The sequence below is a fragment of the Pauljensenia sp. UMB10120 genome (genome assembly GCF_030212035.1).
In the GTDB taxonomy this organism is placed as follows: domain Bacteria; phylum Actinomycetota; class Actinomycetes; order Actinomycetales; family Actinomycetaceae; genus Pauljensenia; species Pauljensenia radingae_A.
In genome coordinates this window covers 113,096-228,438 of record NZ_JASODH010000004.1, presented here as the reverse complement: position 1 = coordinate 228,438, position 115,343 = coordinate 113,096, and the positions used below count along the sequence as shown (strand labels likewise).

Sequence of the window (115,343 nt, the reverse complement as noted above, 5' to 3'; positions counted from 1 at the left end):
GACGGTGGACAATGCCTGATATGTCAGCGAAGTGAAATCGCCGACCAGTTCCGGATCTTCGCTGATCGTAGCTTGAGGTTCATCGTCCGGCACGGGTGCATAGGCGGCGGCCGCCCGGCTCAGCTTCGTGGCAGTCAGAGCCCATTGATGGCGAATAGTTGTCGTGGGAGCCAGTGCAACGGCTTTCCATCCTGAACGCATGGCCAGCATCAGGCCGACCAGTGTTTTGCCTGCTCCTGGCGGCGCCACAATATGCAGGGGATGATCCGGGCCTGGTGTCAAAGTGGCAAGAATGTCGCGTTGGTACGTGCGCAGGGTTCCCGTGAATTGCCACGTGCTCAGTGGGCGCTCCTCTTCACAGCTATCGGTATCACAGCGCTGACGCCTGTTCCTGTGCGCATCACAAGGCACAGCTGAGTCGTCATCACGTGCGCTCGATTCGGGCTTGTGCATGCTCCACTCTAACCTGATGCGCGGACCACCAGCTCACAGGGCAGCAAGACAGGAGCTTCCGTATGTTCGCCGTTGATCAGGTCACGCAGCATCCGCGTGGCAACGTCAGCCATCTGATCAGCAGGGTTCGTCAGTGACGTCAATGGCGGAGTGAAGCTCGCTCCCATTTCCGAGTTGTCGATCGACACCACGCAAACATCATCCGGTATGCGAATGTCCTGGTCACGCCACACATTGATTGCGGCCATCGTCATCAGGTCCGACGAGGAAAAAACAGCGTCAACTTCGCCGCGCTGAATCGGCTCTATCAACTGATACCCCGCCCGGGCTCCCGATTCAGCAGTGAACGAGCCGTTGACAACGAGTGCCTCGATATCGTGAGTTCGCAGCTCATCACAGAAACCAGCCAGACGATCCTGCGCTGCCACCATATCCGTTGATCCGGTGATAATAGCCGGTTTGCGCGATCCACCCTCGACCAGTCGGCGGGCAGCCATACGACCAGCCTGCTTGTTATCCACATCGACCCACGACTCAAAGGAGGTGGATTGTTCGGGTCGTCCGATGAACACGATTGGAATGGGCGCGTGCATGAAGGTTTCAACCTGGCCGGGGATCTGGTGATGAGAAGTCACGATCGCACCGTCCACATGCCCGTCGTACAGGAATGGTCGCAGGCGCTGGTGGTGGCCTTCCTTGTCTGCAAATGCCAGAACCAGTTGCACGTCCGTGTCATCCAGGCTGGAGACAACCGCCTGCACAACCGAAGAAAAGAACGGGTCGGAAAAGATGCGTTGATCCGGCTCAGGCACAATCAGCGCGATCGTGTCAGTTCTCCGTGTCACGAGCGAACGGGCCGCACGGTTAGGCCGATAGTTCAGCTCCTTGACAGCGCGCTGCACGGCGCGCACTTTCTGCGGTGACACACGGGCATCCCCGCGCACGACACGCGATGCCGTTGCACGTGACACGCCAGCTGCACGCGCCACGTCCTCAAGGCGCACTGCGCCCGTGCGTGGGACTCCCATGACTCATCCTCTATTCCTGGGCGTCTGGAATCTTCAGCGTTCCGGTGCGCATGACGTCGCGGTACCACAGCGCTGAAGCCTTCGGTACTCGCTCGAGCGTGTCATAGTTGACGCGCACGATGCCGAATCGCTTCGAATATCCCAATGCCCATTCGAAATTGTCCATCAGTGACCATTCCAGGTAGCCGCGCACGCGGGCGCCCTCGTCAATTGCCTGGTGAACAGCTGCCAGATGATCACGAATGTACACCAAACGGTCGTGTGAATCGTCAACGTAGTCGTGTTCATCAGCAGCATCAGGGTAGGCGGCACCGTTCTCGGTCACCACAAGGTCAGCTCCTGCCGGCCCGGTGTATTTCTGATATAGGTCGGTGAGCAGCAGGTACAGGTCGTGAGCGTCGACTTCCCATCCCATATCTGTCAGCGGCAAGTTGCGCGAGACTACGCGCACAGACGATGAACCGACTTCCGGGCTGGAACGCAGCACTCCCTGCGCATTCGGTGCAGGCACCGATTTCCTGTATCCATCCTCAGGTGCGGCCACTGCCATTCCGTTATAGAAGTTGACGCCCAGCACGTCGATCGGCACATGAATCGTCTCCATGTCTCCGGGGCGTACATACTGCATGATGTCGGCTTCCAGACGCATGTCTTCGACCACGTCAGCAGGGTATTCGCCGCGGAAAATGGGGTCGAGGAAGATACGGTTGTGTAGCCCGTCAATTCGTCTGGCGGCATCACGATCAGCCTCGCTATCCGGGTCAGCGGGGTGTGCGACAGTGAAGTTCAAGGTAATTCCACGCGTCGGCTCCTCACCTTTTTCATTGGCGAGGGCGTCGATGGCACGTATCGCCAGTCCGTGCGCCAACAGCAGGTGGTGCGCCGCCGCCACAGCCTCATCAGGGCTGGTGTGACCGGGTGCATGCTCACCGCATGCGTAGCTGAGGAATGACGAGCACCACGGTTCGTTCAGCGTTGTCCACACGTCCACGCGGGCGCCAAAACGGTCGTATACGGCGGCTGCGTAATCAGCGAACAGTTCGGCGGTGTGGCGGTTTGTCCAGCCGCCCTCGTCCTGCAGGACCTGCGGCAGATCCCAGTGGTAGAGCGTGAGCCACGGCTTGATTCCCGCTGCGCCGAGCTCATCGATCAGGTCACTGTAGAACGCCAGGCCTTCTTCGTTGAGAGTGTGCCCGTCAGGCATGACCCGCGCCCACGACACGGAGAATCGGTAGGTGCCGACACCGAGGTCTTTCATCAAGGCGACGTCTTCTTTCATGCGGTGGAGGTGGTCGCATGCGACGTCGATAGTGGATCCGTCGATGATGGCGCCCGGGGTTTGGCAGTGAACGTCCCAGATGGACGCAGCTTTCCCGCCCTCGTATGCGCCGCCTTCAACCTGAGCTGCCGCGGTGGCGACGCCCCATCGAAAATCTTCAGGGAAAGTGAGTGTGGTCATCCTTTGACAGCTCCTTGCATGACGCCCGAGACGAGGTGTCGTCCGGCCAGGAAGAACAGAATAATCAGTGGTGCCGTTGCCACGACGACGCCTGCCATGATCAGGGAGTAGTCCTTGAAGTAGGAGGCTTGCAGCAGTTGCAGTGCAACGGGCAGTGTTGGGTTTTTCGCGCCCAGAACGATGAACGGCCAGAAGAAGTTGGTCCATGAGCCGACGAACGTGAACAGGGCAAGCATCGCCGCGGCGGGTCGTGCAGCTGGAATCGCCACTGACCAGAACGTGCGGAACATGGAGGCGCCATCCACGCGGGCTGCCTCGATCAGTTCGTAGGGCAGTGCGTCGCGGATGTACTGCGTCATCCAGAACACGCCGAATGCGCTGACCATGCCCGGCACGATGACGGAGGCGAGTTTGCCGCTCCATCCCAGTTTTGTCATCACCATGAACAGCGGGACAACGCCCAGCTGTGCGGGCACCGCCATCGTCGCGATGATGAAGGTCAGCAGCGGTTCACGCCCGCGGAAACGCAGCTTCGAAAACGCGTAACCCGCCAGCATCGAGAAGAACACCACAGAGGCGGACGAGATCACTGCGACGATCACCGAGTTGATGAACGCCCCCCACACGTTGATGTCGGAGTTGAGGACGCGCTGAATATTCTCGATCAGGTGCCCGCCCGGAATCAGGGAGGGAATCGGATTCTTGGCAATGTCAGGCGCGGTGGACGAAGCGAGCAAAAACGCGAAGTACAGCGGGTAAGCAGAGATCAGCAGGATCACTACCAGCAGTGCGTACTTGTACCACCGCGGCCGCTGGGTCGTGCCGAAACCACGATGTTCGGGTGTGTCCGCGCGCCGGCCACGCTTTTTCCGCACAGGTTCGGAGAGCTCATGAGCAGTTGATTGAACTGACGAGGCAGCCTGGCTCTTTCCTTCCTGAGTCCGTGCCCTGATGGTGCGACGACGGTCTTGCCTGGCTCTCGCGCGCGCCGCTGCGCGCGCAGCCCTTTTGCCGCATCGCTGCTCAATCATGGCAATCGACGGCTGGTAAGCACCTTCAAGGGTACTCATGACAGGTCAGCTCCTTTCCCTGCAGAAGTTGAATGTGCCGAACGGTGATCGGAGTGTGCGGCCGAGGTGGCAACCAGTTCGTGCTGCGCACCCGATTTGTCGGAGCGATGTTGTGCTTCGACGGCGCGCCGACGCGCCTCGCGCTTCTCAGCACGGGAAACCCTCTGACCGGAGGAGGAAATTCGCTTGGTCAGGAGGAAGTTGATCGCCGCGAAGAAAACGATGATGAGGAAGAGCAGCCATGCCACGGCAGATGCCTTACCGAAGCTCTTTTGCGCGCCCCACCCGACCTGGTACAGGTACATCGTCAGGGTCAGCCACTGGTTGTCGGCGCCGCCACCACCCATCGTGTCGTACATGCGCGGCTCGTCGAAGATCTGCAGGCCGCCGATAGTGGAGGTGATGACAACGAAAATAATGGTCGACCGAAGCTGCGGGATCGTCACCGAAAAGAACTGGCGGGCCGGGCCTGCCCCGTCAACGGTTGCCGCTTCGTACAGTTCACGCGGAATCGCCTGCATGGCGGCCAGAAGAATCAGAGCGTTGTACCCCGTCCAGCGGAAATTCACCATATTCGCAATAGCGATATGGGAGGCCAGAGCGTTGGCATGCCAGCCGATCGGACTGATGCCCACCATGCCCAGCAGCGTGTTGATCATGCCTGACTGGTCAGCGAAAACTTTCGAGAAGATCAGGGCCACGGCCACAGGCGCCACAACGTAAGGCAGCAGCACACCCATGCGCCAAAATGTCTTGGCACGCAATTGGCATCGAGCACCCAGGCAATGAATATCGCGGCGATGATCTGCGGAACTGAGGACAGTAAGAAAATTGAGAATGTATTGCGCAGCGCGATCCAGAAGACTGAATGGTCCAGAACGGCTGCGTAGTTTTCAACTCCGTTGAACCCTTTATCCCCACCGATCAGGTGCCATTTATGGACGGACACCCAGGCTGTATAGACCAGGGGGAACAATCCGGTCACGGAGAAAACAATAAAGAATGGCGAAATGTACAGGTACGGAGAGGCTTTGTACTCGAATCTACTGAGACGATCTCGCCATGTAACGCGCGCAGTGGCAGCATCGCTCGACATGGGTTTTCCTGCGTTCTTTCAGGTAGAAAAGCACGAATGTGCAAGATGGATCCGATGAGCTGGGGACTGTGGCGGGCTCATTTTGAGCCCGCCACAGTCTCACAGTGAGGAGTTATTGAAGATCAAGCTGGTTGTATTCAGCAATAACCTTGTCCCAGGACGCCTGGGCATCATCAGTCTTGTCGACATCGACGCGCGTAATGCCGTCGGTGACCAGCGTGGTCAGAGCGAAGAAGTTGGGTCCCTTGTACGGCTGGACCGTGATCTTCTTCGACATGTCAGAGAAGATCTGCCCGATCGGAGCGTTGTTGAAGAACTCGTTGGTGTATTCGGTCAGCTCCGGAGAATCCAGTGCTTCCAGCTGCGAGGGGAAGTTGCCTTTGGTCTCGAATGCCTTGATCTGCTGTTCGGGTGCGGTCAGCCAGGCTGCGAGTTCCCTGGCTTCCTCCGGGTGTGCGCCCTGCGCAGGAACAGTCAGGTAGGAGCCGCCCCAGTTGCCACCGCCACCGGGGAAGACAGGAGCCACGTCCCAGCCTTCGACGCCTTCAGCATTTCCTTCGACAACGCCGAGCATCCACGGCGGGCACAGCATCGTGGCAAAACCATCATTCTGGAATGCGTTGGTCCAGTCTTCCGACCACTGTGACAGGTGGGCAGACAGGTTATCCTCGACCGACGCCTTCAGTACCTGGTCGTACACCTTCTTGATGGTGTCGTTTTGGTCCAGCGGGATCACGGTGTTGTCAGACTCTTCGAAGGGCTGTTCAACCTGGTTCAAAATACCCTGGTAGGTACCGGTTCCACCGTCAAACCACGGAATTCCGGTTGCCTCGACGAACTGTTTGCCGACTTCGAAGTACTTGTCCCAGTCGCCTTCCAGCAGCTTGGCCACCTCATTGCGATCAGTTGGCAGGCCGGCTTTTTCGAACATGTCTGCGCGGTAGCAGATGGCTTCCGGACCGGCATCCGTGCCGTAGCCCATCAGCTTGCCATCTTCAGTCATCGCAGCTTCGGCCTTCCAGTCCAGCCAGCGACCCTCAACGTCAGGTGAGCTCAAATCGACGAATTCATCTGGGTACTGCTTCAGTTCGGGCCACCAGTCCACTTCGATTGCTTCGATGTCCGACAGTCCGGATCCTGCTGCCAGACGGGTGAGCATGTTGTCGTGGGCTTCGTTCGAGGTGGCCGCTTTCTTCTGCTCGACCTTGATGCCCGGATGTGACTCCATGTATTCGTCAAAGAGGTTGTCGTAGCCAAATTCGTTGAATGTTGCGACAGTCAGCGTGATGTCGCCGTCTGATCCGCCGCCAGCCTCGCCTGATGCTGAAGATTCCGATCCTCCGCCTGACGAGCAGGCTGCCAACGCAAGTGCGCCAATTGAGAACACCCCGATGGTGCCCATCATTTTTCTCGATCTCACAACTACTCCTTCGTATGTGATGGTGTCGTCCATTGCCGATGCGCATGGACCAGCGCCCTGATAAGGCCACCTTTGGGAGCGCTCTCTCATTGTGTTCACAGGCTGAGAGCGCTCTCAACAGGATGTTTCCCATCATGCCACCATAGTGAGTAGGCTGCCACCGTTAAATGGACACAATTTAGTAACACCTCTCACAAGGCGGGTGTTCAGGCTTTCGTCGGTACTTCTTGTGCCTGACGGCAACCGTTGCTCACAGTGCCACAGCTGTGGAGACCAGCGTCGCTACGGCGACGATTAACAGCAGCCCACCGAAAGTCAGTGTCAGGGTGCTGTCTTTGGCTCGAGTGGTCAATTTTCCGCCGAAGATTCCACCCACCATTGAGGCAGCCGCGAACGACAGTGTCACAACCCAATCGACGCTCACGTGAGTTCCCACCCGAGATAGCAGTCCCATCGCTGAGGCAATGATCATGATCAACAGCGACGTGCCTGACGCTTCCTTGATCGGGAATTTCAGCACCAGCACCAGCATCGGAACAACCGCGAACCCGCCGCCGACACCGAAAAAGCCAGTCAGGAAGCCTGTCAGTGTTGCCGCAGCGATCAGTGCCCAGACGTTGACGCCGTCCAGTGAGAAAAGACGACGAGGCGCGCGGGCACCCTCGTCAATACGGGTGGAGGAAGGGTCAGCATCGTCGCCATCAGCACCATCAGCGGGAGTATCGTCGAGGGCATCTGTGGACGCATCGCCGGATGACGATCCGGCACGGCGCAACACTCGCCAGATCATGAGTGTGCCCACGCACAGCAGCAATGCGCCAAAACAGAGCATGAGGATGGTGCCGTCTACCAGCACGCTCAGGCGTGAACCGGCCAGGGACCCGATGCACGACAGGGCTCCGAAAATGAGCCCTTCCTTGATTCGAACCCGTCCGTGGCGCTGGTGGTCAACGATTGACACGACGGCGGTCAGAGCCACGATGACCAGCGACGAAGCGGCGGCAGAATGGGGGCTCTGCCCCAGCAGATACACCAGGATCGGGACGGACAAGATGCCGCCGCCGGCGCCCAGCGCGCCCACCACGACACCCACCGCTAATCCGACTGCCAACGCTGCAACAATGCTCATCATGTCCTGCATGTTCCCTTTCGCGTGTCATTCATAATGTCGCTGGCGGGCCGGCCCGAGACAATCAGGCCCGCCATGCGCTCCAGGTCAGCGCTGATGTGTCGGTAGAAGTGCTCGTATCCGGCGCACAGATAGTTCTGCCCGTACTCTCCGTCGACCGAGCGAACGAAGCGGTCCTTCGGGCATCCGCCATAACACAGCTGCAGGTACGGGCAACGCCGGCATTGTCCGGTCAGCTCGAGGCGTTTCTTGCGTGAAAAGCGGCCCATCGTGTCAGTTCGGGCCAGGTCAGCAAACGCGTCCGATGCCACGTTTCCCACAAGCCAGTCAGGTTCAACCCAGTGGTCGCAGGCGTACACATCGCCGTTGAATTCCATGGCGAAATTGAATCCGCACTCGGGCGCATGCACGCACACCGACGCGGCACCGAAAAGCGCAGACAAGGCTGAATCGAAATCCTGGACGAAGACGCGCCCCACATCGCGCTTAACCCAGCAGTCGAAAACGGTGGAGAGGAACTGGCCGTACGCCTCAGGGTCCACGCTGCGTGATGTCACATCCGAGCCATGCTGACGGTAGAACACGCTCGGAGCGCGCTCCCCTTCGCCGCGCCAGCCGTTTTCAGCCAGATCAGCATATTCGGGGTCGACGCGCTCCACGATGGGAATGAACTGCATAAACTCAGCGCCCAGCTCATCGCGGAAGTACTCGTACACTTCGCGGGCGTGGTGTTCGTTCGCATGGTGAACGGTGCACAGGACATTGCAGCGCACACCGGCTTCCTGCAGGTATCGCCACCCTCGAATCACCATCGTGTGTGTGCCGCGGCCACCCTTATTCAGTCGGTAGGCATCGTGCAGCGCCTCAGGCCCGTCAATCGACACACCAACCAGGACGTCGTGCTTGGCCAGGAATTGCGCCCAGTCGCGGTCGATCAGAGTGGCGTTGGTCTGAATCGCGTGGACAACGCGTTGCGAGGGGCGGCGGTAATCCTCGCACAGCTGGACGGCACGTCTGAAAAAGTCGAGTCCGCGCAAGGTGGGCTCGCCACCTTGCCACAGCATCGTCACCTCGCCGTCGGCGCTGGCGGCCAGGAACTCTGCGATGTATCGCTCCAGCGTGTCCTCGCTCATGCGTTGGCGCGGCACGTCGTAGAGCAGTTCCTTCGACAGAAAGAAGCAGTACTGACAGTCGAGGTTGCACGCCGCACCAGAGGGTTTGGCAACGACGGAGAAAGGAAATCTTTCGCGTGCCAGAGGTGTCCCGTCGAGAGAAGGGGCCTCGGTGCGCACATGTGGAAACGGCAGTGGTGTCAGTGCCGGCACGGAGTCTGCTGCGGGTTCGGGATCCGGCGCTCGAGGTGATCCGCGTGTCATGGATACCTCCTGCCCGTTCATCGTCAGCCGTTTTGATCCAGCGTAGTCACGGTTTTCGCTCAGGCGCCACCGCATCAAGGCCCGGGCGGGATGTCTTATGCAACGTCACATCGTGCAGTGATCGCGTCCCTGCCCGACAGTTGGCTCCCTCGTTATTGACGAGGGGCGTGCCGCATCACTGTTCGAATGCGCGCCAGCTGATCACGCAGTTCGGTGAGACGCAGGACCAGGCGGTAACGAAGCATGTTGATCGGGATTTCCCCGTACGTCCACACCTGTGTCGGTTCGGCAGCAAATTTCGTCTTGAACGTATCGAGGTGGGCGAACTGGGGAGCGTCTTCTGAGCCGATTCCCATCAGATCCAGGGTGTGGCACTTGCGTTCGCGGGCCACCTGAATCATCTTCCACACCAAGGCGTCGGGAGCCAGTTCGCGTTTGGCCTGAGGCGTGGCAGCGGCAAAGTAGTAGGTGGCGAGGTCGTGCGCATGGGTCATCATCAACCAGGCCGAAGATTGACCTTCGGGGGCGTAGGTGATCAGTGTTGCCGCATCCCCTGTGCCAATGCAGTCAGGAAGTCATGGTAGTAATCGCCCGTGAAGGTGGCGAAGTGTTCCGCGCTGCCGAGATTGTTCATGATCTCGACAAGAGGGCGAAATTCTTCAGCGCTCAAAGAGGTATAGGTGTGAATAGCACTCTAATCGATCTCGCGCAGGGCTTTCCGCGCGTCGCGTCGCCCTCGTTTTTTCATGCGAGCGAGCACATCGGAGTCCTCATCGCCCTTAAGGTCCAGCATCACCGTACGATCGTAGGCCACGGCATCGCTGCACGGCAGGCACTGCGCCTGAAGGCTCGCCACAATTCTGAGGAACGTGGCATCACTGCGTGATTTCTTGACGTACGCGGCTAGGTCATCGATCATGCGTCGTTCAACTGAGGCAGGGGGCGCTCATTCCAGACCGGCCCGCCACGAGACCACAGGAACGGTACACGATGAGTCTCATACGACTTCAAGGTTAAGACTGCTTCATAGTGCCCATCAGTCCACAGGTGGCGGGACCCCTCACAAAGGTCGCGGCTCTCATGCAGTGCGTCCACGCGATCCCATTGCACTGTCGCCTCGATCGGCACCAATGACTGCGCACGTGACAGGAATGCCTCGTATTCCTCGTCAGTCAGTGTCTGGATATGCGAATCAGCCGATACTTCCGCTGCAGTGTAAGGGTCGCGCGAAACGGGCGCGCTTTTTTCTTTGTGACTCACGACGCTCACCTTCTGTGTCTGACCTACGGAGCAGGGATGATGATCCGTATCCCACCAACCGGCCATACTCATTGGAAAAACGTCACTGTAGGCGGATATTGCGCCGAATCTTTCGAGATCCTCAACGGACAACAACGGTTCAGTAACGAGTTGCAATTCCTCATCGTAGCATTTGGATCATCCCGAGGATCTCACTGTGATCACTTGAGGCTGACACCACAAAGGCCCCGGCCCATGACACCTCACCCCGCCGATCAGGCCACTCGAGAGACCGTTCGTCGGGGTGAAGCTCAGATGATTGCGATGCTTCTACTTTTCCGTGCTGAACATGTAGTTCGTGGCCACCACGATCGCGCCGTAAATCAGTCCGGCGATCGGCCACACCAGCCACGAGGTTTCCCAACTGCCCAGGAATGACACCGCCAGGAAGATTGCAACGGTCAGCAGCCAGTACACTCCGCTGATCATGCCCAGAGGGCTGTGTGAGGTCTTCTTGGCCAGGTCGTACTCTTCAACCTGCAAGATGACGTTCATGCCGTTCATAACAGTCTGAACTGCAGTAATGCTGTAGGTCGCGACGGCGAAGACGATCAGGGAGAGAGCAAAGCAGATTGCCAGTATCCCGTCCCCGAACACGTCCGACAGTATACTGCCAAGTATCAAAATCAGTAGCCCGACGATGTAGGAGATCACGGAGATCGTAACAGCACGCGAATATGTCGGCTTAAACTCCTTCTTCTGCTGCTCAGTTCGATACGTTGCGGAAATGGTGGGCGCCAGAATCTTCTTCGACATGTCCTCATACTCACCTGAGTAGGGGTTTTTCAGCATGAAGTACAGTCCGAGGCAGACCAGAATTGCCACTACTGTCAATCCGATGGCACCAGCGATCATCTCAACGGTCTCGCCGCGTCCGTCAGCCACCATGCCACCGCAGATCAAAGCGATTGGAGACAGGATAAATGCTGCCACTCCCAAGGCGATGGGGCGTGCCCGTTTGCGTCGATGCTCAATGAACTCGGCGGCTCGTTCAGGACTGATCTGAATCGGTGTATCAGCCAGGGTGACTGTGCGCTCGGTCGGTGCTGTCACCTGGGGATCGTCCACCTGGCTTGCCGCTGCCGACTGGGGTGATGCGGCCTGGGCTGGAGCGGCTACTCCCAATTCTGCTGCCAACTCATCAACATCTCCGAAGTCAGCGATGACCTGGGACAGTGCGTAGTGTTCGGGCAGTCCCTGCGCCAGGAGTTCGTCGTATTTGTCTTCCATCAGCTCGAGCATTTCACTGCGGGCCTGGTCGGTTTCAGGGGTGTGGGGAAGGGATGAGAACATGTACTCGAGATATTGCTTGATGGCTTTCATGATTACTCCTCAACGAATGAATTGATCAACGAGGGTTTTGGTGTCGTTCCACTCGGAGCACTTGTCATGGTAATAGGTACGTCCTTCTGTGGTGATATGGAGGTAAGTCCGAGGTTTTCCGCCGGTTCGGGTGCCGGGGTACGAGGTCACATATCCGCCTTTTTCAAGGCGCTTGGATGCGGAGTACAACGTCGTTTCCTTCATGACGAAGTCACTGTTGCTCAGTTCGGTGATGGATTTGGATATTTCGTAGCCGTAGCTGTCCGAGTCGAGCAGAACTCGCAGAATCATCAGTTCCGTGCATCCGCGCAGAACTTCACTACTGACCATGCGGGTTCCTCCCTTTGTGATCCCGTCGCCGCACTGTTGTGGTGATGTGTATGCCCCTCAGCAAGTACTCCATGTGAAGTACTACGTCTGATGTAGTAAACACTGTACACCTACTACTACGTCACATCAAGTAGTTTGGGTCACTTCATGGTGCGGTGATTTCCGCCTTACGTGTGTTGGCAGCGACTGAGCCGAAGATCACGCGCTGCACCTCCTAGAGGCCGAAGCCGTCGATTTGACGCCTCGTTGTGCACATTCCCCTAGATCTAAGGCCACCACATGCACATTCCCCTAGATCTAAGGCGACCTCGTGCACGATGCCCTGGAAAAAAGAGAGCCTTTTCAGCACTCTTTTCCATGTGTCCACGTCAGCCGGCATTAGCTTCAGCGACGCCCGCGACAGACCTTGTTGATCTAGGGGTTTGTGCAATTTTCTGCCTAAATCTAGGGCTTCGTGCATTTTCTTCCCTTAAATCTAGGGGATTGTGCGTTTTTCTCCTCTAGATTGAGGAGATTGTGCACGCAGACGGCTGCTTGACGATCAGCGCCGACGGTCAGCGCTGGCATGGCGGATTGCGGAGGCGAGCGAAAAGTTCGGACAGTGTGCGCTACGCGCAGTGTTTAAGGCGAGCGCCGGCGTGGCGGATCAGGGGGTGCAGGGCAGATCACGCTCATCGATGTTGCTTTCATTAAAAGTTGTGCCTAACGTAACTAAGCAATTCCTAATTCACTGTTAGAAAGTGAGAGTGCGTTTATGCGCCACCTGGCGAAGACTCTGGTGACCATCAGTGCATCGATTGCGCTGATCAGTGGATGTTCCACTGGGGCCACTGACGCTGGCGAATCTGACCTGGCGACGCATCAGGATACTTCCGCCCAGCCGGCATCGGCTCAGTCCGGGCAGGTCCCACGCGACATTATCAGTGCCTACCGCAATTGGTCGATACGTCGCCAGCCATTGAGACGCACTCGGGTGAATGCCGGGGCCGTCGAGGTGGCGCTCGGCATTATCCCAGTTGATGTCGTTGCCCAGTCGAACAAAGATCACGCTTCCCGGTTCGATGTGGGTGCGTTGGTCGCGTGCACAGTCTTCGAGGTCCTGCGCGGTGACCTGGGTTCTGGGTGGGACGCGACCGTTTTCTGATCGCGCGGCCACGTCGAGCAGCACGCCGGGCGCATCAATGATGGGAATGCTTTCCGCGCCTCCTTCTAAAATCCGTCGTAATTTTCGAGGGTGTCTGCGCGAGATGAGCACCCGTAGAAGTGCAGATCGTCTGCCTGGTGGCATAGCGCGTCGATGTGTGTTCCGGCGTGCTCGTTCATGACGATCACGCCGGAGGCGCTGGAGCGCGGCAGTGTGCCGGGCTGTTCGCGCAGGGTGTCTTTGTGGCGGCGATACAGATGGTAGGAGTATCCGGGTCGGTGGGATCCCAAAACTGGCATACCGTCGAAGCGTTGCTGTTCCAGGTCAATGATCTGAGGTGTCATGTCCGCCTCCGCACTTTCGTCGGTCCACGCCGCGATATTTCAGTCCTCAAGAGTGATGACTGTGTCGAAGAGGCCCACATCTCTGAGCTCTTTGTGCGAGCGGATGCCTGTGTAGCTAAGCGATGCGTCCTCATAACGACGAAACGCGAAAACGGCCTGATTCATGTGGATCGAGTTGAATACCCCCAAGTCTACGAGGAGATGAAAATCATCAACTGTCAAACCAGTTACTGTCTTGAACAAGTCAGGCTCTATTTTTGTGATTACGTCTTGCAACGTATTTTCCCGGAAGTCTGTCAGGTACATAAATGCCGGAATGCGCGTAGCGAACTTGATGAGCTTCTCTTGAATCTGCTTGCGCTTGGACTTGTATTCCTTTTCCTCTGCTGTAAGTTCCTTTCTTTTGTCTCCTGAAAGAGTGTCGCCTTTTTGCTTCTTGGTTTTCGACACTGACTCGCTCTTGTTAACGACCGTTTCGAAGACGTCTGACCCAAGCGAGCGGAAGCCCTCGATGTTCATAATGGCTTCCATTGCGGCTTCGTTGTTCATAATCTTGCGCAACGTAGCGTTGTCTACGTTCACCAGAATCGCAGACTCCCACTTGCGCGCCAATAAGGTTGCTGACGTGCCTGACATTGCGATGTCAAGGATGCTTCCGGCATCTATTTGCGTCATATTCGCCCCGTCATAAGCGAGCACTGGAAGGAAACTCACCAACTCAGCAACGGCATTCTCCGGGTTCGACATCTGCGGATTGAGCCCAGCACCATAGTCTGCTACCTGCCGAAGAGCTCGAGTCGGTGCGAAATCGAAGACGAAAGCAACAGGCTTGAGGACTTCCTCCTTTGAGGGATTGTCGCCATTTGGGTTCTTAATGGACCACGGAGACTGCACACGAAACGCTGCCTGGAAATAAGTCTCTGGACTGGCGAGGTTACGCAACATCAAGATCGATGACCACTGCTTCACCGTGACACCGGTGGTCAGCTTTCCACAAGAAAGCGTGATCGTTTTTGTCTCGATTCCATCTCCTATTGCGCGACGTACCGGTGGAAGAGCTTCTATGCCAACACCTGCACCTTTACCTGCCACTATGAGAACGTGATAAGAATGCCAGCAAAGCATAGTGACGCCGCTCAAATTCGTTCTTTCCGTACTTTTGCTGAACCGTCGACAGCTTACGCCTAAGCACTTGCTTCAGAAAGTTGCCTTCACCACAGGCTGATTCGAGAAACCGCGAGTCAATACGTTCAGACTCCCCCTTGACCAGATCCAACATTGTATCAACAATATGCGGCGGAGTGAATACTTCGCCGTGCTCGGTCACACGTTCTTTGGACTTGACGAATATTTCCTTCTCACCCATTGGAAAGCCATTCCCCCCATTCTGCCACTCGCGGCGTGCCACACGGGACCTTACCCCCCAAGACTACCTTTTGTGACCCACGACATAGATTCTGGAAGAGCGCTACGCAATTCAGCAAGACAACTCATAAGAATACAGCACTTCTTGTCTAGAAATTGCGCCAAGTTGTGTGATACTTCCCTGCCGCATGTTAGCGCACTGGATACTTCTTAAGAAATAAAACATGGCACCTAAACATGTCGTGCGCATACACGTGATCGACATTTTGTTATCTTAAGTGATCTTATATTGGTTCATGCACTCCGATGCTTTAAAGAGGTGACTTATACGATTTTTTCAGTGACATAAAACAATTTCAGTCATGACAGCGACAACTTTCAGCACACACAGAACCGAAACATTTCGTTGAGGTTCTCATAATTAGCACACTTTTTCAATAAATGGAAATATAATAACCAAACTTTGAGAAAAGATCAAATAGCAAAAAGATAGATTTGCCGTTTATTTGAAGATACGTCATTTTAAAAAGTGCCTGAAATAGTCCCGGCCCACCACAAACTCATCTATTCCTATTTTTTCTAGGTAAGGCACATCCGAAAGCTTAACCCCTCCATCAATTTTGATGGCGAAGCTCGTATTAGATTCTTTACGCATTCGAATAAGTTCTGGAACCTTATCTAGCACCGATTTGATAAAGATACCGTCTGAATCACCTGGTTCGTAGCCCATGATAAGGACGCAACTTAGCTGATTTAGTTCGACCGGAATATCTCGTGGATGTTCATCTGGCTTCAACGAAGCGCCTATATTACCCCTACCACTCGGCGACACTTTCGCTAGCTTTGCAGTTTCACCGGCACCGCCAACTTCAGCCACCAACTTCGGCAGATCTGCCAAGCTTACAATCACCCTAGAACGTGGGCGTGCTCTCAAGAGTAGCAGTGCATCAGATGCCGATTGCTGCGTCATCACATGGAACTCAAGCCCGAGGGCCGACTTAGCTTTCACCGTTTCTTCAGGAGTCCACGATTTTTCTTGCGTCGCTTTACCGTCCATCAAGTCAATGTGTACGCCTCGACAAGGCCCCCTACCAACCTCTTCTATGATCTTTTCGAGGGTTCGCGTTCCACTCGTTAAGTCCCTATCAAGGCGCCGCTTAGTTTGTGCTTCGCAAACAGCAGCTAAAGAGATGGCAGAAAATACTGAAGGCCAGACTTTCTCTAAATTAGATCGATCCAAGTCATCACCAAAGTTTTCCATCACTTTGTTTGTCTGATTACACATCCCACCGGCCTGCTATCGCACAACTACGGATGTAAGTGTCGTATAGATCTGGCCATGCTGGTTCCTTGCGCGGCACAACGGGAGTCTCCCAACTCGGTGCATACTCGTCGCGCAAACTTGCAAAATCCACGCCTTTCAGCACAGCCAGAGCTTGCAGTCCAGCTCCACGCACAGTCGCTTCCGGACAGCCAAGGATACTTACAGGCCTGTCGATTAGATCGGCCAAAATTTGTATTATTCCTCGCGAACGCGCCGCCCCTCCGATAGCGACCACACGCCCACTAGTGTCTACACCATGCTGCTCGATTTGCGCTAGCCCGCGAACCAGCCCGAGCAACACCCCTTCAATTACTACTAATGCCAGCTGATGCCTAGTAATTCCATAATCAATACCTACCAGTAAACCTTTAGCCCCAGGATAATTAGGTGAACGCTCACCACCCAGATAGGGAACCAGCACCGGTCGAGGCGATCTACGATCGGCCTGCACCGCCATCTCGCCAAGTTTACTAACCTCAACTCCCATTAGCTGAGCGAAAAGATCCGTTACCTGAGTTAAGTTTTGCGTGCAAACCAATGGCTGCCACGTTCCTGTAGTGGAGGCAACGCCATCAATCATTCCACTAGTATCAGCTATAGGAATTTCGGAAATCGTGAACACAACACCCGAAGTCCCTAGAGAAAAACAAACGTCTGTTGGTTGTAATCCAATTCCTGCAGCAGCTAGGTGCTGATCCCCTCCCCCTGGACCAACGGGAATTCCTGTCTCCAGTCCGAGCTGGGTGGCGCTTTCAGGGGTTAGTAAGCCCGCTTGACCTTGAGGATCAAGAACGTGAGGCATCAACCGCGCCCAGTCTTTAGCGTCACCGAAACAATCTTCTAGTAGAGAAATATTCCAACTATTTGTGCATGAATTAAAGTAACCTGTTCCAGATGCCTCGGATCTGTCAGTCACATAATTACCCGTAAGACGGAAGTTTAGGTAGTCATGAGGGAGAAGAATCTTCTCCAACTGATTCACAGTTTCCGGCTCGTTTTCCATTAGCCATGCCAATTTGGAAACAGTGAAAGCAGGTGATGGAACTGTTCCGCACTCTCTTGCCCAACGTTGTGCTCCCAATTTTTCAACAAGCGCAGATATATGGGGCGTGCCTAATGTGTTATTCCATAGTTGGGCCGGGCGGATAACATCATTCTGGCAATTTAGAGCAACAAGTCCATGGCACTGCCCGGCAACTGAAATCGCTCGAATACTTCTCAGATCGATGCCGCTCTCACCTAGCTTCCGAAGAGCAGCTACTAGAGACTGCCACCAGTCCTCCGGGTTTTGTTCAGCTGAAGGTGCGACCGCTGGAGGTAATGGGGACGAAGCCATTCCAGCCGATTCGAAGTTGTCCGTAGTGCGAGCTTCAACCGTAACGGACTGAGTAGATAAGTCTACTCCTAGTACATACTCCGCCACCTCATTCGCCCCGCAATTGTTGGCGCAACTCATCGACGCGTTTTCCCACGCCACCTGCCGGATGAAGATCCAAAGACTTATCGAGCTGCCAATGGCCAACATCCATTAAAATGCGAGCTAATGCGTCGCCCCATACAGCGGCAACCAACGTGGAACCCATAGCTATGAAGTTACCTGGATCTGCATTATCAATCGTGTTCGTAATGCAGGGGATATCCGCCTCCTCGTAGAGCGTGGACCCCCTTCCTTCAGTGAGACCAACGGTAAGAACTTCTTTTTCGTTAACAAGCTTCACTAATTTGCAGACCTCGTCGGATTCACCACTCTTAGAAATGGCAATCAATACATCCGTAGATTCTATTGCCCCCATGGTTCCATGCAGCGCGTCCATTGCTGGGATAAAAAGAGCCGGCGTTCCCGAAACTGCCATGAGATGCGCCATTCGCCGCGCGATGAAAGAAGACGTTCCAGCACCGGTAACAAAGACCTTGCCACCACACTTGGCTATCGCAACAGCGGCTCGAACAAATGTTTCATCGAGCTGTTGAGCGACTGCCGCGACTGCCTGAGCTTCCAGTTCCACGTATCTACGCGCTTTTGCAATCATCTGTGAGTTGTTCATTTTTCCTCCACTGCTTAAGTAATCCCCACTGTTTTCAAAATCAATCTGGCAGTAGCGACACTGTGCCAGCTTCGACTTGAAATCTATCTATCGTGGTTGGTCTATATCCAAGTCTTGTTTCGAATCTATTCCGTCCAAGAGAGTTCCCGGAGCTTGGCCTGACTGAGCAGCGCTGCCGACGTAGCTTCTATTACAGGCATGCCGTGTGCCAATATCAGCACTTTGTCGCTAAGGGAAAGGACCTCTTCTTCTTCCGAAGATACAAAGACTATCGCCATGTTTTCTTTCCGTGCTAGCCGCTTTAACAGCCGATAAATCTCATTTTTTACGCCAATATCGACGCCCTTGGTGGGCTCATCTAAAAGTAGGATTCGTGGTTCCTGTACTAAAGCTCGTCCCAGAAGAACCTTCTGTTGATTACCACCTGAAAGAGAATTCACTGGCTGCGAGGGGCTGCCCCGTAGTTCCAAATCTTTAAGTTGAACAGCGCCGCGTTTTCGCAATGCTGCGAGATCTAGTAATCCCGCTTTCTTAAACTTCTTCAGTACCGGCAGTGCTAAGTTCTGGTACGAATTCATCAACGGAACTATTCCGTCGAACTTTCTCTCTTCTGTAACAAAAGCGATGTCGGAAGCAATAGCATCGCTCGGAGTGCGGGGGGAATAAGGTTCGTCAAAAACCTTCATTTCTGCAGAATCAAACTTAAGCAGACCTGCAATACTCCGAAGAGTTTCTGTTCTTCCAGAGTCGTTCAATCCATAGATTCCGAGAATCTCTCCTTCATGTACAGTAAAGGAGATATTGTGTAGTTTGTCCGAATTAAGGTTTCTCACGGCGAGAGCTTCTCTACCGATCCTTGCATTGGCTTCAGTAGGACTTTCTTCTTCTGCGATTGCCTCATCGCCAGCGATGGCCCGCACCACCTGAGAACGATCCACTGTTGCTGCATCCGCATCGACGACTATCCGGCCGTTCATTAGCGCTACAATTCGATCAGCCACTTGATAGAGCTCATCCAACTTGTGGTTAACGATCAGTACACCAATACTCATCTCTCGCGCAAGCTTATGGATGTAAGAGAGAAGCTGATCTACCTGATCCCCCTCCAGCGAGGTAGTTGGCTCATCTAGCAACAGGTATTTGGTTTCTCTGCTGGCTGCAATGGCGATTTCCAGAAGCTGACGGGTTGCCATTGGAAAAGAGCCAACCTTGGAATCTATGTCGGCATCAATTCCGAAGCGGTCCAATATCTCCTGTGCTTTCTTACTCATCTCAGCAAGTTGGAGTTGACCGTGCCGACGAATCTCTCTACCCAGCCATACGTTTTGGGTAACGGTTAAGTTAGGGAGCAAAGATAGCTCTTGATAGACGGTAGAAACACCCGCAGCGATCGCCTCGGACGGCGATGCAAAATTTACTTCTTCGCCATCTACTTCTAGCACTCCCCCTGAATGACGATGGGCACCAGAAAATACTTTTAGGAGAGTCGATTTTCCTGCACCGTTGTGCCCAACGAGTCCGATTATTTCACCAGGATGAAGCGCAACCGATACGCCTTTGAGCACTTCCACGCCTGAGTAATCTTTAAGCAGATCTCTCGCTACCAGTCCAGCAGCCATTGTCTTCTCCTAAAGTTCTTATACTTAATGCTCTTAGAAGGGGCCCGTGAGAATAAGCTCTATACGCGGGCCCCTTCCAATCTCAATTAGCCAACTTCACCCGGCGCTAGAGTTTCTCCATGCCGAAACGCTTTCAGCTCACGAAGAATTTCAGCCTCAGGAGTCTCCCCGTCTACAAATGAGCGAATTTGCTCGATCACTCGCTTGCCGTAATCGGCAGGCTCTTGAGCGACACAGCCGGGATATAGATCGTCAGTTGCTAGGTCGGGAGCACAGAATCCATATACCTTTACATCGCGACCAGCGGCCTTGACTGCCTCGATAGCTCCCTGCGCTGCGGGTCCTGTGGAAGCAAAGATCACGTTCAAGTCTGGATTGCCCTGCAACATGTCGCTGGTTACCGACAGTGAGTCAGTAGCCACAACATTGCCGTCTACCTTCGCAACTACTTTGGCATTCGGGTTACCCGAAATAGTCTCGGTGAAACCCTCGTCACGAATCGCAACGGGTACTTCATCCGGCTCAGTGACGAAACCAATGTTGAGTTCGGCATCCTTGCCCATATCTTCCAGAACCATCTCGGCAACCTGGGAGCCACCTGCCTTATTGTCCGCACCCAAGTACTGCATAATCGTTCCGCCCTGAGCACTAAGAGCACTCTCATCCACAATCACGTTAACAGTAAATACTGGAACCCCTGCGTCATTGGCAGCCTTAACAATTGCTGCGGCCGGCTCAGACTTAACCGGATTTAGTGCTAACGCGCATGGATTCTTCTGCAGCGCTGCCTCGGCTTGAGCAAGCTGCTGAGCGTCGTCGTCCTCAGCAATCTGCACCTCGGCTTTAAAGCCCTTCTCTGCCGCTGCAGTCTCAAAGCCTTCTTTCATGGCCACGTAATAGGGATTCGTCTGGTTTGGTAACAATACAGAAACCAGCGCTCCCTTTTGTGAACAGGCTTCAGGTACGGGAACCTCCGCAGCCGTACCTTCACCTCCGCTTGATTCAGCTTCCGCTCCAGTTCCAGTATCTACTGCGCCACATCCAGCAAGCGAGAGCGCCGTAAGTGAGCTGAGCGCCAGCACCTTTCTCAGTTTCATGATTTTCCTTTCTGTTGTACGGGTAACCCCGCTCGTGCGTTCCTCTACTCGTAACAGTTACGAACTATCTTGTGTCGTGTGTTTTCATTACTCGCCTTCGATTCACACACGTCCACTTAAGCAGTTACATTCCACTCGGCATTTTCTTTATCTGTTGGACTTTTTCTCTCTGCTTACTCGCTTGGCGCTTGCGCATCCGACCCCGGAAGGAATTCTTATTTGTATCAAACAGCACGCCAAGCAAAATGATCACGCCGATAACCAATGACTGCCAGTATGAGTCGACGCCTATAACGTTCATACCGTTTGAAACTTCTGCGATAAGCAATGAACCGAGGAATGCGCCCAGAATGGTACCGACGCCGCCAAACAACGACACGCCGCCAACGACAGCAGATGCAATTGAGTAAAACTGCTCATTTCCCGCTCCAGCAGTCGGGTAGCCTACCATAAGCCTGGAAGCTGTAATAATACCGCCCAACGATGCCGTCACACCGGAGATCACATAAACCAAGATCGTAGTGCGGGCAATATTAATACCGGCTAATCGCGCAGTTTCCTTGTTGCCACCCACCGCATAAATATGTACACCTGACGCCGTACGCTTGAGCATCAGGCCCAACACTAGAGCAGCGAGCAGCGCGATAATGATAGGAATTGGAATTCCTAGGAACTTTCCACGCCCGAAAAACGCAAACATCGGATCAGAGATCGTAACCGACTTAGCTTGTGTAAGAATCTTAGGAATTGACGCGCTAATGCCAAAGGTTGCAAATGTGACGATAAACGGGGGCATCTTGCCGTAATGCACTGCCATGCCATTAAACAGGCCCACTGCTACACCGGTGACGATCGCCAGAAGTGCCGCCATCCACCAAGGCACTCCATGCTGCATCGCCAATGCTGCAATCATCCCGGTCAAAGCGATGTTCGAGCCAACGGAAAGATCAATACCGCCTGTCAAAAGCACACATGCTTGACCCAAGGCAAGCAGAGTTACCACTGAGCCGTTGAGCAGCAAGACGCTCATGTTGCCAGCAGTTCTAAACTCTGGCGAAATGGCACCCATCAAAAGGGCAACCAAAAGCACCACAATAAACACCCCAAGCTCTTGGGGAAGGTGGAACCTCTTGCGCATAATCGCTCCTTTGCAATCGCAAACCTCATACAAGCGAGCACTACTCGCGCTGCTCATATGAGGGATGCTAGCATTGCTCATATGAGCAGTCAACTGACAACAGTATCTTGCGTGGATTTCGGTCAACCTTTTTATGACGCTACCCACACATAAACTGGATAATCATGCACGTTGCACCATTACAATCAATTTCAAAAGCAAGACTCGCCGAAGGTAAGAGTATGGATCGCGCTGACAGCAAACTGATGACCGCAGTTGCAAAGGCGTTCTACCTAGAAGACCGCAGCAAAGTTGAGATCGCAAGAGAATTTGACATTACACGATTTAAAGTGGCTCGACTTCTTGAGGAGGCTCGCCGAGTAGGAATAGTTCGCATTTCTATTGCCGAAGTAGATGACCAGTCACAAAGCGTCGCGGCTTCCGTTGCTAGACGTCTTCGATTAAAACACGTCACAGTCGTTCCCACACAAACCCTTCCAGAAAACTGGTACAACGCGCTGGCAGCAGGCGCAGCAACACTACTCACACAATTGGCTAAGCCGGGAATGTCTATTGGCATATCTTGGGGGCGCACTTTGGTCAGGGTGGGACTTTTCATTGAAAACTTGCCGCAAGTTGATCTAGTTCAGTTGACTGGCATGTTGGGATATGATCCCAACCAGTCTCCCTTGAAAGTAATGAGCAATATTTCTAGTAACGCCGGCGGGCGCTCCTACGCTTTAATGTCGGCGCTGTTTTCTTCAACTTCTTCAGCGGCAGCACGCTTACGTGAAGAACCAAATATTAAACAAGTCCTTCAGAAATATGATGGGCTCGATATTGCGCTCATATCGGTTGGCTCTTGGAAAGAGCGGATCACACAGCTTACCAGTTATTTATCTGAATCGGAGATTGAAGAACTAGACCGGTTAGGTGCGGTTGCTGACTGTGCCGGAATATTCATTGACGCCAAAGGCAATTACGTTCAGTCTTCACTTAATGAGCGGCGGCTGTCCGTATCAGTTGACCAGCTCAGGGCTACGCCTGCCGTTTTAGCGGTTGCAGGAGAGCCAGAAAAAGCGAGTGCAATCATAGCCATCGCGCGCGCTGGAATCGCCACTCACCTCGTTACGACTAGGGAGGCGGCGTATGAGATTCTGTACCTACTCGACTCAGAAGATGTGACAGAGCCCTCAGCGAACTCCCGAGTGAAACACGGCTAGTAGGCTTTTCAGAGGAGCTCAGCACGCCTCCAATCGCAAATTCCACTGTCCACGTCGGTTCAAAAACGGCCATTCTTGTTCATTAAAGCAGAAAAGTAGAAGCGCTACGTCCCAAGACGACAGACGGGGTATGTGTCCACACTTCGAGTATGTTAAGACGGCTAGGATCCCATTTCCGAATGTGTGCATCTAATGGGCGTGTTCTGGTGGCGTGCGCATTCGTCGAGCTGTTCGGCACCGACCTGCGTGCCAGGTGGCACTGCCCCACCTTCACTGAGCGCGGCCACATCCAACAGCACCGCAGGCGCGTCAATAATGGGGATCGTTTCTGCACCGCCTTCTGTGAAGCCATCGTAATTTTCGAGGGCGTCTGCGCGAGATGAGCATCCGTAGAACTGGAGGTCTTCTGCCTAGTGACACAGTGCATCAATGTGTGTTCCAGCGTGCTCATTCATGACAAGAACACCCGAAGAACTCGAGCGGGGCAGTGTGCCCGGTTGTTCGCGCAGCGTATCGCGGTGGCGCCGGTACAGGTGGTAGGAGTATCCGGGTCGATGCGACCCGAGGATCGGCATGCCGTCAAAGCGGGCCTGCTCCAGATCAATGATTCAAGATGACATGTCCGCCTCCACTGCCTTGTAGGTGCGCATCGCATTATTCAGGTGTCTTGATCCTACGCAGCACAACGCGGTTATGTCAGTGATTTGCGCCTAGTTATCGGAATCATACTTTCGTAACGAGCATGCCTTCCATGTCAGTATGTTGATGTTTCGAAACTCAGACCACGCTTGTGTGCGTGGCAAACGCAAGGCCCCGGATGCACCATGTACGAGAACGAACGGTGGTGAGTTTTTGGAAACCGTAGGCCAGACAGCTGAGAGTTGAGAGGAAGCCGTGCCTGCTCCACAGCCATCATGCAACCCTGAGACAGTCAACAAAAAAGACGCTCATTTTTCTGTCAAAATGAGCGTCCAGTGGTGGAGCTAGTGGGACTCGAACCCACGACCCCCTGCTTGCAAAGCAGGTGCGCTACCAGCTGCGCCATAGCCCCGTTATTGAGTTCCTACCGTACCTGACGGTGACAGCTCCAGACAACCGCCCAGAAAGCGGTCGGGTCGGGTCGCCGTCGTTAATGAGCGGTGGAAGATTCCGGCTCATATTCGTCGGTGACGGACCTCCACAGATCAGCGTTATTGGACAGGTCCTGAGCAATTTGACGAACGACAATCCCCGCTATCGCAGCACCGGCAAGCGCCGCAATGGTCGTGATCGCCTTCTTCACCGCTCCGCCTCCCATTCAGCTGAGTGTGGACAGTGGGCCTAGCTGGACTCGAACCAGCGACCTCAGTCTTATCAGGACTGCGCTCTAACCAACTGAGCTATAGGCCCATCCGCGCCCCAAGGGCACCGAACTATCGTACCCGAGCATCGGTGCGACAACAAAACGAGAGTCTAGTGACGTCTATGACATTCACCGACACCACAGTCGCCATCTTCCACCGCTCGCGCCTCTACTCATCCATCAAGGACACGCGCACCCCGCCCACCAATGAGGCGATGATGTTGTACAGGAACGCACCCAGCGTCGACATCGCCGTGATCATGATGACGTTGGCAACCGCCGCAATGGTCGCGTAGGACAGCACCTTCGACAAATGCAGGTACTCCATGAGCGTGACGAAACGTTCCGCGCTCAGATTCTTGAGGAATTCCTCAATGTCGCCGAAAACGTGCATGGAGTCGAGCATCAGCCACAACACCAGGGTGGCGAACACCAACGCTATCCCCAGCGCCACGGACAACAGGAAGCCAACCTTCGTGACTGACCACGGGTCCACGCGCGCTACCGACAGGTCGACTCTGCGCGGTACATCCTCATCCAGGATCGGCTGATCGAGGTCTTCAAGATCGCTCATTGCTCGTCCTCCTCAGTTTCTGCACTTGACGCTACAGGCTCATCAGCCTCTTGTGCAGCTGATTCGTCGGCGGTTTCATCAACGGCCTCATCTTCGTCATCCTCCGTGTGACGCGTAATCGCAATAATGCGGTCATCGTCATCCGGGCGAGCGAAAATGACACCCATAGTGTTGCGCCCGGTGGCACGCACGTCGGACGCGTTGATTTGGACAAGTTTACCGGATTCGGTAATCACCATGACATTCTCGTCACTGTCGACAACGAGGGCGCCCACCAGTGCACCTCGTTCATCCACCAAGTTGCCTACTCGCACGCCGAAAATGCCGCGACCCTTCACAGGATATTCGCTCAACGGGGTGCGCTTCGCGTAGCCACCATCTGTGACGATCAGCAGGTCAGCACCCTCGCGCACAACTTCCATCGCCAGCAGCTCATCGCCGTCACGGAACTTCATGCCGCGCACACCCGACGTGCCGCGCCCCATCGGACGCAGCTGCTCATCGCTGGCAGTAAATCGCACCGCTTGCCCTTTACGGGACACCAGGATCAGATCATCATCAGCGTTCACCAGCTGAGCAGACACCTGCTGATCAGGCTCTCCGTTGTCATCATCACGCAAGTTGATCGCAATAATGCCACCGGTTCTGGCACTGTCGTATTCCGACAGGCGCGTTTTCTTCACCAGGCCGGACCGTGTGGCCAGCACCAGGTAGTCAGCCTCGTCGTAGTCGTGAATGGCCAGAACCTGCGCAATGCGCTCATCGGGTTGGAACGCAAGCAGGTTCGCAACGTGCTGACCGCGGGAGGTGCGACCACCCTCGGGAATCTCATACGCTTTCGCACGGTAGACGCGACCCAGGTTCGTGAAGAACAGCAGCCACTGGTGCGTGGTTGTGACAAAGAAATGCTCCACCACGTCATCGCCCTTGAGCTGAGTGCCGCGCACACCCTTGCCGCCGCGTTTTTGCGAACGGTAATTGTCGGTGCGGGTACGCTTGGCGAAACCGTCACGGGTGATGGTCACCACCACGTCCTCTTCGGGGATGAGGTCCTCCATCGACATTTCGCCCGCGTACGGCACGATCGTGGTGACACGCTCATCACCGTAGCGCTCGACAATCTCCGCCAGCTCGGTGGACACAATGTCGCGCTGGCGTTGCGGGGTGGCCAGGATGTCTTCCAGGTCGGCCACATGGTCACGCAACTGTGCGTGCTCGTCCAGAATCTTCTGACGTTCGAGGGCGGCCAGGCGACGCAACTGCAGCGCCAAAATGGCATCAGACTGCGCTTCATCAATGTTGAGAAGGTCCATCAGGCCGGTGCGCGCATCGTCGGCTGTTGGAGAGCGACGAATCAGCGCAATCACTTCATCGAGGGCATCGAGCGCCTTGAGGTAGCCTTCCAGAATGTGCAGGCGTTCGCGCGCCTTGTTCAAACGGAAGCGAGTGCGCCGCTCAATGACTTCGATCTGGTGTCTGATCCAGTGACGGATAAATCCATCCAGCGACAGTGTGCGCGGCACGCCGTCCACCAGGGCGAGCATATTCGCCGGGAACGAGTCCTGCAGCTGCGTGCGCTTGTACAAGTTGTTCAGGACAACTTTGGCAACCGCGTCGCGTTTGAGAACCATGATCAGGCGCGTGCCTGAACGGCCCGACGTTTCGTCGCGGATGTCCGCGATGCCCTGGATCTGGCCGGCCTTGACCATGTCGGCAATTTTCTGGACCAGGTTATCGGGGTTGACCTGGTAAGGCAGCGCCTTGACAACCAGGCACGTGCGGCCATGGATTTCCTCAACCTCGACAATGGCGCGCTGAATAATCGAGCCGCGGCCAGTGCGGTAGGCATCCTCAATGCCCTTGCGACCCAGGATCGTCGCACCGGAAGGAAAATCCGGGCCCTTGATGCGTTCCATGAGAGCTGCCAGCAGTTCTTCACGCGTGGCATCAGGATGCTCAAGTGCCCACTGCACACCCTCGGCCACCTCACGCAGGTTATGCGGCGGGATGCGCGTGGCCATACCCACGGCAATACCTTCCGACCCGTTGATCAGCAGGTTCGGAATACGCGACGGCAGGATCGTAGGCTCCTGGGTGCGCCCATCGTAGTTGTCCTGGAAGTCAACAGTGTCTTCATCAATGTCGCGCACCATTTCCATCGCCAGGGGCGCCATCTTACATTCGGTATAACGAGGGGCAGCAGGCCCCAGGTTACCGGGAGAACCAAAGTTACCCTGACCGGCAATGAGCGGGTAACGCATTGACCACGGCTGGATGAGGCGAGCCAAAGCGTCATACACGGAGCTGTCACCGTGAGGGTGGTAGTGCGCCAACACGTCACCGACGACGCGCATGCACTTGTAGAAACCTGCATTGGGGCGGTATCCGCCGTCGTACATGGCATACAGGATGCGGCGGTGAACCGGCTTGAGGCCGTCTCGCACGTCCGGAAGGGCGCGGCCCACAATGACCGACATGGCGTAATCAAGGTACGACCTCTTCATTTCCATTTCGAGGTCGACTTGATCAATCCGTCCGTGCGGAGCGGTTGATTCAATCTCTGTGGTGGGCTCGTCACTCACGATGAAACTCTCCTTGGTCCCTGATCAGTAGGTTGTTGACGATGGTCGGATCACTGCCGTTGCGCCGCGGCGCTAGGCGTCAATGAATCGCACATCCTGAGCGTTTCGTTGAATAAACGAACGCCTGGATTCCACGTCATCACCCATCAGCAGGGTGAAGATTTGGTCGGCAGCTGCTGCTTCGCCCACCTCGACTTGCTTCAAAATTCGGTGCGCAGGATCCATCGTGGTTTCCCACAATTCCTGGTCGTTCATCTCACCCAGGCCCTTGTAACGCTGGATGCCACCGTGCTTGGGCAGGCGATGACCGGCCTTGAGTCCTTCAGTAAGACAGTCGTCACGCTCCTTGTCCGAATACACGTATTCGTGCGGAGCATTCGTCCACTTGAGTCGATACAGCGGAGGTGTCGCTAGGTACACGTAGCCTTGCTCCACCAGTGGTCTCATATAGCGGTACAGGAACGTCAGCAGCAAGGTCGCGATGTGCTGGCCATCCACGTCAGCATCTGACATCAGCACGATCTTGAAGTAGCGCAACTTGTTGATGTCAAACTCTTCACCAATGCCGGTGCCCAGGGCGCTGATGAGAGACTGGATCGTCTCAGAGTTCAGCGCGCGGTCAAGGCGAGCCTTTTCAACGTTCAGGATCTTGCCGCGAAGTGGCAAAATCGCCTGGTGTTCCGGGTCGCGCCCACCGACGGCACTACCACCTGCCGAGTCACCCTCGACAATGAAGATTTCACACACCGAGGGATCTTTGGACGAGCAGTCGCGCAACTTCGTCGGCATCGACAGCGTGTCCAGGGCGGTTTTGCGCCGAGTGGCCTCACGGGCCTTGCGTGCCGCGACGCGCGCCAACTGAGCCTGCTGACCTTTCATGATGATCGCCTTGGCGTCGGCAGGATGCGCATCGAACCAGTCCTGCAGGTGCTGGTAGACCTGCTGCTGGACGAATGTGCGGGCTTCTGTGTTCCCCAGCTTGGTCTTGGTCTGGCCTTCGAACTGCGGTTCGGTCAGCTTGATGGAGATCACCGCCGTCAGACCTTCACGCACATCTTCACCGGACAGGTTTTCGTCCTTGTCCTTGAGGATTCCGCGCTCCTTGGCATAACGGTTGATCACCGTGGTCAGTGCCGTGCGGAAGCCCTCTTCGTGTGTGCCGCCTTCGGTCGTATTGATCGTGTTGGCGTAGGTGTGCAGGCTCGACGAGTACGCCGTTGTCCACTGCATCGCAATTTCCAGCGACATCGTGCCCGGATCGTTTTCAGCTTCAAAATCAATGATCTCGGAGTTAATGACGTCAGTCTTGCGGCTCGAATCCAGGAATTCCACGTAGTCGCGCAAGCCATGTTCATACATGTAGGACACGCGGCGGAACCCTGGAACAGGATCGTCAGCTGGGCCTTCGTCATCCCCGGTGATCTCGTCGCCCTCGTCCTGAACCCAGGGGCGCTCATCGGTCAGCGTGATGCGCAGCCCCTTATTGAGGAACGCCATCTGCTGGAAGCGGTGACGCAGCGTCTCAAAGTCAAACTCAGTGGACTCGAAGATCTGTGGATCTGGATAGAACACCTGGGTAGTGCCCGTTTCGTCGGTTTCCTCGCCACGTTCGAGCTCAGAAACCACTGCCCCGCCATCGGCAAAGGACATGCGCCACACGTACCCCTGTCGACGCACCTCAGTATCAACCCGGGTGGACAAAGCGTTCACGACGGAAATACCCACGCCATGCAGACCGCCGGAAACAGCGTACCCGCCGCCTCCGAACTTGCCTCCGGCGTGCAGAATCGTCATGACGACCTCAACGGTTGGTCGCCCCTCGGTGGGGTGAATATCCACTGGAATACCGCGCCCGTTGTCGACTACCTTCAGGCCGCCATCAGCCTGGATCGTCACCTCGATGTGGTCGGCATATCCAGCCAAAGCTTCGTCAACGGAGTTGTCGACCACTTCATACACCAGATGGTGCAAGCCGCGTTCTCCCGTTGAACCGATATACATGCCAGGCCGCTTACGAACAGCCTCCAGACCTTCCAGAACGGTGATGTCTGATGCCCCGTAATGCCCCTGGTCCTCATTTGGCTGGGAATTGATCCCTTCGTCCGCCACTCACCGGCTCCCCTCATTGTGATGGTGCTGCGCACCGCGGGCTGGCTGCCCTCCCGGAAAAATCCGGGACCGTGTGTCCACATGACACACTACTCATAATCTGTTTATATTTTACCAAAAAACAGGGTTTTTCGACTTGATTTCACGTTGGTGTAGGCCACGCTAAAGTACTCGTGAACTGCGAAAAGACAGGTTCTTGTGAAGTGTGGGAGGGGTCACCCATACGTGTCACGCACACCTCTGCCCTTCACTGACCATCGGCCCTTGTTCCAGGAGGGGGCCGACGGGCCGCGGACGATGACCTGATCGACCACTCCGGCACCGACTTCTTCGGCAATTCGGCGCTCAATATGAGGCAGAAGCAGCACGAGCTGTTTGGCCCACGCCGTTGATGAACAGCGCACAATGAGTGTGCGGTCATTGAAGGTTTCGATTGAACAGTGCTGGGCGACGTTGTCTCCAACAATCACTGGCCACTGCGCCATAACGGACCCCATCGCGGTCGAGGAATCCCACCCGCGATCATGCGTGGTCTTCTTGATGACACGTCCAATGGAGCGCGGTTCATTCCACCGCAAGCGACCAGAAGCCAGTCCCACACGTCCGGCGCGCCCAGCCCCGCTTCGATGCCGCAATGCCCACAGGGGTCCCAGCATGGCACGAGCTCGCAGTTCCTCGCGTGCATTGCGAGGTTCGAGGGTGACCTGACCACTGTGTGTATCACCGTTCGATGCACCGGTGTCACCTGCACCAGCGTGAGCGCCATGGGCGAACTCATCGCGCTGAGTGCGCCCAGAAGAGCCGGCAGCGCGCGGATGAGTGCTGCGCGTGGCTCCCCGAGCCAGCATGGCACGCTGCATGCGAGCAGTGGCCTGCGCGATCACATTGGTGCGCTCACCATCAGAAAGCAGTCCGGAATTTTCATTCACGCTCAATCACCGAGCCATCTTCTGGATCCCAGTGGACGCGAAAAATGTGAGCGTCCAGCTGATCGGGCACATCGCTCTCAACTGCCGCAGTAATGAGCACCTGATCTGCCTGCCTGATGACCTCGACAAGGGCTTGACGCCTCTGCGCATCGAGTTCAGCAAAGACATCATCGAGGATGAGGATTGGCCGTTCTCCCTCGTCACTCAGGACTTCAAAGGATGCCAGGCGAAGTGCCAGGGCAGCCGACCATGATTCGCCGTGAGATGCATAGCCTTTAACGGGTAAGTGTCCCAAAGTCAGTTCCAGGTCGTCGCGGTGGGCACCCACAAGGTTCACACCGCGTCGCACTTCATCGTCTCGAACATGCTGGAGGGCCTGTCTTAATGCCTCAATGTGCGCGGTCAGGTCAGTGACGTCGATATCGCTGAAGGCTGACACGGAGGCTTCCAGGCCCACTGAAAATTCTCGAGGCGAGTCAGCCACACTGCTATAGGCATCAGATGCCGGTGTACTCAGTAACGTGACGACGCGGTGGCGCTCAAGTGTGACCTGCGCAGACAGTTCCACGAATTGGTCATCCCAGATTTCCAGTGTTGACAGGTCAGGGACCTGGCCACGACGCACACGTGCACTGGCAGCTTTGAGCACTGCGGCGCGTTGGCGTGCCACACGGTCAAAATCTGCGCGAACGGCGCTGAACGTCGGGTGAAGCTGGATCGCGCATTCGTCGATGAAACGGCGCCTGACCTGCGGTGCATCGCGCACAATGGACAGATCCTCGGGTGCGAACACAACGGTCCTGACCATTCCGAGGATCTCCTTAGCCGCCAGCGTGGTGCGATTCAGGCGCGCCCGATTGGCTTTTCCGCGCACCACTTCCAGTTCCACCACCTGGTCGCGCCTACCGGCTTGATCGCGCCTTTCGGAGGATTCACCTGCCTGTGACGTATTCGAAGCATTGTCACTGTTGTCCCCGCTCAGCGACGTCGTGTGCTCCCCTGTCACCAATTTCACGCGGATCATGGCACCACCAGGAGGAGCCTCCTCGCCAGTCGGTACCCGCACCAGTGCCGTGTCGGCAGCGACCCGATGAGACGAAAACGTTGACAAATAGGCGATGGCCTCAACAAGATTCGTTTTTCCCTGACCGTTGTGGCCAACGAAAACGCTCACTCCAGCGGGAAGTTCACACACCTGGTGACGGTAGGAACGGAAATCATCAAGTGCGACGTGCGAGATACGCACACACTCACGCTCCGAAGCGGATGGGCATCAGCAGGTAGCGGAAACTGGTGTCCTCTCCCCCATCGAGTTCACTTTGACCAGTCATGACAACCGGCTTGGACTGGTGTGTAAAGCCGAAGCGCACAAAGTCGGCCGACAGCACCGACAGGCCTTCAATCAGATACGACGGGTTGAATCCTGTGGTGATCTCGTTGTTGACCTGAGCTTCAATTGCTTCCGAACCCTGGGCGCTTTCACCCTGGCCGGCTTCGAGGACCACCTGACCTTCTGAAAATGCCATCCGCACCGACGTCTTACGCTCAGCCACCAGCGCCATACGCTTGACCGCTTCAAGCAGCACGTGACGATCACATACAGCCTGAATCGGTGTGATTTCCGGGAAAAGTCGGGATACCGGCGGGTAATCCCCGTCCATCAACGTGGAGGTGGTGCGTCGACCCGATGCCTCAAAACCAATCAGAGATGATGCTCCTGGCTTGGATTCACGTGACAGACCGATCGTCACGCGCGACCCTGATGCGGTGGACTTGGCCACGTCGCTCAGAATCCGGGCCTTCACCAGTGCCGCATCGGAGAACTGCGGGTCACTGGGTTCCCATTCCAGGTCACGCACAGCCAGGCGGTAGCGGTCAGTGGCGATCAGCGATATGCGCTCACCTTCAAACTCCATACGCACACCCGTCAACAGTGGCAACGTGTCGTCGCGCGACGCGGCGATCGAGACCTGGCCGATGGCCTGGGCAAGTGTTTCAGAATCAACAGTGCCGCGTGTTTGGGGGTGTTCAGGCAGCAGCGGGTACTCATCCAGTGGCATCACAGCCAGCACAAAGTGAGACGATCCGCAGGTGATCGTCACTTTCGGTCCGTCAACAGTGAAATCGACCGGACGCTGCGGCAGTGACTTACAGATGTCGGCCAGCAGGCGACCCGATACGAGAACCTCACCGGGCTCATGTACTTCGGCAGGAATATGCGAGTTCGCGGATACCTCGTAGTCGAATGACGACAGCGTGACGATCTCAGCATCTGCGCTGAGTCTGACACCTGCCAGAATCGGGCTGGGTGGCCGTTGCGGCAACGCTCGGGCAGTCCACGATACGGCTTCCGACAAAATGTCACGGGCGACAGTGAACTTCATTCTGTACCCCTCCAACTCCCCGTGCGAGCACTCATTAGCTGTTTTGATGAACCGAACCAACTCTACTCGATTCTCATGCAGAAGTTGACCCCAAGGCGAAATATGTGGATTACATCAGAACTGACCACGAACCCGTGCGATGAGCTTCGTCGAGCTCTTCGCGAACTCATTAATCGGCCACCCATCGTTTGTTGTGAGTTTTCCACTTTTAATCTTTTATTTCTTTTTCTTCATCGTCATAGGACATGTGGAAAGTGTGGAAAAGCCCGTCAACCCCCGCGATTTCAACGATTCGTTACGTGGACAAATGTGGGCACGAGATGTGGACGCTTTATGAGCCGATTGTGGATTCACACAAGACCGGTCCGTGCATCCACAACGAGCAGGCATCGATCCACAGATCGAATCACAAATTTCTTGTCATTACCCACAGGATATCCACAGTTTTATCCCCAGCGGTGGGTAAGTAAGGAATATGCGGCTGGACGCGCCCCCTTCGTCAATTCGTGGCTCAACGGTACGGGCGATCCTTACGAATTGCGAGCTTTTTGCTTGATGCGGTTGGTCAACTCGGTGACGTGGTTGAAAATGTCACGCTTTTCCGCCATCTGCTCGGTGATCTTCTTATTGGCATGCATCACCGTGGTGTGGTCACGACCGCCGAACGCTGCGCCAATCTTGGGCAATGAAAGATCTGTCAACTCGCGACACAGATACATGGCGATCTGGCGTGCTTCCACCACCGTGCGGGAACGGTCAGTTGAACACAGTTGATCCAGCGTGACATCAAAGTAGTGCGCGGTCTGACCCATAATCAGTGCGGACGTGATCTCGGTGTCATCGGGATCAGAAATGATGTCCTTGAGGACCATCTCAGCCAGCGGCAAGTCAATGCGTTGCTGCGTGATATTGGCGAAAGCCGTCACGCGCAGCAGCGAACCCTCGAGTTCTCGAATATTCGACGAAATGCGCGAGGCGATGTACTCCAGCACAGCCGGATCCACTTCGATCCCCTCGCCAACGGCCTTCTTCTGCAAGATGACGATACGCGTTTCCAGATCCGGTGGCTGAACGTCGGTGAGCAGACCCCACTCGAAGCGCGAACGCAGCCGGTCCTCAAAGCCTGACAGCTGTTTGGGCGGCAGATCCGAAGTCAGAACGACCTGTTTATTAGCGTTATGCAGGGTGTTGAAGGTGTGGAAGAACTCCTCGACGGTCTGCTCTTTGCCCTGAATGAACTGGATGTCGTCCACCAACAGAATGTCCACTTCGCGGTAGCGGCGCTGGAATTCCTCCGCGCGGTCTTCGCGAATAGCGTTAATGAAGTCGTTCGTAAATTCTTCGGAATTGACGTAGCGCACACGCAGATGCGGATACATCGACAGTGCGTAGTGACCGATCGCGTGCAGCAAGTGAGTCTTTCCCAGTCCTGACCCACCGTAGATAAACAGGGGGTTATAGGACTTGGCCGGTCCTTCAGCCACTGCCGTTGCCGCCGCATGGGCAAAACGGTTCGAGGGGCCAATGACGAATGTGTCGAACGTATAGCGAGGGTTGAGCCGGGTTTCCGTTGAATCGATATTCACAGCATCGAGCACGCGCGAGGCTCCGGCGTCGCGCGGAGTTTGCAAAGGTGGAACATGATCATCGTCGGGTGATGCGCTCTCGTCTTCAAGCGGTGCAAGCGAGGTGTCAATGGTGACAGCGATGCGCACGTTGCGACCCAGTGCCTGGGACAGTGACTGCGTGACTTCGTCGGAAACGCGTGTCTCAATGAAACCTTTGGTGAATTCGTTGGGGACGGCCAGCAAGATGGTGCCTTCGATGTCGCCCAGAGGTTTCACCATGTTGATGAATGACGCCGCCAATGGCCCTAAATCAACGGATTTCAACGATTCGAGGGCGTCTGCCCACGCATCGGATAACGACTTGCTCACTGTTCTTACCTTACCTGCGAAACCGACGTGACATTCAACACTTGAACGCTACCAGTTTGTGACGACGTCCGGATAACTCACTGTATCGATCTGAGCGTAATCCACAAGTTGGGGAAAGGTCTGTGGAAAACACGCTGGCAAATGACACACGTGTAGTTACAAAGCCGAATTCAGAGATGCTGCGGAAAATCCGTAAATTACACCGTTGTGGATAACATGTGGAAATCCACGGATGTGGAAAAAGTTATCCACGGGCCAGTCCACAGTTGTGGACGAAAATTGGGAGTGTGGAACCGGTGACAATTGGCCTCGATTGCGTTGACGGCTCTGGGTCAAACCCCTACGCTTGAAATCTGTCTGTGCTCGCATGAGCACGCCGTGAACCGTCCTGCGAGAACAACTCGGTGGATACTCGCGGTGAAAGAAATAAAGGAAGAGTGGAACGAGGGGTTCCACCGTCAAGGAGTAGCGTCATGGTGAAGAGGACCTATCAGCCCAGTAACCGTCGTCGTTCCCGTACGCATGGTTTCCGTTTGCGTATGCGGACACGTGCAGGTCGCGCGGTGATCTCCAACCGTCGCCGCAAAGGCCGCGCACGTCTTTCTGCCTGAGACTTCGGTGTTGCCGCGCGCGCATCGCATGGTGGATTCGACCGATTTTTCAACGACAATCCGTCATGGTTCTCGCAGCGGTAATGCGATGGTCGTGGTGCATTGCCGAACCGACGAGGATGCTTCCAAGCGCCTCGTCGGTTTCATCGTGCCCAAGCGCGAAGTCGCGTTGGCAACACGACGCAACACCATCAAGCGTCGCCTGCGCCACCTCATGGCCGCGCGAGTAGCTGACCAGCCCGACGGTGCGCGCATTGTTGTCCGCGCAGGGCACCGAGCTCTGGGTCAGGACTCGGCCACACTGGGCGTCAACCTGGATCGGGCACTGACGCGGGCATGGCGCAAGTGGGATGAACGCGAGCAGCAACGGGGCCAGAAATGAGCCTCCTGCGCACCATCGCTTTGGCACCCATACGTTTCTACCAGCGCTTCATCTCTCCCGGTTTGCCACCACGATGCAAGTACGCACCCACATGTTCGGCTTACGCCGTGCGTGCGATCGAAGTTCACGGCATCATCAAAGGCACACTCCTGGCGTCATGGCGGCTCCTGCGATGCAACCCGTGGTCCAATGGCGGTGTCGACCATGTGCCGCTTCAAGGCCAGTGGAGTGCACCCCCCTGGGTTCCGCCTGACGATTGGGCGGGTTATCTGGACCCCGATGACTTCCCCGTAATGGGGCTTAGCGATTGTGACGAGTCGCCCTCGTGCACTCACGATACGATCAATCAGACATGCGCACATTCGCCTGTGCGAGACACACATGAAGGAGATGTCCATGTGGTTTGACAAGATCATTTACCCATTTACCGTTGCGATCGCATGGGTGTGGGTAAAGATCCACGATCTGCTGGTGGCGCTCGGAATGAGCGGTGGGCCAGGTGTGGCGTGGATCGTGTCGATCATCGTGCTGACGATTGTGGTGCGCGCACTGATTACACCTCTGTACGTCAAGCAGCTGCGTTCGCAGCGAGCCATGTCCGTCATGCAGCCTGAAATGAAGAAGATTCAGGAAAAGTACAAGGGCAAGACGGACCAGGCTTCTCGTCTCAAGATGAGCGAGGAGATGCAGGCGCTCAACAAGAAGTACGGGACGAATCCTTTTGCCTCGTGTCTGCCCCTGCTGGTTCAGATGCCGATTCTGTTCGGTATGTACCGCGCACTGTGGAACGCGGGTGCCGTTGCGCAGGGAACGTTCAATCTTGGCGACCACATCGGTCCGATCGATCAGGCGCTGGCTCAGGAAATCGAGCGGACGACGGTGGCAGGTGTGTCACTGTCAGGGCGCTTGACCGAATCGACGGGTGTGGGCCTGGCGGTCTTCATCATCTTGGCCATCTTCATGGTCGTGCTGCAGTTCCTGACGATGAAGATCTCGATGGAACGCAACATGCCGCAGCAGGCTCAGGATTCATCAAACCCGATGATGCGCACCCAGAAGATGATGATGTACCTGATGCCGTTGATGTTTGTCTTCACGGCATTTGTGGTGCAGATGGGCATCATGATCTACCTGTCGATCTCCACCGCGTGGACCTTCGGCCAGCAGATGGTGATGATGACTGTGATGCCGACCCCCGGTTCACCGGCCTACAAGGACGTGCTGGCCAAGCGTGAACGTGGGTACAAGGAGTGGGCCAAGCCTTACTTTGAGGAATACGACCGCAAGCGTGAGGAACTCGGATCTGATCCTGAGGCTGTCGCACAGCTGAACCAAACATCGCTCAAGGAAATCAAGAGCAAGGCCAGGAGCCAGCGCGTAGCCGGTAACTTCCCTGAATCAATGAGTGAGGGTGAAGTGCTGGGCGTATACCGTAACCTGGCGCTGCAGGAGTGGACGACGTTGCCTGACGAAACGTGGATGCGTGGCGTCCACCGTGCCAAGGAGCGCAGCGTGGTGCGCCAGGAGAAGGCTGCGAAGCGTGAACAGCCCCGACGGATGAGTCGTGAACAGCGCAAGCAGGCAGAAGCTAAGGAACGTCAGTTGGCTGCCGAGCATGAACGTGCCGAACAGAATCGGCGAGCTCGCCGCGAGGCGAACGACCGTGCCAAGAGCGAGCTGACCCCTGAAGAGGTGGAACGCCGCCGCGCACAGCGCAAGAGTCAACGCAACAACCCAGGCCAACGCAAGAAGAAGAAGAGAAAATGATCGGATAGTGGTGGCACTGACACACAGCGACAGTGACACTCACCGCCGATCCCCCGCACCTGAACAAGTGGAGCCCCACGGAAGGACATCTCAATGAGTGAGAAGAAAGACGAAACGTTGTCACGTCTGGAAGAAGAAGGCGAAGTCGCGGCAGATTACCTGGAGGAACTGCTCGATATTGCCGATCTTGACGGTGACATTGAGATCGACGTTGAAAACGGTCGCGCGTCGGTGGAAATCGTGGCTGACGACGCGACTGGTCTGGAAAACCTGGTCGGTGAGGACGGTGAAGTTCTCGACGCCCTTCAGGAACTCACGCGCCTGGCAGTACAAACCGAGCTGGGCGAACGCTCACGCTTGATGCTGGACATCGCGGGCTTCCGTGCCGATCGCCGCGTCCAGCTTCATGAGCTGACACAAGAGGCCATTAACCGCCTGAATGCGACGGGTGAGCCGCAAAAGCTTGAACCGATGAACCCGTTTGAGCGCAAGGTGTGTCACGACGTGGTGGCCGAGGCTGGCCTGCACTCCGAATCGGAAGGCGCAGATCCACATCGCTATGTCGTGATCTCCGATCCGCGTGACGATGAGAGCGACGACGTTGATGACGACGCGCACTTCGAGGATTCAGACAGCGATGACGAATCTGTTAACGAGGTGCGCGCTCTGGAGGAATTGCAGGAAGGCGACTTTGTTGCTCCGGCTTCTGATGTAGCCGAGGCAACCTCGGAACTTGCTGAGCGCGACGATGAGTGAGGATGCGGCGCCTGCGGCCGGTAGTGTACCTGACGGCACCGGCGACGCTGACCTGGTGATCCCCGAAGAGCCCACCGAAGCTGTGCGCGAGTATTTCGGTACCAGCTTCTCGGCATTGGAGCACCTGGTCGACATGCTGCTTGACGAGGGAGAGATGCGCGGCTTGATCGGACCGCGTGAAGCCGGACGATTGTGGTCGCGCCACATTGTGAATTCAGCTGCGGTATTGGATTTTCTGCCTAAGCGTGGACAGGTGCTTGATGTGGGTTCAGGCGCGGGATTTCCTGGCCTAGTTATTGCCATTTGTAAACCATCACTTGACGTTCACTTGGCAGAGCCGATGGAGCGTCGGTGTGAATGGTTGGCGGACGCAATCGATGAGCTGGGTTTGGACAATGTGACAATCCACCAGGCTCGCGCGGAAGATCTGCGCGGTAAGGGTCGTGCTGATGTGGTGACGGCTCGTGCAGTGGCGAAAATGTCGAAACTCGTGCGAATGACGTCCAAGCTGATTGCTCCTCATGGTCAGTTGGTGGCGTTGAAAGGTCGTCGTGCTGCGCTCGAAGTTGAGGATGCACGCAACGAATTGAAGCGCCATCATCTCCTCGCTGAGGTTCATGAAGTACCGTCAGTGATGGAAGATGAATCGACCTATGTGGTCGTTGCCCGTCGCGATGTGTGACCTCGGAACCAGCGGCTGACAGAGTAGACAAGAAGAAGGCAGGCTGAGATGAGCGAATTGACGCAAGGTGACGCTCCCCTATCGCGGCGTCTTCAGCAGAACTATGCTGATCTTCGTATGCTCGAGCACGCGGTCTTCACGCGGCCAGAGCGCCCTGTGGTCATGACCGTTGCCAACCAGAAGGGTGGCGTTGGAAAGACGACGTCTGCCGTCAACTTTGCTGCAGCTCTGGCTCTTGGCGGGTTGAATGTTGTGGTCATTGATGCTGATGCCCAGGGAAATGCGTCGACGGCGTTGGGTGCAGAACATGGCGTGGGCACTCCGTCAATCTATGACGTGATGGTGGAGGGAGCATCGTTGGCAGGCGTGATTCAGGACTGCCCTGATGTGGAAGGCTTGCGGGTGTGCCCATCGACCATTGACTTGTCGGGTGCTGAAATTGAAATGGTGGATTTGCCGCGTCGTGCATTTTTGCTGTCCGATGCGGTTTCGGAGTTCTTGTCAGTGAACCGTGACGTGGATGTCATCCTGATTGACTGTCCCCCGTCGCTCGGATTGGTAACGCTCAATGCACTGGTGTGTGCCGACGAGGTCATGATTCCGATTCAGACCGAATATTACGCGCTGGAAGGTTTGACCCAGCTATGGTCAACGATCGAACGGATTCGATCTGAACTCAATCCGCGGTTGAGGATCTCGACGATTGTGCTGACGATGGTCGATAAGCGTACCAAGTTGAGCGAAGAGGTTGCAGCTGAAGTGCGCGAACACTTTGGGGACATCACGCTGACAACCGTCATCCCACGATCCGTTCGCATTTCCGAGGCGCCGAGTTACTCGCAGACCGCAGTAACCTATGATCCGCGATCGACCGGTGCGATTGCGTACCGCAAGGCGGCGCTTGAGTTGACGCAGCGATGGGCACAGAAGTAACTGATCGCGCCATTTTGCGTGGCCGTGACCTGTGAAGGATAATTACAGTTCCAGTGTCTGTGCGGGTGGCGGGCCTGTGAGTCGGTCAGGTTGTATGCGAATGCAGGAAATGTTTCACGTGAAACATTCACGAAGAGGCCCGTTTGGTCAGTGATGACAAAAGCCCGGTCAAGTTAGATGACCAGGTGCGATTTGAACCCGACATGATGGTGGATAGGGACTCCTGCAACTCGTGATATCGAGCGCCCTTTGTTTGGAGGGTGGACAAGGTTGCAATCGAATGTGCTCACAGCAATGTTTCACGTGGAACATTCGTTGGCGCTCAGAGAACTGTAGAATCGAAAGCATCGATACGACCGAAGAAAGTGAAGCGCTGGGAACGATGGCCAGGAAGAAAGACACTGCACATCAATCGTCCGATTCAGGAAAATCAACTCGTCGGCACGGAGGACTGGGACGTGGATTGGCGGCACTGATTCCAGATTCTCAGAGCGAAAATCCACATTCGGTGTCGCGGCCGCTTGATGTCTTATTTCCAGAGCATACGGGTAGCCATGCTCCAGTTCGTGGAGGGTCACAACGAGATTTGTTGTCTCCGCGCTCGTCACGTCGGACAGCACACACCCGGAAGGGCACGACCACGCCCGAGTCAGAAGATACGGGGAATTCAACAACCGTTGCGTCAGAGTCGTCGGACGCATTTGCATCCAATCAGTCCCGCAACTTGGGTCCTGAACGCGCCCACAAGGATTCAACGAGAAAGAATCGTGGAACATCTGCTGGAACAAGAAAAGGTGCAGCCCGCAAATCACAATCGGATGACGGCGCAGTGTCGCGAAAAGGTGAGGGTGCGTCACCTCGTAAAGGTCAGTCGAGGTCACGGCTCTTTGCTGAGGTCCTTGAAGGAACACCTGCGAGTGTTTCACGTGAAACATCGCCGTCGGTCGCCGATTCGCCAGGACCTGACGGAGATCACGCGCCGAAAGAAAACTCGGGATCAAATAACGCAGAAGCAGTGCCGAGATCAGACGCTGGTCACGCAGGTACTGGTGACGAGAAGTCTGACCTGGTCGAAGTTCCCGGTGCGACCTTTGCTGAGATTCCAACTCAGTGGATTGTGCCGAACACCCGTCAGCCTCGGAGCGTTTTTAACGAAGATGACCTCAACGAACTGGCCGCTTCGATTCGAGAAGTCGGGGTGCTGCAGCCGATTGTCATTCGACCCATCGAAATCACGTCTGATACGCCTGACACATTGCGTGAATACATCGAGGAAAAGCCGGAAGCGCGCTATGAACTCATCATGGGAGAGCGACGTCTGCGCGCCTCTGAAATCGCTGAGGTCGACACCATTCCCGCCATTATCCGAAGGACCCAAGATGAAGACCTTCTGCGAGATGCCCTGCTGGAAAACCTCCACCGCGCCCAGCTCAATCCACTTGAAGAAGCCTCGGCCTATGCTCAGCTGATGGAGGACTTTGGAGCAACGCAGGAAGAGCTGTCAAGGCGCATTGCACGATCGCGTCCGCAGATTGCCAACACCTTGCGATTGCTCAAACTCCCACCCGCCGTGCAGCGAAAAGTTGCTTCGGGCGTGATCTCTGCTGGCCACGCACGAGCCCTGCTCTCTTTGTCAACACCAGATGAAATGGAGCTGTTGGCTGACCGAATCGTAGCAGAAGGGCTCTCGGTGAGGACGACGGAAGAAATCGCTCGGCTCAACAAGCCTAAGCCTGCACGGGTACAACGCATCCGCAAACCTCAGCAGCTCTCTGAGTTGGGGCGCCACGTGGCAGCGGAACTGTCTGATTTGTGCGATACCCGTGTAACGGTGAACGAAGGCAGCACCAAAGGCAAGATCGTCATTGAGTTTGCCGGCGCACAGGACCTGGAACGCATCGCAGCAGTCCTGCGCGCACAGGCCAGGTAACGCGTACGCAGATATAGACAGGGCCGCACGTGCGCGATCGTGATGCCGACATTTATTGTCAACAAGCGTCTCAGGATGGGTTAATGAGTCTTGAGGATTAGACCACTAGAGGTGATATGGGTGTCGCGCAGTCATGCTATGCGCTAGAGGCATGGTGCCATGACGCTGTCACACCGTGATGATGCGATGCGGTGGCGCAAGGCGCCGAGGAATGCACCCGTGAATTCACCGGCCGTGCGCCGCAGACTGTGATCGATACTATTCGTGAAGCCGGTGTGAATGATCACAAACTATCCCATTACATCTGAAAAACGGAGACAATCAGAGCAGCGATACGAATACGGGTGAGCTGCCGGAAACGCTACCAGCGCAACCAGCGGTGAGTCCGTCCACCGGTCCAATAGGAGATTAAGCAGCAATGGGGAATGCGCAGTGCCTGATCAGCACCGTATTGTTCGACATTGGTGGTGTGCTTGTCACACACCGACCTGATGCGGCGAAGATGGCTCAGGTCATGAATATGGATACCACCCCGTCAGACACCGTCAAGCTGGTTGATCATTCCATCTGGTTCCACCGTGATGCCTACGATGCTGGCTGTTCAGACCGTGAATTCTGGGACCACGTCGCAGGAGATTGCGGATTGGGTGAACTCAGCGATGCCACGATCGCCGCTCTCGTCCAGGAAGACATTACACGCTTCGACCTGCCTGACCCGGACGCCCTCGAACTCGTATGCGAACTGAAAGCCCGCGGAATGAACCTGGGGATCCTGTCCAACGCGCCGCACGCGATTGCCGACCGCTTCCCGCAACTGTCCTGGGCTGAGGCCTTCGACCACTTCACATTCTCCGCTCCGCTGGGCGTGTGCAAGCCGGCACAACGCATTTATAAAGAAGCAATCGCCCGTTCAGGGGTGCCAGCGGACAACATTCTCTTCATTGACGATCGACAGCCCAATATTCGCGCCGCCACACTGGCAGGAATGCACACCATTCAGTGGACCGACCCAGCCACCGCGCGTGAGGCGCTGGTCAACCTCAACCTGCTCGACGAATGCGTCGCAGCGAGCTGACACGAGCTGCAGACACTCGCTGAAGTGCTGAAGTGACGAGGGCGCCTTCGGAAAGCACGCCCGACCACAACCTCACAGATCTGAGGCCACGAAATGCACGATGCGGTCGCACACCGCGCTGAATGAATCCTGCGCATCTGCAGCCTGAGGGAACAACGACGTGTCTGTCATTCCGGGTGCCACATTCGCATCGATGAACCACACAGTTCCAGCAGGATCAACGATCACGTCAATGCGGGAGAGGTGACGCAATCCCAGCAAAGCGTGGATCTCCAATGCTGTTTCCTGCGCATGATCGAGAACCTCCTGATCAAGACGAGCGGGCACGAAGTATTCCGTGCTGTCCGTGGTGTAGCGGGCATCGTAGTCGTAACGCCCATCATCGGTGACGATCTCAATAGGCGGCAAGGCCGTGGGCCCGTTCTCCAGGTCAAGAACAGAGACGGCAACTTCGGTGCCTTCCACGAAATTCTCGATCATGACGCGCTCACCATAGGCAAAGGCGTCAACCAGCGCCAGCCGCAGCTCCTCAGCCGAGGTCACTTTCGACAGACCTAGGGCCGATCCACCATCAGCCGGCTTCACGATCGCCGGGTAGTGCATTGTCTGATCCAGTGAATCCAGCACACCGGAGGCGCCAACCTGGCGGAAAAGTTGCTGAGGGAGTGTCACCCATCCGGGAGTGTTCAAACCCGATGAACCAACCAGGCTCTTGGCTGTGGGCTTATTGGTCGCCATCATGGCCTGAGCCGAGTTCGACCCGACGAAGGGAATATCAAGGTTTTCGAGCAAGCCCTGCAAGGATCCGTCCTCGCCCAGGGAGCCGTGAATCAGCGGCCAGATCACATCGGGCTGAAAATCCTTGATACCTGTCAGCAATTCACTGTCCAGGTCGCACACGCATACCTTGTGGCCCAGGTGATGCAAGGTGGATGCCACGCGGCGGCCCGACCGCACGGACACGTCGCGCTCGTGGGTAAGTCCACCTGCAATGATCAAGACCCGCTGTGGGTGATCTGTCTGACGAGTCATAGCGTCGATACCTCCTGAGGTAGTCGTGGCAATATCTGTCAAAGAACGTGAGTGGTGTGAACAGTGCGCTCAGGCAGGTTCACGGACCTATTCAGTTATCTGAAGTCGGCAGTGTGGGCTCGACATCGATGTGCGCGTTCGCAGGGACCGATCCGACACCGAACATGTCCACCAGCTCCTTCTCAGCGTTGACCACAGTGGACAGACGTCGCACACCCTCGCGAATTTCCTCGGGAGTGGGGTAGCAGAACGATAATCGCATGTGATTGGTACCGCGCCCATCATAGTAGAAGGCAGTTCCGGCCACGTAAGCGACCTGGGCTCGCACCGCGCGCGGCAGCATCGCCTTGGCGTTCAGGCCGTCGGGCAGCGTGACCCACGTGTAGAAGCCGCCCTCAGGATGTGTCCACGTGCAGTCCGGCATGTACTCAGCCAACGCCTTCATCATTGCGTCGCAACGCTCGTGATACATGGAACGGAAGGTTTTGACCTGGCTGTACCAGTCGTAATCAACCAGGTACCCGCCGATCGCCATCTGACCCACCATCGAGGGGCACAGGATCGCTGACTCGCTGGCCAGGACCAGTTTGTCGCGGATTGCGTGGGGTGCGTAGGCCCATCCGATCCTGAAGCCCGGTGCAAACATCTTGGAAAACGATCCCAGGTAGACCACGCCTTCCGGTGCGTAGGACTTCAATGCGGGAAGCGGATCTGACCCGAAGCCGAGCAGTCCGTAGGGGTTATCTTCCACGATCAGCACGTGTTCACGCTGGCAGATCTCAACGATGTGCGGTCGGCGTTCCTCGCTCAGCGTCACGCCCGCTGGGTTATGGAAGTTCGGAATCGTATACAGGAACTTAATCGTCTTTCCAGACTTACGCAGAGAGTGGATCATATCCTCCAACGCCTGCGGAATGATGCCATCGGCATCCATGTCGACGTGCACCACATCGGCCTGACGCGCACGAAACACACCAAGGGCTCCCACATATGACGGCGACTCCGCGATGACAACGTCACCCTCGTCGATGAACAATTCGGAAACAAGGTCCAGGGCCTGCTGCGAACCGGTGGTGATGACAACGTCATCGGGGTCGGCACCGGCGATGCCGTCATAGGACATGACGTCGCAGATCTGTTCGCGCAGCGGTTCCCAGCCTTGACCGGAGCCGTATTGCATGGCGACCGAGCCGTTGCGTGCGATCAAGTCGCGCGCCGAGTCAGCCAGGCGCTCAATAGGCAGGTCCTTCAGGTTGGGCATGCCGCCAGCCAGTGAGACAACTTCGGGGCGCGACACTACCGAGAACAACGCGCGGATTTCAGAGGCGCGCAGGTTGTGAGCTCGCTCGGCATAATGGTCAAACCATGGGTCGAGACGGTTTCCATGCTGAGCGGCTTCCCGGCCGGGCATCTGGCTCACAACGATTTCCTTCCATTGTGCTACGCAAGTGCTGATCACACGTTCTATCACCAGTGTGCCACCACTTCACACACGGTCAGTAACGGTGACACTCGTGAGGCGACATATGATGAATCAGGTCACACTAGCGCGCCGATGTTTCATCGCGCAAGCACTGTCCAGTCCGTGACGCAACTCGGTTTTCGGTTGCGCACCATCCCACGTGCGGGTGGGCTGCTCGTCGTCATACGGATTGATCAGGACGGCGCTGGGAACCCACGTCACATGCCATCGTTTCGCAAAGGTGACGAACTGCGGGGCGTCGGTATCGACAGCCACAACCGTGACATCTGCAGCGAATTCACCTGCAAGTTCGTCGAAAACCGGCTCAACCATGCGCGATTCGGGACTCCAGTGGGCCAGGCATGCAATGAAAACGATGCGGTCGTCGGAAAGGAGCGTGTCGAGTTCACGCAGGTCGACACGCTTCACAGTGTTGCCAGGTACCGTTCAGCGTCGAGGGCGGCTCGGCACCCTGATCCCGCTGCCGTAATGGCCTGACGATACATGTGGTCCACTGCGTCACCGCAGGCGAATACGCCAGGCAGTGATGTGTGGGTCGACGGCTCGTTCACGGTAATGTAACCGGCTTCATCCAGGTCAATCTGGCCGCGCACGATGTCGGTGCGTGGCAAGTGTCCGATCGCAACGAACACGCCCTGGACGGGCAAGGTGGTCTCAGAGTCGTCAACGGTGGAACGCAAAACGAGGCCTTCCACCTCGGTGTCGCCCTCGACGCTGGCTACTGTCGAGTTCCACGCGAAGGAAATCTTCGGGTCAGCCTTGGCGCGGTCTGCCATCACTTTGGAGGCGCGCAGTTCGTCGCGACGGTGAACGATCGTGACGGACTGTGCGAAACGAGTCAGGAAGGTTGCTTCTTCCATTGCAGAGTCGCCGCCACCGATGACCGCCAGGTCCTTGTCCTTGAAGAAGAAGCCGTCGCAGGTGGCGCAGTAGCTGACGCCGTGGCCGGAAAGCTCATCTTCACCTGGCACGTTCATGTGGCGGTATTCGCTGCCGGTCGCAAGGATCACGGTGCGAGCCTGCAGTGTCTCGTCATCGAGTGTCACGGTCTTGACGTCGCCCTCGAGGCTGACGCTGCGGGCATCCTCGAAACGAATATCGGCACCGAAGCGTTCGGCCTGGGCACGCATATTCTCCATGAGTTCGGGCCCGAGGATACCCTCAGGGAAACCGGGGAAGTTCTCCACGTCCGTCGTGTTCATCAGGGCGCCACCTGCGTCCAGTTCACCTGCGATGACGATGGGCTTCAGGCCGGCGCGCCCGGTATAGACAGCTGCCGTGTATCCGGCGGGGCCTGATCCGACGATGATGACGTCATGAACGGTGCCGTCTGTGTGAGACTGTGTAGCCTCGGTGGCCTGGTCGGCGGTTTGAGGGGCCGTTGCATCGTCCGCCTGACTGTCGCCCAGGCTGATTGCGTTGATAGAGGGGATAGAGGAGACGGAAAAATCAGTCATGATGCACCTTGTCATTCCACAGTGACTTCATAGACCCACGCCTGGTTGCTACCTTCGTCAGACGAGGGCATGTAGCGGAACATTAACACGAGGCCCTGGGTCTCAACAGGCTCCGGTAATGTGATGTCAGTTGTCGGACTCATTGCCGTGGTTGCCAGCTCTGTGCCGTGACGTGCAGCGGTGACGTCAACTGACGGGTCGACGGAGGTGAGGACCAGCTCGCCTCCGGTAGTGCCCGGAGCCATGTGGACAGTCACCTTGGACACGGTGGCCTTTTCCTGCAGGTTCAGTTTGAGTGAGACGATCTCATCGGGCGGGAACTGGTTGTAGTCGAAGGAACGCGACCTCCATGCGGTGTCCAGTTTCCCGTCGATGGCGTAGATCGCCTGGTCCGGGTTGTCACCATTGTCGTTACGCCACGACAAAGCATCCACGGAGGTGACCTGCGGACGGATGATTTCCGGTTCGACAGGTTGATCGGATCCTGACTGGCCGGATCCTGACTGTTCTGCAGATTGGCCGGATTCCTGCTCGTTGTGGGTAGGACTGAATGAGAAGCCTTCGCCGGATACAGGTGCGAGCATGGTCTTGACACCCCACAGCCCGCCACCGATGACCAGGATCGCCGCAAAAATCACGGTCGGAATCGTGGGATTGATGCGCGTGGTGAGGGCACGGCTTGTCGTCGAAGATGCGTTCGAGGCCGGCTCGGGCTGCTCGGTTGCTGTGGGCTGTTCGGTTGCTGCAGATTGCCTGGTCTCAGACGCAGCTCCCGCAGCCTCGGTTGTTCCCGTCGTACTTGCTGTGCCGGCTGTACCTGGAGTGCCGGCCGCACCTATGCCACCTGAAGCGGCAGCTGCCGGCGGCACGGAGTGATCACTCGACTCGTGACCCGAGGAGGCATGATCGGTGAGCCTGCCGAACGCAATCTCATCGAAGCTGGGACGCGCAGGCTGATGAGCGCCATGTTCATGAGAGCCAAACTGATCGAGTTCGTCGTTCTCATCAGGTTCGGGTGGGTAGGGCACGGGATGCTCCTTAGGTGTGTGAGCTGGCGTCGGTTCAGAGGCGCGCAGGTCGTTCGCTTGGGATTGTACTAAGTGTGGAGTCTCTTCGTCGGGCGTCACCGCCGAGGCGAGGCCGTCTTGAGCATCCGGCTCCGGCGCCGCGGCACCCCACCTGCTGACCACCGGCATCTCACCCGTGTTCGTCGGATCTGAAGGTGAAAACCCTCTTTGCAGAATGCTCGAGAGGATCTGTGCATCCTCTTCCACCTGGGCCGGGTCATCACTGTGATGAGCGTCAGCGGGGAACGGGTCAGCATGAAGAGTGGTGTCGTATTGCGCGTCGGTGAGTTCCTGACCAACCTCAGCCTGCTCGCGACCCAGGAACTTTGACCAGTCAAAGAAGTGAATCTGCGTGCGTTGCGAATCGGTATCGTGCGAGGACCCGTCCACCACCGCGTCGGCCTGCGTGCTTTGCTGCTCACCAGAATCTGCTGTCGGCTGCGCGCGATCTGCGGCAGCTGAATCCGACTCGTCGCGCTCAGCGTCGGGGGCTTGCGGCACGGTGGTACGTGCGTGTGAAGCAAAAGAGGCGGTGGATGCGCCCGCTCCTTCAACGACGAACACCTTGCGGATCAACGCTGGTACGGGTAGTCGCCGGTTCACCTTGCGCACAGCATCACTGGTGGAGGCAGGATCAAGCAGACGCATCATCAATGCGAACACGATGGTGACGACGAGGGCGACCGCCACGGCTTTCACAGCTGCGACCAGCCAACGCGCCACCCACTGATCGATCGGGGTGGAAGCCCCCATCAGCCAGATAGCCACACCACCGGCCAGACCCCCCACACCGGCGGCAGTGAAGTATTTGATATAGCTGGCGACAATCAGACCCGGGTTGACGTAGCGAATCTTTCGCGCAACCCAGAAGACGGCGATAAAGCCCTGGAGGAGTCGGCACACCGTTTCAGCTGCGCTGGCCCCGATCGTCCACCAGCCGGGTCCTGCCAGGAAGAAAACTGACCATCCGACGATGATCTGAATGATCGTCGGGACGATTCCCATCAGGAAAACAGGTTTGGCATCCTCGTAGGCGAAGAAGACGCGTTGGCTCATCAGCACCATGCCGGTCGAAGCAACGCCCGGCATCAGGGCGATCAACACTGCCGCGTAGGCGCGCACATTCTCCGGCGAGGCCATCGGCAACACCAGCTGCATGACCGGCACAGCTGCCGCGATCAAAATGGCTGCAGCCAGCAGCGTCAACAAGGTGATGACATTGACGCCTGTGTGGAAATTCCGCGCGACCTCCCGGTGATCATTTTCGGTGACCGCATTGGCCATCCGAGTGAAGATCGCGGTCGCCAGCGACACGGAGATCAATGACTGAGGAACCATGTACACCATGAACGCTGCCGTGTAGGCCACGTAACCGGCAATGGACGCGTCATGCAGAGTGGCCCAGTGGTCAGCCTGCGTAGCCAGGTTCGTCGTTGAAATAATGCCGATCTGGCTCACGCCGAGCGTGGCGAACGTCCAGCCGGCCACGCGTGAGGCGGACTTGAAGGACGTGCCCTTGAAATGCCAGTCGATGCGCAGCTTCACGTCAGCGTGACGCAGCGGTATCAGCAAGATCAATGCCTGGAGGATCACGCCGAGCGTGGCCGATCCGGCCAGCACCCAAAACTGAGAAGAGGTGAATTCTTCAATCGGGAAGACACCGTGGTGAGGGCCCCACAAGATCAGGAAGATGCTCAGACCCAGGATGGCGATGACATTGTTGAGCACCGGCGCCCACATATAGGGACCGAACATGCCGCGCGCGTTCAGCAATTCGCCCAGCAGGTTGTACACCCCATAGAAGAAAATCTGCGGCAAACACAGCAATGTGAAGGTGATGGTCAGTGCGCGGGCGGGACCCTCGTAACTGGAGGCGAACAATGTCACCAGGAGCGGCGAGCCCACCATCATCACGATGGTGACGCCGAATAGGATCAGTCCGGCCAGCGTGAGGAGGCGCGAGACGTAACGATCCCCAGAACGCGACTTCAGTGCGCGCACGATCTGCGGAACGAGGACAGCGTCGATGACACCTGCCGCCAGAATGTTGTAGACCGTGTTGGGCAGCGTGTTGGCCACCTGGAAGGTCGCTGACACGGAGCCGGCACCTTCACCGATCGCGATGATCAGCAGCGCGGTTCGCACGAATCCGAGGATGCGGGAGACCAGGGTGCCTGACGCCATGATGGCTGACGACTTCAGCAGGGACGTCTGCCTGGGGGCACGCGAATCAGATGCATCGTGTGACTGGTTCATGGTGTGTCTCCATCATCTGAGTGTGTGTGCTTGCGTCGCGACGACACTAACGGGTCGCGTGATCGCCACTGCGAGCGCACATTGCGAATCAAACCGACGCAGAACGCCACTGCAACCAGCCCCGCGATTGACCACGTCCCAATATCCTCCCACTGTGCGCGCAAACGTACCATGACGGACTGAGAGCTATCGAGTATGGTGCCACGCGGTGTGGCCACAATGTAGGTGACGTCGATATTCCCCGATCCGATGGCCTGAACTGGAACTTCGACGTTACCAGTGGAGTTCGCCTCGAGGGGCTGAGCGGCGCTGGGTGTCGCACGAAGACGCGCATCGTCAGGTTTCAGCGTTGCGGTGACGGTGATTGTCCACGGTAGCTTATTCGTCACGCGCACAGGGAACGCAGCCGTCTTGTTAATGACATTGATCGTCGCTGATGGTTCGGCATGGACCAGTGAGTACAGCTCGCTGATCGCTCCCTGCAGGTTCTTCGCCGCCTCAATGGCGTGATCATCGTCGTGTCCTGCACTGACGGCGTTGAGCATCGCCACGTTGACGACGCTCGTCAGCTGGTGGGGTTCGTCGAGTGCGGTCGCCAAGGCTGCAACCTGAGCGCGTACTTCGTTCAGCGTGTGCAGTGTGTGCTCCCAATGGTCAGGGACCTCAGGTGTGGGATGTACGTCTTCACGCTCGGTATCGGTGGGCTCTGACGTTGCAATCTCGGCGAAGGAACGCGGTGCCATCCAGTCCGACTGTGTCAGGGAGCGGATACGTGATACCAGTTCGGAGTTGACGGCGGTGTTGCGCGCCACGGTCACGAGCTGAGGTCGGGCGATATTGGGAAGCTGACGCGTGATCAGAGCACCCATTGCCTGGGCTGCCTGACGCGCATCCAGCTCATCGCTGTCTGTAGGCGCATCCCACGCCAGCAACTCCGTGAGCTCACGAGTCGAGGTCAGCACCGTGCGAGTCGAATCAGATGCGCCCTCCGTGTGGGTGTGACCATCATCAGCATCGACTTCGACGCGTGTCACGGATGTGAAAGAGGCGTCCTCGGGAGGCGCGACTTCACCGGCGGGTGCAATGATCGTGCGGCCAGTTGACTCCGGCAGCATGGACAGCCCGAAAGTCGATGAGCGTGGCCACAGCACTGATCCGATGACGCTGACTGACTGAGCTGAACCAGTGCGTGATGTGGTCGAATCTGCCTGACCGGCCTGATTGACGACCTGCTCGGGCGTGGACAGCGTGCCGAAAACGCTCATCGACTCACGCGCCAGTTCGGTCAGACGCTCATCGCCTAGCTCTTGCAGCCGAGCGGGGTCTGCATCCATGCTGGGCAGGGCAACAACCTGCCCCCCCGATCCGACGAGGGTGTCCAGTGCGCGCGAGACAAACGCGGAAGTTGCCGGTGAATGCCACCATGACGGTGTGGGGTACCTGGGTGAAGGCCAATGAGGAAACGGAGTCATCTCTGCTGGACCGGCGCTTCCGCTTTGAGGCTGATCGCCGGATTGAGAGCCTGCATCTGCCGCCGTGCCGTTCGCGCTGCCGGACTGAGTGCCTTCAGGTTGGCTGCTTTTACCGGATTGCGCCGGGGAGGCCGAATCAGAATCGGAACGGGCAGTGGATTGGGACTGGCTGGTCGGAGCAGTCGACTGCGGCTGGGCGCTTGTCCCGGCAGATTGAGCCTGGTCAGCGGTCGCAGTCGGTGAGCGCAGCCGCCCGTCGGCGTCAAGAATGCCGGTGCGCACAAAACTGGTCAACGCTTCAGGATCAACAGCCAGTGTCACGCCTGGTGTGCGGGCAAGTTCACTGAGAGCTTTCCACTGCTCCGTGGAGCCAAATGCCTGAGTCGACGTGAAAGGAACCAGCACCGATATGGGTGTCTGCTGACGCTCATAGTAAGAATCCCACACGACCACGGAGCGGTCCTCACCGTCTATATCACCCTCATCAGTCGTGGCCAGCGCCTGGACGCAAATACCGCGCGGCCCCCACTCAAAACTGTCATCCAGCGGCAGCTCCTCGGCGGGAACCGACAAGGTGAAACCCACTTTCTGACGCGGGCCAAGCTGCCTGTCGATGGTGCGTTCGGCTACCGGGATGCCGGCATCAGTGTGGCCCGAAAAGTATGCGCTCAGGTCAGGTGCCGCGACCGCTGAATGGACGGACATGAACAGGCGCAGCACAGTTGACGAGGTGGCCTGTGCACCCGAAAGGTTCGTCAATGTGCCCGACACGGTGAGCGTTGACGTGTCATCAAGGACAGTGGGTGTGATCGACGTGATCGACACCTGCAGATTGCCGCCCTCATCGGCTTCACCGAGCACGCTGGGGCGCGTGGTGTGAATACCGGACGGGTCACCCTCGGACGTGGAAGTAAAAGAAGCAACACGCGCACTGGTGTCAGTTAGTGGCATGCTCGAGGCACCCGCGGGCGCGCACAGGCACGCGGCAGTCACAATGGCAGTGACGACCGTGGAGAAAACGCGTGCGCGGCTCTTCATCACACGTCCCGGTACAAAAGATCCAATGCGATTCTGACGATACGACGCTCGTTCGGATAGGCGAGTTGGCGCATCAGCTGCTGCAAGGATACCCACGACGCGTCTTCAGCTTCGTGATCAGGGTCCATTTCCACGGTGATCGATCCCGACACGTAGCCCATGAGGAAGTGGTGCACCACCTTGTGAACACGCCGATCAGGAGAGGAAAACCAGTAGTCGATCGACGCGAGGTGACGAATGATCCGTCCGGTAATCCCCGTCTCTTCCGCAACTTCGCGCAATGCGGCTTCCTGAGCGGTTTCGCGTCCCTCCAGGTGGCCTTTCGGCAGGCACCATTCGATGCGGCCGGCCCGGTTACGTCGCGCAATGATCGCTGCGTAAGGGGTACCGTTGACAACATCGATAACGAGGCCGCCCGCCGATGTTTCTCCCACAATCGGCAGGCGGGAACTGGCAGAGTGATACGCCCGTATCGAGGCATGGTGGCGTGGGGGACGAGGTGTCCCCACACGGCGCTCATAACGACGGGCTGACATAGTTCCACTCTATTAGTCTTGGAGCGATGGCGGGTGACGTGACATTCCTGCGTCGCGGCTCCTGAGGTTTTTCGAGGCCTGAAAACGTGGCACTCTAGTACGTAATGGATACGCACAAGCACGGTTCCCACGCTGACCGCCAGCAACTGAAAGGACACGGTGTGAAGACACGCGCACTCGAGGGTGTCGGATCTCAGGACGTGCCAGCTTTGCTGGTCAACGCTCAACGCACATTCAGCCATCTACCTGCGCAAGTACTGGAAATGGCGCACCTTTTTGACGACGCTGGCCAGGAAATTGCGCTGGTGGGCGGACCTGTGCGCGACGCGTTCCTCGGCGTGACGCCGCATGACTTCGACTTCGCAACATCGGCACGCCCCGACGAAACCGAGGAGCTGCTCAGCAAGTGGGCCGACGCCGTGTGGGACATCGGCAAGAAGTTCGGCACGATCGGAGCACGCAAAGATCACATCGTTGTGGAAATCACCACATACAGGTGCGACGAGTATGACATCGGCTCACGCAAGCCTGACGTCACATTCGGAGACACGCTCGAGGGAGACCTGACGCGCAGAGACTTCACTGTCAACGCCATGGCGATGCGGCTGCCGACGATGGCACTTGTGGACCCTCACCACGGTCTTGACGATCTGGCCGACGGACGCCTGCGCACACCTGTCACCGCTCAACAATCATTCGACGACGACCCGCTGCGCATCATGCGTGCGGCGCGTTTTGCCGCCCAACTGGGCATCGACGTCGACATGGATGTGATGGATGCGATGGAGTCGATGGCCTCACGGCTGTCGATTGTGTCCAACGAACGGATCCGGGCCGAATTTGAACGCCTGATGGTCAGCCCGTACCCGCGGCGCGGCATCGAACTCATGGTGCACACCGGCGTGGCAGCTGTTGTCATTCCGGAGCTGGACGCACTGGTCGATACGCGCGACGAACACCGTCGCCACAAGGACGTGTACGAGCACACGCTGACCGTGCTCGATCAGGCGATGGACCTGGAAACCGGGCTCGATGGCGCTGTGCCGGCACCGGACCTGATTTTGCGGCTGGCCGCGATCATGCACGATGTGGGCAAGCCTGCCACGCGGCGCTTTGAAAAAGACGGCACCGTGTCGTTCCACCATCACGAGATTGTCGGCGCGAAACTGACGCGCAAACGCCTCAAGGCCTTGACCTTTGACAGACACACAGTTGATGCGGTGACGCATCTGGTGGCGCTGCATCTGCGTTTCCACGGTTATGGCGAACAGGCCTGGACTGATTCGGCTGTGCGCCGCTACGTTGCTGATGCTGGTGACCAGTTGGAGCGCCTGCACCGCCTCACTCGAGCTGACTGCACGACGCGCAACCGCCGGAAAGCGATGCACTTGTCGGCCGCTTATGACGATCTGGAAGCACGCATCGCTCAACTACGTGAACAGGAAGAACTCGATGCGATCCGGCCGGATCTGGATGGCAGTCAGATCATGGAAATCCTCAACATTCCACCTGGCCGCGATGTGGGTCGAGCACGCCAGCACCTGCTGGACCTGCGCATGGAGAACGGCCCGATGGGTCAGGACGCGGCACGTGAGGAACTACTGCGCTGGTGGACCGAGCAGGGTGCCAGGGACTGAAACACCCGCCGGCCGCCCAAGGCACGGCGTTCGCACCGTAAAACAGTGGCCGGACTGTACACTCAATGTGAAGGGCGTCATAGCGTGGATCGGACGCCCTCGCGCCACGACAAAGGATGAAAGAAGCTCACGATGACGATTACTTCACCTGAAACGGCAAGTGCTGATATTGGCGTGTATGGAATGGGCGTGATGGGGTCGAATCTTGCGCGTAACCTCGCACGCAACGGGTATCGCACTGCGGTGACGAATCGTTCACCCGGTCGCACGCTGCGCCTCATGGACCAACATGGCGACGGATCCGAGGGCATCTTCATTCCCTCGGAAACCACCGAAGACTTCGTGAAATCGCTCGAAAAGCCGCGCGTGGCCATCATTATGGTGCAGGCAGGTGAGGCCACTGACTGGGTCATCGAACAGCTTGCGGACCACATGGACGAGGGTGACATTATCGTGGACTGTGGAAACTCCCTGTTCACTGACACGATTCGCCGTGAAAAGTGGGTGCGTGAGCGTGGGATGCACTTTGTCGGTGCTGGCGTTTCAGGCGGTGAGGAAGGTGCTCTGTGGGGGCCGTCCATCATGCCGGGTGGAACCGAAGAGTCCTACAAGCGCCTTGGCCCGATGTTTGAAACGATTTCCGCCCATGTGGACGGCGAGCCGTGCTGTACGCACGTGGGTGCTGACGGCGCGGGTCACTTCGTCAAGATGGTACACAACGGCATCGAATACGCAGATATGCAGGTCATCGCGGAGGCCTACGACGTGCTGCGCCGCGGCATGGGTGCTACACCGTCCGAACTGGCGGACATTTTCGACGAATGGAATGCGGGCGAGCTGAATTCGTACCTCATCGAGATCACGGCGCAGGTGCTGCGCCACAAGGATGCAAGCACAGGTGAGCCGCTGGTGGATATGATCGTGGACCAGGCATCGCAGAAAGGCACCGGCAAGTGGACCGTGCAAACAGCGCTGGACCTGGCAGTTCCCGTCACCGCCATTGCTGAAGCAACCTTTGCGCGCGGCGCATCCTCGCAGACCACGCAGCGTGAAGCCGCACAACACATGGAGGGCCACGCCCAGGAACTGAAGGTGGAACAGGCCGATCATGACTCCTTTGTTGAGGACGTACGACGCGCCCTGTTCGCCTCCAAGATCATCGCCTACTCACAGGGATTCGATGAGATCGCTCAGGGGGCACACGCCTACAACTGGACGATTGACAAGGGTTCTGTGGCGCGGATCTGGCGCGCAGGATGCATCATTCGTGCCACGTTCCTGTCCGACATTGGGCAGGCGTACGACGAGGATCCCGATCTGCCTCTGCTCATGGCAGCCGAACCCTTCGCCTCCCGGATCGAGGAATGCATCCCGTCACTGCGCAAGATTGTGGCATTGGCAGCGACGCACGGCATTCCTACCCCCGTGTTCTCGTCGTGCCTGGCCTACTTCGACACGGTGCGTGCCGACCGACTGCCGGCAGCACTGATTCAGGGTCAGCGTGATTTCTTCGGCGCGCACACCTACCGGCGCGTCGATCGCGAGGGAACATTCCACACGCGGTGGGCTGACGAGGGCAAGCCTGAAGAACAGTGGGACTAGGCTCGGACCATACCCAGGTGTGATTCCCTTCATGGAAAAGCTGGGATTTCCATGTGAAACGAGGGGAATAGTGGCGCGGTTCATGGCGCGATCACCGTCGACATGCTTACGCTGAAGGGCAAGGCTCATAGAGACGGTGCCTGTAACGAAAGGTGAACGCGTGTCGAAAAACGGCAGGATGAATCCGGATGAGGCCAAGAACGGGCGTCACTCGTCCCGCTCATCGCACGGCACATCGCGAGGGGCGATGCGTCCCGATCCGGCATTCCCCAAGCGCGCAGCGCGACATGAAGGAACCCATCGGTCATCCGCTTCCAACTCGTCGCCCGGGACTTCCAGGCAGGCTGGCTCCGCTGCGGCAGGCAATGCCGGTGGGCGGAAAGGCGAAACCAGCCGGTCGAACTCACGCAAGACCAGTGGACGCACAGCGAATGGGCGCAAAAGGCGGTCATGGGGTAAACGCATCGGCCTTGCCTTCGTGTTCAGCGTCCTCGGCGTCATTATTGCCGGACTGGCATCCTTCCTGTTCCTGTACGCCACGTTGGATATTCCCAAGGCCGACCAGGTGGCCTTGGCTCAGACCAGCACCGTGTATTACGCGGACGGCACCTCCGAGATGGGGAAGTTCTCTGAGATCAATCGCTCCATCATCGACACGTCCACATTGCCGGACTATGTGGGGCAGGCCGTTGTTGCCTCCGAAGACCGCACTTTCTATTCCAACTCCGGAATAGATCTGAAAGGCATTGCGCGTGCCCTCGTCAATAATCTGAGAGGACTGCCGCGACAAGGTGGCTCCACGCTCACCCAGCAGTACGTGGAGCGCTACTACATGGGTGAGACTACTTCGCTGAAAGGCAAGGTCAAGGAAGCGGTCCTGGCGGTGAAGATCAACCGTGAGCAAACCAAGGACGAAGTGCTGGGCAACTACCTCAATACTATCTATTTCGGCCGGGGAGCCTACGGCATCGAAGAAGCCTCGAAAGTCTTTTTCGGACATCCGGCATCAGAACTGACCCTGTCAGAATCCGCGCTGCTGGCAGGGATCATCCCGGCACCATCGGCGTGGGATCCTGCAGAAGATCCTGATATGGCGCACTCACGGTGGGAACGAGTCATCTCACTGATGGTGCAGGACGGGTGGATCGACCAGGCGGAAGCAAATCAGCAGCAATTCCCGCAGACCATTGATTTCCAGGAGACGACCTCGTCAATGACCGGGACGACCGGCTACCTCCTGCAGCAGGTGCGTCGCGAGCTGGCCGAGACAGGTGCGTTCACTGATGAGCAGATCGATTCGGGTGGCCTGTCGATCATCACCACTATCGACAAGGCTCGTCAGGAAGCCGCAATCAATGCGGCCCAGATGATGAACGAGGTCGAGGGATGGAACCCTGATTCCATGCACGTGGCGCTGTCTGCCATTGACCCTGCAACGGGGGAGATCGTCGCTGAGTTTGCGGGCAGTGACTATCAAAAAGTTCAACGTAATGCGGTCACTGATGACATTGCACAGGCCGGTTCAACCTTCAAGCCGTTTACCTTGCTGGCGTATGCCGATCAGGGCGGCAGTGTCTACGATCAGGTTGATGGCAGTTCACCGCGCTCATTTGACGGCCTGGCTGAACCAGTGTCGAACGTGGGGAACACCTCGTGGGGTAATGTGTCGTTGATTAAGGCAACGTCCTATTCAATCAACACGGCTTTTGTGACGTTGAATGAGAAAGTCGGTCCGCAGGCGACAGTGGACACAGCCGTGAAGCTGGGAATCCCTGAAGACACGAACGGGCTCGATGCGACGCTGCTCAACACGTTGGGTGTGGCATCAACGCACAACATTGACCTCACCCATGCGTATGCCACTATCGCCAACGGCGGGACACGGATGAACCCGCATATCCTGCGAGAGGTGCGTGACTCTGTTGGCAACAAGGTCTACAGCGCGCAGCTTGAGTCGGAAAAGGTCTTTGATGCAGAGACGGTCAGCGCGATTATGCCGGCGCTCAAGGCAGTGATGGAGCCGGGTGGCACCGGTGAGAAGGCGGCAGTTCTGGGACGTGAAGCGGCCGGTAAGTCCGGTACGTCTGATGATCAGAAGTCCGCACAGTTTGTTGGAATGGTTCCGGGCCTTGTCGCCAGTGTCTCGATGTATCAGTCCGACGAGGCCGGCAACCCGGTTTCGCTGGATAACATCGGCGGCCTGTATCAGTTCCACGGAGGCGACTGGCCAGCTGACGTGTGGGTGAAATTCATGGAGGCTGCAACTGCTGACCTGCCTAACGGTGACTACTCGTGGTACACCGAACCGAACCCAGTTCAACAGAACACTCCACCAACGCCGACACAACCTCAGTCGGTCCAGCCCACCCAGCCGACTCAGCCCACACAACCCGAACCAGCTGAACCGACTCAGCCCACACAACCCGAACCAGCTGAACCGACTCAGCCCAGCCAGCCTGGTCAGGGTCACGATGACGACCACGATACGGGCGGCTCTCAATCCTCCTAGACGTCTGGCGCTGGTGGGCACGTGGGCCTAGCCGGTTGGCTATCCGACTGCATGAAAATCGAGCCGCACCCACAGTGTGGAAAAAATCCACTGCGCGGGTGCGGCCCGGTATGAATGTGCCCGGCGTCCCGGAGCCTCCTTACAGAAACGGAGTACTCATCGGTACGCCGGGATCACACTCGGTGGTGTGTCACTGTCACTCAGCGATGACGCGGACATGCAGGTTTGCAGACACCTCAGAGTGCAGGTTGACCTTGACGGTGTAGTCTCCCAGCGTCTTGATCGGAGCAGGGATGACGATCTTGCGGCGATCAATCGTCTGGCCGATCTGATCCTGAACGGCCTGAGCGATGTCGGCACTTGAAACGGCGCCAAAGAGTCGATCGTTGGAACCGGTCTTGCCGGAAACAGTCACGAACTTGACTTCCTGGAGCTGATCGCGCACGACGCGGGCATCGTCGACGGACGCGATTTCGCGCTTGCGGCGAGCACGAGCCATGTCGTCAATCTGGCGCTGAGCACCCTTGGACCATGCAGTGGCAAGGCCGCGAGGAACCAGGTAGTTGCGAGCGTAACCGCTTCTCACCTCGACAACGTCACCGGCTGAACCGAGCTTGTCGACATCGTGGGTCAAAATGAGTTTCGTTGTTGCCATCAGAAAAAGCCTCCCTATGAATCTCAGCGACCGGACGAAGAGTACGGCAGCAGAGCCATCTCGCGGGCGTTCTTGACGGCCTTGGCGATGCGGCGCTGTTCCTGTACGGATACGCCAGTGACACGGCGGGCACGGATCTTGCCGCGGTCCGAGATGAACTTACGCAGCAAAGCGGTGTCCTTGTAGTCAATGGATTCGATCTTGGCCGACTTCAGCGGGTTGGCCTTCTTCTTAATGGGCTTATTGCGAAGTTGAGGCTTCGCCATAGTGTTCTCCTTGGATCCAGGTAATCGCTGTGATTACCCCATACGAAAAATGAAGCGATAAGAATGCATTGCGAAAGCGCGTTGCGTCAGATCAGCGTCGCCCTCGTCAATTGAATTTAGAAAGGCGGCTCTTCACCGAAAGAGGACGCTCCCTCGGTGCGCCACGGATCGGAAGTGGACCCTCCGGCGGGCGCATTGTAGCTGCCTTGTTGCTGACCATATCCACCCTGGTAGCTGCCGGAACCACCTTGCGCGCCAGCGCCTGACTGGCTCTGGTATCCACCCTGGGAGTATCCGCCCTGGCCGGAATCGCCTCGAGGAATGCGGGTCACTTCAGCCTTTGCGTAACGCAAGGATGGGCCGACCTCATCAACCTGCAGGGACAATTCACTGCGCTGCTGGCCATCGCGCGTTTCATAGGACCGCAAAGTCAGGCGACCCTGGACGATGACGCGCATGCCTTTGCGCAGGGTTTCGGCCACGTTCTCAGCCGCGTCGCGCCAGACGGAGCAACGGTAGAACTGCGTGTCTCCGTCGCGCCATTCGTTCGCACTGCGGTCGAACGAGCGTGGGGTCATTGCCACCGAGAAGTCGGCAACGGCTACTCCCGATGACGTGAAACGCAATTCGGGATCTCTGGTCAGGTTTCCGACGATTGTGACGACAGGTTCTCCAGCCATGTCAACTCCTTTGGTGGGTGGTCAAACGCTCTTAATTCAGCGTGCGTCAGGGCGCATCAGTTTGTGACGCAGGATGGACTCATTCAAGCCCATCAGACGTGTTGCTTCCTGTGCAGCCTCAGGCGTTGCTGTCATGTTAATGACAACATAGATGCCTTCAGATTGCTTCAAAATGTCGTAGGCAAGACGACGCTTGCCCCAGACGTCCACCTTTTCGACGGAGCCGTCGCTGGCTTTCACAGGGGCCAGGAACTTTTCCATCATGGGGACGACGGTGCGCTCGTCGATCGTTGGATCGAGGATCACCATCAGTTCATATGTACGCACGTGTGTACCCACCTCCTATGGTCTTAGCGGTCACGGACTTTCCGTGACAGGAGGGTAATGCGTGGACAGTGTCCCTTATGCAGAACACGGTCCGAGTGTCTATTTTAGTCGCTTCGAGGCTCTCTTAGCTACCCCGCGGAGTGAATCTGTGCGGTCGAGTTCGCCACATCCGACGGCCGGCAAGGAGGCTCATGTTCAGTGCAGGTCGGCAATAGCACGGCGCGGTGACCACCAGGTGCGCCACGCGTTCACGAGGCCGCGCACCCCCAGGAACACGAAACCGAAGATCAGCCACAGCGCCACCATTGCTATACCTTGATCCGCTGGGCTCAGTGCGTCATCAATGCGTTGGGCAGCCATCCATCGCTCCAGTGCCCACAGACACGGAAGGTAGACCACCATCATGAAGACACCGCCAAAGGCCAAGGTCTTGCCGTGCCCCGCGCCGATCAGGACGCCGTCAAGCAAAAACACGACCCCTCCCAACGGCATGGCGCAGGCGCTGGCAATCAGCGCCCATGTCGCAATGCGGTGCATCGATGGGTCAGAGCCGAAGAAGTGAGGCAAAAACGGGCTGGAAGCAGCGATGAGTACCGCGAGAATCAGGCCGACAGCTGCGCCCCACACGGTGAGTTTGCGCAGCAGGGTGCGCAGGTGCTCGCGGCGTCCGGCACCCAGATCGAAGCCCACCAATGCCTGCGCGGCGATGGCCAGCGCATCCAGTGCCAGCGCGGTGAACATCCACACGGCGTTGACCACCTGGTGTGCCGCCAAGGCGGTGACGGAAATGGAGGTGGCAACCATGAGGGTGGCGATGGTGGCGATCCTCATGGCGACGGTGCGCACGAACAGGGGAGCGCCGTCCAGAGCCGCATTCCAGATTCCCGCTCCTGATGGCCGCAAGGACACGTGCCGGCCTCGCGCTTTGGACAAGATGACGGCGACAAGGACGACAGCCATCAGTGTCTGAGCCAGCGCGGTTCCCAGTCCCGACCCGGCGATTCCCATGTCCAGCCCGTAGATGAACAGCGCGTTGAGGGCGACGTTGAGTGCTGCACCTCCGGCGGCAACATACAGCGGCGTGGTCGTATCGAGCAGGCCGCGCAGTGTGCCTGTGGCCGCCAGGACAACGAACATTCCGACCAGGCCGGGAGAGGCCGTGTGCAGGTAGGCGAGCGCGTGCGGCATGACGTCAGGTGAATTGCCCAGGGTTTCCACGAGCGCCCGACCGCCCAGGATCAAGCCGCTTGCGGTGACAATGCCGCATCCGGCTGCCAGCCACATTGCTTCAATACCGGAGCGAATGGCGCGCACGCTGTCACCGGCCCCGAGTGCCTGTGCAGCGAGCGCGGTTGTGGAATAGGCCAGAAAGACGAACAGTCCGACGATGGTTTGGACGATGGTGGTGGCGGTGGCCAGGCCGGCCAGCTCTTCAGTGCCAAGGTGGCCCACCATCGCGGTGTCGATGAGGGTGAAGATGGGTTGTGCGACGAGTGCTCCCAGTGCCGGGATTGCGAGGGACAGAATCTGACGGGTCAGTGACCCTGAGGGGGTGGTGGGGGCGCTGTGAGAGGAGTGTGACGTGGATGAAACCGTACCTTTATGTTCATCTTGAGGGTCGCAAGAATTCATCTTCTGTTCATCCACTGATTACGCTCCTATTTGTTGTCCACACATTGTGCATAGATCTGTGGACAACCTGGTGGTGATGTTCCGCATGAAAACGCCTCTTGAGCGATTTGCATGGTGGTGGGGATCAGATCCCCGTCCCAACTTTATCCACATGTACTGTGGACGACCTGCCGAGTTGTCCACAGTCTATCCACACGTTATCCACATCAAGTGATCCTTGAGAGCTTCGCGTGAGGCGGAAAAAGAGGATAACCTCGCGTATGCGCGCACGAGCGGGCGCAGGCAATGGAAGGATTGGCAGGCCGATGGCGTCAGATTCAGATTTTGACCGGGTTCCACCGCAGGATCTGGATGCGGAGATTTCTGTGCTGGGCTCGATGATGCTGTCGAAAGAAGCCATCAACGACGTCACGGAAGAGATTCGCGGCTCGGACTATTACAAGCCTGCTCACGAAACTATCCACAACGTCATCGTGGATCTTTCCGGCCGAGGCGAACCGGCCGATGCCGTCACGGTGGCCGGCGAATTACAGCGTCGCGGCGAGCTGCAGCGCGTCGGAGGCGCCACATATCTGCACACCCTGATTGCAGCCGTCCCCACAGCGGCGAACGCAGGATATTATGCGCGAATCGTGCGCGAGCGATCGTTGCTGCGACGCCTCGTCAGTGCCGGTACACGCATTGTGCAGCTCGGCTACGCTGATGCCGGGGGCGACGTCGATGAAATCGTCAACCAGGCGCAGGCGGAAATCTACGCTGTTTCAGAACGTCAGGCGAGCACTGATTACCTGTCGATGTCGGACGTGTCAGAGTCCATCCTCGACGAACTTGAGGAAATTGAACGCAACAAGGACAAGCTCAAGGGCGTGCCCACCGGGTTCGCTGATCTGGACCGACTCACCCAGGGTCTCCACCCCGGTCAGATGATTATTGTCGCCGCCCGACCGGCAATGGGTAAATCGACACTTGCACTGGACTTTTGCCGCTCGGCATCGATCCGCCACGGTGTCACATCGGTGATCTTCTCACTGGAAATGTCGCGCTCCGAAATTGCCATGCGCCTGCTGTCGGCAGAATCCGGCGTCTTCTTGCAGAAGATGCGCGCAGGTGAGATGACCAGTGAAGACTGGAGGCGCGTGTCTGCCACCACGGCGAAAGTGTCCGAAGCTCCGCTCTTTATTGACGACTCGCCCAACATGGCGATGACGGAGATTCTGGCCAAGTGCCGCAGACTGAAACAGCAGCACAACCTGGGCCTCGTTGTGGTGGACTACCTGCAGTTGATGACAGCTGGACGCGAGATGGAATCGCGTCAGCAGGAAGTGTCCACGCTGTCGCGCCAGCTGAAGCTGCTCGCCAAAGATATTGAAGTTCCGGTCGTGGCTGTCGCACAGCTGAACCGTGGGCCCGAGCAGCGAACAGATAAGAAACCGATGATGGCTGACCTGCGTGAATCCGGGTCGTTGGAGCAGGACGCCGACGTCATCATGTTGCTGCACCGCCCGGAGTACTACAACTCCGAGGAACGCCCCGGTGAAGCCGACATCATCGTCGCCAAGCACCGTAACGGTGAAACTGCGACGATTCGCGCACTCTTCCAGGGTCATATGGCACGTTTTGCGAACTTCACGGGACGTGAAGAACCGGGCGCATAACCCCTTCACTTCATCAGGGTTTACCCTGAATCTCCCCTTGCCTTCGGTTTGGAGGGTAGCCAAGCGGCGCTGAGTGTTGCACGGTAGAAGTGTTGCACGGTAGAAGGCAAGGAAGGAGAGTGAAACCTGATGAGCACACTCCGCGACACTTTTCGTGGCACCACACCTATGACCCCGACGCTGCGGTCATTCGACCAGACTGATCGTCGCCATGTTCAATGCACGAATGCGCGCCATATTGCCGCCCGTAGTCACACCGACACGACGATGATTGACGTTGAGGAAGTGCGTATGCATATGCGCATGCGGGGCGCTCGCCCTCGAACCACAATGCTGGCCGGAGGAAACTAAGGGGTACGGGCCACCCGATGGAACACGTAATACGCGGGAATAGCAAGCAGGAACCAGACGGCAATGACCAGGTGATGGCGCACGTCGTCAGCCGGTGGGAACACAGTCATGAGCGTATTGGCCATCCCGTGGAACACCATGCACCACAGGACTGATCTGGTGAAGGCGACCAACAGTCCCAACCACGCACTGAGCGCGAAAGAGGTCAGTGCGAATGCCGCAAATGAGGATCCCTGATGCGGGTTGCCGTCGATCCACCACAGGGGGATATGCCAGCATGCCCATACCGCCCCTACAACGAGGGCCGCTACTAGGTCTGGCGCTATGAAATTGTGAAAGCGGCGCGCGAGCAGAGGCTGCATGATTCCACGCCAGCCCCACTCTTCATTGCCGCCGGCCACCAGCGTCACGACCAAGAAGATGGACACGATGGCGATCAATGAGGTGCCTGCCGAGTCGGCGGGTGCACTCCATCCGTGTGATGACAGCCAGAATGCGGCGACCTCAAGCAAAGCGCACAGGAGAAAATAAAGCGCAGCGTGCGGGGCACGACGGGTCAGAAAATGCGCGAGATTTTTCCACGAAAAACCACCCGGCAGGCACACGCAAGCGGCGATGGTCGGGCCGAATCCACCCAGAACAAACAACGCCATAGCGGGAATGTCGGTGGCGCGAAGTGATGTGAAGTGGACCAAGAGTGCTGTCGCGCCCCAACAGATCCATGTGATCGCGAATGTCGAGAGTAGATATGTCACAAGACGGCGCCACGGATTATCGCGCACGGCCCTGCTCCTTTCACGTGCAGCGTCGAGCGGGCCGGGCTCTTCGACGCCTGTTTATTCCGATGAGAGTGTGAACTTGAAGGAGTAGCGCTGGGCATCGTAGTAATGAAGGCCGTATTCAACTGCTGCGCCCGCACCGTCATATGCCGTGCGCTCCATTGTCAAAAGCGAGCTTCCAGTTCCTATGTGTAACAGATCCGCTTCGACCTCGCTGGCGTTTCGGGCACCGACAGACTGGGTGGCGGACAGCAGCTCGATGCCGCGCTCGCGGATGCATGAATACAAGCCCTGGTGCGCCAGATCTGTGAATGAGGGGGCGTAGCGAGCCGGCAGCAGATTCGTCATGATCGCCAGTGGCTTGTTGTCGATCCAGCGGCGGCGGGTGACGCGAACAATTTCCTCGTCGACGGTGCATCCGAGTTTGGCGGCGTCATCCTCGTCGGTTAGAAGAACTTCATAGCGCAGCACTTCGGTGCGTGGGGTGAAGCCGGCTTTTGTCAGGTCGTCGTTGAGGGAGGTCAGGGCGAGGGGGCGGCGGACGTGTTTGGGGGTGACGCGTGTGCCGACGCCACGCCGGCGGGTCACCAGGCCACGGGAGACGAGTTCCTGGAGTGCGCGGCGCGCGGTGGGGCGGGAAACGGACAGGCGGCATGCCATGGAGATTTCATCTTCGATCAGTCTGCCGGGTAGGAGGGTGCCGGTGGAGATGAGATGTTCGAGAGGTTCGGCGATCTGGGTGTACAGGGGCGTTGAACTGGTACGGTCCAGATCGATTGACAGCTCAAAGGGTTCGTCGAGATTTCCTTGGTCACTGGCCATTGTGGGTTCCTTCAGATCGTCTCATGATTGGTTCATGTCATTGAGCGAATCGTATCACCTGAGGACAAACGATTTTTTGTTATGACATGCGAGGTTGGTCGGTGCGGAGCGTGGAAGGCCGATGGTGTCCGTCTTGACAGAGGCCTTCATGCTCTATATTGTTTTAGTGATTAACAAATTGAAGTGATGTGGCGACAGAGCTGCGTACGTGCACATGGAGGTGTCTTTACTATGAGTGAATTGTGGTCAAACGGTCCTATCCCCTTCGTTGGGACGGACGATCCAAAAGCGGGCATGGGATTCAGGTACTACCAGCCAGACCGCGTCGTTGCCGGAAAGACAATGGCAGAATGGCTTCGTTTTGGCGTGGCATACTGGCACACATTCAACCAGCGCTTGGTTGACCCGTTCGGAGATGGAACCGCTCAGCGTCCCTTCGACCGCTATACCGATCCGATGGAACTGGCACTGGCAAAAGTGGACTACGCATTCGACTTCTACACCAAGCTCGGTGTGCAGTACTTCTGCTTCCACGATCGCGACCTTGCTCCCGAGGGTGACACCCTGCGTGAGAGCAACAAAAACCTGGATAGGGTCGTCGACCGGATCGAACAGCTCCAGCGCGACACCGGCATGAAACTGTTGTGGAATACCTCGAGCCTGTTCACTAACCCGCGGTTCCTGTCCGGCGCTGCCACCTCGCCGTTCGCGGACATCTATGCGTACTCAGCCGGCCAGCTCAAGCACTCTCTGGAAATCGCGAAGCGACTGGGCGCGGAAAATTACGTCTTCTGGGGCGGGCGCGAAGGATACGAGAATCTGTGGAACACCGATCTCAAGCGCGAACAGGATCACATCGCCCGCTTCTTCCACATGTGCGTGGACTACGCCAAGGAGATCGGCCTGGACGCACAGTTCCTCATCGAACCCAAGCCCAAGGAACCGACGACGCACCAGTACGACTTCGATGCTGCCACGTCGATCGCATTCCTGCAGACCTACGACCTGGCCGATCACTTCAAGCTCAATCTGGAAGGTAACCACGCGAACCTGGCCGGACACACCTACCAGCACGAGATCCGCGTGGCGCGTGCCGCCGGAATGCTCGGCTCACTCGATGCCAACCAAGGTGACAAGCTCATTGGCTGGGACATCGATGAATTCCCATCTGACCTGTACGAAACCACTGCAGTGATGTGGGAAATCGTCGACGAGGGGCAGATCGGGCCGCGCGGTGGACTGAACTTTGATGCCAAGCCGCGACGTACCTCGTTCACCGCCGAAGACCTGTACCTGGGCCACATCGTCGGCATGGATACGTATGCCGCAGGCCTGCTGGTCGCCGCCAAGATGCACGAGGATCGATTCATTGAAGAACTGGTCTCCACCCGATACGAGTCATTCGATTCTGGAATCGGTGCGACAGTTGAGGACGGGTCGGCAACCCTTGCCAGCCTGGAAGAGCATGCCCTCGATGTGCCGCAGGCTGACCTGATGAAGGCGGTGCGCTCTGACCACCTCGAATGCGTCAAGGCCACCATCAACAACTACATCATCGACGCGCTCGCGCAGGCCTGATCCGGCATCGCCCCGGTGGCACGCCGGGTGAGGTCAACAAACCGAGCCAACGTGCATACCAGACAGCCCATGAACTTGATTAAATGGTTCGTGGGCTGTTTGGTATGCCAAATGAGTTCGCGAGCCGCTGCGTCGCAGCGATGGCACAGTCAAGAGTGTGTGATGAGGCAGAACGGCAATCACACATCCTCCCATAATTTGTACTGACAAAGTGTGACTGCGTGGTTATACTAGGTGGTGAGTGCGCAGGCCACCCTCGTCCTCATCGAAACAAGGGAATACGAGGTGGCACGGGCGCGGGAAGTGTGGCCATGACAGTGGTCGCGAACGATGACAATGACGAAGGAGCTGTCACAGGTGAATACAATTAAGCACTGGATTGGTGGTGCCGAATACGAAGGCACGCCGGTCAAGACTCTCGATGTCGAAAATCCAGGCACCGGTGAGGTGGTCAGCCAGCTGCTCCTGGCAAGTGATGACGACCTCAACCACGCAGTTGAGGTTGCAACCGAGGCGCAAAAAGAGTGGGCAGCAACGTCACTCGCCAAGCGCACCGCGATCATGTTCAAGATGCGTCAACTCGTCCTGGATCACCAGGATGAAATGGCCAAGCTGATCGTTGAAGAGCACGGCAAGAACTACTCCGACGCAATCGGTGAAATTCAGCGTGGACGCGAAACCCTCGACTTTGCCACCGCCATCAACGTCGCACTCAAGGGTGAGCATTCCGTCAACGTATCAACCGGCGTGGACATCTTCACCACCCGTCAGCCTGTGGGCGTAGTAGCAGGCATCTGCCCCTTCAACTTCCCGGCGATGGTTCCCATGTGGATGCACCCGCTGGCGATCGCTACAGGCAACGCCTTCATCTTGAAGCCCGCCTCGCCGACTCCGTCGGCAGCACTGCTGACCGCACGCCTCTACAAGGAGGCGGGCCTGCCTGACGGCGTGTTCAACGTCGTGTCCGGCAACCGCGACATGGTGCAGTCAATCCTCAAGCACCCCGGAATCAACGCGATCTCATTCGTTGGATCAACCCCGGTGGCACACATCGTGCAGGACACCGGTGTGACCCACGGCAAGCGCGTCCAGGCACTGGGCGGCGCCAACAACCACGCGATCGTGATGCCCGACGCAGATCTGGACTTCGCTGCACAGCACATCTCCGCCTCAGCCTTCGGTGCGGCCGGCGAACGCTGCATGGCGCTGCCGGTTGTTGTCGCCGTCGGTGGAATCGGCCCGAAACTGGCCGAGATGGTCAAGAAGCACGCCGATGCAATCAAGGTTGGCTACGGCATGGATGAGGGCGTCGAAATGGGCCCGGTCATCTCCGCCAAGGCAAAGGAACGCATCGTTGGCCTGATCGACGATGCGGAAAAGCGCGGCGCCACAATCGTGCGCGATGGCCGTGACCTGGTCATCGAGGGGTACGAGGGTGGTCACTTCGTGGGACCGACCATTATCGATGATGTTCCGCTGGATGCGCCGGTGTACACCGAGGAAGTTTTTGGACCTGTCCTGGCAATCGTCCATGCCGACACCTACGAGGAAGCGATGAAGATCGTGAACTCCAGCCCCTTCGGCAACGGTTCAGCAATCTTCACTAACGACGGCGGCGTCGCACGTCGCTTCACACTCGATGTTGAGGCCGGCATGGTGGGCGTGAACGTCCCGATCCCGACACCTGTTGCGTACTACTCCTTCGGTGGGTGGAAGGATTCGCTGCTGGGCGATACCCACATCCACGGTCCGGAAGGTGTCCGTTTCTACACGCGCGCCAAGGCGATCACGTCTCGCTGGCCCAGTGAGAAGACCTATGAGGCGACGATGTCGTTCCAGCGTGAAGAGTGACGCCGGTCTTCCCGTGCGCTGATCTTTTTCATTGACGAGGGCGGCTGTGCGCGGCACTGCTAGATGTGGTGTTGCGTATGGCCGTCCTCGCTATGTCTCATCGCGGTGGATGGCACATGGTCGCAGGACCTGGTCGCAACCTGGCATCGCACCCTTATTGGAATGCTGCATGCTCACCCGAGCAAAGCAAAAGGCGATACCGAAAGGTATCGCCTAGGTGAAGCCGCGTCAGCTGGACGCGATCGGGATCAGTCAGTCCTGGGTATCAAGAACACGCGTGAACAGTGCGTGTACTCCCAGAGCCAGAGTGCACAGTCCGGCAATCAGTGTGATAACTGGTGAAGCAGCGGCAATTCCGGCAACGAGGGCGACCAAGCTGATCACAAGAGCAACAACAAAGATGCGATGCTGAGCCGGTGCTGACAGCTGAAGCGTCAGGGCAGGCTGTGCAATTGCATACGATTGAGTTGATGTCATGGTCTCTCCTGTTTATCTTCGTCGGCCATGCAGGAGACCCGATGACACACACCGTGCACCCGCACGGCATTGTGTTCAATCCGGTGGGGCAGATTCCCCGTGGATCAATGCACTTCCATTATCTCCCTTTATCAGCACCGATGCTGGTTGAGTTGATCACAGTAATGAACGCGGGATCGCTGGACCACGTGGTAGCGAGTGGTAGATCGATTCTCCTTGGCGTAGCTGATGCTGACGAGACTGATTCTTGCTAAATGGCGTACACGTACTGGAAAGGTTCCTGCGTCGCAGTGCAGGGATACCTCTGTCGTGAAGCGTGCAGACTACTGACAACGTCACTTGATTTGCTGACGCCACATCCGATCTTTGGAGTAGACGAGATTGAAGGATTTTCCATCCAGGCGGGCTTGGCTTTCGTCAAAACGCTTGGCAATCAGAGCGCTGGAGCCCATGAACTCGAAGGGCACGTCATCAACATCCTCGTTCAGCACCTGGTCACACAACTCGATGGCTTCATCGAACAGGCTTAACGGCATATCCATCGTCATATGGGAAATGAAAAGCCGGTCGTAGGAATCTGCAGTGCGCTCTTTCATGCTCAGCACACGGTCGCGGTATTCTTCCACAGACGTTGAATTGTGGTCCCACAGAAAAGTTCGCTGATTGCAGGCGTCGCCGGTGATGAGGATTCTTTCTTCTGGGATAAGAATCGCAGTCATGCCGGGAGTGTGCCCGGGGAAGTGAAGGGCTTCCACGCATATTCCGCCCAAGTCGAAGATCTGACCGTCGGTGAGATCTTCGAAGTTCAAGGGGTGAGGTGGCACAAAATCAGAGTCGTTCATTCGCGGTGATGCATCACCGACAGACAAGTCGATGTATTCACGGCGAACTTTCAGGGCTGCCATTTCGTCGTATACCGGCACGTCCAGAGAATTCATGTAAACGTTGTCAAACTCCGGCCCGCCCATTGCATGATCGACATGGCCATGAGTCAAGATGGTCACGATCGGCTTTTTCGTCAGACGTTCGACGAAAGCTCGCAGGCCTCGTATTCCCAATGACGAATCGATGAGAGCAGCGCGCGTAGCACCCTCCACCAGATAGAGGAGTTCACCAGTCAATGTGCGAATAACGGTCACACGGTTTGTGACACGTTGTGCGGAGAAGAAATCAGCCATGGTGATTTCACCGAACCTTTCGAATAAGCGGGGTGGTCACGCCCTCCGAGAATTGAAGACGCGTCGCCATGGTGGAGCATCGTCGCACTTTTTGGTCCATTCAGCGCCCAGGCTTCGGTTCATGCCAACGTTTCGGCATCAACCGAAAATACACAAAAACCTCCAGCCAACCCGAATATCACCCGGATTGACGTGGAGGTTTGAGATGAAGGCCTGTCGGCCTTACTCCTCGACGCGTTTGATGTGCTCGGCCTGCAGACCCTTCGGGCCCTGCGAGACCTCAAAGTCAACCTTCTCACCCTCGTTGAGAGTGCGGAAGCCTGACGCCTCGATTTGTGAGTAGTGAGCGAACACGTCAGCAGATCCGTCATCGGGAGTGATGAAGCCGTAGCCTTTGTCCGCGTTGAACCATTTAACGACACCAGTGGTCATGAAAGCGCTGTCCTGTCTACAAAAGCCCCTGCGCAGGGGAAAAACCTCGATCCCGGTTGAGACCGACACAGTTTCATGCCCACCGCAAAGCGGAACATAACGACTGCGACATCAACGCTACCGCACATTGGGCTAGAAAAAAGGCAACACAGGTCACAGCTCGGTATCAGTCGACACGGACGCGTTCCGACGCGACTCATGTTTGAGGATCTGACGGGGTACCAGCTTGAGGGGCTCGACGCAACCCTCATGCAGGAGCCCCGATGCCTCATCGTGTGGAAAGTCTGCCGCGTACCTATCGCCCACCGCCCGCCATCCGAAGCCCCCACCACGCCTCAGTCCAGCAGAACCCGCAGCTATGCATCCCCACTCATTGCCGGCCATCCGCTGCCCGGCGCTTGGCGTCTGTCTCTGACGACATGGGACTTTCGTCGGATCCTGGTGTGTGAACCACTTCATAAAGTAGGTACGGAGGTATAGACACAATGACGCGACCCCCATCCCATGACATGCCGCACGCTGACACGCCGCACCCTGACGCGGCTCACACCCACACCGAGCCCAACCCAGTCACGCCAACTTCGATGTCGAAGCGTTTGCGTGGCACACGAAAACAGGCACACGCCAGGCAACGCCCGAGGCGTTCACCGCGCCCCGAATCAGGGCGCCCCGCAACCCTGACCCGCAGCAAACTCGTCGGCCGCATCATCGCGGCCGCTGCCCTTGTGACATTCCTGTTCGTCCAGCTGCCCGGTCTTGATGCGAGCGGCTCACGCATGTTCGGCATTTTCATTGCAGCCATCGCACTGTGGGTCACCGAAGCTATCCCGCTGGCCGCAACGGCAGTTGGCGTCATCTTGATGGAAGTACTCCTGATCTCCAACCAGGCAGTGCTCAGCGTCTCGGAAGAAGCGCCCGCCGCAACCGCCATCTTCGGCTCATTGGCCAACCCCGTCATCATTTTGTTCATGGGCGGATTTATGCTCGCCGACGGAGCCGCCAAATACAACGTTGATAAAGCGCTCTCCGCTCTCATGCTCAAACCTTTCCTGCGTAATGCGCGCATGACCGTCATGGGGGTCATGATGATTACCGCGCTGATGAGCATGTTCATGTCGAACACCGCCACCACCGCCACCATGTTCGCTGTCATGATGCCGGTGATTACAGCCTTGCCGAAGGGACGCGCGAGAACCGGCCTTGCGTTGTCGGTGCCGGTGGCCGCCAATGTCGGTGGCATGGGAACACCTGTGGGCACCCCTCCCAATGCCATCGCTCTGGGCGCCCTTCAAAACCACGGCATCCACGTCACATTCATTGACTGGATGCTGGCCGCAGTTCCGCTCATGCTTGTTGTACTGGTCATCGCCTGGCTGTTCATCGTCTGGCGATATATCCCCTCCGACGTCAAGTTCGACGTCGACACATCCGCAACCTTCGAGCGCACCCCGAAAGCCATCATGTTCTACGTGGTCGCCATGATCACGATCGGCCTGTGGATGACTGAATCGCTCCACCACATTTCCTCCAACACAGTGGGCTTCATCCCTGTCGCCGGTCTGATGATCCTGGGTGTCATGGGCGGCGACGACGTCAAGAAACTCGACTGGCCAGTACTGTGGCTGGTCGCAGGCGGTATCGCCCTGGGAGCGGGAGTGGGAGCAACCGGCCTGGACGAGTGGCTCATCGGCTCGATCTCCTGGCAGGCAATCCCGATGGCGTTACTCTTGCTGACTCTGGCAGCAGTGGGCTGGGTGACCTCGAACGTTATCTCCCACTCCGCGTCCGCCAACTTACTCATCCCGATGGGGATGGGGCTGGCAGCAACGGTCAGCACGTCCCCGAGCCAGATCGCGGTTGTCCTGGCTCTGGGATGCTCGCTGGGGATGTGCCTGCCGATCTCCACCCCACCCAACGCCATCGCGTATTCGACAGGCACGACACCCACCCCCGAAATGGTCAGAGTCGGCATCGTCGTCGGCATCAGTGGCGTCCTTCTGCTCGCCTTCGTCGCTCCGCTCACGTGGCGTGTGCTGGGGGTGCTGTAGGTGATTGACGAGGGCACCCTATCCGCACTCCATCCGCGACGCGCAGATGCCTGCGCCATCCTGGTGATAGGCGACGGGTCGGACGGGATTGCCGCGACACTGGTTGAGGATTTAACGGGTGCTTTCAGCCATATCGAGGTCCGCTCAATCGCCGACATCGACGGCATTGAAGCCGAATGCGCACACCTGGCGAACAGTCGCACCCGCCTCGTCCTGGGATTTGTCACCAGCGAGGTCGGCTCTCTCGACCGCGCCTTCGAGGCGCTGAAGGCATACCCGTGCACGCAGCACAATGAATGGGTGGTGGTGACGCGCAGCCGCACGCACACCGACATGAGCCGCGCCCTGGCCTCGGGGCTGCTGGCATCTGTCATCTCCGTGCCGTGGACCCTTCCGACGCTGGTGGCGCAAAGCTACGGTGCAATCACGCGGCTGCTGTTGCGCTATGAAATGAACGAGGCTGAACGTGAACGAATCGCCGGCACTGTTCCCGACAATGCCGTGCGAGGCCCTGTGCTCTTTGGCCTTGACCACAGTGAACGGGAAGTACTGAATGACCTCCTGGCCGGGGCTGAACGAGTACTGGGGCCGCGCCCCATCCTGGAGGTTGGCCCTCATACCGATCTGACCACGCAGGGTCAGCCCGTGCGCGCTGTGCACCTGGTACTCGACGGTCACGTTGCCCTGCACCGCGATTCCGACCAGGGCGACATTCTGCTGCACCATGCCACATCGGGACCCCTGATCGGGTTGGTGTCCCTGGCGCGCGGCGAAAACGCATTTTTCACGTCGACGACCACCACGCCGGTCAAGGTGGTGCGCCTGACCAATGAACAACTCCAGCTGGTCATCGCTGAAGATCCTCCGATGGCGGCGACGTTGGCTGCCCTCGCCATTCAATCCCTGGCCCGGCGCCTCGTGCGCGCAGAATATCTGCACATCGAAAACCGCATCCTGGTTGACGACCTGCGGCACACGCGCGCAGAACTTGTGGAGCGAGCCCGTTACGCCATGCTCGGTGAACTCAGCGCCGGCATCGCGCACGAACTGAACAATCCGATCACCGCGGTGGACCGGGCTGCCGACCATTTGCGTGACGACATCACAACGCTGATGGACAGTGCCTACGCCGACCATGACCCCAGCGACGAGCTGCGCGCCGCTCATGAAGCCATGACCCGCGCGCTCGACGCACATCCGCGCTCCACCGCCGATGAACGCCGACTGGTCAGTGAATTCATGTCGGAACTGAAAGTCAGCCGTCAGGTCGCTCGCCGCCTGGTGCGAGCAGGGGTACACGATGTGGCAACTGCGCGACCCCTTGTCGCGGCGTCAGCGCCTCCCTCGTATATGACGATGGTGGAGACCGGCGCGCAGATCGGATCCTCGCTGCGCTCGCTGACAGTGGCCGCGGGGCGCGTGGTGCAGTTGACCGATTCCCTGAAGGGCTACGCGCGGCCTGATGGTACCGATGCGCGCATCGTTGACGTGCGTGAAGGGATCGAGGACGTATTGCGTCTGACGGCGCACCGCCTACGCCACGTCGAGGTGCTCCGTGATTTCGAGGGCGAGCCGCTCGTGGTGGGTCATCCGGCCAAACTCGAACAAGTGTGGACGAATGTGTTGGTCAACGCGGCTGAAGCATTCGAAGACGAGGACGAAGCCGATGCCTACGCCCAGCCGGCGCGCGGAGATGAGCCACCGAGTATCACGGTCAGTGCGCGCACAGCAGGGCCGGATGTGGTGGTCGACATCGTGGATAACGGGCCGGGGATTCCCGCCAACGTGCTGGCAAAAATGTTCGAGCCGCATTTCACCACCAAATCGGGGCGCGTTCGTTACGGTCTGGGCATGGGGATGTCGATCTGCCGGTCGATTATCACAGATGCAGGCGGCACCATCAATGTGGCATCTCAGCCCGGACGCACACAGGTCACGATACGTCTGCCGAAAGCTGCCGACTACGAGGACGGCCCTACCCACAGTGAACACAAGGAGAGATCATGACGTTAGCTGTTCTCATACTGGAAGATGAAGCGGAAGTGCGTGACGCTCTGGAACGCGACTGTGACGAGTTCTGGGACACGCTGCGACTGGAGACTGCCGAAGATGTTGACGATGCATGGCAGGCGATCCGCAGCATTGACGAAGACGGCGATGAGCTTGCGCTGGTCCTGGCTGACCACCGTCTTCCCGGACGGAACGGCGTGGACTTCCTGATCGACATGATGGATGAGCCCTCCACGGTCAATACGCGGCGCGTCCTGGTGACCGGTCAGGCCGACCAAAGCGACACGATCCGCGCCTTGAATGAAGCCAGTCTGGACTATTACATCGCCAAGCCGTGGGTACGTGATGAGCTGGTGGCAACGGTGCGCGACCAACTGACCACCTATGTCCTCGAATCAGGTGTTGACCCGTTGCCGTACATGACCGTGCTGGATGCGGTTCGTATTATGGATGCCATGCGATAGTCCCCGCTCACAAGGAGGCATCATGGATATTGCAGTGATCGGGTCGAACAATGTCGACCTCATTACCTACATCGATCGCATGCCCACCGAAGGGGAGACGCTCGAGGCGCCCTCGTTCCAACTGGGGTGCGGTGGCAAGGGGTCGAATCAGGCGGTGGCCGCTGCGCGCCTGGGGTCGCGTGTCCTGATGGTGACCTGCGTAGGCGATGAAATTTTTGCCGACATGACGGTAGAAAACTACCGCAATAACGGCATTGACACGGACCACGTCAAGCGTGCGCACGGCACGTCGGGTGTGGCGCCGATCTTTGTCGATCCACACTCGCGCAACTCCATCCTGATTGTCAAAGGCGCCAATAACGACCTGACTCCTGAGGACGTGGAGGCCTGCCGCGAGCAGATTGCACAGTGCGCACTGATCGTCTGCCAGTTAGAAATCCGTCTGGATACGGTCTATGCGGCGATAGCGCTTGGCGAACAGGTCGGTGTGCCCGTGCTGCTCAATCCCGCTCCCGCCAGCCCTGATTTCAACTTTGACTGGGCGCGGCGCTGCACCTACCTCATGCCCAACGAAAGTGAACTGGCGTTGCTGACCGGTATGCCGTGCGACAGCGATGAAGGTGTTGAGGCTGCGGCGTGCACCCTCGTTGAACACGGCTGCCGACACGTCATCGTCACGCTCGGGTCACGCGGGGCGTGGTGGTTCACGCGGGCCAACGAGGGTGGCTTGCACGTTGCCAGTCAGCGTATTGACGCACTCCGTGTGGATCCGGTGGATACGACTGGAGCAGGGGACGCGTTTATCGGAGCCTTTGCGCACCGGATCGTCCACGGCGATGCAATTGCGAAGGCTCTGGAGTACGCCAACAGCTATGCGGCAATGTCGGTGCTCAAACGCGGCACCCAGTACTCATATGCCACAGCCGACGAATTTGACCGGTGGCGCGCCCAACGCACGCAGTAAGACGCGAGCGGTCCTCAGCACCCAGTTGGGGGATGAGCGGCTATGACGGGACTACCACGCAGAAAGTGTGTCCCGGAGCGGCCCAGCCCGCCGGTCACTCGGGCCGAGTGGCATCTGCCCACACCTGACGCCACTTGTCGGCCAACGAGTCGATATTTTCGTGTGCGTTCAGGCCGCTTGGCTGGGGAACAACCCACAGGGATATGCCGCGCGGCCAGTTGTCAATCGCGTCAACATCTTGCCGCCCGAGCTTTGCGTGAGGCTGCCTGAACGCCGTGCGGTACGCGGTAATTCCGGCAATGGCAACGGCGCGTGGATTCAGGTCGCCAACCCGAGTCACCAAGTGGGCAGCGCCCTCGCGCAGTTCATCGCGACTCAATTCATCTGCGCGTGCAGTGGGCCTGCCGACCAGGTTCGTGATGCCGATTCCGCGTGACAGAATATGTTCCTCATCTTCGGCGCTGAGGCCGCAGGACGCATCGATCTCATAGTCAGTCAGGCCCGCTCGAGCGAGAGAGGGCCAAAAGCGGTTACCCGGTCGCGCGAACGGTGCATTAACGGCCGCAGTCCACAACCCCGGATTGATTCCGACGATCAGGAGCGTCAGTTCAGCTCCACCGCAGTGCGGACCAGGGAGCACATCGTCAAGAGCCAGAGGATCATCGGTGGCAAAGTACGCCAGATCACTCTGGTGTGGCTTGCGTCCACCCAGAGGCGACGGTCGGCGTAAAGACTTCATCGCTATGGCCGTCAGGCACTTTCCTGCGACCGTTCCACGCGTGCCGTCCACGCCATCGGATCATCGACGAGGTGCTGCAGGACTCGGTGTGCAGCGCCGATCGTGGCAAGTGAAGCAGAGTGCTCGGCAATGCGGATTTCAGAGGGGCTGCCGGCAGAGTGGAGGACCCGCGTGCGCAATTCAGGCAGTGCCCGTTCGCGCAGTTCAGAGCCAATGTCAGCGACGGAACCGCCCAACACCACCAAAGGAATGTCGAGCATGTTGATGACGGCAGACAGTGTGCGCCCCAGAGCAGCGCCCCCCTCGTCCAATGCAACGCGGGCAGCAACGTTGCCCGCTTGAGCAGCAGCGACAACATCGACATTTGTCGCGCCACGGGCCAGACCTGCGCGCTCTACCAGTGCGCGCTGGCCGATGTAGGCTTCCAGGCATCCCGTCGCGCCGCATCTGCATGTCGGGCCGGCAGGGTCGGTGGAAATATGTCCGATTTCGCCTGCCCATCCGTGCGAACCGGGCAGGAGAGCGTGGTCAATGATGATGCCTGCGCCAATACCGACTTCACCGGACACGTAAACGAACGAGGGCGGCCCTGATGGGACACCAGGTTGCGGACATGCTACGGCCCACGCTGCCAGGTCGGCCTCGTTCGCGACGGTGACGACACCCAGGTGGGACAGCGGTGCGAGCAGCGTGTGTAACGGCAGGTCACGCCACCCCAGGTTGGGAGCGAGGATCACAGCCTGAGCGGAAACAATGCCGGGCACGGCCAACCCGGTTCCAAGAAACAGTGTGTCGCCTTCTGTCGCGGCATCGGCTTGTGCTTTTACCCGATCAGCCAGCTCCCCCAGAGCGCGCATGGTCTGCTGCGGATCTGAGTCTGAAAAGTCGCCTTCCTGCACGCCTTCTGCCACGATCTGCCCTGACAGGTCCACGATGCGTGCAGCCAGGTAGGAGACGTTGACTTCCAATCCCAGTGCGGTCGCATATCCTTCCCGCGGGGTCAGGCGCACCGCTGGCCTGCCTCGTCGAGCATCAGTTGACGGGTCGAGTTCGGTGACCAGGTGAGCCGAGATGAGCTCGTCCACCAGGCGGGAGACTGTTGCTCGCGTAATGCCAGTTGTCGCCGCGACCGAGGCGCGGGTGACTGCTCCGGGATCGGCCAGGATATAGCGAAAGACGAGGGCGAGATTCATGGCGCGCAACGACTGAGCTTTGACGCCGCCGTTGCCACGTGAGGATGTGCGGGCACTGCGCGGCAGGGAGGTGAGGCGTGATGAGGACTTATGTGCTCGGGTCATTGTTCTCTCACATTCTGGTTATGTGTCAGCGTCGCGACGTGGCCTTATGGGTTGACTATACTCGTTCACCCCGCTATTTTGTTTAGTAACGAAACACAATGGGGTTCTCGTGCACGCCACGCCTCTTCCAAGCAGCGTGAAATTATTCAACATGGAACAAGGAGCTGAACATGACGATGTATGGACCGTACGTTGCGGGCGTGGATACGTCGACCCAATCATGCAAAGTTGTCATCGTGGACGCCCTGCGCGGAACGGTCGTGCGTGAAGGCAAAGCGACGCACCCTGACGGCACGGAAGTGGACCCGCAGGCTTGGTGGGACGCGTTCAACGAGGCCGTCAAAGCAGCAGGTGGCCTGGAGGACGTGGTGGCGCTATCCGTGGGCGGACAGCAGCACGGCATGGTGTGCCTGGACAAAGATGGAGAAGTCATCCGACCCGCCCTGCTGTGGAACGACACGCGTTCAGCCGACGCTGCTCGTGACCTTATTGCCGAATACGGCGAGGGTGACGAGGAAGCCGGTGCCGCGTGGTGGGCTGATGCCACCGGATCAGTGCCCGTCGCCTCGCTGACCGTGACGAAGCTGCGCTGGCTGGCAGACCACGAGCCTGAAAACGCGCGCCGTATAGCAGCTATTTGCCTGCCGCACGACTGGCTGACGTGGAAAATCATGGGAACCGGTCGATTGGAGGATCTGCGCACGGACCGCTCCGATGCGTCGGGTACCGGTTACATGGACCGCGCTACGCCAACCTACCGCCGCGACATCCTTGCCCACGCGTTGCGCATCGACGAGGACGTCGCACGATCCATCATCTTGCCGAAAATCCTCGGACCATGGGACGTGGCCGGACGTGGTGATGAGTCGCGAGGCTGGGGTGAGATCATGCTGGGACCAGGGTGTGGAGACAATGCGGGGTCAGCGCTGGGTGTCGACCTCAAACCCGGTCAGGCTCTGCTGTCACTGGGCACATCCGGAGTTGTTGCCGCCGTGTCAGATCACCCGGTTGCTGACCATTCAGGACTGGTGACCGGCTTTGCCGATGCGACAGGAAACTGGCTGCCATTGGCGTGCACGCTCAATGCCTCGCGCATCATCGACGCAATGATGGCGGTGATCGATGCGGGTTACGACGAGTTTGATAATCTTGCCTTGAGTGTGGACGATGCCGCGGGATTGACTTTAGTGCCCTATTTCGAGGGCGAGCGCACCCCGAACCTGCCTGATGCTACGGCTGAGCTGAAGGGCATGACTCTGAAGAACTCGGATCGCGCTCACGTGGCACGCGCAACGGTGGAAGGACTGCTGAACTTGATGAAGTTCGCTCTGGATGCGGTGCGCGCACTGGATGTGAAGCTCGAACACGTGGTCATGGTCGGCGGCGGAGCGAAATCGCGCGCCGTCCTCGAACTGGCCGAAGAATTCCTCGGCGCAACAGTTACAGTACCCAAGTCGGGAGAATACGTAGCGTTGGGCGCCGCCCGTCAAGCAGCGCGCGTGATGGAACGCGCAGGAAAGGCACAGTGATGACGCAGATTCCACAGACTATGAAAGCCAGCGTCCTGATTCGCCAGGGTCTCATTGAGATGGAGGAACGACCGGTTCCGACACCGGATGCGGACCAGGTGCTGATTCGCGTGGAGTCGGTGGGGGTGTGCGGCTCGGATGTGCACTACTACCACAAGGGCCGCATCGGTGACTTTGTGGTGAACGAGCCGATGATCCTGGGGCACGAAGCCTCCGGAGAGATTGTGGCCGTGGGCGATGACGTGGATCCAGCCCGCATCGGCCAGCGCGTTTCCATCGAGCCGCAACGGTGCTGCCGAGTGTGCGAATACTGCAAGCGCGGAGAATACAACCTGTGCCCCGATATCGAGTTCTACGCGACGCCGCCCATTGACGGAGCCTTTTGCGAATATGTCCTGATTCAGTCCGATTTCGCCTACGAGGTTCCCGACTCCATTTCGTGGGATGCGGCAGCCTTGATGGAACCCCTGAGCGTGGGTATTGCCGGAATCCGCAAAGCCCACGTGAAAGTGGGGGACCGCGTCTTTGTTGCCGGCGCAGGTCCGATCGGTGCGATCGTCATCCAGGTTGCGCGGGCATTTGGCGCTGCCGAGGTGGTCGTCAGTGATCCTGTTGAAGGTCGGCGCGATTTGGCACTGTCGCTGGGAGCAACCCAGGCTGTTGAGCCAGGTGACCCGGCACTAGATGGTCAACACTTTGACGCGTTCATTGACGCGACGGGCGTCACTGCAGCTGTGCAGGACGGCATCATGCGTCTGGCGTCTGGCGGCACCGCAGTGCTGATTGGTATGGGTGACGATGATATGTCTCTGCCGGTTGGATTCATCACCGCGCACGAAATCAACGTGACCGGGATTTTCCGTTACAACAACACGTGGCCCACAGCCATCCACCTGGTAGCCAGTGGAGCGGTCGACCTGGATCGCCTGTGCACTGATCACTACGCCCTCGACGAAGCTGACCAGCCCATCATCAACAAGCCCGCGCCGACCACGCTGAAGTCGATCGTCCATCCCGGACAGATGGCACAACACTAGGAGCCTGAAGCAGGGCTGGCTGAGGGGCTGTTCATGCGTGAAACTGCGTAGTGAAAAGCCGTAATTCATGAATAGTGAATGAAAGGAAAGAGCCTTGCAGCAGGCGTTTGAAAAAGACGGTCTAGGACTACGGTGGCGTGGTGACGGAACAACACTTTCAGTTCAGCCTTGGGGAAAGGACGCAGTCCGTGTGCGTTCACGACTCATGGCAGATGTCATCGAATCGAATTGGGCTCTGCTCGATCAACCTGAAGATCAGGAATCGAGCGTCGAACTCAAGGGCGATGAAGCTGTACTCGAGGTCGGATCGCTACGCGTCATCTTGCGCCAAACCGCGATGTGTGATGGAAAAGTTGGGTACGAGACTTTCCATTGCAGTATCAGTTTTGAGAAAACGGATGGAACACCATTACTGCGTGAAAAGGATCGGGGCGGGTCTCTGGACTTGAAGGCTCGCGATCTGCGTCCCGTTCTTGGCGGCGATATCTCCCTGACAATGTCGTTCGAGTCTCCAGAAGAAGAACATCTGTGGGGAATGGGCCAGTACCAAGAGGGTATCGGTGATCTCAAGGGATGCACTCTTGAACTTGCTCATCGCAACTCCCAGGCGAGCGTTCCTTTTGTGATTTCCAGCAAGGGCTACGGCTTCCTGTGGCACAACCCTGCCATCGGGCAAGTAAGCTTCTCATCGAACGTAACTCAGTGGTCAGCAGAGCGCTGCGATCAACTCGACTACTGGATCACGGCTGGAGACAGCCCGCGGGAAATCAGTAAGGCATATGCCGCGGCAACCGGATTCGCTCCCATGATGCCAGAACACGGACTGGGGTTCTGGCAGTGCAAGCTCCGTTACTGGAACCAGGAGCAGCTCCTTGAAGTCGCGCGAGAACACAAGCGCCGTGGACTGCCCCTGGACGTCATCGTGATCGACTTTTTCCACTGGCCCCACATGGGAGATTATCGCTTCGAGGAGGAATTCTGGCCGGATCCTCAGGCAATGGTTGATGAACTCCATAGCATGGGCGTTGAGCTCATGGTTTCGGTGTGGACCCAGGTTGCGCACGCATCCGAGAACTGGGATGAGCTGAAGAAGAACAACCTGCTAGCACGGGCAGAACGTGGCCTAGATGTCCATATGGCGTTCCAGGGACCGAGCGCTTTCATTGACATGACCAATCCCGAGGCAAGAAAGTTCATCTGGGAGAAGTGCAAAGAAAATTACGGCAAGTACGGCATCAAGATTTTCTGGCTCGATGAGGCTGAGCCTGAATACGGTGCCTACGACTTCGATAACTACCGCTACAACGCTGGCCCCAACGTCAAGGTCGGAAATATCTATCCGCAGAACTACGCCAAAGCGTTCTACGACGGACTGGTTGAATCCGGCACTGACGACGTTGTTAACCTCTTGAGGTGCGCCTGGGCGGGCTCTCAGCGTTACGGTGCTCTTGTGTGGTCTGGTGACATTAGCTCAACATGGAAAGACCTGCGGTGCCAGGTTGCTGCGGGAATCCACATGGGTGCCGCAGGGATCCCGTGGTGGACCACCGACATTGGCGGCTTCCACGATGGTGTCATCACAGATCCGAAATTCAAGGAACTTCTCATCAGGTGGTTCCAGTTCGGAGCTTTCTGCCCAGTGATGAGGCTGCACGGTGACCGACGGCCAGTTGAAGAGGTCAGCGCCAAGGATGGCTCCTACAGACTGCCCAGCGGTGCTGAGAATGAACTCTGGAGCTTTGGAGACGACGTGTATGCCGTGCTTGAGAAGTATATTCATCTGCGCGAAAAGCTCCGCGACTACATGCGAGACGTCATGTTGGAAGCCCATGAAGAAGGACAACCTGTGATGAGAGGGCTCTTCCAGGAATTCCCGCTCGACGAGAAGTGCTGGTCCATTTCCGACCAGTACCTGCTAGGCGGAGACATCCTGGTCGCTCCAGTTCTGGAAGCCGCTGCAACCTCCCGATCGGTGTATCTGCCGGCCGGAGCTTCCTGGACTGACGCGTCAACGGGTGACAAGCACGAAGGCGGTCAGTCGATCGATGTCGAGTGCCCTCTGGACAAGATTCCTGTCTTCCTCCGAGACGACACGCATAGTGAACTAGTTGGCATGATCTAGTTCAACTGGGGTGGGTCGTGACCGCAAGGTTCGCGGCCCACCCTTTTTAATGCGACATGACAGGTGGTTGCTTCAGGTGGAGACATCTCGCGCTGCTGCGTCGCTTTTCTCGAACCAAAATGGTCAAATAAACCTAGTTAGCTGAACAGCTCGAACTAAGGAGATCACAATGGAATCGGTGAGCGCGCGACTGTCGCAGGCAGGATACGAACTTCCGGAAGTTGCAGCACCGGTTGCGGCCTATGTTCCGGCAGTTGAAAACCGCGGAGTGATTCGCACATCAGGCCAGCTGCCATTGGAGAACGGTGAGCTTTCCTGCATTGGTGCAGTCGGAGAGGACGGCGCAGACCCAGACGATGCTTACGAGGCAGCCCGCATCTGCGCGCTCAACGCGCTTGCGGCAGCAGCAAGCGTCGCCGGAGACGTCGACCGCCTGGCACGCGTCGTCAAAGTCACCGGTTTTGTATCTTCCCGCCCAAGCTTCACCGGCCAGGCTGGTGTTCTGAACGGGGCCTCTGACTTCTTCCAGGACATCTTCGGAACGCCTCACGCACGTTCTGCCGTCGGCGTAGCCGCATTGCCGCTCAACGCGTCAGTCGAGGTGGAAGTCGAGTTCGCTCTGAATAACTGAACCCAGCCCACACGTCTTCCCGTCCAGGACGCCCCCTCGGTGTCAACGCGCACTAAGGTGAGAAAAGGGGGATAACGATGCACACGAATGCCACTGAATACCCACGCATTTTAGTCACAGGCTCCAGCGGATATGTGGGAAGCAACCTCGTGCCCGCTTTGGAAGCACGAGGTTATGCCGTGCGTTGTTTCGATCAGGTGGCACCTGCCAGTGGTACGCGGGGCTCCCTCGTTCATGATGGTGTGTGCAGTGCGCAGCGAGAGTATGTCACCGGATCAGTGTTGGAACCCGCCCAGGTGGATGAGGCGATGCGCGGCGTTGATGGTGTCATTCACCTGGCGGCCGCCATCACCTTGAAGAAACGTGACCCCCAGGCGTGGAGGTTGAATTCGGCTGGACCCGGAGTCGTGGCCAGGTCGGCGCTGAAACACCACATCCGAATGGTTCACTGCTCGTCCGTGCATGCCCTCGACAATGCGACTAAAGGGGTCATCATTGAAAAGTCGCCGCCTGCCGGGCCAGATCACCCGCTGTATGACCGCTCAAAGGCGGCAGGAAATCGAGCGGTGCGTCGACAGATCGCGCGTGGACTGGACGCGGTGGTGTGTATGCCGACCGGAATTATTGGGCCGACCGACCCGACACAGTCGCGCGTCAACGAAATCATTTTGGATGCTGCACGAGGCCGGGTACCTGCGGTCGTGGCTGGCGGCTTCGACTGGGTGGATGTACGCGATGTTGCCGGAGGACTGATCGACGCCTTTGAGAAGGGCCAAACCTCGCAGCAGTACTTGTTGTCTGGCGTTCGAGCATCCATGTCGACACTGGTGCGAATCGCTTCCGCGCTCGCAGGACATTCGGGGCGTGCGGTGCCGGTATTTCCGTTGCGGTGGGTGGACTGGCTGGCTCCCGTGGGCGAAAAAATCGGATCGTGGGTCAATTCGGATATTTTCACATCGGCATCGCTGGGTGCCCTTGAGGATCTGCCACACGTTTCAGGCGCGAAAGCGCGCAACGAATGGGACTATCAGCCTCGGTCGCTGGCAGTGACCATTCGCGACTTGCTTGTCGACGTGGGAATCGACGTGGTGGATGATCCCGGTGCCATGGTGGAGATGCGCCGCGATCTTGCCGAGGTGTAACGTACGAGCTAGTTCAACGCAGAAATGATTGCTTCGACTGAGGCTTTGGCATCACCGAAGAGCATGTGTGTGTTGTCCTTGAAGAACAACGGGTTCTGTACACCCGCATAGCCGGTCGCCATCGAACGTTTGAAGACGATGACATCGTGTGCGTCCCACACCTTCAGCACCGGCATTCCCGCAATCGGGGAGCCGGGCTGCTCGGCGGCAGGATTCACCGTGTCATTCGCGCCGATGACGAGGACGACGTCAACATCACCGAAATCATCGTTGACCTCATCCATTTCCATCACGATGTCGTAGGGAACCTTGGCTTCAGCCAGCAGCACGTTCATATGACCGGGCAGGCGACCTGCAACAGGGTGAATACCGAAGCGGACATCCACACCCGTCTCGCGCAGTCGCTTCGTCAGGTCCGCGACTGGATACTGTGCCTGAGCCACTGCCATGCCGTACCCGGGAGTGATCATGACGTGCTGCGCATCCGTCAACATCTCGGCGACACGCGCAGCGTCAATCTCGCGATATTCGCCTGTTTCGTCCGAGGCTGACGCAGTCGCACCTGTCGATCCGAAACCGCCCAGGATGACGGAGATGAACGAACGGTTCATCGCCTTGCACATGATGTAGGACAGGTACGCGCCGGAGGAGCCGACAAGCGCGCCAGTGATAATGAGCAGATCATTGTTGAGCATGAAGCCGGCCGCTGCCGCAGCCCACCCGGAATACGAGTTCAGCATGGACACGACAACGGGCATGTCTCCGCCGCCGATCGCGGCCACCAGGTGCACACCCAGTGCCAGCGCGATGAGAGTCATGATGATTAACGCTGCAATGCCAACTCCGGTGAAACCGTCCTGACGCACGAACAGTACCATCAGGATGAGGCAGACGACGATGGCAGCAAGGTTGATCCAGTTGCGCCCCGGAAGCATCAACGGTGCGCCCGAAATCTTCGCGGACAATTTGAGGTACGCGATGATTGAGCCGGTCAAGGTGACGGCACCGATGAAGATGCCCAGGAACACTTCACCGAGGTGGAATCCTCCCAGCAGAAGCGCATTGGCGTCGGGTGCCAGGTAGGAATTGAACCCCACCAGCACTGCTGCCAGGCCGACAAATGAGTGCAGCAATGCGATCAGTTCCGGCATGCCGGTCATCTGAACGTTGCGTGCCTTCCAGATGCCGATCACTGCGCCGATACTCATTGCGAGCGCAATCAGGATCGCGGTGACGACCACCCCGCGTGCCGGCTGCGACGTGAGAGCCAGGACTATGGTGGCGACCAGCGCAATCGCCATGCCGATGATGCCTGAATTGTTGCCGCGTTGAGCCGTCTCATGACGGGACAGTCCGGCCAGCGCCAGGATGAAGAATATGGCGGCAACAATGTAGGCGAACACAACGAAGTGTGAGACGAAACCGCCCGACAGGAGCTCGGCACCCGGAATTTCAGCTGACATGAGGTCCTGGGGAAACGGTGTGACAAGGTTGGTGAACACGGTAAATCTGCCTCAGTCTTTCTTGAACATCGCGAGCATGCGGTGGGTGACTGTGAAGCCGCCGAAAATGTTGATCGACGCGACGAGTATGGCGGCAAAGGAAATGATCGTGACCAAAACGTTCGACGATCCGATCTGAAGCAGAGCGCCGACCAGGATGATGCCGGAAATCGCGTTCGTCACCGACATGAGCGGCGTATGCAACGAGTGCGTCACGTTCGTAATGACGTAGAACCCGACGACCACTGCAAGCGCCAGCACGATGTAATGGCTGGAGACCATCAGCGGTGACGTCAAAATCAACAGGGCGGCCAAGGCTATCGCCACGACAATTCCGATCACGCGGTTACGCTTGTGGGACGCTTCCTTTCGTGACTCATCAGCCGCTCTGGCAGCGACTGCCGCCGGGTCTTCGCGCGGAGTCGGAGCAGGAGCAGGAGCCGCCGACACGTTGACCGGCGGCGGTGGCCACATCACGTCGCCCTCGTGCGTCACAGTGATGGAGCGAATGATCTCATCATCCATGTCCAGCGTGAGCTGACCATCCTTGTCGGGCGTGGCCAGACGCAGCAGATTCACAATGTTTTGCCCGTACAGCTGGGAGGATTGTGCTGGGAGTCTGCCCGCCAGGTCGGTCAGGCCGATAATGGTGACGCCACCTTCGGTTCGCACAATTTCCCCGGGTGACGTCAGTTCACAGTTACCGCCGTTGGCAGCTGCCATATCCACAATCACGCTGCCCGGACGCATCGCATCAATCGCGTCGGCACTGAGCAGGCGCGGAGCGGCACGCCCCGGAATGTTTGCTGTCGTGATGACAATGTCGGAGCAGGCAGCCTGTTCGGCGTACAGTATTTCAGCTGCGCGCGCCTGATCAGCGTCCATCTCCTTGGCATAACCGTCACTGGATTCCTGACGGCCCACCGGGATCGGAACGAATGTGGCTCCCATCGATTCAACCTGTTCGCCCACCTCGGGACGTACGTCGGTTGCGTAGACTTCAGCGCCCATGGAGTTGGCGGTGCCGATCGCTGCCAGACCGGCAACTCCCGCACCGATCACATAGATACGTGCCGGCGGCATCTTGCCGGCCGCGGTGACCTGACCGGTGAAGAGGCGGCCAAACTGATGAGCAGCTTCAACGACGGCTCGATATCCGGCGACATTGGCTTGGGAGGACAGGACATCCATCGCCTGAGCACGGGAAATTCTCGGCACAGTGTCCATAGCCAGCGCGGTGATGTTCGCCCTCGCCAATTCGTCGACCAGTTCGGGGTGGCGCGCGGGTGCCAGGCGGGAAATCAGTGTTGCGCCCGACTGCATCGCCGCGATCTGCTCGCTTGTGGGGGCGTCGAGAGTGAGGACAATGTCGGCACCCCACGCGCCGCGGTCATCGACGAGGGTGGCTCCCGCATCTTCGAATAATGAATCAGGAAATTGAGCGGTTTGCCCAGCGCCTCGTTGTACGCACACGTCGAAACCCAGTTTCTTGAGCTTGGTGACGGTGTCAGGGGTGGCTGCGACAAGTGGCTGATCAGCATTGCTGGCTGGTACTCCGACGAGCACACGTACTCCTTTGTTCAAGCAGCGACTGTGCGATGCTCGTGGCACGCGCACAGAAAGGTGTTGTGAAGAAGGCACAGCGCAAAGTTGAGCGTTGCGCCGCATTCACGTCTTTATCGTATCGGTGGAAACCGTCATGCGCCGCATCTTTGATCTGCTAATGCGTCAAAAGCTGGAAAGTCGTGGTGGGCAACGATTACCGTTAAGACATGAATTACTTCGACGACGATGACGAATCAATGGACAAGGTGGACAACCTCGACGCGGTTGAAGCAGACATTTCAATTGCAGCGGACCTCGAATCCGTATGGAAAGCGGTCAGCGAGCCGGGCTGGTGGGTCAACGACGGGCCATTCGGCGACCATGAATTTGAACGCGGCGAGGACGGCCTGTACCGTATCGAAGATCCGGATGCCGGTGCATGGCTGATCGAAAAGGAAGATGAAGATCCGATGGATCTCATTTCCTTCCGGTGGTACCCGCTGGCAGGGGACGAATTCCCTGAAGAACGCACCACGCGCGTGGAAGTGTCACTGTCCGAGAAGGACAGCTTGGTGCAGGTGCACGTCGAGGAATCAGATATTACATCCGTCAGCGATGACGAGGCTGAAGTGCGCCAGGCATGGGAAGACGCGCAGGGCACGTGGGATGTTGTCCTGCCGGCACTGAAGGCCTACCTGGAAGGCGCAGCCTGAGGCTGTGCTACTGAGCCAGCACGTACTATACTCACGTTTACTGCCACGGGAGCCCAGTTGTGCTGGGTTGAGAGGAGGGGGAACAAGGCCCCTCGACCGTTGAACCTGATCCGGGTTAAAACCGGCGAAGGAAGGCTCTCTTCTCGTGCGCGTCTTCAAGGTCATACACGAGAAAGAGGACACGATGACTGACCAGAAGCCGCGCCTGAGCTGGCGCGTTGTTGATTTTGTGACAGCTGCAATCCTCGCGGTAGCCTGCGGCTGCATTTTCCTGCTGTGGAACCAGCCCGGTGATTTATGGACCAAAGCGATGGATGCCCTCACCCCGGGTCTGGGCGGAATCGCCGTTGGAATCTGGCTGATTGGCGGTGTTCTGGGTGGCCTCATCATCCGCAAACCTGGTGGCGCACTGTTCGTTGAACTCCTGGCAGCATGTATGTCCGCAGCTCTGGGATCACAATGGGGCATCGGCGCGGTGTATTCAGGCATCGTGCAGGGACTCGGAGCTGAACTGATCCTCCTGATTGTTCTGTACCGCCGCTTCACATTGCCGATCGGCATTCTGACCGGTATGGGTTCAGCTCTGGGTGCATTCGTCTGGGAATTCATCGCCTACAACCACGCCAAAGGCGCACTGTTCAACGTCACGTACTTCATCACCACGCAGATCTCCGGCGCATTGCTGGCAGGCCTGCTCGGATGGTTCATCGTGCGCGGACTGGCTCAGACCGGCGCGCTTGACCGTTTCGCAGCTGGACGCGAGCGCCACGAACTCGTATGAGTCCGGAGGCAACTACCCGCGTGGATATCGGAGCCTCCGTTCACATCGACAGATGGGGGTGGCGGCACGCCGGTAGACGCGCATGGGCACTGAATCAGATCACCCTCGACATCAGGCCCGGCGAACACGTCCTCGTACTGGGGGCATCCGGGTCCGGCAAGTCAACACTGCTGTGCGGTATTGCCGGCGTACTCGGAGGTGACGACGAGGGTGAATCTCGCGGCACACTCACTGTCGACGGAGCTCGCCCGGAACAAATGCGTGGCTCCATCGGTCTGGTTATGCAGGACCCGGAAGCACAGGTCGTGCTGGCGCGAGCCGGTGACGACGTCGCATTCGGATGCGAGAACCTGGCGGTGGAGCGTGATGAAATCTGGCAGCGCGTCGACCAGTCGCTGCACACTGTGAACCTGGATATTCCGTTGGACTATCCAACATCAAAACTATCCGGTGGGCAGAAACAGCGTCTTGCACTGGCAAGCGTGCTCGCCATGGATCCGCGCTTGCTGCTCCTGGATGAGCCGACGGCCAATCTGGATCCGCAGGGCGTTCAGCAGGTCCGCAACGCGACCCGCGCAGTACTGGAACGTACCGGTGCCACAGCGATCATCATCGAGCACCGCGTTGACGTCTGGATGGAGCTGATTGACCGCGTCATCGTGGTGATCGACGGCGCAATCGGTGCTGACGGCACCGTGCAGGAAGTCCTGCATGACCAGGCTGATTACCTGCGTGAATGCGGGATCTGGCTGCCTGGTGACGAAGAAGCGGTGATCGGTGACAGTCGGCGTGACGTACGCAATCAGCACACTGACAGCATCGTGAGTGGCAGCCAGGCTGATCCGGTCGCCACCAACACAGATGCCATCACTGTCAGTGACCTGGCCATCGGATACGACCCGGATCATCCCATTCGGCGCGACATTTCGATGCGTATTCCGCAGGGCAAATGCACCTGCATTGTCGGCGGGAACGGGTTGGGAAAGACAACACTGGCTTTGACGATGGTCGGCCTGCTCAAGCCGCTTGATGGCATGGTGCGAATTGATCCGACGCGCCCTGCAGCATCGGATAAGACGTCCGCATCCGGTAAGACTCCCGAACGGACAGCTTCACGCTGCCCTGAATCCACCGACCCGTACGAGTGGCATTCGCCGGATCTGGTCGGACGATTGTCCATGGTGTTTCAGGAACCCGAATATCAGTTCGTCTGCCGCACTGTTCAAGAAGAGCTGGAACTTGGACCAACACTGGCTAAGTGTGACTCCGACCAGCGCGACGAACAGGTTAAACGTTTCCTGAAAGCTCTGAAACTTGAGCACCTTGCTCGTGCGAATCCCATGACACTGTCCGGTGGAGAAAAACGCCGCCTGTCGGTGGCGACCGCACTGATTAGCGCACCGGACATTGTGATCGTCGATGAGCCGACCTTTGGACAGGACCGCTCCACGTGGGTGGAACTGGTGATACTGCTGCGCTCAGTGGTCGATGCCGGCGCCACGCTCGTGGCGATCACGCACGACCACTCATTTGTTGAAGCAATGGCGGACAACGTCATTGATCTGAGCGAAGTTGGAACCGACGCACGCACAGATCCGGCATCTGCCGGTGGTAGTGAGAGCACAGATGGCGTGGACGCCCTCGGCAATGAGGGGCATTCGCGTGCACACAAGCGAGGCGCATTGCTCAAGAAGGTCAACCCGGTGACGCAGGTGCTGGGAATCGCTGCAATGACGACCCCGCTGATCGCTTCCATTGACACAGTCAGTGCAGGCATTGCGCTGATCTGTGAACTGCTGCTTCTCCCACTGGTGGGAATCAGTGCGAAACAGATGGCAGTGAGGATGATTCCGGTCCTCATAGCCGCACCGTTGGCATCAGTGTCAATGCTCCTGTACGCCGACCCGGGTGGAACGCTGTACTGGCACTGGGGGCCGATGGCGATCAGTGACCGCTCCATCGCGTTGGCAGCAGGAATATTCCTTCGTGTCATCGCCGTCGCAATGCCGGCGATCGTTGTGTTCTCACGCATCGACCCGACCGACATGGCAGATGGACTCGGACAGATACTGCACCTGCCGGCACGCCCCGTGCTGGCATCACTGGCAGGTGTCCGTATGGCCGGACTCATGATGGCCGACTGGAAAGCGCTCATGCAGGCTCGGCGCATGCGCGGCCTCGGTGACGCCAACAGGTTCATCGCGTTCTTCCAGGGAGCGTTCGCACTGCTCGTCTTTGCGCTGCGCCGCTCCGCCAAACTGTCGGTGACGATGGAAGCACGAGGATTCGGTGCAGATACGCGGCGCACCTGGGCGCGCCCCTCCACAGTCAGCTGGGCGGACATGGTCTTCATGGTGCTGTGCATCGCGATCCCGGTGATCGCACTGACCACAGCAATCCGTTTCGGCTGTTTCGAATCAGTCGGCACCTGAACAGGAACGAAGACAGACGAGCCGGCCGCAGGTACCTCACTGGGTACAGCGCCGGCTCGTCGGTCTGTCTGCGGCGCATCACCCATGCAGTAGGCTGACTGAGTGCCGACTTCCCATATTGCCAAAACTGACGACGTCAACCCTTTCGAGCGTGCCACGTCCTCGTATGGGCACATCCGCCCCGGATACCCGGCTGCAGCGGTCGACACACTGATCGGTGCCTGCGAGGCGAGCGGCCTGCAGACCGGGTCGCCAGTGCGTATCGCAGACATCGGTGCCGGCACAGGAAAAATGACGTTCGCACTGGCACGGCGCGAAGTCGACGTTGTTGCCGTTGAACCGGCCCGGGCAATGCGCGATCAACTCACCGGCGTTCTTCATGGGCATGACGTCGCCGACATTTCGGTCATGAACGAGGGCGACCCAGCTGCGGATGGAACACCATGGCATCAGGCGCACTCAGGGCTTATCCGCGTGATTGATGGAACCGGGGAGCGGACCACATTGCCGGATCGAAGTGTCGACGGTGCAGTATTTGCACAGTCGTGGCACTGGGTCGATGCGCATGAGGCGAGCGCCGAGCTGGCGCGAATTGTTCGACCTGGCGGCGTGGTGGCAGCAGTGTTCAACCAGATGGATGTGCGGATGCCGTGGGTGCACCGCCTGACACGGATCATGCGTTCGGGCGACGTGCACCGGCCCGACAAACCACCCAGGTGGGACCCGCCGATCACACCGGCGACGCTGCATACCTGCAGGTGGATGCACGTCTTACTGCCCGAACAGGTGATGGAACTGGCACGCACCCGCTCCTCGTACCTGCGGGCGAGCACGGCCATGCGCAAACGCATGCAACGCAACCTGCACTGGTACCTGTACGAACACCTGCGCTACGAAAGCGACCAGTGGGTGTCCATCCCTGTCGTCACGATGACGTGGATTGCGCGCAACGGACTCAACTAAGGTGTGCCGGCAGCTCTAACAGTGATGCCGGGGCGATTCTTACGCGCTGCCACCAGCGCAAACCCTACCCATTAATTCCAGGATGGCGGATGTCGAGCTGGGCACGCACCTGATCGATCATGTCCATGACCTCCACCGTTGTGCGCCACGGCATCACACTGCTTTGGGTGTGACCCTGAGCCAGGCAGCGCGCCACTTCAGCCGCTTCATACTGGAAGCCGCCGGGAATGCGGGCATCCCACTGTTCCACGACTTCGGTCCCCTCGTCATCCCACGTGCGCAATTGCAGGATACCGGGCTGGTAGAACTGCTCAGGCAACTCCAGGCACCCACCTGCACAAACCACTTCGGCCGCTGTAGCTGAACGCGCATCCATCGCGGCGCGAGCCACACCCAGCGCATCGCCTGCGCGCACAGTAACAACCTCAGCGGTGTCAAGGTGATCAGGACGCATCCGGCCGTGCGCCGACAGCTCCTCGGGCGCACCGAGCACCTGATGGACAAAAGACAGGGAATACACGCCCAGATCCAGCACGGCTCCGCCACCCAGCTCAGGGCGAATGAGGCGCGGAACGTCAAGGAGGCGCTGTCCGTGATCAGCATGAACCGAATGCACCGCTCCCAGACCCCCTCCGGCGAGGATGGCGCGAAGAACGTGATGGTGAGGCAAGTGGCGCATCCACATAGCCTCCATCGCAAACAGGTGCGCTCGTTCAGCCGCATCGAAAACATCGCGTGCCTGCTGTGCCGTCATCGTGAACGGCTTTTCCACCAGCACAGGTTTGCCCGCACGCAGAGCCATCAGCGCGCAACGTGCATGGTAGGGGTGGATCGTCGACACATACACCGCGTCCACGTCATCGCACGCCACGAGTTCCTCGTACGAATCCACAGCCCGCTCGACGCCATTGTCACGTGCAAACGCCTTTGCCCTGGACGGTTCGCGGGCAGCGACCGCGACGACGCGTGAAGTCGTGTACGAATTGATCGCGGTACACATCGTGCGGGCAATGCCGCTGGCACCAATGATTCCCCACCGAATACTGGGAGCATCCATCGGGTCAGGGATGTGCACGTCGCCAGCCAGGCGGCGCATCGCGGGCGGCAACTCCGGGAGGGTTTGATGAGGGGACGAGGGTGTCTTCGATGCATTTGCTGTCATAATTTGATTCTGTCACATATGTGTGCCGACTACGTGCGGTCGAAGGTGGCGCCACCGTCAGGTGAATCGTGGTGATGCGGTGCGATGTTCGTACAATAAAGAGGACACGGACGTGAACGTATCCCCATGTCTTACATCCCATGCAACACGGAGGTGACGGGTGCTCGACAGTCCATCCCTGCTCGGCATTATCGCCGCGCTAGTGATGTACGCAGTGTCCGTGTCGCCGTCCCTTCTGCCCAGATCCTGGTGGTGGCAATCCGTCGTGTCCGGCGTTCTGGCATCGCTCGGATACGTGGTGGGAGTGGTGATCGAGAGCGCGGGAACGTTAATTTTGCGCCTGACTGACTTAACCATCAGTGCCTCGCCTGCCACCGAGACCGGGTTGCGGTGGGCCGCATTCCTTATTTTCATGATCTGGTTCATCCGATCAGTCGTTCAGTCATTCATCCACGCCCGCTCAGCTGCGCAACTGGTGGACATGCCCGGTCCGCGAATCAGCTCCATTGTGCTGGGACTGCTCGGAGCATTTGTGCTCTTCCACGTGATCATCGGTGTACTGGATGCGTTGCTGTGGATGTTGGCTACCCTGGTCACTTTCCTGGCGCGATGGATACCGGTGTGGATCGCGTTGGCGGTGGGATGCGCAATCATCGTGGCGCTGCTGATCCTGTTGACCTCAAAAGTGATTATCGCTGGAGGTGTCACGTTCTTTTCCCGAAAGGCATGGGAAATGAACAACCGCACCGCCAAAGGGATCTTTCGTCCCGAGGTGCCCGAACGATCCGGATCCCACCATTCCCTGGTGTCGTGGGCATCCGTTGGCGGTCAGGGCCGCGTGTTTTTGGGACGAGGCCCCTCGCGCCACGACATTGAAGAGGTGACCGGGCGCGAGGCCCTCGAACCTATTCGCGTCTACGCCGGCATGCCGACAGGCGGGCAGACCCTCGCTGACGCAGCTGACATGGTGGTGCGCGAATTGGAACGCACCGGTGCATTCGAGCGGGCGGTCATCGCCGTCAATACGTCAACGGGATCCGGCTGGGTTGACGAGTGGGAAGTGCAGCCTCTGGAGTACCTGGCCTGCGGCAACTGCGCCACAGCGTCGATGCAGTATTCCTACGCGCCCTCGTCCCTGCATTGGATGACCGGATTGGACCACTGCGTCGAAGCCGCGATCATGCTGTACCAGGCAGTCAAGAAGGCAGTGGACGGTCTGCCTGCTAATCAGCGGCCGGCGTTGTATATCACTGGAGAGTCGCTCGGCGCATTCGCCTCACAGGCTGTGTATACCGACCTGGCCGATGTGATGCGTCAGGTGGACGGTGCGCTGTGGGTGGGGACGCCCTCGTTCACCCCGATGCATCAGGAGCTGACAGAAAAGAGGCATCGCGGATCGCCCGAGGTGGCACCTGTCGTGGACAACGCGCGGCATGTGCGCTTTGCGACAGGTCCGGAGGATCTGCGCCACGATATATACGGCCGTGAACTCGGGCCGTGGCACTTCCCGCGCATCATCTACGCACAACACCCGTCCGACCCGGTGGTGTGGTGGACGGGCCGCCTGGCGTGGTACCAGCCGGACTGGATGCGTGAAAAAGCCGGTCGCGACGTGTCACCGTCCATGGAGTACACCCGTATCGGGACATACCTGCAGGTGCTGGCTGATTTGCCGGTGGCGGGTCGGGCACCCGGTGGGCACGGGCACACCTACCACCACGAACTGATCCCCATGTGGAAGGAACTGCTGGGGCTTGGGGACGCAGAACGTCCCAACACGCTGCCCGATGGCCAGTGGGCTGATGATGCGATGCTGCGGAGGATCGGGCACGCCATTTCCGCCAACATTGCGCTGTCCGAACGCCAGTAGGCGGCGGTCAGGCAGATTGCCGAAAGAGCGAGTCCCTTGAGCGTTACTGGCGCGGAACTGCGATATCGACGGCAGACTCGTCAACCCTGACATGTACCGTCGAGGCCGTTCCGACCGGATCCCCGTCGACTTGCACGATGCGCGGCTGATCGACGTCGACCTTGACATCGCGGCACTGGCGAGCTGTCATGTGGCCAGTCGAAGCAGGCAGATCCAGTGGTGTCCATCCTGCTCCCTGCGCAAGAATCTTCCCCGCAACATCTGCCCAGCCAAGCAGACCTGCGCGCACGTCCACTGCCACCACGTCGAGGAGTCCGTCAGTCGGATCCGCATCAGGTACCAGCACCAGGTAGGGCAGCTCACCACAGTTGGCAACCATGATGGTCCGTGCCGGCACATCGCTCAGTTCTTCAATATCAGGGCGGTCACCCTCGTCTGCCTGCGCGTCGGGGTGTTCTGCCAAGTCAGGAGCCACCGTCGACTGGTCGGCGGAGACGGCATCCTTCAACTTCAGTGACGCCTTCATGCGTTTGCCGTGCAGCGCCTTCACACCGGAAATGACGTAGGCAATCCACCCGATCTTCTTCTTCAGACCAGAATCCGTGTTCGCCATCGTCTCGCCATCAAAGCCCATTCCGGCAATGACCGTGTAGGCGAATTCATCATCCTCTGCGATGGTGTCACCGTTCGCATCCAGGCGTTCGCGTGCTTCGCGGATCAGCTGGCCTTCAGCGGCCAGGTCGCCAACCTCGTCCGGATCTTCCATCCGCAGCCACGCCAAGTCACCGTGAATAAAGGTGCTGCCCAGCGCAATACGGATGGCTTCATCCAGGTCGTCGGTGGGAATATTCAAGTTGCGTGCCAGCAGGTTGCCGGTTCCGGCGGGGATGATTCCCATCGGCACGCCGCTGTGAGCCAGGCTGGCCGCAACTGCACGCACGGTCCCATCACCGCCAGCAGCGATGACCAGTGATGCGCCCTTCGTCAGGGCCTCAATGGCCTGCCCGGTGCCGGGATCTTCCTCGCTTGTCTCAATCCACTCGATGTGGGAGACGTTGCATGAGCGCGCTACTTCTTCGACGTGGGCCTGGAACTGTTTAGTGTCGGACTGTTTTGCAGGGTTGAACACGACCCACACGTTCTCCAGCGTCTTGTCGCTCTCATGGGTGTTGACGTCGAACTGGGCGTCCTGGCGCGCATTTGAGCGCGATTGCTGGAAGGCGAGCCAGCGTACGACCAACACCAGACCAGCTGCTGTAGCGCCAGCCGTGGCCAAACCGATCCATCGTGAAAGATTGATGCGTCCCATGAAAAGCTCCTATCTGACGGTGCGACTGTCTGGACTGTGCAGCTTCGAGTTCCCAGCGGTGCGGACGGGCCGGCCCGCCAGTCCTGTTCGACTCTCTGCCACCTTCTACCTCTATTGTCGGGCAAAGTGGGCGCAGGGGCGCGGCGGTTAATCCTTCTGCCTAATTCTCTGCCGCCGGCTCGATCGCCTTGCCGGCTTCAGCAGCCTGATTCTCGATGGTGCGGATGAAGTAGTCAACAGGGTAGACACCTGTCAGGTACGCGTTGTTGATGAAGAACGAGGGTGTTCCCGTCAACCCCACTGATTTGCCGTGCTGCGTATCAGCCTGGACGGCGTCCTTGATCTTCTCGGACGTCAGGTCGGCGCGGAATTGATCCAGGTCTGCCACACCTACCTGCTCAGCAATCTGCGTGACGGACTCTTCAGTGTAGGACGCATGATCTTGCGTGGGAGCCTGAGCGAAAACCGCTTCGTGGAATTCGACGTACTTGCCCTGCAGGCCGGCTGCCCGTGCAGCGGCGGCAGCGATGTCAGACCCCTTGTCGGAGAAGATCACCATGTCGCGGTACTCGATGCGCAGCGTCCCATTGTCAATCAGTTCCTGAAACTTGGGCTCAACCTCCTGGGCGTACTTGGCGCACATGGGGCACGAGTAATCCGAGTACTCGACCATCACGACGGGAGCGTCGACCTCGCCGCGCGCCATCGGGTCGTTGGGATCGCGTCGTGGCTCATCGGCCAGAATCTTCAACGCCTCCTCATTGGTCTGCGAGGGAGCGTAGTCCAGCTGCTGTTGAGTGGTTGCGGATTCAGAGTTTTCACCTTGCTGCGATGCCGCCTCGTCCTGTGTCTGCGAGGACGCCTCGCCTTGTGCCTGTGACGGCTGCGGCGCGGTGCTTCGCCCAACGAACACTCCGGCGGCGAACGCCAGGACCACTGCCAAAACAGCGGCAATGGCGACCAGGACGGATGACGAGGAGCGCGACGACTGTGAGCGCGCCGCACGAGCATCAGTGCCGTGCGTAGCTGATCCTGCTGGTGCGGAATTCTCGTCTGCACCAGTAGAGCCGGTGGAGGAGGCTTGTGAGCCGGAGACGGGCACGGTGCGCGTCAAATGTGAATCTGCGCGACCAGATGATTCAGAATCAGAAGAAGTACGCTGATTGTCCATACACGCACATTATCGCGTTTTAGGCGGCCACGTCGGTCGAGCCATCTCCGGTGCACAACGCGATGCGATCCGAAGATTCAGAGCAGATCCTTCTTCTGCATGATCTTGAGGGCCGCCCATCCGAAGGGGATACGACCGTAGAAGGTCACCAGTCGGTACAGGACGGCAGTGGACAGTGCCACCGAGACGGGGATGCCGGCAACCTGCAGTCCGCCGGTCAACGCAGCTTCCACCGGACCGATACCGCCAGGCGAGGGGATCACTGATCCCAACGAGTTCGACGCCAGATATGTCACCGCCAGGGTCAGCAGGTTGAGCTCACCGCCGAAAGCCTTGAGCGCTGCCCAGAACGCGCCGACGAAGCCGATATTCATCACGATGTTTCCACCCAGGACGGCGGCGATACGCTTGGGCTGACCCACGATCCAGATCAGACGCGGGTAGATCTGCTTCCACGTCGGCTTGATTTTTGCCCACAGCCACCTGCGCAATTTCGGCACTGCGAGTGCTGTGGCAACCACCGCCAGTACTGCGACCACGATCAGCACGATCGTCGACGTCGGCAGGGAAATGTTGAGCGGTGTGGATGATGCTCCGGTCAGCAAGATGATGAGAAGCAATGCGACAGTTGTCAGGAACTGGGAGATCTGCATGAGCGTGACCGTGGTGATCGCCATCGGTGTCTCAACTTTTTGCTTATTGAGGAAGCGCAGGTTCAGCGCCGCAGGACCGATACCGGCAGGAGCCACGACCGTGACGACTGATGCCGCAATCTGTGCCAGGGTCGCGTCGGACAGTTTGATTTTCTCGGTAGACAGCGCCACCAACGGCACGGCAGCACCGAACCACGTGAGCGCACCCAGGATGAACGCGATGAGAATCCACACCGGGCTGGCCGACGTAACTGCGTCAGCGATTTCGCGGAAGTTCATCGAGCCGAGCACGACGATGAGGGCCACCGCCAGGATCGCGACCGTGATAATCGTCTTCGGGGCGAAGCGTTCAAGTTTCAAAAGCTGGGCGGATTCGTTCTTCTCATCGCCCACAATCGCAGTTCGCAGATTTGCCAACGTTTCACTCTTACGCACGGCGCGGCTGATCTGCGCGGGCAGCACCGCGCCTTGCAACACCGGCGCGCTGGCCTTGAGTTCACGGATGCCTACCGCGCGCACCGCACTTTCCAGGGCGCGTTTTTCACCCACGCACACCGACAGCAACACCAGCATCTGAGCAATGTCGATCCTGCGGTTGAGCTCGTTCGTTGCCACTTCGCCCTGATCCCAGCCGAGCAGCCATACCTGTCCGGACGCGTCCAGCATCACCGAGTCGAACGTGAGATCGCGGTGCGTGATCGACCGGGAATGCGCCAGGAGTAACTGATTCCACACCTGATCCAGTACGTCGTCAGACAGGAGGTGATCAGGCGAATCCTTGAGCGTTGTCACCGGCGGGATCGCCTTGGATGCCACCAGGATTGAATCGCCTACTTGGGCCATTCCCAGTGGTTCAGCAACATGCACGCCCGCTCTGTGCGCAGCCAGCGTCGTCAGCGTGGAGCGTTCAGCGTTGGCTTTCAGCGACGGCGAGACCCATCGTGATATCCCGCGCAGACGCAGATTGTTCCATACGTCGATCAGCGTGCCTGTCAGTTCGCGACCCGGATCAAGCACCTGTACTTCCCACAGCCTGCCGTGGTCATCCCACACCGCATAGTGGCGGGCGTCGGGGCGTTGCGGGTAACGCGTGACGGTGTATTCAACCAGGTCCACATCGGTGGTGAAAATGTGCAGATCCTGGCGCGTGGAAGTGACGTCAGCTTCCTCATCAGTGGAAGTGGTCACCTCATCGGTCACGTCAGTTTCAGGCGTGCCGGCATTGGTCGTCTCGCTGCCGGCTTGCACCGCGGTCGATCCTGGCCGAGCACCCACTAGTGCCGTATCGCGCCCCGGCTGCATGTCGGCCCCACTGATTGCCGAGGCAGACCCGTCCCCTGTTGGATGGCGATCCGGATTGACGCGCCGTGAGTCTACCTCGTCAATCTTCCACGTCACCAGCGGCGAGGTTGACGTTTCCAGGTCGGAACGGATGATCCGCGAGGGGACAATGCCGATCGACAGCAAGCCTTCGACAATGTCGATTCCAGTGGCACGCTGATCCTCGAAACCGAGGACCCATCGTGCCAGTGAGCCGATCATACGGCCAAGCAGCAGGGAGACGAGCGCTGACGGAAGGCTCATGGTGCCGCGAATGACGCCGAAAAATGCGACGACCGCCAGACCGAGCCAGCCGTAGCGGATGGAACGCATATGCGTCGTTTCGCCGGCTGTGGTGAATAACGCGGCAAGCGTCATGAGGACCAGGTTGATGGCGGCGTGTGCGCCGAAGGTGCCGGTGGCACCTAACGGAGCCGTGAAATCGGCAGGTACATGATCGAGCACTATCATCAGAACCCAACCAGTGAACGTCGCGATCGCCGCGGTCAGGAGTGTTTCGATGATGGTGGTGAGTCTTCCTCGCCGGGCAAGCGCGCCCACGATGACGATAGGGCCGGCCAGAATGATCAGGCCCTCGATCAGCGTGACGGGCAGCAGGAAAATGGCTCGCAGAGCGCCGGCAAAGACGTTGCGCACATCGTCGGTGACCCCTTGCGTGGTTGAATGGGCGTACATACCCAACACCCACACCAGTGCGATTCCCAGGAGTGCGAGGATAACGTCGGTCAGATCCTCACGTCGGCGCGTGCGCTCCTCATGACGGTCAGCGAAATACGCGGGCCGCGACAGGCGCGGAAGGGGAGCGGTCGCGCGTTGAGTGGCGGCGAGCTGGTCGATCGACAGGTCATCGATGGACGCGTCGGGGTTTGAGCCGGGCGGCTCAGTGTCAGTCTTGGCAGAAGCGTTCGTGGTGGATCCGTGCGGTGTGGGCGTCGACGGGCCTGACGTCGCGGAGGGCGATGCGGATGTGGGTGTGGCTGAGCCAGATTCGACCCAATCGGATGTCGTCGACTGGGGTGCCGTCGAATCCGCGCCCTTCAAAGTCATACGATCTATCCTAATGGCGCAACGCCTATTCGTGCAGTAACACATATAGGGTAGTGCGTGCACCGTTTTGAGGTGTTATGCCCCGCTAATGAAAGGGAACTTGTGCTGGCTGTAACCGTGATGCCAACCGATCAATCGTGGTTGACAACCGTCATCGGTTGGTTCCACGATCCCGAATCCTTGCTGCTCGCGATGGGTCCGTGGGTGCTGTGGGGCACGCTGCTGATCGTCCTGATCGAATCGGGCATTCTGTTCCCGGTGCTGCCTGGCGACTCCCTGCTGTTCACGGCCGGTCTGCTTCATGAGCGCTTGGGGCTGCACCTGCCGACCTTGATTGCACTGACGTTCGTCGCTGCGTTTATCGGCGCACAGATCGGCTATTGGCTGGGGCATCGATTCGGGCGGCGTCTCTTTTCTGACAATGCGCGGATTTTGAAGACCGAGCATTTGCACCAGGCTGAACGCTACTTCGTGAAGTATGGCGGGCGCTCGCTGGTGATCGGGCGTTTCATCCCGTTTGTGCGCACATTCATTCCGCTTGCCGCCGGTATCGCGCGCTACCCGTACGGCAAGTTCGTCATCTATAACTCGCTGGGCGCTCTGGCCTGGGGCGTGGGCATCACATGGGCCGGCTCCGCGCTGGGCGGTATCCAATTCGTTCACGATAATTTGTCAGTCATTATCATCCTGATCGTCGTGGTCTCGGTCATCCCCATGATCGCCGAGTTCGCCATTCAGCGTGTCCGTCAGTCTCGCAAAGGTCGCGCTGAAGCAGCCGAAGCATCCGCGCAGGTGTCGGATGCAGTCGATGCCGCTTCTGAGGCTGCTGATCGCAGGTCCGGGTCAGTCAGCTCTGGTCCCGAAGCTGTCGACCCGAAGCCTGAGGCATTTCGGCGGGCCAGCAGCACGGCAATTGACGAGGGTGACCCGACCGGCACCGATCGCGCCACAGAAAGCTGATTCATGAACTGGGTTGCATGGTTGGGGCTGATGCCACTGGTGATCGCGATGGTTGTCATCGCAATCCTTCCCGGCTATTTCTGGGTGCGCACACAGATCCGTTCATCGGTGGTGGCTGCCGCAGCCGGACCGGCACTCACTGTCGGAACCGTGTCGATCCTGTCGATGATCTGGCATGCGCTGGGAGTTCCGTATACCCGCGCTACCGTTATGCCGGTCCTGGCATTGCTGACCTGCGCCGGAGCTGCGGTTTATGTGCTGCGTCGGCGCGCAAACCCTGAACATGGCGAACTGCTTGGAGACAGCCTGGTGGCGCGGCCACCACTGCGGGCAGATGCGCCGGCCTCGCACGCCTACCGCATTCTGTCGCGCAGAGCGCGCGGCGCAATCTGGTTCATGGTGTTTGTCGGCTGGGTGCTGGCCGCACTGCCCATGCTGATCGCGGCCAATCCGCGTGATCCCGTGCAACAGTGGGACTCTGTTTTCCACGTCAATGGTGTGTGGTCGATTCTGGAGACCTCACGTGCGGATCCTTTCGGAGGGTTGGCACCTCTGTACGGTGGACGTGAAGTTTTCTACCCGAACGCCTGGCATGCGTTCACGGCGCTGTTCGCCACGCCCGAAACCGTGATTCAAACGTCAAACGCGGCCTCGCTGGCACTGATGGCGCTGTGGGCGATCGGTGGCACAGCGTTCACTGCTGTCGTCACCACTTCACGGGTTGCCGTTGTCGTGGCACCCGTTGCTGCGGGCTGCATGCTCTCCATGCCGGCTGACGCCCTGACCATGTACAACCAGTGGCCCAACGCGTTGGGAGTCATCCTTCTGCCGGGAATTGCTGCAATGAGCCTGGTCTGGGGCAGGCGGTTGGCGCGATCGACCGATCGTGGGTTGGCTGGCGCGTTTGCACATCTTCCGCTGGGAGGGCTGATTGCCCTGGGCTTCGTCGGCATGGTGCTCGCCCACCCCACGGCCGCGTTTTCACTGGCTGTGCTGCTGATTCCACCGATCATTGCGTCCATGTTCATCCTCGTCAGGCGCTCCGCGTGGATCGGTCACTACGGCGTGGCTGCGGCAACAGGGGTGGTGTGCGTGGTGGCGGTGTGCGCGCCGCTGTGGATGCTGGGTATGGATCGCGTGCAGGCGATGGGGGATTACCCGAGGCGGGGCATTTCTTACGAGCAGGCTTTCTCGACCTTCCTGACCCCTTATCCGCCTTTCACCCGCACCATCGGCTTGATCTTGACCATCACGATCACCGCGGTGCTGATGCTGATCGGCATCATTGCGCTGATCCGCGGCGCATTTGTGTGGTCTCGAGTGGTCAAGAACGACATTCCCACCTGGCCGTGGCCGTCAGTGCCGCAGCCCGAGGCAGTAGTGCCTTCCGGCGCAGCGGCCCCCTCCGACGAGGCAGCGCAAACCGATGCAGCACTCCACTGCCAGACAGCAGATCCTCACGATGCGGCAGAGCAGCCCTCGGCAATGCTGCAGGATTCGACGGAGCCGCCCTCGTCGACGGCCTCCATGACCGTGAGCGAACGAGCCGACCTGTGGATCGCAACGCGCCAGCGCGTGCGCGAATCGTATGGGCCGCGTCCGACAACCTGGCTCATTGTCTCTTTCCTGCTGTTCGCGGCACTGACTTTCATGGCGTATGCGCCAGATTTTCCCGGACGCACCTACCTGCTGGCACCGTGGTACATGGATGCTCGTCGCATCATGGGGGTACAGAACCTCACGATGATTCCTCTGATCGCGTTCGGTTTCGAGCAGCTCGTGAACTGGGTGCGCTCGCACAGGGTGCGCGCCGCTGACGAGCATCATGCGCAATCGTCACTGTGGCGGGTCGGCGCACTGCTCGGCGTGTGGATCGTTGCCATGTCACTGGGCGGCGCGATGGATGCTCGGGTGTGGGCGGTGCGATACGTGTACGACGCAGATCACCTGGGCAAACCCGGAATGTCAACGAACGCGGAGCTGAACATGTTCCGGCGCATGCCTCAGACGGTGCCAGAAGATGCGTTGATCGTCGGAGATCCCATCGCCGGCGAGGCCTACTCGCTGTCGATCGGACAGCGTCAGGTCGTGTTCAGGCAACTGTCGACGGTTAACAAGGACACGGTTTCGCAAGATATCCTGCGCCGATCCTTTAATGAGATCCACACCAATCCCGAAGTGTGCCAAGTGGTTCGTGACCTTGGAATCACGCACTTCTTTGAGGACGAAGATGGCCAGTACTACAACTTCGCACGCTCCTCGCGAATGCCAGGGTTCTACAACGTGGACACATCCCACGGCTTCGAGCTGGTCGACACTGGCGGCACGGCGAAACTGTACCGCATCACTGCCTGCGACTGACGAAGCGCAGGGCGCGCGGAGTATGACTCAGTGCTTGTCAGCTGAGACCTGCTCGCCGGCTTCTGTGGCAGCCTGGTTTTCCTGACGGTCGGCTATCGACTCCCAATCGTCGTGGTCGATGCCTTCTTCTTCAAGTTCCTCCGCGGCGACGGCCCCCATCGCGTCGACCAGTTCGACGTTTTCAACATCGGAGTCCTCGACTTCGTGGCGCAGCTGCCTGGCGTGTTTGCGGGAAAAACCGCGATCGAGGCGCAGACGGCGACGTATCAACTTGAGAATGCGGTCGCGTCGCTCCGACTCGTCGATGATGTCCTGGCGAGTCTTGATCCACGAGTAAAACAGCACCACCATCAGCACGATGCCGCAGTACCCCAAGATCGGGAAGAGCTTGTTGACCAGCTCTTTGAACCCGAGGAATGACAGCCCGAACCCTGCCACTGTCAGCGCCAGCAAGATGACGCGGAACCGCATGTCGCCACCGTTGGAGAAACGCTTGGCTAACGCGTAGAACATGGCAATCGCGGTGTTGAAAATCATCAGGAACGTCACGATTGCCATCGCAAAGCCAAACCACGGATGGATGTGGTTGACTAGTGCCAGCATCGGCATGTCCTGGTCATACACGGTCGTCATTTGCGTCAGCAACGCGCCGGCGACCAGTGTGAGCAGTACGCCGTAGACTATGCCGCCGATCATTCCCCCGCGCCCGGCAACCTTCAGATCCGTGATGTCACCGCCCATGACGATCGCCATCGACACAACGGTGGACAGACACACGCCCACGTAGTTCAGGGTCGAAATATGCCACGCCGGAAGGGCCGTGTCCACCAGCTGCGCAGACTCGTGGATATCCTCCCACGCCGCATCAATGTGCGTGAATGACCAGATCACCACGATGAGGACGCACAGGATCAGCACGGGCGTCATCATGCCGATGATCTTCGTAACCTTGTCCACATCCAGCATTCCCACCAGCATGACCAGCACCGTGATGATCGCGGAACCCATCCATGTCGGCAGTCCAAACTGCTGTTCGAGATTCGAGCCGCCACCCGCAATCATGACGAAACCCAGGCTGAAGAGCGTAAACGTGATGATGATGTCGAACAGGCGGGCAAGGAATGGATGTGCCACCCCGCCGAATACCACGTTGTGGTCGCTGGCCAGAAAGTATGATCCGAGCTGAACGACCACCAGACCTGCGAATGAGAACACCGCACCGGTGATGACGGCGCCGACGATGCCCCACACCCCAAATCCGGAAAAATACTGCAGAACTTCCTGGCCTGAGGCGAAACCTGCACCAACGGTGATGCCGATGAAGGCAAGGGCAACAGTCAAGACTTTTTTATTCATGAACGGCTTTCGACGCGAACATTTCCTTTGATACTTTAACCTGCTTTGCTCGTTCACATGCGACTTTTATGCCGGGCGCCAGCGGCAGCGATCGGCCAGTTCGGCGATTCTTCCTTGTGTTCGCCGCTATTGACGAGGGTGGCTTCCACCTCCACTGCTGCCACTTAATCCACACGCTTATCCACACATGGGGAAAACTACATCAGTGTCATTCAGCAGATAGCTGTGGCTTGACGTCGCTTATTTCGCCGACACCTCGCCGGTAGGGGCACCAGGTTCGGCCTGGTTCTGCAACACTGATTCACCGTCAAGATCGTCGTGAGCAATACCACGCGCATCAAGGTCGTCACACGTTTCTGATCCGATGGTCCCCACCAGCTGAGCATTTTCAATGGATGAGGCGCTCACTTCGCGGTCCAGACGTGCCTGATCGCGTCTGGAAAACACACGATCCGTGCGTAGTTTGCGTCTGAGCAGACGCGTGATTCGCCCTCGTCGATCAGTTTCCTCGTTAATCATGCGGCGCGTACGAATCCACGAGTAGCCCAGCACGCCCATCAGGATGAAGCCGGCATAACCAATGACGGGGAACAGCCAGGTCACCAGGTTCTTGAAGCCGAAAGCCGACAGGACGGTGCCGGCCACAACCAGCGCCACCAGCACCAGGCGGAAACGGCCGGTGCTTCCTGTGGAGAAACGCGAAGCCAGCGCGTAGAACATGCCGATCGCAGAGTTCAGGATCATGCCGAAAACAACCAGTGCCATCACGTGCCCCGCCCACGGTGCCGCGCTGGCGGCCAACGCCAGCATCGGCATGTCATCGCGGTACACGGTCGGCACGTGCACATACAGCGACACCGTGATCGCCAGCAGGAGGACTCCGAAGAACACGCCGCCGAGAAGGCCGCCAAAGCCGGCCACTTTCGGATCGGAAATATCGCCACCGATGACGATCGCCATTGACGCCACCACGCATAGGTTCATTGCCACGTAGTTCAGTGACGACAATGACCAGTGCGCAATGGTGGTGTCAACCAGCTGCGTTGAAGCGTGGATGTCACTCCAGGTGGCGTCGATGTGTGTCAGCGCGTAGATGGTCACCGCCAGGACGCAGATGATCAGCACCGGTGTGAGCGCGCCGATGATGCGCGTAACCCTGCTGACATCCAGAAACCCCATCGCCAGAACAACCACGATCACGATCGCTGAGCCAACCCATGTCGGCAGGCCGAACTGCTGATTCAGGTTCGTTCCTCCGCCGGCAATCATGATGAAACCAATTGAAAAAGCTGTGACAGTGACGGTGACGTCGAACAGGAATGCCAGAACCGGGTGCGCCACCTCGCCGAACACGACTTTGTGATCGCTGGCCAGGAAATAGGACCCGAGCTGGACAATCACGAAACCTGCGAATGAAAACACAATGGCAGCGGCCAATGCGCCGACCAGGCCCCACGGACCAAAACCGACGAAGTATTGAAGGACTTCCTGCCCGGAGGCAAAGCCTGCACCCACGGCGATCGCAATGTACGCCATGGCAACGGTCAGGACTTTCTTATTCATCTGTCGATCCGTTCCCGGGTCGCTTCCTCGCTGATGGGCACCTCCATAGCGCCGGCGCACCGTCGCGGCGTGGCACACGCCGCGGGGAAAGTCGCCCTCGTCAGTGACCCGAAGTAGTGATACCCACGAACTATAGTTGACCAGCCCTGCCGTGTGCGCGCGATTGAGGGGCGTCACCGCACATGCCCGCGGCCCCTCCCCGCTGGCGCGGTAGTAACGGGCGGTGTATCTGAACTACCATGAACACATGATTGATATGCGTGCCTTGCGAGAAGATCCCGAACCGGCCCGCGCCTCACAGCGTGCGCGCGGCGCAGACGTGGAACTGGTGGACCGAATCCTCGAAGCCGACACGAAGCGGCGTGAACTGCTCCAGGAATTCGAGCAGCTGCGCTCGCAGCAAAAAGAGGTCTCTCGATCTGTGGGGCGTGCCAGCAAGGAAGAGCGGCCCGCAATCCTGGCTGAGGCCAAGGAACTGGCTGCGCGGGTCAAGAATGCTGAGGCCGCATCGAACGAAGCAGGCGAAGAAGCCGACAAACTGGCACGCATGCTTCCGAACCTGATTCTGCCGGGAGTGCCCACCGGTGGTGAAGAAGACTTCGTGGTGCTGCGCCATGAAGGCCCCGAGCCGCGTGACTTCGCGGCCGAAGGATTCGAGCCGAAAGACCACCTGGAAATCGGTGAAAAACTGGACGCAATTGACGTCGAACGCGGCGCCAAGATTTCAGGATCGCGTTTCTACTACCTCAAGGGAATCGGTGCGCGCCTGGAGCTGGCGATGATGACCATGGCGCTGGATCAGGCTGTCGCTGCAGGTTTCACTCCGATGATGACGCCGACGCTGGTGACACCGCAGGTCATGGGTGGCACAGGATTCCTCAACGAGCATTCCGATGAAATCTACTACCTGCCTGCTGACGATCTTTACCTGGTGGGAACCTCAGAAGTCGCGCTCGCGGGCTACCACATGGGTGAGATTCTGGACCTGAGTGACGGCCCGAAGCATTACCTCGGATGGTCAACCTGCTACCGGCGCGAAGCTGGGGCAGCCGGGCGCGACACGCGCGGCATTATCCGTGTCCACCAGTTCAACAAGGCGGAAATGTTCTCGTTCTGCCGCCCTGAGGATGCTGAAGAGGAGCACAAGAAATTCCTTGCGTGGGAAGAAGAGATGCTGGCGAAGATGGAACTGCCCTACCGCGTCATCGATACTGCGGCCGGCGACCTCGGCACCTCGGCAGCACGCAAGTTCGACTGCGAGGCATGGCTGCCGACCCAGCAGCGCTACATGGAGGTCACCTCCACATCGAACTGCACAACCTTCCAGGCCCGGCGCCTGGGCATTCGAGAGCGCCGCGATGGCCAGATGTTCCCGGTTGCCACGCTCAACGGCACACTGGCGACAACCCGCTGGCTCGTCGCGATCCTGGAGAACCATCAGCGTGAAGACGGGTCCGTGCGCGTGCCTGAAGCAATGCGGCCCTACCTGGGTGGAATCGACGTCCTGGAGCCGCGGTGAGCATCCCGCTCCTCACACCGCCCCCGTCCGGCGAGCAGGCCATCCCCTTCGATGAACTCGTCGCGAGGGCCGAGGCCGGCCTGCCCTCGTCGCTTCCCGGCAATCCGACCAAAATCATGGTCGCCCTGGACGTTGACGGCACATTGTTGCTTCCCGAGGGTGCCTCTGAGCGTGTCATCAGCGCATTCCATGACGGTGTTGCTGCCGGAATGAAGATGGTGATCGCCACTGGGCGAGGCGTCAATGCCGTCGACCCGGTCTTTGGCTATCTGAAAGCCAGTCAGGGGTGGGCGGTGTGTTCGAACGGCACCACGATGGGTCAGTGGGATCCCCAGCTCGAGGGTGGTCGACGCGTGGTGCGCCGGCACAGTTTCAATCCCGCAGAAGCAATTGACGCGTTACGCCAGGTCATGCCGGATGCATTGATCGGGTCAGAACGCGACTATGGATACGCTGTTTCTGCGCCGTTCCCACATGGTGAGCTGATCGAAACGTTCCGCGTCGAATCGATGGAGAACCTGCGCAGCACTCCCAGCACCAAAGTTGTTGGCCGTGCGCCGTCGTTGACGCGTGAAGAATTCAGCGAGGCGATCGCGCAGACTGGCCTGGTTGACACGCATGAAGTGGCGATCGGGTGGACGTCCTGGGTGGATGTCGGGCCTCGTGGCTTTACCAAGGCGACCGGTCTGGAAGAACTGGCTGAGTACCTGCAGGTGCCCCACAGCGGCACCGTCACGGTGGGGGATGGAACGAATGACATCCCGATGCTGCAGTGGGCCGCGCACGGCGTAGCGATGGGCGGCGCTGATGAGGACGTGCGCAGTCATGCCGATGCGGTGACCGGATCGGTGGAGAATGACGGCGCTGCTGCTCTGGTTCGCGCGATTTTGAATCGCTTCTGACTCACCGGCTTGTCACGGACCTGAGGACGGCGACTGGCGGCTCGACACGCAAAGGGTGTCTGTCAGGTGTCAAAGAGAATTATTGCTGAAAAAAAGGACCCTCGGCCCCTCACGTTCGTGGCCAATGAGATATAAATGAAGTGGCTTGTCGTAATGGTTACGGCCGATACGAGGAGCACCCGTCACACACGTTGAACGCCGACTCGCTTGCGTATGCCGCAGGGGTGAATGAGCGCTCAGTCCATACATTTGAAGGCAGGAGATGTCACGGTGTATTCACACGCATCGCCCCTAGAGCATTCTCCGCTCGAATCACAGTGCTCATCATCGACGCACACATCCAAGCCAGATGCTCACGGTGCCACACGTCGCCCTCGGCAACCACGAATGCGACGAGCACTGATTGCGGCTCTGGCTGTATGCACATGTGGAGCATTGGCGAGCTGCGGGACGCCCCAGGCGCAGGAGAAAACCGAACTGGATTTTTTCCAGTTCAAAGGTGAAGCCAAAACAGATTTCGAAGAAATCGCGGCTGACTTTGAGGCCGAAAATCCCGACATTGACATAGTCATTAACCAATCGGCAGATGCGGACACCGCGATCCGTACGCTCCTGGTGAAGAACCGCCCGCCGGATGTCATCACCCTGAACGGTAACGGAAAATTCGCTGACCTGGCCCGAGCCGGCGTCTTCCACGACTTTTCAGATGACCCGCTGCTTGAGCACATTAACCCGGCTGTGCAGGACATTCTGGCTGACCTGGGAAATGCGGAAGGCGAAGTCAACGGTGTCGGCTATCTGAACAATGCAGACGGCATCATCTACAACCGCCAGATTTTCAAGGAACAGGGCCTGGAAGTTCCCTCCACATGGGAAGAACTGCTCGATGTGTGTGAAAAGCTCAAGGCCGCTGGCATCACACCGTTCTACGGGACGGTGGCCGACGCGTGGACCACACTGCCCTCGTTTAATGGGTTGGGCGCCTACGCCGCGCGCGACGGGTTCTTCGACACCATGCGCGAGCAGGGTACGAATATCGGGCCGGATTCGGCGGTGTCGTTCCAGAAGAACTTCACCGAACCGATGCAGCGCCAACTCACCTTATTCGGATACGCACAGGACGGATGGCGTGCCCGAACCTACGACGACGGCAACGCCGCATTTGCCAACGGTGAAGTCGCCATGCTGATGCAGGGTATCTGGGCGCTCAATCCGATCCGTCAGGCAAACCCCGACGTGGATGCGGCAATTTTCCCGTATCCGGCTCCCGAAGGTGAGGGTGCCGACCAGCGCCTGCTGGTGACTGGCGTGGACGTCGTTGTGACGATGGGGAAGGGGGCAGCGCACCCTGAAGAGGCGCGCCGCTTCTTCGACTACCTCTTCCAGCCTGAAGTCATCGAGAAGGTCGCGAAGTCGCAATCCATGTTCCCCTCCCTCAGGGAAGCTGACTACCCGGATGATCCGGCAATTCAGGAACTGGCTCCGTTCTTCGACGGAGGCCACATCGCAGGATTCGTGGACCACCACGTTCCCGCCTCTATCCGACTGGACCCTCTGGTCCAGCAAGGATTGTTTGATGCAGACCCATCGGTGACACTGCAGCAGCTGGATCGCCAGTGGCGTGAATACGCTGCACGCACTGTGGAGTGAAAGGAAAATCCATGTCATCAACACCTGGTGCTGGCGCCGGATCGCACAATGCCGGCAGCACGGACGGCGAAGACGGCCGCATGGTTGACCTGCCGCCACAGTTGCGCGAACGCATGCGCTCACGCGACACAGCAACGGCGAGTGAACCTGCACGTTCGGTGACCACCACGGCAACGGCTACGGCCGTGTCGGGTACGGCCTCATCGGGCACGCTCTCGGCTAAGTCCTCGGCCTCGTCCGCACGCAGGTCCGGTTCAGATAAGGGGAAGCGACGAACAGTGTCGCCCACCAAGGACCGCACGTACACGATGATTGTCGTGCCCGCGCTCATTGCGTTCGCACTGTTCCATACACTGCCCGTCCTGATCGGCGTGTTCTTCTCGTTCACCAACTATGCCGGATACGGAACGTGGAAATTCGTTGGAATCTCCAACTACATCAACATTTTCCGCGACGAGCGCATGTTCCACGCATATGCGGCCACCTTCATTTTCGCCATCATCGCCACGATCCTGACGAACGTGATCTCACTGATCATCGCCGTGGCGCTGAACTCGAACATTCTGGCCCGTAACTTCTTCAGGGGCGTGTTCTTCATCCCCTACGTCCTGTCGGTGCTGATCATCGGCTACGTCTTCAAGTTCATGTTCTCCACGTCGCTGCCCAAAATCTTCTCGAGCATTCCGCTGTTCAGAGACAACATTTTGACGCACCCGATCGCCGCATGGGGAGCGATCATCACGCTTGCCGTGTGGCAGGCAAGCGCATTCGCGATCATCTTGTACCTGGCCGGACTGCAAACCGTTCCAGACGATGTGTACGAGGCTGCCGCACTGGATGGTGCGAACTCGTGGCAACAGTTCTGGAAGATCACGTTCCCACTGATCGGCCCCTTCTTCACCCTCAATATGGTGCTGAGTTTGAAGAGCTTCCTCCAAGTGTTCGACCCGATCATCGCGTTGACCGATGGCGGGCCCGGCACGGCTACGGAATCAGTGTCCGTCCTGATTTACCGAGGCGGCTTCACCGGCGGTGAGTTCGCCTACCAGACAGCAAACGCGGTGTTCTTCTTCGTGGTGATCACCATCGTGTCGCTGTTCCAATTCAGAATTTTGCAACGTGGGGAGGGAAAGTAACATGACTGCTCCCATGACACCAGGCACACCGATCGAATCAACGTCCTCGTCAGCGTCGTCGCCCTCGACGCGAGGGACAGCCGGGCAGAACTTGACCAACACCTCGACGCGCAAGGTACGCCCTTCAAAGAGGCGCCGCATCAACTGGGTGGCCACGCTGTTTATCCTGTTCACGTCTCTGGGCGTGCTGATCCCGATGTACCTCGCCGTGGTTGTTGCGCTCAAGTCGCCTGATCAGGTGCTCAACGGCAACGGGTTTGAACTGCCGACCTCGATCCGCTGGCAGAACTTCGCGGACGCCTGGGAGCGCGCCGACTTCAAGCACGCGCTGGTCAACACCGTGTTCGTCACAGCACTGACCCTGGTGTTCACGATTTTGACCTCGTCGATCGTGTCCTGGGCGATTGCACGGAACCTGCATAAGCCGTTCTTCAAGGGCGCGTTCTACTACCTGCTGTCGGCACTGTTCATCCCGTTCCCGATCATCATGCTGCCGATCATCAAGCAGATGTCGATCCTGCACCTGGATCGACCCATCGGCATGGTCATCCTGTACACGATCTTCGGATTGTCGATGAACTCGTTCATCTACGTCTCCTACATCCGCTCGATTCCCATTGAGCTGGAAGAGGCGGCGCGCGTGGATGGCGCATCCACATGGCGTGTGTTCTGGCAGGTGATTTTCCCACTGCTCACTCCGATGAATGCGACGGTCGGAATCATCACGTGCGTGTGGGCATGGAATGACTTCATCTTGCCGCTGGTTGTGCTGACCGACCCGGCGCACCGCACGCTGCCGCTGGCACAGTATGTGTTCCAGGGACAGTTCAACCTGGACTACTCGGTGGCATTCGCCTCCTACCTGATGGCGATGGCTCCGCTGCTGCTGGTCTATGTGTTCTCTCAGCGCTGGGTGATCTCGGGTGTAACCCGCGGATCCGTGAAGGGCTGATCCCGTACACATAACTCAAGGGGCGCCTCGGGGTGTGAACTCCGGGGCGCCCCTTGTGTTATTCACATGTGACAGGGGCGACGTCCACAGTCGAACTCGTCAACTCCGTCAAACATGGTTGAACGAGGGCGTCGCTGCGTCGCTACTGAGACGGATGCGCAGTGTCATCGGTTCGTGCTGTCATGGTGATCCGCATTGCTGGCGATCCGCACGCTCAGCGGCAAGTGTGGTGAGAACGTCCTGCAGCACCAGTCCGTGGTTGTGCTCGGGGTCTTTTGCTGCGATGAGCAGCGTGACAACATCACAGGTGAGATGGTTTTCCACGAAGTCGCGTGCAGCTCCGCTGTCAGCCAGTTCCTGACGGTACCTGTGTGCAAACTCCTCAAAACGTTCGGGTCGGTGTCCGAACCAGGTGCGCAGCTGCGGTGATGGTGGCAGGTCTTTG

The 115,343-nt window shown here is 58.2% G+C and carries 98 protein-coding genes, 2 tRNA genes and 1 pseudogene (2 of these 101 running past the window's edge); 38 read left to right on the top strand and 63 right to left on the bottom strand.

Annotation, left to right across the window (positions count from 1 at the left end; all coding sequences use genetic code 11):
- The 25 genes from QP093_RS05775 to QP093_RS05655 form a co-directional block, all read right to left on the bottom strand.
- A protein-coding gene (locus QP093_RS05775; RefSeq protein WP_285015464.1) for a DEAD/DEAH box helicase family protein crosses the window boundary here: on the bottom strand, window positions 1–453 show its start. The gene continues 2,745 nt to the left of window position 1, outside the view; the window shows 453 of its 3,198 coding nt (coding positions 1–453); it begins with the start codon at window positions 451–453; the stop codon falls past the left edge of the window.
- 8 nt (window positions 454–461) lie between these two features.
- Window positions 462–1,481: a LacI family DNA-binding transcriptional regulator gene (locus QP093_RS05770; protein ID WP_058237570.1), complete on the bottom strand. Its 1,020-nt coding sequence runs from the start codon at window positions 1,479–1,481 to the stop codon at window positions 462–464.
- Between the two features lie 10 nt (window positions 1,482–1,491).
- Window positions 1,492–2,940, bottom strand: coding sequence for a GH1 family beta-glucosidase (locus QP093_RS05765; RefSeq protein ID WP_285015461.1), 1,449 nt, complete (start codon window positions 2,938–2,940; stop codon window positions 1,492–1,494).
- The gene (locus tag QP093_RS05760; protein ID WP_227469248.1) at window positions 2,937–4,010 is read right to left on the bottom strand and encodes a carbohydrate ABC transporter permease; all 1,074 of its coding nucleotides are present in this window, start codon (window positions 4,008–4,010) and stop codon (window positions 2,937–2,939) included. The genes QP093_RS05765 and QP093_RS05760 overlap by 4 nt, the downstream gene beginning before the upstream one ends.
- Complete coding sequence (locus QP093_RS05755) at window positions 4,007–4,750, bottom strand: carbohydrate ABC transporter permease (RefSeq protein ID WP_285015458.1); 744 nt, start codon at window positions 4,748–4,750, stop codon at window positions 4,007–4,009. Before QP093_RS05755 ends, QP093_RS05760 begins: the two co-directional genes overlap by 4 nt.
- Entirely contained in the window at window positions 4,702–5,106 is a 405-nt protein-coding gene (locus tag QP093_RS05750; RefSeq protein ID WP_285015455.1) for a carbohydrate ABC transporter permease, read from the bottom strand. Before QP093_RS05750 ends, QP093_RS05755 begins: the two co-directional genes overlap by 49 nt.
- Before the next feature lie 112 nt (window positions 5,107–5,218).
- Entirely contained in the window at window positions 5,219–6,526 is a 1,308-nt protein-coding gene (locus tag QP093_RS05745; RefSeq protein WP_227469246.1) for an ABC transporter substrate-binding protein, read from the bottom strand.
- A gap of 250 nt (window positions 6,527–6,776) precedes the next feature.
- Window positions 6,777–7,658 (bottom strand): sulfite exporter TauE/SafE family protein, encoded by an 882-nt coding sequence (locus tag QP093_RS05740; RefSeq protein WP_285015453.1) that lies wholly within the window; start codon window positions 7,656–7,658, stop codon window positions 6,777–6,779.
- Window positions 7,655–9,031, bottom strand: a complete 1,377-nt coding sequence (locus QP093_RS05735) for an anaerobic sulfatase maturase (protein WP_285015452.1) — start codon at window positions 9,029–9,031, stop codon at window positions 7,655–7,657. Before QP093_RS05735 ends, QP093_RS05740 begins: the two co-directional genes overlap by 4 nt.
- Window positions 9,032–9,183: 152 nt before the next feature.
- Entirely contained in the window at window positions 9,184–9,528 is a 345-nt protein-coding gene (locus QP093_RS05730; RefSeq protein WP_058237573.1) for a peptidoglycan bridge formation glycyltransferase FemA/FemB family protein, read from the bottom strand.
- A gap of 38 nt (window positions 9,529–9,566) precedes the next feature.
- Entirely contained in the window at window positions 9,567–9,701 is a 135-nt protein-coding gene (locus QP093_RS05725) for a hypothetical protein (protein ID WP_285015450.1), read from the bottom strand.
- A 24-nt stretch (window positions 9,702–9,725) separates the two neighbouring features.
- On the bottom strand, window positions 9,726–9,950 hold the full coding sequence (locus QP093_RS05720; RefSeq protein WP_058237574.1) for a GNAT family N-acetyltransferase: 225 nt from the start codon (window positions 9,948–9,950) through the stop codon (window positions 9,726–9,728).
- Entirely contained in the window at window positions 9,947–10,291 is a 345-nt protein-coding gene (locus QP093_RS05715; protein WP_285015446.1) for a hypothetical protein, read from the bottom strand. Before QP093_RS05715 ends, QP093_RS05720 begins: the two co-directional genes overlap by 4 nt.
- A 309-nt stretch (window positions 10,292–10,600) precedes the next feature.
- Entirely contained in the window at window positions 10,601–11,653 is a 1,053-nt protein-coding gene (locus QP093_RS05710; RefSeq protein ID WP_285015443.1) for a permease prefix domain 1-containing protein, read from the bottom strand.
- A gap of 9 nt (window positions 11,654–11,662) precedes the next feature.
- Complete coding sequence (locus tag QP093_RS05705; protein ID WP_092649007.1) at window positions 11,663–11,983, bottom strand: PadR family transcriptional regulator; 321 nt, start codon at window positions 11,981–11,983, stop codon at window positions 11,663–11,665.
- A 733-nt stretch (window positions 11,984–12,716) separates the two neighbouring features.
- Window positions 12,717–13,271 carry a cyclase family protein gene (locus QP093_RS10055; RefSeq protein WP_350309965.1) on the bottom strand — a complete coding sequence of 185 codons (555 nt, stop codon included), beginning with the start codon at window positions 13,269–13,271 and terminating at the stop codon, window positions 12,717–12,719.
- Window positions 13,193–13,471 carry a cyclase family protein gene (locus tag QP093_RS05695; RefSeq protein WP_285015438.1) on the bottom strand — a complete coding sequence of 93 codons (279 nt, stop codon included), beginning with the start codon at window positions 13,469–13,471 and terminating at the stop codon, window positions 13,193–13,195. The genes QP093_RS10055 and QP093_RS05695 overlap by 79 nt, the downstream gene beginning before the upstream one ends.
- A gap of 39 nt (window positions 13,472–13,510) precedes the next feature.
- Window positions 13,511–14,563, bottom strand: a complete 1,053-nt coding sequence (locus tag QP093_RS05690) for a hypothetical protein (RefSeq protein WP_227469244.1) — start codon at window positions 14,561–14,563, stop codon at window positions 13,511–13,513.
- The gene (locus QP093_RS05685) at window positions 14,553–14,879 is read right to left on the bottom strand and encodes a hypothetical protein (RefSeq protein WP_285015436.1); all 327 of its coding nucleotides are present in this window, start codon (window positions 14,877–14,879) and stop codon (window positions 14,553–14,555) included. Before QP093_RS05685 ends, QP093_RS05690 begins: the two co-directional genes overlap by 11 nt.
- Before the next feature lie 474 nt (window positions 14,880–15,353).
- On the bottom strand, window positions 15,354–16,097 hold the full coding sequence (locus tag QP093_RS05680) for a beta/alpha barrel domain-containing protein (RefSeq protein WP_070726095.1): 744 nt from the start codon (window positions 16,095–16,097) through the stop codon (window positions 15,354–15,356).
- Between the two features lie 16 nt (window positions 16,098–16,113).
- On the bottom strand, window positions 16,114–17,583 hold the full coding sequence (locus QP093_RS05675; RefSeq protein WP_193599992.1) for a xylulokinase: 1,470 nt from the start codon (window positions 17,581–17,583) through the stop codon (window positions 16,114–16,116).
- Window position 17,584: 1 nt separating this feature from the next.
- Window positions 17,585–18,205 carry an SIS domain-containing protein gene (locus QP093_RS05670; protein WP_070726091.1) on the bottom strand — a complete coding sequence of 207 codons (621 nt, stop codon included), beginning with the start codon at window positions 18,203–18,205 and terminating at the stop codon, window positions 17,585–17,587.
- 125 nt (window positions 18,206–18,330) lie between these two features.
- The gene (locus tag QP093_RS05665) at window positions 18,331–19,824 is read right to left on the bottom strand and encodes a sugar ABC transporter ATP-binding protein (RefSeq protein ID WP_070726090.1); all 1,494 of its coding nucleotides are present in this window, start codon (window positions 19,822–19,824) and stop codon (window positions 18,331–18,333) included.
- Between the two features lie 86 nt (window positions 19,825–19,910).
- The gene (locus QP093_RS05660; protein ID WP_285015430.1) at window positions 19,911–20,921 is read right to left on the bottom strand and encodes a substrate-binding domain-containing protein; all 1,011 of its coding nucleotides are present in this window, start codon (window positions 20,919–20,921) and stop codon (window positions 19,911–19,913) included.
- A 124-nt stretch (window positions 20,922–21,045) separates the two neighbouring features.
- Entirely contained in the window at window positions 21,046–22,059 is a 1,014-nt protein-coding gene (locus QP093_RS05655; protein ID WP_070726186.1) for an ABC transporter permease, read from the bottom strand.
- 164 nt (window positions 22,060–22,223) lie between these two features.
- On the opposite strand from QP093_RS05655, the gene QP093_RS05650 reads away from it, so the two are divergent.
- Complete coding sequence (locus QP093_RS05650; protein ID WP_083314408.1) at window positions 22,224–23,261, top strand: sugar-binding transcriptional regulator; 1,038 nt, start codon at window positions 22,224–22,226, stop codon at window positions 23,259–23,261.
- A 975-nt stretch (window positions 23,262–24,236) separates the two neighbouring features.
- Here QP093_RS05650 and QP093_RS05645 read toward each other — a convergent pair.
- From QP093_RS05645 to dnaA, 10 genes are all read right to left on the bottom strand, one after another.
- Window positions 24,237–24,312, bottom strand: a tRNA-Ala gene (locus tag QP093_RS05645).
- Window positions 24,313–24,390: 78 nt separating this feature from the next.
- Window positions 24,391–24,543: a DLW-39 family protein gene (locus tag QP093_RS05640; protein ID WP_227469239.1), complete on the bottom strand. Its 153-nt coding sequence runs from the start codon at window positions 24,541–24,543 to the stop codon at window positions 24,391–24,393.
- A 33-nt stretch (window positions 24,544–24,576) separates the two neighbouring features.
- Window positions 24,577–24,650, bottom strand: a tRNA-Ile gene (locus QP093_RS05635).
- A gap of 122 nt (window positions 24,651–24,772) precedes the next feature.
- The gene (locus QP093_RS05630) at window positions 24,773–25,177 is read right to left on the bottom strand and encodes a DUF3566 domain-containing protein (RefSeq protein WP_058237580.1); all 405 of its coding nucleotides are present in this window, start codon (window positions 25,175–25,177) and stop codon (window positions 24,773–24,775) included.
- Window positions 25,174–27,759, bottom strand: coding sequence for a DNA gyrase subunit A (gene gyrA, locus QP093_RS05625; RefSeq protein ID WP_257590334.1), 2,586 nt, complete (start codon window positions 27,757–27,759; stop codon window positions 25,174–25,176). The genes QP093_RS05630 and gyrA overlap by 4 nt, the downstream gene beginning before the upstream one ends.
- Window positions 27,760–27,831: 72 nt before the next feature.
- Entirely contained in the window at window positions 27,832–29,868 is a 2,037-nt protein-coding gene (gene gyrB / locus QP093_RS05620; protein ID WP_070726082.1) for a DNA topoisomerase (ATP-hydrolyzing) subunit B, read from the bottom strand.
- Window positions 29,869–30,083: 215 nt separating this feature from the next.
- The gene (locus tag QP093_RS05615) at window positions 30,084–30,797 is read right to left on the bottom strand and encodes a DciA family protein (RefSeq protein ID WP_285015425.1); all 714 of its coding nucleotides are present in this window, start codon (window positions 30,795–30,797) and stop codon (window positions 30,084–30,086) included.
- Window positions 30,790–32,043, bottom strand: a complete 1,254-nt coding sequence (gene recF / locus QP093_RS05610) for a DNA replication/repair protein RecF (protein ID WP_285015423.1) — start codon at window positions 32,041–32,043, stop codon at window positions 30,790–30,792. The genes QP093_RS05615 and recF overlap by 8 nt, the downstream gene beginning before the upstream one ends.
- A 4-nt stretch (window positions 32,044–32,047) precedes the next feature.
- Complete coding sequence (dnaN, locus tag QP093_RS05605) at window positions 32,048–33,181, bottom strand: DNA polymerase III subunit beta (protein ID WP_285015420.1); 1,134 nt, start codon at window positions 33,179–33,181, stop codon at window positions 32,048–32,050.
- A gap of 530 nt (window positions 33,182–33,711) precedes the next feature.
- Entirely contained in the window at window positions 33,712–35,118 is a 1,407-nt protein-coding gene (gene dnaA, locus QP093_RS05600; protein WP_058237586.1) for a chromosomal replication initiator protein DnaA, read from the bottom strand.
- A 473-nt stretch (window positions 35,119–35,591) separates the two neighbouring features.
- Here dnaA and rpmH point away from each other — a divergent pair, with 473 nt between their 5' ends.
- The 9 genes from rpmH (at window position 35,592) to QP093_RS05555 (ending at window position 43,254) form a co-directional block, all read left to right on the top strand.
- Window positions 35,592–35,729, top strand: coding sequence for a 50S ribosomal protein L34 (rpmH, locus tag QP093_RS05595; RefSeq protein WP_083314406.1), 138 nt, complete (start codon window positions 35,592–35,594; stop codon window positions 35,727–35,729).
- 7 nt (window positions 35,730–35,736) lie between these two features.
- Entirely contained in the window at window positions 35,737–36,111 is a 375-nt protein-coding gene (rnpA, locus tag QP093_RS05590) for a ribonuclease P protein component (protein ID WP_058237587.1), read from the top strand.
- Window positions 36,108–36,518, top strand: a complete 411-nt coding sequence (yidD, locus tag QP093_RS05585) for a membrane protein insertion efficiency factor YidD (RefSeq protein ID WP_285015415.1) — start codon at window positions 36,108–36,110, stop codon at window positions 36,516–36,518. The genes rnpA and yidD overlap by 4 nt, the downstream gene beginning before the upstream one ends.
- A complete protein-coding gene (gene yidC, locus QP093_RS05580; protein WP_285015412.1) occupies window positions 36,508–37,878 on the top strand; it encodes a membrane protein insertase YidC in 1,371 nt (456 codons plus the stop codon). The genes yidD and yidC overlap by 11 nt, the downstream gene beginning before the upstream one ends.
- A gap of 93 nt (window positions 37,879–37,971) precedes the next feature.
- Complete coding sequence (locus QP093_RS05575) at window positions 37,972–38,634, top strand: Jag family protein (protein WP_285015409.1); 663 nt, start codon at window positions 37,972–37,974, stop codon at window positions 38,632–38,634.
- Window positions 38,627–39,316: a 16S rRNA (guanine(527)-N(7))-methyltransferase RsmG gene (rsmG, locus tag QP093_RS05570; RefSeq protein ID WP_285015407.1), complete on the top strand. Its 690-nt coding sequence runs from the start codon at window positions 38,627–38,629 to the stop codon at window positions 39,314–39,316. The genes QP093_RS05575 and rsmG overlap by 8 nt, the downstream gene beginning before the upstream one ends.
- Before the next feature lie 48 nt (window positions 39,317–39,364).
- Complete coding sequence (locus tag QP093_RS05565; protein WP_058237591.1) at window positions 39,365–40,249, top strand: ParA family protein; 885 nt, start codon at window positions 39,365–39,367, stop codon at window positions 40,247–40,249.
- 1,015 nt (window positions 40,250–41,264) lie between these two features.
- Window positions 41,265–42,179 (top strand): ParB/RepB/Spo0J family partition protein, encoded by a 915-nt coding sequence (locus tag QP093_RS10110; protein ID WP_502929385.1) that lies wholly within the window; start codon window positions 41,265–41,267, stop codon window positions 42,177–42,179.
- Window positions 42,180–42,597: 418 nt separating this feature from the next.
- Window positions 42,598–43,254 (top strand): HAD family hydrolase, encoded by a 657-nt coding sequence (locus QP093_RS05555; RefSeq protein ID WP_058237593.1) that lies wholly within the window; start codon window positions 42,598–42,600, stop codon window positions 43,252–43,254.
- A 72-nt stretch (window positions 43,255–43,326) separates the two neighbouring features.
- Here QP093_RS05555 and QP093_RS05550 read toward each other — a convergent pair whose 3' ends face one another.
- The 7 genes from QP093_RS05550 to QP093_RS05520 all read right to left on the bottom strand — a co-directional run bounded on the left by QP093_RS05550 (window position 43,327) and on the right by QP093_RS05520 (window position 53,595).
- The gene (locus tag QP093_RS05550; RefSeq protein ID WP_058237594.1) at window positions 43,327–44,286 is read right to left on the bottom strand and encodes a D-alanine--D-alanine ligase family protein; all 960 of its coding nucleotides are present in this window, start codon (window positions 44,284–44,286) and stop codon (window positions 43,327–43,329) included.
- Between the two features lie 91 nt (window positions 44,287–44,377).
- Window positions 44,378–45,697 (bottom strand): aminotransferase-like domain-containing protein, encoded by a 1,320-nt coding sequence (locus tag QP093_RS05545; protein WP_058237936.1) that lies wholly within the window; start codon window positions 45,695–45,697, stop codon window positions 44,378–44,380.
- A gap of 123 nt (window positions 45,698–45,820) precedes the next feature.
- Window positions 45,821–46,177: a thioredoxin family protein gene (locus tag QP093_RS05540; protein WP_070726064.1), complete on the bottom strand. Its 357-nt coding sequence runs from the start codon at window positions 46,175–46,177 to the stop codon at window positions 45,821–45,823.
- On the bottom strand, window positions 46,174–47,226 hold the full coding sequence (gene trxB / locus QP093_RS05535; RefSeq protein WP_070726062.1) for a thioredoxin-disulfide reductase: 1,053 nt from the start codon (window positions 47,224–47,226) through the stop codon (window positions 46,174–46,176). Before trxB ends, QP093_RS05540 begins: the two co-directional genes overlap by 4 nt.
- An 11-nt stretch (window positions 47,227–47,237) precedes the next feature.
- The gene (gene murJ / locus QP093_RS05530) at window positions 47,238–50,549 is read right to left on the bottom strand and encodes a murein biosynthesis integral membrane protein MurJ (protein ID WP_285015396.1); all 3,312 of its coding nucleotides are present in this window, start codon (window positions 50,547–50,549) and stop codon (window positions 47,238–47,240) included.
- Window positions 50,546–53,059 carry a DUF6049 family protein gene (locus QP093_RS05525; protein WP_285015511.1) on the bottom strand — a complete coding sequence of 838 codons (2,514 nt, stop codon included), beginning with the start codon at window positions 53,057–53,059 and terminating at the stop codon, window positions 50,546–50,548. Before QP093_RS05525 ends, murJ begins: the two co-directional genes overlap by 4 nt.
- Window positions 53,059–53,595, bottom strand: coding sequence for an NUDIX hydrolase (locus QP093_RS05520; protein ID WP_082628632.1), 537 nt, complete (start codon window positions 53,593–53,595; stop codon window positions 53,059–53,061). The genes QP093_RS05525 and QP093_RS05520 overlap by 1 nt, the downstream gene beginning before the upstream one ends.
- Before the next feature lie 212 nt (window positions 53,596–53,807).
- Between QP093_RS05520 and QP093_RS05515 the strand changes: the two genes are divergently transcribed.
- From QP093_RS05515 to QP093_RS05505, 3 genes are all read left to right on the top strand, one after another.
- Window positions 53,808–55,232 (top strand): CCA tRNA nucleotidyltransferase, encoded by a 1,425-nt coding sequence (locus QP093_RS05515; RefSeq protein ID WP_082628699.1) that lies wholly within the window; start codon window positions 53,808–53,810, stop codon window positions 55,230–55,232.
- A 132-nt stretch (window positions 55,233–55,364) separates the two neighbouring features.
- Window positions 55,365–56,834 (top strand): NADP-dependent phosphogluconate dehydrogenase, encoded by a 1,470-nt coding sequence (gene gnd / locus QP093_RS05510; protein ID WP_058237597.1) that lies wholly within the window; start codon window positions 55,365–55,367, stop codon window positions 56,832–56,834.
- A 136-nt stretch (window positions 56,835–56,970) separates the two neighbouring features.
- Window positions 56,971–59,343, top strand: a complete 2,373-nt coding sequence (locus QP093_RS05505; protein WP_307781423.1) for a transglycosylase domain-containing protein — start codon at window positions 56,971–56,973, stop codon at window positions 59,341–59,343.
- Window positions 59,344–59,539: 196 nt separating this feature from the next.
- On the opposite strand, the gene rplI is transcribed toward QP093_RS05505, so the two are convergent.
- The 5 genes from rplI to QP093_RS05480 all read right to left on the bottom strand — a co-directional run bounded on the left by rplI (window position 59,540) and on the right by QP093_RS05480 (window position 62,918).
- Complete coding sequence (rplI, locus tag QP093_RS05500; RefSeq protein WP_058237599.1) at window positions 59,540–59,998, bottom strand: 50S ribosomal protein L9; 459 nt, start codon at window positions 59,996–59,998, stop codon at window positions 59,540–59,542.
- A gap of 23 nt (window positions 59,999–60,021) precedes the next feature.
- Window positions 60,022–60,264, bottom strand: a complete 243-nt coding sequence (gene rpsR / locus QP093_RS05495) for a 30S ribosomal protein S18 (RefSeq protein ID WP_058237600.1) — start codon at window positions 60,262–60,264, stop codon at window positions 60,022–60,024.
- Between the two features lie 116 nt (window positions 60,265–60,380).
- Complete coding sequence (locus tag QP093_RS05490; RefSeq protein WP_070726052.1) at window positions 60,381–60,944, bottom strand: single-stranded DNA-binding protein; 564 nt, start codon at window positions 60,942–60,944, stop codon at window positions 60,381–60,383.
- A gap of 36 nt (window positions 60,945–60,980) precedes the next feature.
- Window positions 60,981–61,271 (bottom strand): 30S ribosomal protein S6, encoded by a 291-nt coding sequence (gene rpsF / locus QP093_RS05485; RefSeq protein WP_058237602.1) that lies wholly within the window; start codon window positions 61,269–61,271, stop codon window positions 60,981–60,983.
- Window positions 61,272–61,466: 195 nt separating this feature from the next.
- Entirely contained in the window at window positions 61,467–62,918 is a 1,452-nt protein-coding gene (locus QP093_RS05480) for an MATE family efflux transporter (protein WP_285015388.1), read from the bottom strand.
- Window positions 62,919–63,208: 290 nt separating this feature from the next.
- Between QP093_RS05480 and dnaB the strand changes: the two genes are divergently transcribed.
- Window positions 63,209–64,558 carry a replicative DNA helicase gene (gene dnaB, locus QP093_RS05475; RefSeq protein ID WP_058237603.1) on the top strand — a complete coding sequence of 450 codons (1,350 nt, stop codon included), beginning with the start codon at window positions 63,209–63,211 and terminating at the stop codon, window positions 64,556–64,558.
- Between the two features lie 129 nt (window positions 64,559–64,687).
- Window positions 64,688–64,909: a hypothetical protein gene (locus QP093_RS05470; protein ID WP_058237604.1), complete on the top strand. Its 222-nt coding sequence runs from the start codon at window positions 64,688–64,690 to the stop codon at window positions 64,907–64,909.
- Here QP093_RS05470 and QP093_RS05465 read toward each other — a convergent pair.
- A complete protein-coding gene (locus tag QP093_RS05465) occupies window positions 64,906–65,562 on the bottom strand; it encodes a CPBP family intramembrane glutamic endopeptidase (protein ID WP_285015385.1) in 657 nt (218 codons plus the stop codon). The genes QP093_RS05470 and QP093_RS05465 overlap by 4 nt on opposite strands.
- 183 nt (window positions 65,563–65,745) lie before the next feature.
- Complete coding sequence (locus QP093_RS05460; RefSeq protein WP_285015383.1) at window positions 65,746–66,510, bottom strand: GntR family transcriptional regulator; 765 nt, start codon at window positions 66,508–66,510, stop codon at window positions 65,746–65,748.
- 231 nt (window positions 66,511–66,741) lie between these two features.
- Here QP093_RS05460 and xylA point away from each other — a divergent pair, with 231 nt between their 5' ends.
- Complete coding sequence (xylA, locus tag QP093_RS05455; RefSeq protein WP_285015381.1) at window positions 66,742–68,088, top strand: xylose isomerase; 1,347 nt, start codon at window positions 66,742–66,744, stop codon at window positions 68,086–68,088.
- A gap of 357 nt (window positions 68,089–68,445) precedes the next feature.
- Entirely contained in the window at window positions 68,446–69,939 is a 1,494-nt protein-coding gene (locus QP093_RS05450) for a CoA-acylating methylmalonate-semialdehyde dehydrogenase (protein WP_058237940.1), read from the top strand.
- A 252-nt stretch (window positions 69,940–70,191) separates the two neighbouring features.
- Here the strand turns inward: QP093_RS05450 and QP093_RS05445 are convergent, their stop codons facing one another.
- From QP093_RS05445 to QP093_RS05435, 3 genes are all read right to left on the bottom strand, one after another.
- Window positions 70,192–70,416 carry a hypothetical protein gene (locus QP093_RS05445; protein WP_092648039.1) on the bottom strand — a complete coding sequence of 75 codons (225 nt, stop codon included), beginning with the start codon at window positions 70,414–70,416 and terminating at the stop codon, window positions 70,192–70,194.
- A 335-nt stretch (window positions 70,417–70,751) separates the two neighbouring features.
- Complete coding sequence (locus QP093_RS05440) at window positions 70,752–71,594, bottom strand: MBL fold metallo-hydrolase (protein WP_285015378.1); 843 nt, start codon at window positions 71,592–71,594, stop codon at window positions 70,752–70,754.
- Window positions 71,595–71,816: 222 nt separating this feature from the next.
- Window positions 71,817–72,026 (bottom strand): cold-shock protein, encoded by a 210-nt coding sequence (locus QP093_RS05435; RefSeq protein ID WP_058237610.1) that lies wholly within the window; start codon window positions 72,024–72,026, stop codon window positions 71,817–71,819.
- A 485-nt stretch (window positions 72,027–72,511) separates the two neighbouring features.
- Here QP093_RS05435 and QP093_RS05430 point away from each other — a divergent pair, with 485 nt between their 5' ends.
- Genes QP093_RS05430 through rbsK form a run of 4 tightly spaced genes read left to right on the top strand, consistent with a single transcriptional unit; the run spans window position 72,512 to window position 77,512 of the window.
- Entirely contained in the window at window positions 72,512–74,074 is a 1,563-nt protein-coding gene (locus QP093_RS05430) for an SLC13 family permease (RefSeq protein WP_285015376.1), read from the top strand.
- Window positions 74,075–76,081 carry an ATP-binding protein gene (locus QP093_RS05425; protein ID WP_285015373.1) on the top strand — a complete coding sequence of 669 codons (2,007 nt, stop codon included), beginning with the start codon at window positions 74,075–74,077 and terminating at the stop codon, window positions 76,079–76,081.
- Window positions 76,078–76,548 (top strand): response regulator, encoded by a 471-nt coding sequence (locus QP093_RS05420; protein ID WP_285015371.1) that lies wholly within the window; start codon window positions 76,078–76,080, stop codon window positions 76,546–76,548. The genes QP093_RS05425 and QP093_RS05420 overlap by 4 nt, the downstream gene beginning before the upstream one ends.
- Before the next feature lie 22 nt (window positions 76,549–76,570).
- Window positions 76,571–77,512, top strand: a complete 942-nt coding sequence (rbsK, locus tag QP093_RS05415) for a ribokinase (RefSeq protein ID WP_285015369.1) — start codon at window positions 76,571–76,573, stop codon at window positions 77,510–77,512.
- 94 nt (window positions 77,513–77,606) lie between these two features.
- Here rbsK and QP093_RS05410 read toward each other — a convergent pair whose 3' ends face one another.
- Entirely contained in the window at window positions 77,607–78,302 is a 696-nt protein-coding gene (locus QP093_RS05410) for a mismatch-specific DNA-glycosylase (protein WP_285015368.1), read from the bottom strand.
- Window positions 78,263–79,549 carry an ROK family transcriptional regulator gene (locus QP093_RS05405; protein ID WP_285015364.1) on the bottom strand — a complete coding sequence of 429 codons (1,287 nt, stop codon included), beginning with the start codon at window positions 79,547–79,549 and terminating at the stop codon, window positions 78,263–78,265. The genes QP093_RS05410 and QP093_RS05405 overlap by 40 nt, the downstream gene beginning before the upstream one ends.
- A gap of 170 nt (window positions 79,550–79,719) precedes the next feature.
- Between QP093_RS05405 and QP093_RS05400 the strand changes: the two genes are divergently transcribed.
- The 5 genes from QP093_RS05400 to QP093_RS05380 all read left to right on the top strand — a co-directional run bounded on the left by QP093_RS05400 (window position 79,720) and on the right by QP093_RS05380 (window position 86,010).
- Window positions 79,720–81,078 carry a xylulokinase gene (locus tag QP093_RS05400; protein ID WP_285015362.1) on the top strand — a complete coding sequence of 453 codons (1,359 nt, stop codon included), beginning with the start codon at window positions 79,720–79,722 and terminating at the stop codon, window positions 81,076–81,078.
- Complete coding sequence (locus tag QP093_RS05395; protein ID WP_285015359.1) at window positions 81,078–82,115, top strand: NAD(P)-dependent alcohol dehydrogenase; 1,038 nt, start codon at window positions 81,078–81,080, stop codon at window positions 82,113–82,115. The genes QP093_RS05400 and QP093_RS05395 overlap by 1 nt, the downstream gene beginning before the upstream one ends.
- 94 nt (window positions 82,116–82,209) lie before the next feature.
- The gene (locus tag QP093_RS05390) at window positions 82,210–84,237 is read left to right on the top strand and encodes a glycoside hydrolase family 31 protein (RefSeq protein WP_350309964.1); all 2,028 of its coding nucleotides are present in this window, start codon (window positions 82,210–82,212) and stop codon (window positions 84,235–84,237) included.
- A 169-nt stretch (window positions 84,238–84,406) separates the two neighbouring features.
- Window positions 84,407–84,868, top strand: a complete 462-nt coding sequence (locus QP093_RS05385) for a RidA family protein (RefSeq protein ID WP_285015353.1) — start codon at window positions 84,407–84,409, stop codon at window positions 84,866–84,868.
- 77 nt (window positions 84,869–84,945) lie between these two features.
- Window positions 84,946–86,010 (top strand): NAD-dependent epimerase/dehydratase family protein, encoded by a 1,065-nt coding sequence (locus QP093_RS05380; RefSeq protein WP_285015352.1) that lies wholly within the window; start codon window positions 84,946–84,948, stop codon window positions 86,008–86,010.
- Window positions 86,011–86,018: 8 nt separating this feature from the next.
- Here the strand turns inward: QP093_RS05380 and pntB are convergent, their stop codons facing one another.
- Window positions 86,019–87,473, bottom strand: a complete 1,455-nt coding sequence (gene pntB, locus QP093_RS05375; protein WP_285015506.1) for a Re/Si-specific NAD(P)(+) transhydrogenase subunit beta — start codon at window positions 87,471–87,473, stop codon at window positions 86,019–86,021.
- 51 nt (window positions 87,474–87,524) lie between these two features.
- The gene (locus QP093_RS05370) at window positions 87,525–89,078 is read right to left on the bottom strand and encodes a Re/Si-specific NAD(P)(+) transhydrogenase subunit alpha (protein ID WP_285015350.1); all 1,554 of its coding nucleotides are present in this window, start codon (window positions 89,076–89,078) and stop codon (window positions 87,525–87,527) included.
- 206 nt (window positions 89,079–89,284) lie between these two features.
- Between QP093_RS05370 and QP093_RS05365 the strand changes: the two genes are divergently transcribed.
- From QP093_RS05365 to QP093_RS05350, 4 genes are all read left to right on the top strand, one after another.
- On the top strand, window positions 89,285–89,770 hold the full coding sequence (locus QP093_RS05365) for an SRPBCC domain-containing protein (RefSeq protein WP_285015348.1): 486 nt from the start codon (window positions 89,285–89,287) through the stop codon (window positions 89,768–89,770).
- 184 nt (window positions 89,771–89,954) lie between these two features.
- Complete coding sequence (locus QP093_RS05360; protein ID WP_285015344.1) at window positions 89,955–90,551, top strand: ECF transporter S component; 597 nt, start codon at window positions 89,955–89,957, stop codon at window positions 90,549–90,551.
- Entirely contained in the window at window positions 90,548–92,983 is a 2,436-nt protein-coding gene (locus QP093_RS05355; RefSeq protein ID WP_285015342.1) for an ATP-binding cassette domain-containing protein, read from the top strand. Before QP093_RS05360 ends, QP093_RS05355 begins: the two co-directional genes overlap by 4 nt.
- Window positions 92,984–93,085: 102 nt before the next feature.
- The gene (locus QP093_RS05350) at window positions 93,086–93,946 is read left to right on the top strand and encodes a class I SAM-dependent methyltransferase (RefSeq protein WP_285015340.1); all 861 of its coding nucleotides are present in this window, start codon (window positions 93,086–93,088) and stop codon (window positions 93,944–93,946) included.
- Window positions 93,947–94,010: 64 nt separating this feature from the next.
- Here QP093_RS05350 and QP093_RS05345 read toward each other — a convergent pair whose 3' ends face one another.
- Window positions 94,011–95,108 (bottom strand): Gfo/Idh/MocA family protein, encoded by a 1,098-nt coding sequence (locus QP093_RS05345; RefSeq protein ID WP_285015337.1) that lies wholly within the window; start codon window positions 95,106–95,108, stop codon window positions 94,011–94,013.
- A gap of 160 nt (window positions 95,109–95,268) precedes the next feature.
- On the opposite strand from QP093_RS05345, the gene QP093_RS05340 reads away from it, so the two are divergent.
- Window positions 95,269–96,978: an alpha/beta hydrolase gene (locus QP093_RS05340; RefSeq protein WP_502929384.1), complete on the top strand. Its 1,710-nt coding sequence runs from the start codon at window positions 95,269–95,271 to the stop codon at window positions 96,976–96,978.
- A gap of 43 nt (window positions 96,979–97,021) precedes the next feature.
- Here the strand turns inward: QP093_RS05340 and QP093_RS05335 are convergent, their stop codons facing one another.
- The 3 genes from QP093_RS05335 to QP093_RS05325 all read right to left on the bottom strand — a co-directional run bounded on the left by QP093_RS05335 (window position 97,022) and on the right by QP093_RS05325 (window position 102,499).
- Complete coding sequence (locus QP093_RS05335) at window positions 97,022–98,287, bottom strand: diacylglycerol/lipid kinase family protein (RefSeq protein ID WP_285015333.1); 1,266 nt, start codon at window positions 98,285–98,287, stop codon at window positions 97,022–97,024.
- 160 nt (window positions 98,288–98,447) lie between these two features.
- Window positions 98,448–99,458, bottom strand: coding sequence for a DsbA family protein (locus QP093_RS05330; RefSeq protein ID WP_285015331.1), 1,011 nt, complete (start codon window positions 99,456–99,458; stop codon window positions 98,448–98,450).
- A gap of 77 nt (window positions 99,459–99,535) precedes the next feature.
- Window positions 99,536–102,499, bottom strand: coding sequence for a lysylphosphatidylglycerol synthase domain-containing protein (locus QP093_RS05325; RefSeq protein ID WP_285015328.1), 2,964 nt, complete (start codon window positions 102,497–102,499; stop codon window positions 99,536–99,538).
- Between the two features lie 120 nt (window positions 102,500–102,619).
- On the opposite strand from QP093_RS05325, the pseudogene QP093_RS05320 reads away from it, so the two are divergent.
- Together QP093_RS05320 and QP093_RS05315 are read left to right on the top strand one after the other, a co-directional pair.
- A pseudogene (locus QP093_RS05320) lies at window positions 102,620–103,258 on the top strand (DedA family protein); the annotation flags it as partial.
- A gap of 204 nt (window positions 103,259–103,462) precedes the next feature.
- On the top strand, window positions 103,463–105,820 hold the full coding sequence (locus QP093_RS05315; protein ID WP_285015325.1) for a DUF6541 family protein: 2,358 nt from the start codon (window positions 103,463–103,465) through the stop codon (window positions 105,818–105,820).
- Between the two features lie 27 nt (window positions 105,821–105,847).
- Here the strand turns inward: QP093_RS05315 and QP093_RS05310 are convergent, their stop codons facing one another.
- Together QP093_RS05310 and QP093_RS05305 are read right to left on the bottom strand one after the other, a co-directional pair.
- Window positions 105,848–107,176, bottom strand: a complete 1,329-nt coding sequence (locus QP093_RS05310) for a YkvI family membrane protein (RefSeq protein ID WP_285015322.1) — start codon at window positions 107,174–107,176, stop codon at window positions 105,848–105,850.
- Window positions 107,177–107,416: 240 nt separating this feature from the next.
- Window positions 107,417–108,739 carry a YkvI family membrane protein gene (locus QP093_RS05305; protein WP_285015320.1) on the bottom strand — a complete coding sequence of 441 codons (1,323 nt, stop codon included), beginning with the start codon at window positions 108,737–108,739 and terminating at the stop codon, window positions 107,417–107,419.
- A 247-nt stretch (window positions 108,740–108,986) separates the two neighbouring features.
- On the opposite strand from QP093_RS05305, the gene serS reads away from it, so the two are divergent.
- The 5 genes from serS to QP093_RS05280 all read left to right on the top strand — a co-directional run bounded on the left by serS (window position 108,987) and on the right by QP093_RS05280 (window position 114,898).
- A complete protein-coding gene (gene serS / locus QP093_RS05300) occupies window positions 108,987–110,258 on the top strand; it encodes a serine--tRNA ligase (RefSeq protein ID WP_285015317.1) in 1,272 nt (423 codons plus the stop codon).
- On the top strand, window positions 110,255–111,160 hold the full coding sequence (locus tag QP093_RS05295; RefSeq protein ID WP_285015315.1) for an HAD family hydrolase: 906 nt from the start codon (window positions 110,255–110,257) through the stop codon (window positions 111,158–111,160). Before serS ends, QP093_RS05295 begins: the two co-directional genes overlap by 4 nt.
- A gap of 387 nt (window positions 111,161–111,547) precedes the next feature.
- The gene (locus tag QP093_RS05290) at window positions 111,548–112,810 is read left to right on the top strand and encodes an ABC transporter substrate-binding protein (RefSeq protein WP_285015313.1); all 1,263 of its coding nucleotides are present in this window, start codon (window positions 111,548–111,550) and stop codon (window positions 112,808–112,810) included.
- A gap of 11 nt (window positions 112,811–112,821) precedes the next feature.
- A complete protein-coding gene (locus tag QP093_RS05285) occupies window positions 112,822–113,946 on the top strand; it encodes a carbohydrate ABC transporter permease (RefSeq protein ID WP_227469227.1) in 1,125 nt (374 codons plus the stop codon).
- Between the two features lies 1 nt (window position 113,947).
- Window positions 113,948–114,898: a carbohydrate ABC transporter permease gene (locus QP093_RS05280; RefSeq protein ID WP_285015310.1), complete on the top strand. Its 951-nt coding sequence runs from the start codon at window positions 113,948–113,950 to the stop codon at window positions 114,896–114,898.
- A gap of 180 nt (window positions 114,899–115,078) precedes the next feature.
- On the opposite strand, the gene QP093_RS05275 is transcribed toward QP093_RS05280, so the two are convergent.
- Window positions 115,079–115,343: the 3' portion of a DUF488 domain-containing protein gene (locus QP093_RS05275; protein WP_285015308.1), read on the bottom strand. Its footprint extends 125 nt past the window's final position; 265 of the gene's 390 nt are visible here — the last part of the coding sequence; its start codon lies beyond the right edge, outside the window; its stop codon occupies window positions 115,079–115,081.

Bases quoted from the DNA above. Each gene is read 5' to 3' on its own strand.
- QP093_RS05770 (WP_058237570.1), bottom strand. From the start codon at position 1,481: ATGGGAGTCCCACGCACGGGCGCAGTGCGCCTTGAGGACGTGGCGCGT.
- QP093_RS05765 (WP_285015461.1), bottom strand. From the start codon at position 2,940: ATGACCACACTCACTTTCCCTGAAGATTTTCGATGGGGCGTCGCCACC.
- QP093_RS05760 (WP_227469248.1), bottom strand. From the start codon at position 4,010: ATGAGTACCCTTGAAGGTGCTTACCAGCCGTCGATTGCCATGATTGAG.
- QP093_RS05755 (WP_285015458.1), bottom strand. From the start codon at position 4,750: ATGGGTGTGCTGCTGCCTTACGTTGTGGCGCCTGTGGCCGTGGCCCTG.
- QP093_RS05750 (WP_285015455.1), bottom strand. From the start codon at position 5,106: ATGTCGAGCGATGCTGCCACTGCGCGCGTTACATGGCGAGATCGTCTC.
- QP093_RS05740 (WP_285015453.1), bottom strand. From the start codon at position 7,658: ATGATGAGCATTGTTGCAGCGTTGGCAGTCGGATTAGCGGTGGGTGTC.
- QP093_RS05735 (WP_285015452.1), bottom strand. From the start codon at position 9,031: ATGACACGCGGATCACCTCGAGCGCCGGATCCCGAACCCGCAGCAGAC.
- QP093_RS05730 (WP_058237573.1), bottom strand. From the start codon at position 9,528: ATGATGACCCATGCGCACGACCTCGCCACCTACTACTTTGCCGCTGCC.
- QP093_RS05720 (WP_058237574.1), bottom strand. From the start codon at position 9,950: ATGATCGATGACCTAGCCGCGTACGTCAAGAAATCACGCAGTGATGCC.
- QP093_RS05710 (WP_285015443.1), bottom strand. From the start codon at position 11,653: ATGAAAGCCATCAAGCAATATCTCGAGTACATGTTCTCATCCCTTCCC.
- QP093_RS05705 (WP_092649007.1), bottom strand. From the start codon at position 11,983: ATGGTCAGTAGTGAAGTTCTGCGCGGATGCACGGAACTGATGATTCTG.
- QP093_RS10055 (WP_350309965.1), bottom strand. From the start codon at position 13,271: ATGCCACCAGGCAGACGATCTGCACTTCTACGGGTGCTCATCTCGCGC.
- QP093_RS05695 (WP_285015438.1), bottom strand. From the start codon at position 13,471: ATGACACCTCAGATCATTGACCTGGAACAGCAACGCTTCGACGGTATG.
- QP093_RS05680 (WP_070726095.1), bottom strand. From the start codon at position 16,097: ATGGAAAACTTTGGTGATGACTTGGATCGATCTAATTTAGAGAAAGTC.
- QP093_RS05670 (WP_070726091.1), bottom strand. From the start codon at position 18,205: ATGAACAACTCACAGATGATTGCAAAAGCGCGTAGATACGTGGAACTG.
- QP093_RS05665 (WP_070726090.1), bottom strand. From the start codon at position 19,824: ATGGCTGCTGGACTGGTAGCGAGAGATCTGCTTAAAGATTACTCAGGC.
- QP093_RS05660 (WP_285015430.1), bottom strand. From the start codon at position 20,921: ATGAAACTGAGAAAGGTGCTGGCGCTCAGCTCACTTACGGCGCTCTCG.
- QP093_RS05655 (WP_070726186.1), bottom strand. From the start codon at position 22,059: ATGCGCAAGAGGTTCCACCTTCCCCAAGAGCTTGGGGTGTTTATTGTG.
- QP093_RS05650 (WP_083314408.1), top strand. From the start codon at position 22,224: ATGCACGTTGCACCATTACAATCAATTTCAAAAGCAAGACTCGCCGAA.
- QP093_RS05630 (WP_058237580.1), bottom strand. From the start codon at position 25,177: ATGAGCGATCTTGAAGACCTCGATCAGCCGATCCTGGATGAGGATGTA.
- dnaN (WP_285015420.1), bottom strand. From the start codon at position 33,181: ATGAAGTTCACTGTCGCCCGTGACATTTTGTCGGAAGCCGTATCGTGG.
- rpmH (WP_083314406.1), top strand. From the start codon at position 35,592: ATGGTGAAGAGGACCTATCAGCCCAGTAACCGTCGTCGTTCCCGTACG.
- yidD (WP_285015415.1), top strand. From the start codon at position 36,108: ATGAGCCTCCTGCGCACCATCGCTTTGGCACCCATACGTTTCTACCAG.
- yidC (WP_285015412.1), top strand. From the start codon at position 36,508: ATGTGGTTTGACAAGATCATTTACCCATTTACCGTTGCGATCGCATGG.
- QP093_RS05575 (WP_285015409.1), top strand. From the start codon at position 37,972: ATGAGTGAGAAGAAAGACGAAACGTTGTCACGTCTGGAAGAAGAAGGC.
- rsmG (WP_285015407.1), top strand. From the start codon at position 38,627: ATGAGTGAGGATGCGGCGCCTGCGGCCGGTAGTGTACCTGACGGCACC.
- QP093_RS05565 (WP_058237591.1), top strand. From the start codon at position 39,365: ATGAGCGAATTGACGCAAGGTGACGCTCCCCTATCGCGGCGTCTTCAG.
- QP093_RS05555 (WP_058237593.1), top strand. From the start codon at position 42,598: ATGGGGAATGCGCAGTGCCTGATCAGCACCGTATTGTTCGACATTGGT.
- QP093_RS05550 (WP_058237594.1), bottom strand. From the start codon at position 44,286: ATGACTCGTCAGACAGATCACCCACAGCGGGTCTTGATCATTGCAGGT.
- QP093_RS05545 (WP_058237936.1), bottom strand. From the start codon at position 45,697: ATGCCCGGCCGGGAAGCCGCTCAGCATGGAAACCGTCTCGACCCATGG.
- trxB (WP_070726062.1), bottom strand. From the start codon at position 47,226: ATGACTGATTTTTCCGTCTCCTCTATCCCCTCTATCAACGCAATCAGC.
- murJ (WP_285015396.1), bottom strand. From the start codon at position 50,549: ATGAACCAGTCACACGATGCATCTGATTCGCGTGCCCCCAGGCAGACG.
- QP093_RS05525 (WP_285015511.1), bottom strand. From the start codon at position 53,059: ATGAAGAGCCGCGCACGCGTTTTCTCCACGGTCGTCACTGCCATTGTG.
- QP093_RS05520 (WP_082628632.1), bottom strand. From the start codon at position 53,595: ATGTCAGCCCGTCGTTATGAGCGCCGTGTGGGGACACCTCGTCCCCCA.
- gnd (WP_058237597.1), top strand. From the start codon at position 55,365: ATGACGATTACTTCACCTGAAACGGCAAGTGCTGATATTGGCGTGTAT.
- rplI (WP_058237599.1), bottom strand. From the start codon at position 59,998: ATGGCAACAACGAAACTCATTTTGACCCACGATGTCGACAAGCTCGGT.
- rpsR (WP_058237600.1), bottom strand. From the start codon at position 60,264: ATGGCGAAGCCTCAACTTCGCAATAAGCCCATTAAGAAGAAGGCCAAC.
- QP093_RS05490 (WP_070726052.1), bottom strand. From the start codon at position 60,944: ATGGCTGGAGAACCTGTCGTCACAATCGTCGGAAACCTGACCAGAGAT.
- dnaB (WP_058237603.1), top strand. From the start codon at position 63,209: ATGGCGTCAGATTCAGATTTTGACCGGGTTCCACCGCAGGATCTGGAT.
- QP093_RS05470 (WP_058237604.1), top strand. From the start codon at position 64,688: ATGAGCACACTCCGCGACACTTTTCGTGGCACCACACCTATGACCCCG.
- QP093_RS05465 (WP_285015385.1), bottom strand. From the start codon at position 65,562: ATGGCGTTGTTTGTTCTGGGTGGATTCGGCCCGACCATCGCCGCTTGC.
- QP093_RS05460 (WP_285015383.1), bottom strand. From the start codon at position 66,510: ATGGCCAGTGACCAAGGAAATCTCGACGAACCCTTTGAGCTGTCAATC.
- xylA (WP_285015381.1), top strand. From the start codon at position 66,742: ATGAGTGAATTGTGGTCAAACGGTCCTATCCCCTTCGTTGGGACGGAC.
- QP093_RS05445 (WP_092648039.1), bottom strand. From the start codon at position 70,416: ATGACATCAACTCAATCGTATGCAATTGCACAGCCTGCCCTGACGCTT.
- QP093_RS05440 (WP_285015378.1), bottom strand. From the start codon at position 71,594: ATGGCTGATTTCTTCTCCGCACAACGTGTCACAAACCGTGTGACCGTT.
- QP093_RS05435 (WP_058237610.1), bottom strand. From the start codon at position 72,026: ATGACCACTGGTGTCGTTAAATGGTTCAACGCGGACAAAGGCTACGGC.
- QP093_RS05430 (WP_285015376.1), top strand. From the start codon at position 72,512: ATGACGCGACCCCCATCCCATGACATGCCGCACGCTGACACGCCGCAC.
- QP093_RS05420 (WP_285015371.1), top strand. From the start codon at position 76,078: ATGACGTTAGCTGTTCTCATACTGGAAGATGAAGCGGAAGTGCGTGAC.
- rbsK (WP_285015369.1), top strand. From the start codon at position 76,571: ATGGATATTGCAGTGATCGGGTCGAACAATGTCGACCTCATTACCTAC.
- QP093_RS05405 (WP_285015364.1), bottom strand. From the start codon at position 79,549: ATGACCCGAGCACATAAGTCCTCATCACGCCTCACCTCCCTGCCGCGC.
- QP093_RS05400 (WP_285015362.1), top strand. From the start codon at position 79,720: ATGACGATGTATGGACCGTACGTTGCGGGCGTGGATACGTCGACCCAA.
- QP093_RS05395 (WP_285015359.1), top strand. From the start codon at position 81,078: ATGACGCAGATTCCACAGACTATGAAAGCCAGCGTCCTGATTCGCCAG.
- QP093_RS05385 (WP_285015353.1), top strand. From the start codon at position 84,407: ATGGAATCGGTGAGCGCGCGACTGTCGCAGGCAGGATACGAACTTCCG.
- QP093_RS05380 (WP_285015352.1), top strand. From the start codon at position 84,946: ATGCACACGAATGCCACTGAATACCCACGCATTTTAGTCACAGGCTCC.
- pntB (WP_285015506.1), bottom strand. From the start codon at position 87,473: ATGTCAGCTGAAATTCCGGGTGCCGAGCTCCTGTCGGGCGGTTTCGTC.
- QP093_RS05365 (WP_285015348.1), top strand. From the start codon at position 89,285: ATGAATTACTTCGACGACGATGACGAATCAATGGACAAGGTGGACAAC.
- QP093_RS05360 (WP_285015344.1), top strand. From the start codon at position 89,955: ATGACTGACCAGAAGCCGCGCCTGAGCTGGCGCGTTGTTGATTTTGTG.
- QP093_RS05355 (WP_285015342.1), top strand. From the start codon at position 90,548: ATGAGTCCGGAGGCAACTACCCGCGTGGATATCGGAGCCTCCGTTCAC.
- QP093_RS05345 (WP_285015337.1), bottom strand. From the start codon at position 95,108: ATGACAGCAAATGCATCGAAGACACCCTCGTCCCCTCATCAAACCCTC.
- QP093_RS05335 (WP_285015333.1), bottom strand. From the start codon at position 98,287: ATGGGACGCATCAATCTTTCACGATGGATCGGTTTGGCCACGGCTGGC.
- QP093_RS05330 (WP_285015331.1), bottom strand. From the start codon at position 99,458: ATGGACAATCAGCGTACTTCTTCTGATTCTGAATCATCTGGTCGCGCA.
- QP093_RS05325 (WP_285015328.1), bottom strand. From the start codon at position 102,499: ATGACTTTGAAGGGCGCGGATTCGACGGCACCCCAGTCGACGACATCC.
- QP093_RS05315 (WP_285015325.1), top strand. From the start codon at position 103,463: ATGAACTGGGTTGCATGGTTGGGGCTGATGCCACTGGTGATCGCGATG.
- QP093_RS05310 (WP_285015322.1), bottom strand. From the start codon at position 107,176: ATGAATAAAAAAGTCTTGACTGTTGCCCTTGCCTTCATCGGCATCACC.
- QP093_RS05305 (WP_285015320.1), bottom strand. From the start codon at position 108,739: ATGAATAAGAAAGTCCTGACCGTTGCCATGGCGTACATTGCGATCGCC.
- serS (WP_285015317.1), top strand. From the start codon at position 108,987: ATGATTGATATGCGTGCCTTGCGAGAAGATCCCGAACCGGCCCGCGCC.
- QP093_RS05290 (WP_285015313.1), top strand. From the start codon at position 111,548: ATGCGACGAGCACTGATTGCGGCTCTGGCTGTATGCACATGTGGAGCA.
- QP093_RS05285 (WP_227469227.1), top strand. From the start codon at position 112,822: ATGTCATCAACACCTGGTGCTGGCGCCGGATCGCACAATGCCGGCAGC.
- QP093_RS05280 (WP_285015310.1), top strand. From the start codon at position 113,948: ATGACTGCTCCCATGACACCAGGCACACCGATCGAATCAACGTCCTCG.